Annotated in this window: 96 protein-coding genes, 2 tRNA genes and 2 pseudogenes (1 of these 100 running past the window's edge); 47 read left to right on the top strand and 53 right to left on the bottom strand. The window is 50.4% G+C overall.

All coding sequences use genetic code 11. From position 1 onward, the window contains the following. Window positions 1–185 (bottom strand): annotated as a pseudogene (locus B157_RS0128625) (IS701 family transposase); the annotation flags it as partial. Window positions 186–284: 99 nt separating this feature from the next. Between B157_RS0128625 and B157_RS0128630 the strand changes: the two are divergent. Beyond that, on the top strand, window positions 285–1,046 hold the full coding sequence (locus tag B157_RS0128630; protein WP_020606745.1) for an SDR family NAD(P)-dependent oxidoreductase: 762 nt from the start codon (window positions 285–287) through the stop codon (window positions 1,044–1,046). Here the strand turns inward: B157_RS0128630 and ybeY are convergent. Continuing rightward, window positions 1,043–1,474, bottom strand: a complete 432-nt coding sequence (gene ybeY / locus B157_RS0128635) for an rRNA maturation RNase YbeY (RefSeq protein ID WP_020606746.1) — start codon at window positions 1,472–1,474, stop codon at window positions 1,043–1,045. The genes B157_RS0128630 and ybeY overlap by 4 nt on opposite strands. 30 nt (window positions 1,475–1,504) lie before the next feature. Here ybeY and B157_RS0128640 point away from each other — a divergent pair, with 30 nt between their 5' ends. Both B157_RS0128640 and B157_RS36190 read left to right on the top strand, forming a co-directional pair. Beyond that, entirely contained in the window at window positions 1,505–2,551 is a 1,047-nt protein-coding gene (locus B157_RS0128640; protein ID WP_020606747.1) for a zinc-binding dehydrogenase, read from the top strand. A gap of 248 nt (window positions 2,552–2,799) precedes the next feature. Continuing rightward, entirely contained in the window at window positions 2,800–3,975 is a 1,176-nt protein-coding gene (locus B157_RS36190; protein WP_020606748.1) for an aminotransferase class I/II-fold pyridoxal phosphate-dependent enzyme, read from the top strand. A gap of 116 nt (window positions 3,976–4,091) precedes the next feature. Here the strand turns inward: B157_RS36190 and B157_RS0128650 are convergent, their stop codons facing one another. From B157_RS0128650 to B157_RS0128660, 3 genes are all read right to left on the bottom strand, one after another. Next, entirely contained in the window at window positions 4,092–5,072 is a 981-nt protein-coding gene (locus B157_RS0128650) for a pyruvate dehydrogenase complex E1 component subunit beta (protein WP_020606749.1), read from the bottom strand. Between the two features lie 159 nt (window positions 5,073–5,231). Further along, the gene (gene porZ, locus B157_RS0128655; protein ID WP_245565317.1) at window positions 5,232–7,508 is read right to left on the bottom strand and encodes a type IX secretion system anionic LPS delivery protein PorZ; all 2,277 of its coding nucleotides are present in this window, start codon (window positions 7,506–7,508) and stop codon (window positions 5,232–5,234) included. Beyond that, on the bottom strand, window positions 7,505–8,134 hold the full coding sequence (locus tag B157_RS0128660; protein WP_020606751.1) for a thymidine kinase: 630 nt from the start codon (window positions 8,132–8,134) through the stop codon (window positions 7,505–7,507). The genes porZ and B157_RS0128660 overlap by 4 nt, the downstream gene beginning before the upstream one ends. Window positions 8,135–8,288: 154 nt before the next feature. Between B157_RS0128660 and B157_RS0128665 the strand changes: the two genes are divergently transcribed. Further along, window positions 8,289–9,545 (top strand): hypothetical protein, encoded by a 1,257-nt coding sequence (locus tag B157_RS0128665; RefSeq protein WP_020606752.1) that lies wholly within the window; start codon window positions 8,289–8,291, stop codon window positions 9,543–9,545. 134 nt (window positions 9,546–9,679) lie between these two features. Continuing rightward, window positions 9,680–11,764 carry a ComEA family DNA-binding protein gene (locus B157_RS0128670; protein WP_020606753.1) on the top strand — a complete coding sequence of 695 codons (2,085 nt, stop codon included), beginning with the start codon at window positions 9,680–9,682 and terminating at the stop codon, window positions 11,762–11,764. 4 nt (window positions 11,765–11,768) lie between these two features. Here the strand turns inward: B157_RS0128670 and B157_RS0128675 are convergent, their stop codons facing one another. Both B157_RS0128675 and B157_RS0128680 read right to left on the bottom strand, forming a co-directional pair. Continuing rightward, the gene (locus B157_RS0128675; protein ID WP_020606754.1) at window positions 11,769–12,515 is read right to left on the bottom strand and encodes an ABC transporter ATP-binding protein; all 747 of its coding nucleotides are present in this window, start codon (window positions 12,513–12,515) and stop codon (window positions 11,769–11,771) included. A gap of 103 nt (window positions 12,516–12,618) precedes the next feature. Then, a complete protein-coding gene (locus B157_RS0128680) occupies window positions 12,619–13,350 on the bottom strand; it encodes an MlaE family ABC transporter permease (protein ID WP_020606755.1) in 732 nt (243 codons plus the stop codon). Between the two features lie 156 nt (window positions 13,351–13,506). Here B157_RS0128680 and B157_RS0128685 point away from each other — a divergent pair, with 156 nt between their 5' ends. Together B157_RS0128685 and B157_RS0128690 are read left to right on the top strand one after the other, a co-directional pair. Continuing rightward, complete coding sequence (locus tag B157_RS0128685) at window positions 13,507–14,184, top strand: SDR family oxidoreductase (protein ID WP_020606756.1); 678 nt, start codon at window positions 13,507–13,509, stop codon at window positions 14,182–14,184. A 126-nt stretch (window positions 14,185–14,310) separates the two neighbouring features. Beyond that, window positions 14,311–15,225, top strand: coding sequence for an ROK family protein (locus tag B157_RS0128690; RefSeq protein WP_020606757.1), 915 nt, complete (start codon window positions 14,311–14,313; stop codon window positions 15,223–15,225). A gap of 65 nt (window positions 15,226–15,290) precedes the next feature. On the opposite strand, the gene murB is transcribed toward B157_RS0128690, so the two are convergent. Next, entirely contained in the window at window positions 15,291–16,316 is a 1,026-nt protein-coding gene (gene murB / locus B157_RS0128695; protein WP_020606758.1) for a UDP-N-acetylmuramate dehydrogenase, read from the bottom strand. 121 nt (window positions 16,317–16,437) lie between these two features. Here murB and B157_RS36195 point away from each other — a divergent pair, with 121 nt between their 5' ends. Both B157_RS36195 and gmd read left to right on the top strand, forming a co-directional pair. Beyond that, window positions 16,438–17,028 (top strand): hypothetical protein, encoded by a 591-nt coding sequence (locus B157_RS36195; protein ID WP_026309033.1) that lies wholly within the window; start codon window positions 16,438–16,440, stop codon window positions 17,026–17,028. Between the two features lie 78 nt (window positions 17,029–17,106). Then, entirely contained in the window at window positions 17,107–18,219 is a 1,113-nt protein-coding gene (gmd, locus tag B157_RS0128705; RefSeq protein WP_020606760.1) for a GDP-mannose 4,6-dehydratase, read from the top strand. Window positions 18,220–18,323: 104 nt separating this feature from the next. On the opposite strand, the gene B157_RS0128710 is transcribed toward gmd, so the two are convergent. The 7 genes from B157_RS0128710 to B157_RS0128740 all read right to left on the bottom strand — a co-directional run bounded on the left by B157_RS0128710 (window position 18,324) and on the right by B157_RS0128740 (window position 25,162). Further along, on the bottom strand, window positions 18,324–19,847 hold the full coding sequence (locus B157_RS0128710; RefSeq protein WP_020606761.1) for a Do family serine endopeptidase: 1,524 nt from the start codon (window positions 19,845–19,847) through the stop codon (window positions 18,324–18,326). A gap of 197 nt (window positions 19,848–20,044) precedes the next feature. Continuing rightward, a complete protein-coding gene (locus tag B157_RS40340) occupies window positions 20,045–20,320 on the bottom strand; it encodes an Hsp20/alpha crystallin family protein (RefSeq protein WP_342664724.1) in 276 nt (91 codons plus the stop codon). 416 nt (window positions 20,321–20,736) lie between these two features. Further along, a complete protein-coding gene (gene rnc / locus B157_RS0128720; protein WP_026309034.1) occupies window positions 20,737–21,513 on the bottom strand; it encodes a ribonuclease III in 777 nt (258 codons plus the stop codon). A gap of 3 nt (window positions 21,514–21,516) precedes the next feature. Next, window positions 21,517–22,767 (bottom strand): beta-ketoacyl-ACP synthase II, encoded by a 1,251-nt coding sequence (gene fabF / locus B157_RS0128725; protein WP_020606764.1) that lies wholly within the window; start codon window positions 22,765–22,767, stop codon window positions 21,517–21,519. A 153-nt stretch (window positions 22,768–22,920) separates the two neighbouring features. After that, window positions 22,921–23,160, bottom strand: a complete 240-nt coding sequence (locus B157_RS0128730) for an acyl carrier protein (RefSeq protein ID WP_018617787.1) — start codon at window positions 23,158–23,160, stop codon at window positions 22,921–22,923. Window positions 23,161–23,315: 155 nt separating this feature from the next. Beyond that, window positions 23,316–24,164, bottom strand: a complete 849-nt coding sequence (locus B157_RS0128735; RefSeq protein ID WP_020606765.1) for a TIGR01459 family HAD-type hydrolase — start codon at window positions 24,162–24,164, stop codon at window positions 23,316–23,318. Between the two features lie 44 nt (window positions 24,165–24,208). Beyond that, entirely contained in the window at window positions 24,209–25,162 is a 954-nt protein-coding gene (locus tag B157_RS0128740) for an FAD:protein FMN transferase (RefSeq protein WP_020606766.1), read from the bottom strand. Window positions 25,163–25,257: 95 nt separating this feature from the next. Between B157_RS0128740 and B157_RS0128745 the strand changes: the two genes are divergently transcribed. After that, window positions 25,258–25,464, top strand: a complete 207-nt coding sequence (locus B157_RS0128745) for a hypothetical protein (RefSeq protein ID WP_020606767.1) — start codon at window positions 25,258–25,260, stop codon at window positions 25,462–25,464. Between the two features lie 9 nt (window positions 25,465–25,473). Here B157_RS0128745 and aroC read toward each other — a convergent pair whose 3' ends face one another. Both aroC and B157_RS0128755 read right to left on the bottom strand, forming a co-directional pair. Continuing rightward, window positions 25,474–26,553: a chorismate synthase gene (gene aroC, locus B157_RS0128750; protein ID WP_020606768.1), complete on the bottom strand. Its 1,080-nt coding sequence runs from the start codon at window positions 26,551–26,553 to the stop codon at window positions 25,474–25,476. A gap of 62 nt (window positions 26,554–26,615) precedes the next feature. Further along, a complete protein-coding gene (locus tag B157_RS0128755) occupies window positions 26,616–28,055 on the bottom strand; it encodes a BatD family protein (protein ID WP_020606769.1) in 1,440 nt (479 codons plus the stop codon). A gap of 102 nt (window positions 28,056–28,157) precedes the next feature. Between B157_RS0128755 and B157_RS0128760 the strand changes: the two genes are divergently transcribed. Beyond that, entirely contained in the window at window positions 28,158–28,364 is a 207-nt protein-coding gene (locus tag B157_RS0128760; protein ID WP_020606770.1) for a hypothetical protein, read from the top strand. A 63-nt stretch (window positions 28,365–28,427) separates the two neighbouring features. Here B157_RS0128760 and B157_RS0128765 read toward each other — a convergent pair whose 3' ends face one another. Further along, complete coding sequence (locus B157_RS0128765; RefSeq protein ID WP_020606771.1) at window positions 28,428–29,825, bottom strand: MBL fold metallo-hydrolase RNA specificity domain-containing protein; 1,398 nt, start codon at window positions 29,823–29,825, stop codon at window positions 28,428–28,430. 106 nt (window positions 29,826–29,931) lie between these two features. Here B157_RS0128765 and pbpC point away from each other — a divergent pair, with 106 nt between their 5' ends. The 18 genes from pbpC to B157_RS0128855 all read left to right on the top strand — a co-directional run bounded on the left by pbpC (window position 29,932) and on the right by B157_RS0128855 (window position 55,525). Beyond that, complete coding sequence (gene pbpC, locus B157_RS0128770; RefSeq protein ID WP_020606772.1) at window positions 29,932–32,298, top strand: penicillin-binding protein 1C; 2,367 nt, start codon at window positions 29,932–29,934, stop codon at window positions 32,296–32,298. Window positions 32,299–32,366: 68 nt separating this feature from the next. After that, window positions 32,367–32,807: a nuclear transport factor 2 family protein gene (locus tag B157_RS0128775; RefSeq protein ID WP_020606773.1), complete on the top strand. Its 441-nt coding sequence runs from the start codon at window positions 32,367–32,369 to the stop codon at window positions 32,805–32,807. Window positions 32,808–32,907: 100 nt separating this feature from the next. Continuing rightward, window positions 32,908–38,409 carry an alpha-2-macroglobulin family protein gene (locus tag B157_RS0128780; protein WP_425423217.1) on the top strand — a complete coding sequence of 1,834 codons (5,502 nt, stop codon included), beginning with the start codon at window positions 32,908–32,910 and terminating at the stop codon, window positions 38,407–38,409. 120 nt (window positions 38,410–38,529) lie between these two features. Next, window positions 38,530–39,660, top strand: coding sequence for an NAD(P)/FAD-dependent oxidoreductase (locus B157_RS0128785; RefSeq protein ID WP_020606775.1), 1,131 nt, complete (start codon window positions 38,530–38,532; stop codon window positions 39,658–39,660). A 41-nt stretch (window positions 39,661–39,701) separates the two neighbouring features. Next, entirely contained in the window at window positions 39,702–40,415 is a 714-nt protein-coding gene (locus tag B157_RS0128790; protein ID WP_026309037.1) for a methyltransferase domain-containing protein, read from the top strand. Beyond that, window positions 40,412–41,464, top strand: a complete 1,053-nt coding sequence (locus tag B157_RS0128795) for a type III polyketide synthase (RefSeq protein WP_020606777.1) — start codon at window positions 40,412–40,414, stop codon at window positions 41,462–41,464. Before B157_RS0128790 ends, B157_RS0128795 begins: the two co-directional genes overlap by 4 nt. Then, window positions 41,458–42,255: an SDR family oxidoreductase gene (locus B157_RS0128800; RefSeq protein ID WP_020606778.1), complete on the top strand. Its 798-nt coding sequence runs from the start codon at window positions 41,458–41,460 to the stop codon at window positions 42,253–42,255. Before B157_RS0128795 ends, B157_RS0128800 begins: the two co-directional genes overlap by 7 nt. Window positions 42,256–42,262: 7 nt before the next feature. Beyond that, window positions 42,263–42,709 (top strand): 3-hydroxyacyl-ACP dehydratase FabZ family protein, encoded by a 447-nt coding sequence (locus B157_RS0128805; RefSeq protein WP_026309038.1) that lies wholly within the window; start codon window positions 42,263–42,265, stop codon window positions 42,707–42,709. After that, window positions 42,702–43,988 carry a beta-ketoacyl-[acyl-carrier-protein] synthase family protein gene (locus tag B157_RS0128810; protein WP_020606780.1) on the top strand — a complete coding sequence of 429 codons (1,287 nt, stop codon included), beginning with the start codon at window positions 42,702–42,704 and terminating at the stop codon, window positions 43,986–43,988. The genes B157_RS0128805 and B157_RS0128810 overlap by 8 nt, the downstream gene beginning before the upstream one ends. Window positions 43,989–43,995: 7 nt before the next feature. Beyond that, window positions 43,996–44,253 carry an acyl carrier protein gene (locus B157_RS0128815; RefSeq protein ID WP_020606781.1) on the top strand — a complete coding sequence of 86 codons (258 nt, stop codon included), beginning with the start codon at window positions 43,996–43,998 and terminating at the stop codon, window positions 44,251–44,253. Continuing rightward, window positions 44,250–44,870, top strand: coding sequence for a 4'-phosphopantetheinyl transferase family protein (locus B157_RS0128820; RefSeq protein WP_020606782.1), 621 nt, complete (start codon window positions 44,250–44,252; stop codon window positions 44,868–44,870). The genes B157_RS0128815 and B157_RS0128820 overlap by 4 nt, the downstream gene beginning before the upstream one ends. Window positions 44,871–44,999: 129 nt before the next feature. After that, the gene (locus B157_RS0128825) at window positions 45,000–46,433 is read left to right on the top strand and encodes a hypothetical protein (protein ID WP_157618617.1); all 1,434 of its coding nucleotides are present in this window, start codon (window positions 45,000–45,002) and stop codon (window positions 46,431–46,433) included. Between the two features lie 96 nt (window positions 46,434–46,529). Then, complete coding sequence (locus tag B157_RS0128830; protein WP_020606784.1) at window positions 46,530–47,039, top strand: gamma carbonic anhydrase family protein; 510 nt, start codon at window positions 46,530–46,532, stop codon at window positions 47,037–47,039. Between the two features lie 116 nt (window positions 47,040–47,155). Then, on the top strand, window positions 47,156–47,773 hold the full coding sequence (locus tag B157_RS0128835) for a HupE/UreJ family protein (protein WP_020606785.1): 618 nt from the start codon (window positions 47,156–47,158) through the stop codon (window positions 47,771–47,773). A gap of 106 nt (window positions 47,774–47,879) precedes the next feature. Further along, entirely contained in the window at window positions 47,880–50,258 is a 2,379-nt protein-coding gene (locus B157_RS0128840; RefSeq protein ID WP_020606786.1) for a M1 family metallopeptidase, read from the top strand. Window positions 50,259–50,284: 26 nt separating this feature from the next. Continuing rightward, the gene (locus B157_RS0128845; protein ID WP_026309039.1) at window positions 50,285–52,681 is read left to right on the top strand and encodes a M1 family metallopeptidase; all 2,397 of its coding nucleotides are present in this window, start codon (window positions 50,285–50,287) and stop codon (window positions 52,679–52,681) included. Between the two features lie 110 nt (window positions 52,682–52,791). Beyond that, window positions 52,792–55,386: a zinc-dependent metalloprotease gene (locus B157_RS0128850; protein WP_020606788.1), complete on the top strand. Its 2,595-nt coding sequence runs from the start codon at window positions 52,792–52,794 to the stop codon at window positions 55,384–55,386. A 65-nt stretch (window positions 55,387–55,451) separates the two neighbouring features. After that, window positions 55,452–55,525 (top strand) — tRNA-Pro (locus B157_RS0128855). Window positions 55,526–55,892: 367 nt separating this feature from the next. On the opposite strand, the gene B157_RS0128860 is transcribed toward B157_RS0128855, so the two are convergent. Beyond that, window positions 55,893–57,731, bottom strand: a complete 1,839-nt coding sequence (locus tag B157_RS0128860; protein ID WP_026309040.1) for a glycoside hydrolase family 2 protein — start codon at window positions 57,729–57,731, stop codon at window positions 55,893–55,895. Between the two features lie 334 nt (window positions 57,732–58,065). Between B157_RS0128860 and B157_RS0128870 the strand changes: the two genes are divergently transcribed. Next, window positions 58,066–58,752: a haloacid dehalogenase type II gene (locus tag B157_RS0128870; protein ID WP_020606791.1), complete on the top strand. Its 687-nt coding sequence runs from the start codon at window positions 58,066–58,068 to the stop codon at window positions 58,750–58,752. Window positions 58,753–59,358: 606 nt separating this feature from the next. After that, window positions 59,359–59,889, top strand: coding sequence for a hypothetical protein (locus B157_RS0128875; RefSeq protein ID WP_020606792.1), 531 nt, complete (start codon window positions 59,359–59,361; stop codon window positions 59,887–59,889). A 346-nt stretch (window positions 59,890–60,235) separates the two neighbouring features. Here B157_RS0128875 and B157_RS0128880 read toward each other — a convergent pair whose 3' ends face one another. Next, window positions 60,236–61,765: a P-loop NTPase family protein gene (locus tag B157_RS0128880; protein WP_020606793.1), complete on the bottom strand. Its 1,530-nt coding sequence runs from the start codon at window positions 61,763–61,765 to the stop codon at window positions 60,236–60,238. 177 nt (window positions 61,766–61,942) lie between these two features. On the opposite strand from B157_RS0128880, the gene B157_RS0128885 reads away from it, so the two are divergent. Continuing rightward, complete coding sequence (locus tag B157_RS0128885; protein ID WP_020606794.1) at window positions 61,943–63,736, top strand: IPT/TIG domain-containing protein; 1,794 nt, start codon at window positions 61,943–61,945, stop codon at window positions 63,734–63,736. 34 nt (window positions 63,737–63,770) lie between these two features. Here the strand turns inward: B157_RS0128885 and B157_RS0128890 are convergent, their stop codons facing one another. Next, a complete protein-coding gene (locus tag B157_RS0128890; RefSeq protein WP_020606795.1) occupies window positions 63,771–64,709 on the bottom strand; it encodes an NAD(P)-dependent oxidoreductase in 939 nt (312 codons plus the stop codon). 103 nt (window positions 64,710–64,812) lie between these two features. On the opposite strand from B157_RS0128890, the gene pdxA reads away from it, so the two are divergent. Together pdxA and B157_RS0128900 are read left to right on the top strand one after the other, a co-directional pair. Continuing rightward, window positions 64,813–66,426 carry a 4-hydroxythreonine-4-phosphate dehydrogenase PdxA gene (pdxA, locus tag B157_RS0128895; RefSeq protein WP_020606796.1) on the top strand — a complete coding sequence of 538 codons (1,614 nt, stop codon included), beginning with the start codon at window positions 64,813–64,815 and terminating at the stop codon, window positions 66,424–66,426. 114 nt (window positions 66,427–66,540) lie between these two features. Next, a complete protein-coding gene (locus B157_RS0128900; protein ID WP_026309041.1) occupies window positions 66,541–67,428 on the top strand; it encodes a YicC/YloC family endoribonuclease in 888 nt (295 codons plus the stop codon). A gap of 40 nt (window positions 67,429–67,468) precedes the next feature. Here B157_RS0128900 and B157_RS0128905 read toward each other — a convergent pair whose 3' ends face one another. The 3 genes from B157_RS0128905 to B157_RS0128915 are packed head-to-tail and all read right to left on the bottom strand — an operon-like array spanning window position 67,469 to window position 69,269. Then, a complete protein-coding gene (locus tag B157_RS0128905) occupies window positions 67,469–67,750 on the bottom strand; it encodes a hypothetical protein (protein ID WP_020606798.1) in 282 nt (93 codons plus the stop codon). Between the two features lie 12 nt (window positions 67,751–67,762). Further along, window positions 67,763–68,401 carry a 2OG-Fe(II) oxygenase gene (locus B157_RS37010; protein ID WP_020606799.1) on the bottom strand — a complete coding sequence of 213 codons (639 nt, stop codon included), beginning with the start codon at window positions 68,399–68,401 and terminating at the stop codon, window positions 67,763–67,765. Next, a complete protein-coding gene (locus tag B157_RS0128915; RefSeq protein ID WP_020606800.1) occupies window positions 68,385–69,269 on the bottom strand; it encodes a GlcNAc-transferase family protein in 885 nt (294 codons plus the stop codon). The genes B157_RS37010 and B157_RS0128915 overlap by 17 nt, the downstream gene beginning before the upstream one ends. Window positions 69,270–69,381: 112 nt before the next feature. On the opposite strand from B157_RS0128915, the pseudogene B157_RS0128920 reads away from it, so the two are divergent. Beyond that, window positions 69,382–69,618 (top strand): annotated as a pseudogene (locus B157_RS0128920) (endoribonuclease YicC domain-containing protein); the annotation flags it as partial. A 23-nt stretch (window positions 69,619–69,641) separates the two neighbouring features. Here B157_RS0128920 and B157_RS0128925 read toward each other — a convergent pair. The 4 genes from B157_RS0128925 to B157_RS0128940 all read right to left on the bottom strand — a co-directional run bounded on the left by B157_RS0128925 (window position 69,642) and on the right by B157_RS0128940 (window position 74,254). Then, entirely contained in the window at window positions 69,642–71,135 is a 1,494-nt protein-coding gene (locus tag B157_RS0128925) for a lipopolysaccharide biosynthesis protein (protein WP_020606802.1), read from the bottom strand. Window positions 71,136–71,226: 91 nt separating this feature from the next. Next, window positions 71,227–72,294: a pseudaminic acid synthase gene (pseI, locus tag B157_RS0128930; RefSeq protein WP_020606803.1), complete on the bottom strand. Its 1,068-nt coding sequence runs from the start codon at window positions 72,292–72,294 to the stop codon at window positions 71,227–71,229. Further along, window positions 72,291–72,773 carry a GNAT family N-acetyltransferase gene (locus B157_RS0128935; protein ID WP_020606804.1) on the bottom strand — a complete coding sequence of 161 codons (483 nt, stop codon included), beginning with the start codon at window positions 72,771–72,773 and terminating at the stop codon, window positions 72,291–72,293. Before B157_RS0128935 ends, pseI begins: the two co-directional genes overlap by 4 nt. 143 nt (window positions 72,774–72,916) lie before the next feature. Next, window positions 72,917–74,254, bottom strand: a complete 1,338-nt coding sequence (locus B157_RS0128940) for a PQQ-dependent sugar dehydrogenase (protein WP_020606805.1) — start codon at window positions 74,252–74,254, stop codon at window positions 72,917–72,919. 137 nt (window positions 74,255–74,391) lie between these two features. Between B157_RS0128940 and B157_RS0128945 the strand changes: the two genes are divergently transcribed. From B157_RS0128945 to B157_RS0128975, 5 genes are all read left to right on the top strand, one after another. Continuing rightward, the gene (locus B157_RS0128945) at window positions 74,392–76,098 is read left to right on the top strand and encodes a hypothetical protein (protein WP_026309042.1); all 1,707 of its coding nucleotides are present in this window, start codon (window positions 74,392–74,394) and stop codon (window positions 76,096–76,098) included. Window positions 76,099–76,248: 150 nt separating this feature from the next. After that, the gene (locus tag B157_RS0128950) at window positions 76,249–76,587 is read left to right on the top strand and encodes a tRNA-binding protein (protein WP_020606807.1); all 339 of its coding nucleotides are present in this window, start codon (window positions 76,249–76,251) and stop codon (window positions 76,585–76,587) included. 272 nt (window positions 76,588–76,859) lie between these two features. After that, the gene (locus B157_RS0128960) at window positions 76,860–78,908 is read left to right on the top strand and encodes a plastocyanin/azurin family copper-binding protein (protein ID WP_020606809.1); all 2,049 of its coding nucleotides are present in this window, start codon (window positions 76,860–76,862) and stop codon (window positions 78,906–78,908) included. Window positions 78,909–79,139: 231 nt separating this feature from the next. Next, window positions 79,140–79,703 carry a hypothetical protein gene (locus B157_RS0128970; RefSeq protein ID WP_020606811.1) on the top strand — a complete coding sequence of 188 codons (564 nt, stop codon included), beginning with the start codon at window positions 79,140–79,142 and terminating at the stop codon, window positions 79,701–79,703. Between the two features lie 44 nt (window positions 79,704–79,747). Then, window positions 79,748–80,614, top strand: a complete 867-nt coding sequence (locus B157_RS0128975; RefSeq protein WP_020606812.1) for a tetratricopeptide repeat protein — start codon at window positions 79,748–79,750, stop codon at window positions 80,612–80,614. 130 nt (window positions 80,615–80,744) lie between these two features. On the opposite strand, the gene B157_RS0128980 is transcribed toward B157_RS0128975, so the two are convergent. Then, window positions 80,745–80,817: transfer RNA gene (locus B157_RS0128980), tRNA-Met, on the bottom strand. Window positions 80,818–80,964: 147 nt separating this feature from the next. Between B157_RS0128980 and era the strand changes: the two genes are divergently transcribed. From era to B157_RS0128995, 3 genes are all read left to right on the top strand, one after another. Beyond that, complete coding sequence (gene era / locus B157_RS0128985) at window positions 80,965–81,900, top strand: GTPase Era (protein WP_020606813.1); 936 nt, start codon at window positions 80,965–80,967, stop codon at window positions 81,898–81,900. A gap of 92 nt (window positions 81,901–81,992) precedes the next feature. Beyond that, window positions 81,993–83,300, top strand: a complete 1,308-nt coding sequence (gene der / locus B157_RS0128990; RefSeq protein ID WP_020606814.1) for a ribosome biogenesis GTPase Der — start codon at window positions 81,993–81,995, stop codon at window positions 83,298–83,300. A gap of 355 nt (window positions 83,301–83,655) precedes the next feature. After that, window positions 83,656–83,961 carry an ArsR/SmtB family transcription factor gene (locus B157_RS0128995; protein WP_020606815.1) on the top strand — a complete coding sequence of 102 codons (306 nt, stop codon included), beginning with the start codon at window positions 83,656–83,658 and terminating at the stop codon, window positions 83,959–83,961. A gap of 70 nt (window positions 83,962–84,031) precedes the next feature. Here the strand turns inward: B157_RS0128995 and ruvB are convergent, their stop codons facing one another. Further along, complete coding sequence (gene ruvB / locus B157_RS0129000; protein ID WP_020606816.1) at window positions 84,032–85,060, bottom strand: Holliday junction branch migration DNA helicase RuvB; 1,029 nt, start codon at window positions 85,058–85,060, stop codon at window positions 84,032–84,034. Window positions 85,061–85,160: 100 nt separating this feature from the next. Beyond that, the gene (locus B157_RS0129005; RefSeq protein ID WP_245565323.1) at window positions 85,161–88,823 is read right to left on the bottom strand and encodes a T9SS type B sorting domain-containing protein; all 3,663 of its coding nucleotides are present in this window, start codon (window positions 88,821–88,823) and stop codon (window positions 85,161–85,163) included. Window positions 88,824–89,056: 233 nt separating this feature from the next. Between B157_RS0129005 and B157_RS0129010 the strand changes: the two genes are divergently transcribed. Further along, window positions 89,057–90,088 (top strand): PorP/SprF family type IX secretion system membrane protein, encoded by a 1,032-nt coding sequence (locus B157_RS0129010; RefSeq protein ID WP_020606818.1) that lies wholly within the window; start codon window positions 89,057–89,059, stop codon window positions 90,086–90,088. 140 nt (window positions 90,089–90,228) lie between these two features. On the opposite strand, the gene B157_RS0129015 is transcribed toward B157_RS0129010, so the two are convergent. From B157_RS0129015 to ettA, 15 genes are all read right to left on the bottom strand, one after another. Then, window positions 90,229–90,753 (bottom strand): hypothetical protein, encoded by a 525-nt coding sequence (locus B157_RS0129015; protein WP_020606819.1) that lies wholly within the window; start codon window positions 90,751–90,753, stop codon window positions 90,229–90,231. Window positions 90,754–90,780: 27 nt separating this feature from the next. Further along, a complete protein-coding gene (locus B157_RS0129020; RefSeq protein WP_020606820.1) occupies window positions 90,781–91,914 on the bottom strand; it encodes an FAD-dependent oxidoreductase in 1,134 nt (377 codons plus the stop codon). A gap of 136 nt (window positions 91,915–92,050) precedes the next feature. After that, window positions 92,051–92,812, bottom strand: a complete 762-nt coding sequence (locus tag B157_RS0129025) for a cyclase family protein (protein ID WP_020606821.1) — start codon at window positions 92,810–92,812, stop codon at window positions 92,051–92,053. Window positions 92,813–92,821: 9 nt separating this feature from the next. Further along, on the bottom strand, window positions 92,822–93,112 hold the full coding sequence (locus B157_RS0129030) for an antibiotic biosynthesis monooxygenase family protein (protein WP_020606822.1): 291 nt from the start codon (window positions 93,110–93,112) through the stop codon (window positions 92,822–92,824). Continuing rightward, window positions 93,109–94,029 (bottom strand): fumarylacetoacetate hydrolase family protein, encoded by a 921-nt coding sequence (locus B157_RS0129035; protein ID WP_020606823.1) that lies wholly within the window; start codon window positions 94,027–94,029, stop codon window positions 93,109–93,111. The genes B157_RS0129030 and B157_RS0129035 overlap by 4 nt, the downstream gene beginning before the upstream one ends. A gap of 23 nt (window positions 94,030–94,052) precedes the next feature. Beyond that, on the bottom strand, window positions 94,053–94,814 hold the full coding sequence (locus tag B157_RS0129040) for an SDR family NAD(P)-dependent oxidoreductase (RefSeq protein WP_020606824.1): 762 nt from the start codon (window positions 94,812–94,814) through the stop codon (window positions 94,053–94,055). Further along, the gene (gene hisD, locus B157_RS0129045; RefSeq protein ID WP_020606825.1) at window positions 94,804–96,120 is read right to left on the bottom strand and encodes a histidinol dehydrogenase; all 1,317 of its coding nucleotides are present in this window, start codon (window positions 96,118–96,120) and stop codon (window positions 94,804–94,806) included. Before hisD ends, B157_RS0129040 begins: the two co-directional genes overlap by 11 nt. 20 nt (window positions 96,121–96,140) lie before the next feature. Next, entirely contained in the window at window positions 96,141–97,268 is a 1,128-nt protein-coding gene (locus B157_RS0129050) for an alpha/beta hydrolase family protein (protein ID WP_020606826.1), read from the bottom strand. 135 nt (window positions 97,269–97,403) lie between these two features. Then, window positions 97,404–98,399, bottom strand: coding sequence for a VOC family protein (locus B157_RS0129055; RefSeq protein ID WP_020606827.1), 996 nt, complete (start codon window positions 98,397–98,399; stop codon window positions 97,404–97,406). Between the two features lie 16 nt (window positions 98,400–98,415). Further along, window positions 98,416–98,997, bottom strand: a complete 582-nt coding sequence (locus tag B157_RS39930) for an alpha/beta hydrolase (protein WP_245565324.1) — start codon at window positions 98,995–98,997, stop codon at window positions 98,416–98,418. 43 nt (window positions 98,998–99,040) lie between these two features. Continuing rightward, window positions 99,041–99,313, bottom strand: coding sequence for a hypothetical protein (locus B157_RS39935; protein WP_245565325.1), 273 nt, complete (start codon window positions 99,311–99,313; stop codon window positions 99,041–99,043). Between the two features lie 14 nt (window positions 99,314–99,327). Continuing rightward, window positions 99,328–100,200, bottom strand: coding sequence for a CE1 family esterase (locus B157_RS0129065; protein ID WP_020606828.1), 873 nt, complete (start codon window positions 100,198–100,200; stop codon window positions 99,328–99,330). A 29-nt stretch (window positions 100,201–100,229) separates the two neighbouring features. Further along, window positions 100,230–103,580, bottom strand: a complete 3,351-nt coding sequence (locus B157_RS0129070; RefSeq protein ID WP_157618620.1) for a glycosyl hydrolase — start codon at window positions 103,578–103,580, stop codon at window positions 100,230–100,232. 131 nt (window positions 103,581–103,711) lie between these two features. Next, window positions 103,712–104,641, bottom strand: a complete 930-nt coding sequence (locus B157_RS0129075) for a helix-turn-helix domain-containing protein (RefSeq protein WP_041952319.1) — start codon at window positions 104,639–104,641, stop codon at window positions 103,712–103,714. A 200-nt stretch (window positions 104,642–104,841) separates the two neighbouring features. Beyond that, the gene (gene ettA, locus B157_RS0129080; RefSeq protein ID WP_020606831.1) at window positions 104,842–106,509 is read right to left on the bottom strand and encodes an energy-dependent translational throttle protein EttA; all 1,668 of its coding nucleotides are present in this window, start codon (window positions 106,507–106,509) and stop codon (window positions 104,842–104,844) included. 68 nt (window positions 106,510–106,577) lie between these two features. Between ettA and B157_RS0129085 the strand changes: the two genes are divergently transcribed. Together B157_RS0129085 and B157_RS0129090 are read left to right on the top strand one after the other, a co-directional pair. After that, complete coding sequence (locus tag B157_RS0129085; protein ID WP_020606832.1) at window positions 106,578–107,852, top strand: DUF349 domain-containing protein; 1,275 nt, start codon at window positions 106,578–106,580, stop codon at window positions 107,850–107,852. Window positions 107,853–107,934: 82 nt separating this feature from the next. Then, the gene (locus B157_RS0129090) at window positions 107,935–108,210 is read left to right on the top strand and encodes a hypothetical protein (RefSeq protein ID WP_020606833.1); all 276 of its coding nucleotides are present in this window, start codon (window positions 107,935–107,937) and stop codon (window positions 108,208–108,210) included. Here the strand turns inward: B157_RS0129090 and serS are convergent. From serS to B157_RS0129125, 7 genes are all read right to left on the bottom strand, one after another. Next, a complete protein-coding gene (serS, locus tag B157_RS0129095) occupies window positions 108,207–109,523 on the bottom strand; it encodes a serine--tRNA ligase (protein ID WP_020606834.1) in 1,317 nt (438 codons plus the stop codon). The genes B157_RS0129090 and serS overlap by 4 nt on opposite strands. Window positions 109,524–109,528: 5 nt before the next feature. Beyond that, window positions 109,529–109,918 carry a HEPN domain-containing protein gene (locus B157_RS0129100; protein WP_020606835.1) on the bottom strand — a complete coding sequence of 130 codons (390 nt, stop codon included), beginning with the start codon at window positions 109,916–109,918 and terminating at the stop codon, window positions 109,529–109,531. Next, window positions 109,915–110,229 (bottom strand): nucleotidyltransferase domain-containing protein, encoded by a 315-nt coding sequence (locus B157_RS0129105; protein ID WP_020606836.1) that lies wholly within the window; start codon window positions 110,227–110,229, stop codon window positions 109,915–109,917. Before B157_RS0129105 ends, B157_RS0129100 begins: the two co-directional genes overlap by 4 nt. Window positions 110,230–110,283: 54 nt before the next feature. Further along, entirely contained in the window at window positions 110,284–111,621 is a 1,338-nt protein-coding gene (locus B157_RS0129110; protein WP_020606837.1) for an aspartate kinase, read from the bottom strand. A gap of 83 nt (window positions 111,622–111,704) precedes the next feature. Continuing rightward, a complete protein-coding gene (ribH, locus tag B157_RS0129115) occupies window positions 111,705–112,205 on the bottom strand; it encodes a 6,7-dimethyl-8-ribityllumazine synthase (protein WP_026309044.1) in 501 nt (166 codons plus the stop codon). Window positions 112,206–112,346: 141 nt separating this feature from the next. Next, complete coding sequence (locus tag B157_RS0129120; RefSeq protein ID WP_020606839.1) at window positions 112,347–113,042, bottom strand: tetratricopeptide repeat protein; 696 nt, start codon at window positions 113,040–113,042, stop codon at window positions 112,347–112,349. A 67-nt stretch (window positions 113,043–113,109) separates the two neighbouring features. Further along, a complete protein-coding gene (locus B157_RS0129125) occupies window positions 113,110–113,352 on the bottom strand; it encodes a DUF4926 domain-containing protein (protein WP_020606840.1) in 243 nt (80 codons plus the stop codon). A 257-nt stretch (window positions 113,353–113,609) separates the two neighbouring features. On the opposite strand from B157_RS0129125, the gene B157_RS0129130 reads away from it, so the two are divergent. Beyond that, window positions 113,610–115,343, top strand: partial view of a TonB-dependent receptor gene (locus B157_RS0129130; RefSeq protein ID WP_020606841.1) — the 5' portion only. It continues 648 nt past the right edge of the window; 1,734 of the gene's 2,382 nt are visible here — the first part of the coding sequence; it begins with the start codon at window positions 113,610–113,612; its stop codon lies off the right edge, out of view.

Raw genomic sequence — 115,343 nt, forward strand, 5'->3', positions numbered from 1 at the left:
TGCTTTCGAACTAATGGCTTAACCGTTTTCCAGAGCGTTTGGCCAAGTTGATGAGGATGGCTTAAAAATCGAGTAACATCATCATGGCTAAGCTGGTCATCCATCAGGCGGGCCATGTTGGTAGCTGAAGTTTGGCCGAATGAACTGAGCAGATAGTCTGTATATAAATCAAGGTTCGTTTGCATTACCAAAGATAATTTGTCCACTTAACCACTTTGCGTAACTTCAGTATAGTAACATGAACCAACTTATGCGGTAAGATTACTTATACCACTTTTTCAGCGATGTCGGATTTTACTAACCAGGTTGTTTTTATTACCGGTGCCGGATCAGGCATTGGTAGGGCAACGGCACTTGTTTTCGCCAGAGCGGGCGCGTCTGTCGTTGTGTCAGATGTCAACCAAAGCAGTGGACCGAACGTCGTTTCACAAATCCACCAACTGGGCGGCCACGCCTTATTTGTTGCCTGTGATGTGGCCGTCCCTACTCAGATTGAGGCAGCCATTCGGCACGCAATTGACGTATATGGAAAGTTGGATATCGGCATCAACAATGCGGGTATAGGTGGTAAGTATGGTCGTTTTACTGAACAGACTCAATCGGACTTTGACCAGATTATGGCCGTCAATGTTGGGGGCGTATTTTATGGGATGCAGTTCCAAATTCAACAGATGCTGACTCAACCTGAGGGGGGGCGAATTGTGAATGTGTCGAGCATTGCGGGGGTGCGCGGCATGCCGATGGGCGCACCGTATAGTGCTTCGAAACATGCGGTGATTGGTCTGACCAAAACGGCAGCGCTGGAATATGCCCGGCAACGCATTCGTGTCAACGCAGTTTGTCCCGTTTATACGCATTCTGCCATGGTCGACGAGTTGATTCAGCAGGCACCAGCTATGGAAGAGAAGATGCGCCGGATGATTCCGATGGGTCGGTTTGGACAACCGGAGGAGATTGCTCAGGCCATTCTGTGGCTTTGCTCCGACGAGAACGCGTTCGTTACCGGGCAGGCTATCCAGCTAGACGGGGGCCTGACGGCGGGTTAGGCCTGTGGCGGTGTAGAAAAATCAGTCAGCCATTCCTCTTCCTTTGCCCGCATCTGCGTAGACTCCTCAGCACTTTTGTCTCCGTAGCCGCAAAGGTGCAGTAATCCATGCGCCAGGACCCGACGCATTTCCTGTTCGGGCAATACTCCCAGCTGACCCGCGTTATCGTTCACTCGGTCTACACTGATAAAAATATCACCGGCCAGTATACCTTCTTCTTCGCTCTGATCGAAGGTAATAATGTCGGTATAGTAGTCGTGCTCAAGATAGTCCTTATTGACTTGCAGGATATAGTCGTCGGAACAGAAAATATAGTTTAGTTCACCAACTGCATAACCTTCTCCTTCGGCCTGCCGTTTAAGCCACTGACGCGTTGGCTGCTTCTGAGCAAGCTTATAGGGTACGTCCTCATTGAAAAACCGAATCATTAGCTCATTAATTTACTCCAAAGATACGCCATGAAAGCTATTCTGCTCGCCGAAACCCACCAACCCGTTCAGTATGTTGATACAGATGAACCCACTATCGGGCCGGGCGAAGTACTCATAAAACTCCAGGCAGCCGCCCTGAATCACCGCGACGTCTTCGTTCAGAAAGGCTTGTATCCCGGCATCAAGCTACCGGTAATTCCGGGCTCCGACGGAGCTGGTATGGTAATAGAAACAGGCGAAGGGGTCGATTCATCCTGGAAAGGACAATCCGTTATTATCAATCCAGCGTTGAACTGGGGACCTAATCCTAAATTTTACGGCGCTGATTTTCAAATTCTGGGTATGCCTACGAATGGGACATTTGCGGAGTATTTGCGGATTCCTACCGACTCCATTCACCACAAGCCGAACCATCTTTCCGTAGAGCAGGCAGCCGCACTGCCACTAGCAGGCCTGACGGCGTGGCGAGCCCTGATGACACGGGCCGGGCTGTACAGAAGCAGTGATAGTAGTGCTATTTCTGAAAAAGTACTCATTACCGGTATTGGCGGGGGGGCCGCTCTGTTTACTTTGCAATTTGCGGTAGCTGCCGGAGCAGAGGTATGGGTAACCTCCGGCTCGGATGATAAAATTGAAAAAGCAACAGAAATGGGAGCCGCCGGTGGAGTCAATTATCGACAGGCCGATTGGCACAAGGCACTTCTGGCTCAGACAGGAACGGGAAACACAACGGGTGGAAACCGGGGTTACTTCGATGTCATTATAGACAGTGCGGGTGGGCCAGGATTTGCCAGACTGATTGATGTGGCTGCTCCCGGTGGACGGATTGCTTTCTTTGGCAGTACTACGGGTAACATAACAGATATTATACCGTCCAAGGTATTTTTCAAGCAGCTATCTATTTTTGGGAGTACGATGGGGACACTGGGTGAGTTCACCGCTATGCTCTCGTTTGTATCTGACCATCAACTTGTTCCTGTGATTGACAGGGTTGTGCCCCTTTCCGATACCGAACAAGCCATGCAGAAGATGGACGCAGGCAGTCAGTTTGGGAAAATTGTTCTATCTATTTAGGTTTGATACCGTTTTCATTAAACCATAAACAAAAAACATACAAAATAACCGATAATTTAATAATTTCTACTGCTCCGGTATAGTTATCCACAAGTAAAGTGTGGATAACTATACACTTATACACATTACACAAATTAAAGACACTGAAAATGGGTGTTCATATTCCTGATTTAGAAGTTGTTATGGTTAACGCTTTGCCGCTTAAATTTTAAATCAAGTAGCTTCTTACCTTTGTCTCTATGGTTATAATGAAGCATCCGGTTGGCCAAATCTTATCAGAACGGTTAGCAGTTCACCAGCAAAATGGTCTTTTACGCCATTTAACATTGGCCAATCAAAAAGTTGATTTCTGCTCAAATGATTATCTGGGATTTGCCCGTTCATCTGCCCTTAAACTACTTATTCATCAGGCTCACGCCGAACAGGCAGAGCCCCATAACGGAGCGACGGGTTCACGACTATTGGCGGGTCAGACATTGTTGGCCCAGGAGTTGGAAGAGGAACTAGCCCGATTTTACCAGACCGAATCCGCCCTTATCTTCAATTCGGGATACGATGCAAATCTTGGTCTGCTGGCTTGCCTGCCGAAGGATGGCGACACATTGCTGACGGACGAATTGATTCACGCCAGCATGATTGACGGGGCACGCCTTAGTTATGCAACCCGCCACCGTTTTCGGCATAATGACTTAGAAGATGTTGAAGCCAAACTTAAAACGGCCCGTGAATCATTGAAAAAAGGGCAGGTGTTTGTTGCGGTTGAGTCCGTTTATTCCATGGACGGCGACATGGCCCCGCTGCAGGAACTAGTCGATCTCTGCGAACAGTACGGCGCGGCTCTTTTAGTGGATGAAGCCCACGCAACAGGGCTTTATGGGCCAAATGGCGAAGGCCTGGTTGTTGCCATGGGGTTGCAGGATCGGGTGTTAGCCAGAGTGCATACGTTTGGGAAAGCGTTAGGCATTCACGGGGCGGCTGTTGTTGGGCCTGCTGTGTTACAAAATTATCTTATCAATTTCGCCCGGACTTTTATTTACACGACGGCCTTGCCAGCCCATAGTCTGCTGGCCATTCAATGCGCTCATCAACACAGGAAGAGCCATGCCGATACGCAGGTTCGACTTCAGAAACAACTTACCTATTTTCAACAGCGTATCAACCATTCGTTACCTAACACGACCTGGACAAATAGTCAGTCCCCGATTCAGTGCTTAATACTGCCCGGCAACGATTTCGCCCGGCAGGTGGCTCATCAGGCCCAACAGGTTGGGCTGGATGTACGGGCCATTTTAAGTCCAACGGTTCCAGCCGGGCAGGAACGATTACGGTTATGCATTCATGCGTTCAATACGATGGAGGAGATAGACCGTCTGGTCGAAATTTTACAGGCAACGCTAGCCGGTGAAACAATCGAACAGGATTAATAAGGAAGCAGCAAACAGGCATTCGCGCTTTTCTTCATCCATCCAAAAAGAGTCAGCCAGCTATGTATTGAATACATAGCTGGCTGACTCTTTTTGCAAAAACCGCTTTTAGGGTATTACTTCTTGTACATCACGGTTTCTACCGCCTGTAATGTTCGCTTTACGTTAGGCAAAATAACTTCAATTAAGGTTGGAGCATAAGGCAGGGGCAAATCCATGCTGTTGACCCGAACTACCGGCGAATCCAGATAATCGAACGCATTACGCTGAATATTATATGTCAGCTCCGACGAAATAGCGGCCAATGGCCAGGCTTCCTCAACAATTACGCACCGGTTCGTTTTCTTCACCGAGTTAATAATCGTTGCGTAGTCAATCGGGCGAACGGAGCGCAGGTCGATTACTTCGGCCGATACATTATTTTTGGCTAACTCATCGGCAGCAGCGAGGGCCACTTTCATGATTTTACCGAACGAAACAATCGTTACGTCATTGCCTTCCCGAACAACGTTTGCCTTGCCAATCGGAATCAGGTACTCCTCCTCCGGAACCTGGCCTTTATCGCCGTACATCAACTCCGACTCCATGAAAATTACGGGGTCATTGTCGCGGATACACGACTTAAGTAAGCCTTTAGCATCGTATGGGTTCGAGGGTACAACCACTTTTAGGCCCGATGTATTGGCAAACCAGTTCTCGAAGTTTTGTGAGTGCTGCGAGGACAGCATCCCGGCATTACCCGTTGGCCCCCGGAATACGATTGGACAAGAGTATTGCCCGCCCGACATCGACATAATTTTAGCCGCCGAATTAATCACCTGGTCGATAGCGACAAGGGAAAAGTTAAACGTCATAAACTCAATGATTGGCCGCAGTCCGTTAATGGCCGAACCAACACCAATACCAGCAAAACCCAGTTCGGCAATGGGGGTATCAATAACCCGCTCCGGCCCAAATTCGTCCAGCATTCCCTGGCTAACCTTATAAGCACCGTTGTATTCGGCAACTTCTTCGCCCATTAGATAGACGAGTGGGTCCCGGCGCATTTCTTCCGTCATTGCCTCCCGCAGGGCTTCGCGGAACTGTATTTCTCTCATGCTGAATGCGTTGTTTGCGTTTTGTTACATATCCGGCCAATTCGCAAGCCGGGATAATAGGGCAGAAAACCGGTCAAAATTAGGCAAAATGCCCTGATTCATCAAATGAGTGTTGCAGGGCTTTCAGTATTCGACAGAAGTTACGTTCAGAATGAGCGTTCAGCGCACTACGGCCAATTTTCCCTGCAACCCTTCCGTACCATCGGCGGTGATAACAACAACCAGATAAATGCCGGTTTGGGCCTGTCGTCCTTTATAGTCAATCAGGTTCCAGGTAGCCGTTCCTCCCTGCGACCGGGTTTCGTACACTAATTGCCCACCTGCATCAAGAATTTTGACCGTCGCGTTTTCCGTCAGTCCCCTGATTCCAACGGTTCCGCTAAAATCAGGCCGAACCGGATTGGGGAAAATTGTGATGTTGGTCAGTGCTTCGGCGGGTTCGGTGGCAGTTCCCTGATAAGAAATCAATCCATAGGCACGGGTATCCGTTCCGGTTTGAATGAATAGTTTCCCACTGACAGGCTCAATCGCCAGTGCCTGAACGGTGTTGACGGGTAAGGGACTGTTCTGCGCTGTAAACGTTTCCAGCAATTGCGACCCGTCCGGCGCAACGAGATAAAGACCGTTTCGGGTACCAAGCCATTTTCGGTTTCCACCATCTACAGCCATAGCCGTAATGACCTCGTTAGGTAGCAACCTGCGCCCGTTCAACCGGGGCGGCTGGGCATCAATCGTACCATCGAACGCACCATATGGATTATCGAATACCGTCGGGCCTGCATCTGTCCCTACCCAGATAGCCCCGTTTCGGTCTTTCGCTAAGGTACGAACGCTATTTGTGGGTAAACCGCCTTGCCCGGTTTGTGTTGACAGGTAGCGCACCCGATTGGTTGACGGGTCAAACACAATCATGCCATTGCCTAGAGGGAGCCTTAGCCATAAAAAACCATTATCATCAGGAACAATCTGTAAAATGTCGACCCGCCCAATTGCAGGAAATGATTTGAACTGACCATCAGCCTGCCGACGATGCAGCGAAGCCTGCTGAAGGTTCGTTTGACCAGTAATTAGCCACAAATTACCAACGTTATCCGCAGCCAGACCCATAATTAATGGCCTTATGGTGGCTGGTACAGTAACTATCTCAGGTGCTTGACCTTCATTTTGACTCCACAACCCGCTCTCAAAACTACCCAGATAAAGACGTTGCTCTGTGGGCAGATAAGCTGCTGAATTGAAGCTTACGGTCGCTAGACTATACCGATTCCACCGCCCGGTGGGTACGGAAAATGACTCAAAAAAGCCCGATGTGTTATCGTATTGACGGAATGACAACGGAACAAGCGTTTTCGGGTAAGCATACAAACCGGTGAAGGAATCACGGGAAGGGCCTTCGGGAACAATACGCTGGAATACCCCGGCATTACCCAACAACAACCCATTTTGACCATCGGCAACACACACCATGCCGCCATCAGCCACCACCTCACGGGGGTTAGCCAGTAAAGGCCCGGAGTACGACCCACTACCCGGCAGGGTGATGACTTTATCGGTGGCCAGGATTGATCCATTAGCAGCCGGGAATTGGCGGATCAGCGTGTTTGAGAGTGGTTTCGTTAGTACCCACTGGCCGTTTTGTTGTTCATAAACTCCGGTACCCGGTACCGTTATCGACAGCCGCCCCTGATTTGTACCGATTGATTCAACCGAAGTAGCCGTACGCGAACCCGGTTTAGTTATCGGTTTCCAGTTAGCAGGGTCAGCAATGTTCACGTTGGGAGCAAACCGTATTGCCTGAAGTTGTGATACGTAATCGGACGGCTGTAGAGCCCCCGTAAGTGCATACAGGCTATCCGCCGTTATTGTTGTCTGAAGCACAAATAGTGGCAAACCATCACGCCTTCTACCGAGGTAAGTATCCCGTACTTCGTTCTTTATAATGTCCAGTACCACTATACCAAATGAAGTACTGAGGTACACATTGGTACCGATTCGGTTCAGGTGATTGATGCCCCGCAAATCGGGCAGGTTCGACGCCGAAACAATAGTGTTTATGTTGGTCACCCCGTTTGGTTCACCCGTTTCCGTAACCGCCAGAAAATCCAGATTGCCATTCTGGTAAGCAATCAGTATTTTCTTCTGGTCGGCGAGATACAGGATTCGGTTGATACCCACATCACTCAGCCCATCTGCTTTGCCAAGCGTTGTGGTTTCGCCCGTGTTTTTGTCGTAGTAGAAAAACCCATTTTGAGTAGCGGCATAAATCTTCGTGCCCACTACAGCTACCGACTGGCCGGACTGGTAGCTGGCGTGCGTTTGCCAGATGCCAATTTGAGAAAATGCAGTATAATGAATACTGATTAACAGGCCGACAAGCAGGAATAGTGTATTATTCCTGTATTGATTGACGGTGTCGCGTTGATTATGATTCATCATTCATCATCCGTAACATTCTCGTACACCCATTCTTTCCGGCCTGCATTCTCACCGAGGTTAAAACAGCGTCGGCAGCGGGCTTCGTAGCTTTCCGTTTCACCCAGCAAAACCCGTTCTTTAGACGGTACAAGCCGGTATGAGTACTGAGCCAAATCGCCACAGACGATGCATATGGCATGAACTTTGGTTACATATTCGGCAACGCTCATCAGTTGGGGTATGCATCCGAAGGGGTTCCCGGCGAAATCCATATCCAGCCCTGCTACAATAACCCGTTTGCCCTGATTGGCCAGATTGATACAAACATTGACAATGTCGGTATCAAAAAACTGGGCTTCATCAATACCTACCACATCGCAATCGCCCGCCAGTGGCAGAATCTGGCTCGCTGTTTGTACAGGTGTCGATGGAATAGTCAGGTCGGAGTGAGAAACAATATTTTCGTGGTGGTAGCGGGTGTCCAGAGCGGGTTTAAAAATCTGGATATTGAGTTTGGCAATCCGGGCACGGGTGAGTCGGCGAATCAGTTCTTCCGTTTTGCCGGAGAACATTGATCCGCAAATCACTTCGATCCAGCCCGTTCGGAGATGAGTTGGTTCGCGCCGTCGTGTAGGTTCGATAAACATTACGTAGTTGCGTCTTTTTAAAACCCATTTAATAGGTTATCTGTACCGCTTATTGCCCGGTTAGTGGGCATCCTCACTTTTTTGAACTTTATTTAATACCCAAAATGAGTTTGCGACCGAAAACTTTATCTTTACAAAACAAAGGCTTTTCCTAATGTCGAACAAGTTTAACGCCAACGCTCTCACCGAATACAGCAAGTCCTACGCCCGTCGGATTGCGGCTGATTTTTATCAGCAGCACACAGCCATAAATGGGCAGCAGCTTATGGCGCTTACCCCTATTAGTCAGATTAATTTTCTAATTATCAACCATCTATCAGATAAGTGGCAGGTAGATACGGCTAAATTCCGTAGTCCTTATTTCGATTTTACGGCCGCCGAAGTACAGGAATCGTTACAAAGCTTTATGAATGTAGTGTCGCAATACATTTCTGTTCGGCGCGAACATCTGGAACCACTGCTGGCTGATGCCACCCGCCGTACCATTACCTTAATATTTGACCCACGTGCTTATTTTGACGATGTACTTCGTAGCCAGCCTGATTTTACCGTAACGATCGAAGCACTCCGCCAAATAACGCGGTACACAAAAATAAATCAGTTTATCCCGACTCATATTACGCAACGTACCAATGGGAAACCGTTCGTTTACGTGAATCAGGCGCTTATTTATCTGGATGAAGCACTTACGCAGAAAGGCCATGAATTAGAACACTACGACAAGTACGTTGCGCTGTTTTCGGAGAAATTACCGATGGATGTGTCGGCTCTGTTGCGAAGTCATGTACCCGACAATATTCCAGCACCTCCGGCACGTTCCTTTTTCGATGCTGCTGTCGAAACCGCTGTTCCACCCGCTCCACTGGTAGTGGAATCGACAACCGCAGCCGCCACTCATGCTGTAGCCTCTAAAGCTGATTTGACTCCTGCTGCTCCGGTCGAAGAAACCGCCAGCGTTACGGGCGCGAAATTTTTGGACGGTCACTCCGGGCCGGAGCCAGTCGCTCCTACAAGCCAGCCGTCGCAGTTAAAGACCGGTGCCATCTCGCAGCCGGTTGTAGAGGAAACATCACGGCCTGTTGCCGTGGGTGATAACCCCCCCGCGCTGAATGACACGCTACGGGAAACTACTACCGGAGACTCCAATACAGTTGCCGAAAAATTCCACCAGGCACCCATTGAGAGTGTTGCCCGGAGCATTTCACTGAATCAAAAATTCCGGTTTATCAATCAGCTTTTCAACGGCAATTCAAGCGCTTATAATCAAGCTGTTGAAGAAATTGACACCCTGGATAACTATGGGCAGGCACTCGACCTGGTTTCTTATCGCTATGCCTCTCAGTATCTATGGGATATGAGTAGTGATGAAGTCAGTGAATTAGTCGAAATCTTGAAACGCCGGTTTTCTTAACTCCCACTTTCGACGCTTTTTTTATCGTTGTTGTGGTATCCTTTTGGAAGTGATTCCGTCCAATAGCCGCTTACCAGTAGCAGCATAGTCAACTGCTTCCGGTAAGCGGCTATTTTATCTAAACAGAAAAGGTCTTGCGAACGGTTTACCTGCTCACTGTAGCTGGCTTCTTTATCTCGTTTGCGGCTCAGTCACAAACGAATACGGCGTTGCGTCGGGATGCCGATATTAGCAAGTATTTGCAAGACCTGTTTCCCGTACAAACGGAGGGCATTGATTATCAGGCCGTTTATGATGCACTGACCCAGCTCTACGCCAGTCCGCTTGACCTGAACACGGCAAGCCGGGAAGAACTGGAAGCTACCTACCTTCTCACCGAACGTCAGCTAAGCAATTTGGCGAGCTACCGTACAGAATTGGGTGATTTACTATCTGTCTACGAATTACAGGCAGTACCTGGTTTTGATTTACCCACTATCCGGCGGTTGCTCCCTTTTGTAACGGTTGCCGGCACGCCGGGTTTGTTTGGTGTTTTACCAACTCCGACGGATAATTACCTGATTGTACGCTATGAGCGGGTAGCTGAAATCCAGAAGGGATTTACGGAAGCCACGCCCGACAAAAAGGGTACCCTGCCAACGCGCTACCTCGGCGACGCCGGGCAGTGGTACGCCCGCTATCGCTACAGCCGTCCACGCGCTTTCAGCATCGGGCTAACGATGGAAAAAGACCCCGGCGAGCAGCTAAACTGGAACCCTTCGTCCAACCGGTACGGAGCGGATTATATTTCCTTTCACGCCCAGGTTCAAAACCGGGGTCGCTGGCGGAACATTCTGGTCGGGGATTATCAACTGCAAATCGGGCAGGGATTGGTTCTGTCGGCGGGGTTCGTACTGGGCAAAAGTGCCGAAACGGTACAGACCGTTCGTCGCCCTACCCTGGGTGCCCGGCCCTACACATCACTGACCGAATACGGTTATTTTAGGGGTGCCACAGCAACGTATGCCCTGCACAAGACGCTGGACATTACGCTCATGGCATCCAGAAACCGTCGCGATGCGAATATTGTAGCGGACAGTTTGGGTAATGGGACTATCTTCAGTTCACTGCAAACCTCCGGTCTTCACCGAACAAAATCAGAAATTAATGACCAAGGGAGTTTACTCGAAACAAATCTGGGCGCTCATGTCCTCTATCATAACCGCAATCAGCTTCAGCTTGGCTTCACGGTACTACAAACAACCTTCAGCAACTATTTTCAGAAGCGGAATTTAGCCTACAATCAGTACGATTTCACGGGAAAGCAAAATCTTGTTGCGGGTCTACATGGCAGCTACATCTGGCACAACTGGAATCTGTTTGGCGAAGTGGCCCGTAGTAGTGGCTCCGTTACTAATTCGGGCGGTATTGGTGCGGTAGTGGGTGCCTTAGCCAGTCTGACCAAAAAAGTAGATGTAGCTCTTCTTCTTCGCCATTACGACCGAAATTTTCATAGTTTTTACGGGAACGCCTTCAGTGAAGGAACCCGGAACAGCAACGAGTCGGGAGCTTATCTGGGCGTGAAATACACCGTTTACCGGAAAGTGACGGTCGGCGGGTTTATTGACTTCTACACGTTTCCGTGGTTAAAATACCTGGTTGATAAACCATCCGGCGGGTTCGATTATTTGTTACAGGGCCGTTACACCCCCAACCGCCAAACGGCCTTTTATGCAGTCTATCACGAAGAACACAAACAGAAAAACCTGACCCTTGGCAAAGTTAAAGATGTGGTTGGCACCACGCGTCGCAGCTACGCCTTGAACGCCGAGTACAGATTAGCCCCCGGCCTTTCCCTGCGTTCGCGGGTGCAGTGGGGCAGTTTTACGTATGCCGGCCAATCAGCTTCTCAGGGATTAGCGCTGGTGCAGGATGCCACATTCGATTACCGGCGACTGAGTTTGAGCGGGCGGATTGCGCTGTTTGGCACGGATGATTATGATAGCAGGCAGTACGTCTACGAGCGGGACGTGCTGTATGCCTTCTCGTTTCCGGCGTATTTCAATCACGGTGTTCGCCATTATTTACTGGCACAATACAGACTAACCCAGCAGTTGGATATATGGGTACGCTGGGCCAGAACTGATCTGACCAATCAAACCACCGTTGGCTCCAGTTTGGACCTAATTGATGCCCCGCACAAAACGGAAGTGAAAGTTCAGGCACGCTGGCGTTTTTAGTCGTCTACTTTTCCATTTCCCGGATGAGTTTATTGGCATTGATAAACTCATTCAACTCATCTACACTGGAATGAGTCAGCGAAGCACTGTCACCCTCCCAGAGTTTTTTACCCTTGTAGAGGAACATGATCTTCTCGCCAATCTCCATCATCGAGTTCATATCGTGGGTAATTACAACGGTAGTAATCTGAAACTCCTCGGTAATTTCGGCAATCAGCTCATCAATTTTGGCCGATGTCAACGGGTCAAGTCCGGAGTTTGGCTCATCGCAGAATAAATATTTAGGATTCAATACGATGGCCCGGGCTATTCCGACGCGCTTTTTCATCCCACCACTGATTTCAGAGGGCATGGAATCCCTGGCCTTTTCCAACCCAACGCGTTTCAGACATTCAATTGCCCGGTCCATTTTCTCGTTTTCCGGCTGGTCGGTGAGCATATCGAGTGGAAATCGAACATTGTCCAGTACCGACTTTGAATCGAATAGAGCCGATCCCTGAAACAGCACCCCCATTTCGCGCCGGATAGCCTTCTGATCATTCAGAGAGCTGGTCAGGAAATTTCGACCGTCGTACATTACCTCGCCAGAGTCCGGTTTGACCAGGCCAATCATACACTTCAGCAAAACACTTTTCCCCGTACCGCTACCACCAATAATCAGGCTCGTTTCGCCGGGTTGAAATTTGCCTTCTATACCCACCAGAATTTGACGGTCATCGAAGGCTTTTGATATGTTTTTAATCGTAATCATTTATCAATGAGTAGTTGAGTGAATGAGCGACTGAGTAAATAATTGTCAGTACCAACCCGCTTTGACGTATTATTCACTCAACCACTCATTCATTTAGTCACAATTAGGTTAGTAACATTTGCGTCAGAACGAAGTCAGCGGCTACGATAGCAATACAGCTATTGGTTACCGCTGCTGTTGAAGCAGCACCAACTTCCAGCGCTCCACCCCGAACCCGGTAGCCCTGATAAGCCGAAATCGTTGAGACCAGAAAAGCAAACACAACCGTTTTAATCAGCGCAAACGCAACGCCAAACGGCTTGTACTCGAATCGCAGGCCCGATACATATTCTTCCGGCGTAATTACCCCTGCCAGCGTACCTGCAATGTACCCGCCCAGAATGGCCAGAAAGCCAGCCATAATTACCAGTAAGGGAAACATAAGAACAGACGCTATCACTTTAGGTAGGATAAGATAGGAACTGGAATTAATTCCCATCACTTCAAGCGCATCGACCTGCTCGGTAATGCGCATAGTACCTAGTTCACTGGCAATGTTGGAACCTACTTTTCCCGCCAGAACGATGCATGACAACGTCGGTGCCAACTCCAGAATGGAGCTATCCCGTACGATGAGCGCAATGATATTTTTGGGCACGAAGGGATTCGTCAGGTTGTACGCCGTCTGTACGCAGGTAACGGCTCCGATAAACGTATTGACCAGGGCGACGATGAAAATAGAACCGACACCAATGGAGGTGCATTCGTCCAGGATGAGTTTCAAGTAAACCCCGAACTTCTCCCGATTACGGAAGAGTGTACCCAAAAAAATAAAGTAATTGCCTAATCTTGACATAAACTGAGTAGCGAAACGATCAGACTATCTCCGACGCACAGCGGATGACAGTCCTTCGGAAGAACCCCCGGAAAGATAGAATGGTTTCTGATGTAACTTGCGCTTTAGGAAGAAGACAGACCGTTTAAATTAGTACAACTACAGACTATCAATTTAATGAATCCACTAATTATTGTAACGGGCGGCACTAAAGGTATCGGGCGCGCCATAGTAGATAGGTTCGTTACCGCCGGGTTTGACGCTGTTGTCTGCGCCCGCTCCGTTGAAGATGTACCCGTGCAGGATACACTATTTCCCGTGGCGGCCGACCTCTCTACCCGTGCGGGTGTTGATGTGCTGCTCAACTATATTCATTCCCTAAAACGACCAGTCGATGTACTCGTCAATAATACGGGTGTCTTTTTGCCTGGCCAGATTCAAAATGAAGCGGAAGGCACGTTCGATGTAGTGATGAATACCAATTTGGGTAGTGCCTATCATTTGACGCGCGGCCTGCTCAATGGCATGATTACCCGTCGGCAGGGTCATATATTCATGATGTGTTCAACGGCGAGTATCACTCCTTACACCAATGGCGGCTCTTACTGTATCTCCAAATTTGCTTTGTTAGGCATGAGTCGTGTACTGCGCGAGGAGCTAAAACCCCATGATGTGAAAGTGACAGCCGTTTTGCCGGGTGCTACGCTTACAGCCAGCTGGGAAGGGACTGACTTGCCGGAAGAACGGTTTCTGAAACCTGTTGATGTAGCCGATAGTGTGTGGGGTGCCTATTCGCTTTCCCGCAGTGCCGTAGTGGAAGAAATCCTTATTCGCCCCCAGCTAGGCGACCTTTAAGTGCATTTACTCATACTCAGTTGGCAACTGATAACAATTCACTACGGACTCTTTTGTATCTTGCGCCCGGCTTTATTATTCCTAAGCGCTGGTACAATTTCATTATTAAACTGACTATAACTACGAATGGCTTCCGTTGAGTATCTGGGTATTGACGTTGGAGGCACGAACGTCAAAATGGGTATTGTCGATGCCAATACTGGCAAAATATCTAACTTTTATAGTCACGACACGATTAGTTGGCGTGAGTCGGGCCACTTTATTGAGCGCTTTGGCGATGCAGTGTCCTTACAGCTATTGAGTCATAAAGATATAAAGCAGGTTGGCATTGGGCTTCCTGGCATGCTCAATCGCGAACGAACGATTCCGCTAGAGATTACGGCTATTCCAGAAATCAATGATATCCCAATGGTCGACTTACTGAGTAAACGTTTCCCGGGTACTCAATTTTTTCTGGCCAACGATGCGAATGCGGCTGCTTTGGGTGAGTATTACTTTGCCGAAGAGAAAATTACGGAAAACTACATCTTCATTACTCTCGGAACGGGGATAGGTGGAGCTGCCATTATCAATAAAAAGATTTTTACGGGGGGCGATGGCAATGCCATGGAACCCGGTCATATCCCATCGCGCAACGGCCGGGTGCTGGAGCGTAATATTGGTAAGGTTGAACTACTTCAACTAGCCAACGAACGCCGGGAAAATTTTAAGAATGAAACAATGTTGCCTGATGATGGGCATATATCAACAACAGGCCTGGTAGCGGCTGCTGCCGAGGGGGATGAGCTAGCTTTGCAAATATGGGGCGAGGTGGGCGAAATGCTGGGCGAAGGGTTGGCAGCCCTTATTAAAATACTGGATATCAAGCAGGTGTTAATTGGTGGTGGATTATCGGCTTCCTTCGACTACATTATGCCTTCGGTTCACAAAACCCTCGATTACTGGCTCAATGATTATTACAAAAATGGCCTGAGCATTAAACGGGCTACTCTTGGGAATGATGCTGGTTTGCTTGGCGCAGCTTCGCTCTGTTTTGAGTAAAGCGGAAAGTGGCAGGTAGCGGACACGAATGTATTGCTTTCGCACGTCCGCTACTTCCCCTTCATTCAAACAATATTTACTTCCGGAGAAATCAGGACGCCGAACATTTCCTGTACGGATTGCTGCACCTGCCTGGCGAGCGTTACAATGTCGTTTCCAGTGGCATTGCCATAGTTAACCAATACCAGCGCCTGTTTCGCATGAACACCTGTATCGCCGGTTCGGTACCCTTTCCAGCCTGCCTGTTCAATGAGCCATCCCGCCGGTATTTTTACTAAATCATTACCAACAGGGTAACCTGGCAACGCTGGATACTGAGCTTTCAGGCGGTCGAACTGCGGTTTCGGAACCTCAGGATTCTTAAAAAAACTTCCTGCATTACCAATTTCGGCAGGGTCGGGAAGTTTGCTGCGCCGGATGCGGATAACGGCTTCGCTGATTGTCTGAATGGACAACGTATCATCCGATACACCCATTTCGGCCAGTGTTTCCCGAATGGCTCCGTAGCGTGTATGAAAAACGGGATGCTTATCGAGCCGGAATGTTACAGCGGTAATAATGTACTGATTTTTCAGCTCCCGCTTGAAGACACTTTCCCGGTAGCCAAATGCACAGTCAGCATGGGAGAAAGTCCGTTTTTCGCCCGTTTGTATGTGCACTGCCGTCAGTGATTCGAATACCTGTTCCAATTCGACACCATAAGCACCAATATTCTGCATGGGCGCGGCACCTACCGTTCCCGGAATCAGGGATAGATTCTCCATACCAGCATGGCCGTGCTCAACGCAAAACAGGACTAGTTTATGCCAGTTCACACCAGCGCCGGCCGTTATATAGGTATGATCATCATCGGCACGAATTACCTCAATTCCCTGAATATTAACGTTGATGACTAAGCCATCAAAATCCTGGCACAAAAGGACATTACTCCCCCCGCCCAAAATCAGTTTGGGCGTATCCACAAACTCGGTTAGCTGGAGTAGGGTATAGATATCTTCTTCGCACGTGATCTCAACCCAATACCGTGCATTGGCATCAATGTGAAACGTATTGTAGGGTTTGAGTGATACATGGCTTTCTATAGTCAACATATCTTATGGACGATGAAAGCCAAAATTAACCAAAATATGGAACGGCCTGGTAAGTTGAATCAGTAGATTAACGTATTATAACGCTAAAACGACTAATTTTGTACGCTATCGAATGATGCTTATGTCTGGCAGATTATACGGATTTTTACTACTTACGGTACTACTTATTAGTGGTTGTGCGGGCAGTCGTTCTGTATCGTCGGGTCGTGGTTCAGCTACTGTCGATTATAACAGTTATAATGAAGACCTATCTTCGGTACGGCCTGTTTATAACTCAGTGCCCCCTACCCCGCCCGCAGGCAATCGCTCAACAGTACCCGTGCCGGCTCCGGCAGCGACACCCCGCAAACCGGATGTCCGTAAACCAACGGCACCCGTGGAAGCACTGCACATTAACCGCAGGCTCGACATGGTGCTAGACACGCTGGCCACCGAAAACCGCTCTGTTCGTTATGCGCCGGGTTATCGTATTCAGGTGTATGTAGGAACGCAGCGTCAACAAGTCGAAGATGCTAAGTTACTAATCACACAAAATTTCCCCGAACTGAGCCCTTATTTAAGTTATAATCAACCAACCTATAAACTAAAAGTAGGCGACTTTATGCGTCGTTTAGATGCAGAACGCTACTACTCGGCCATTCGCCGGTTAATCATATCGGCGCAGTTACAGCCCGATAAGGTAGATATAAGACGAAGCCTATTAATAAAGTAGTTCATGAATTTCATTGGTATACGTTAACTTTGCTTAATTAAGATAATTTTAAGCATTGGTATTGACCTGTTTAAATAAATGAAAAAAGCACTAATTACCGGAGTCACCGGACAGGATGGGGCCTATCTGGCCGAACTACTGTTGGAAAAAGGATACGAAGTTCATGGGATCAAACGCCGGAGTTCGCTCTTCAATACGCAGCGTATTGACCACATGTACGAAGACCAGCACGAGAAAAACGTACATTTCATTCTCCACTACGGCGATTTATCGGACTCGACCAATATTATCCGCATCATTCAGGAAGTTCAGCCCGACGAAATTTATAATCTCGGTGCCATGTCGCACGTGCGGGTGAGTTTCGATGAACCAGAATATACGGCTCAGGTGGATGGTATCGGAACGCTGCGTATTCTGGAGGCAGTTCGTTTGCTCGGGCTTACTGAAAAAACCCGAATTTATCAGGCGTCGACATCGGAACTATATGGCGGTGTGCAGGGCCACGCCCAATCAGAGACAACACCATTTTATCCACGTTCGCCGTATGCGGTAGCCAAGTTGTATGGCTACTGGATTACCGTTAACTACCGGGAAGCATACAACATGTATGCCTGCAATGGGATTCTGTTCAACCACGAATCGCCACTACGGGGAGAAACCTTCGTAACCCGCAAAATTACCCGGGCCGTATCCCGTATTGCACTGGGGCTACAGGACAAGGTTTACCTGGGAAACCTTGACTCCCTGCGAGACTGGGGTCATGCGAAAGACTATGTAGAGGCCATGTACCTGATTTTGCAACAGGATAAGCCTGAAGATTACGTAATTGCTACCGGCGTTACGACCAGTGTACGTGATTTCGTTCGGATGTCGTTTGCCGAAATTGGGGTTGAACTTACCTTCAGTGGCGAGGGGGTTTCTGAGGTAGGAACCGTTGCGAGTTCAACGAATCCTGAGTTCCCGGTAGAGGTAGGGAAAGCAGTCGTTTGCATTGATCCACGTTATTTCCGCCCAACGGAAGTGGACTTGTTACTGGGTGATCCAACCAAAGCAATGACCCAACTGAACTGGAAGCCGAAGTATGATTTGGCAGCCCTCGTGAAAGACATGATGACTGCCGATATTGCCTTATTCCAGCGCGATCAGCTTCTTTCAAAAAGCGGTCATCAGATATTGAACTACTTCGAATAGACTTATACAACTATCTGAGTAATCAGCATTAACGTTTCATAAACAAAAAATGTCCGCCATTTACTGGCGGACATTTTTTGTTTGCACCGGACTGATTTTATCCGTTATACAGGTACTGCGTAGTAATACATCCGCGAACTGTTGGGATACATACCAATCAGCATCAAGCCTTCACCTTCTTTTACAGAGGCCATGATAGCCTGAAGGTCTTTCGTTGTTTTAACGCTTTTACCATTCGCTTTCACAATGATAAATCCTTCTTCTACATCCGTTTCAGCCAGTTTTCCACTTGTAATTTTCTTCACCCGAACACCACCGGCTATTCCGATTTGTTTGGCGTCCTGATCAGATAATTCTTCAAACTGAGCACCCAACGAACTAAGCGAACTGGTGTTAGCAGCTGCTACGTCTGCTTTTTTGATCACATCACGCCCACCGTTCCGGTTGCGCAGCTCTACTTTAAAGTCACGCTCGCTGCCGTCCCGGTTAACCGTTACGGTTACGATGTCGCCTGGACGACGACGACCGATGATTTCCCGCATCTGAGCGTCAGAATCCAGTGGCTGTCCGTCCATTTTCACAATAACGTCACCCTTTTTCAAACCAGCAGCTTCAGCAGCCCCTTTCTCAACAGCTTCCTGAACGTAGATACCACGACCTACTTTCACATTTTTCTCTTTCGCTACTGTGCTGTTTAATTCGATGGGGAGAATACCGATGTAGCCACGCTGTACATTTCCGTACTTGAGTAAATCGGCCGATACTTTCTTCACCAGTGATACTGGTACAGCAAAACCATAGCCACTGTAATAACCCGTTGCTGAGGCAATAGCCGAGTTAATACCGACCAGTTCGCCACGCAGATTTACCAGCGCACCACCTGAATTACCCGGATTAATAGCGGCATCCGTCTGGATAAACGCTTCAACCGGCGAATCAGGTTTTGGATCCGTTTTGCTGATGTTCTGATCGAGGATACCGATCCGACGACCTTTGGCACTAACGATACCCGCCGTAACCGTCGATTCCAGATCAAGCGGGTAACCAACGGCCAGCACCCATTCACCTAACTTCAGTCCATCTGAATCGCCCAGCGTAATGGCAGGCAGATTGTTGGCATCTACTTTAATAACAGCCAGATCAGTTAGGGGGTCCGTACCAATTACCTTTGCTTTGAAGCTACGTTTGTCGGTCATAATAACCTCAACCTCATCGGCATCCTGCACAACGTGGTTGTTGGTAACAATGTAGCCGTCTTTACTGATAATTACGCCCGAACCTGACGCCTGCCCCTGTTGGCGACGGGGCTGCTGCCGCTGTCCGCCAAACTCGTCGCCGAAGAACTCCCGAAAAATATCGGGTACCTGTTGTTGACGAACGGTACGGGTCATCGTTGTACGAATATGAACGACCATCGGTGTTACGGCTTCGGCTGCGGTAGAGAAATCTCCTGGTGTAGCGGTGGGGCCATTTGGCAGAGATGCCAATCGTCCCAAAATCGTCGGGGCTGAGGACGATTCATTAAAAACTACGTCCCGGTTGTTGAAGCCCAGGAAGTTGTAAGCGGCCAGCGTGACCACGCTCGAAAGAAGAGCCATCAACGCCAATAGTTTCCAGTTGCTTTTCATGATTAAATGGGAAAAATATAATTTGCTTTTTGTGTATTTGTACAGGTATAACGGAAAGTAGCTTCCTAAAAATTCGGCGGGTCTATATCCTTAACAAAATTTAACAGGGCTTTGTTAGGACCAAAAAATACGAACAAAGAGCCCGAGGGGAAATCCCTCGCGGGCTTTGTATCAAGCTGTAGCGGGTAGTTCTTAACCTAGTTACCAATTTCAATCTGACGAGGTGGTTTCATCTTAGCCTCCTCCCGCCTGGGAACTTCAATGGTAAGTAAACCATCGGTATAAGAAGCCCGGATGGCATCAACATCTACTGACGTTGGCAGAGTAAACGTCCGTTGAAAAGATGAGTAATTAAATTCACGGCGCGTATATCGCCCATCCGCTTTACCTGACTCTTCTTTTGTAGTCTCCTGCGAACCTGAAATAGTAAGATTGTTATGGTTCAGGTTACGTTTAAAGTCTTCTTTCTTCAAACCAGGTACGGCTACTTCAATCTGAAAACCATCTTCTTTTCAACGACGTTCACGGCAGGAACGTTATTGAACGAAAACACGCTCGTGTTAAAAAGATCATTCACATCGCGACCGAAAAAGTTCTCGATCAACGATGGTAAATTGTTGCTCGTGCGCATTAACGGATTCAGGACTATCAATTGGTTTTACGTTGAAAAATGGGTTTAGTGTGATGTATATTCATCCATTTTCAAACTGTGTACCAATCAGTCAGGAACGCATCGAATCAGTAGTTTTGTCATTTTCATCACCGTATTTACCATTGATTCAGGTCAAAATGACTTATAATGCAGGGACATACTGTCAGGAAAGGAGCATCCGAAGCAAAAAAGACCGTTGCGTATACGATCAGGTACAAAAGCGAAGAAAGGAGTAATCTATTGGATAGCCAGCATCTCGAAGGCTTTCTCGGCAGCAGCCTGTTCGGCTTTTTTCTTGCTGTAGCCGCTGCCTGTGGCAAAAGGTTCATCGTTGACCAGAACCTGAGAGATAAACTCCCGGAAATGACTATTTCCTTTTTCAGAAACGATTTCGAATCGTATCTCTTTACCGGCCCGCTGCGCCCACTCAATCAAACGGCTCTTATAGTTTCCGTTGTTTTGCACGACAGAATCAATATCGTAGTGGGCAAGTAAGTCTTTCAGAATAAACCGACGTGAGAATCGGAAGCCTTTATCCAGGTAAACAGCACCTACCAAAGCTTCGAGCGCATCGCCGTACATGGATGTACGGGCGGGCATACTGCGTGTGCGGCTACCATCGTATTCAATAAGCTGATCAAGACCTATTTTACGGGCTATGCCATTTAATGTCTCCCTGTTTACAATTCGGGAGCGGATCTCCGTAAGAAACCCTTCATCTTTATAGGGATATTTTTTGAAAAGATATTCTGCGATAACCATACCCAGAACGGCATCCCCCAAATATTCCAACCGTTCGTTAGACTCCCGAAATCCTTCAATTGCCGTTGCCTTCGAAGCAGACGTGTGGCGTAATGCGAGATTGTACAAGCCCAGGTTGGATGGCCTGGACCCAATAATATGTGCTATAGAACGACGCAATTTTTTGCGTGGATCATTGCTACGAGCCGGATCGCCGGACCGCCGAAACCAGTCTAACGGATTAAACAAATTACGAGGCAGAGCGATTTGCACGGCTCAGCTGGGTTTACGGAAAATGACAATAGCATTGTGCCCCCCAAATCCGAAGGCGTTACTCATAACAGTCGTTATTGAACGTTCCTGGGCCGTATTAAACGTTAGGTTAAAGCGTGAATCGATTTCATCGTCGTCGGTAAAATGATTAATGGTTGGTGGCACCAGTTGGTGTTCCATCGCTTTAATACAGGCAATTGCCTCGACGGCGCCAGCGGCTCCGAGCAAATGCCCGGTCATTGACTTGGTTGAACTAATATTCATCTTGAATGAATGCTCACCAAACAATTGATAAATAGCCTTGAGTTCCTGCGGGTCACCTATTGGTGTAGACGTACCGTGCGTGTTGATGTAGTCGATTTCTTCGGGGGCAATACCCGCATCATTGAGTGCATCCTGCATGCCCAGAAAAGCACCCAACCCATCGGGGTGCGGTGCGGTGATATGGTAGGCATCCGACGACATGCCACCCCCAATTAACTCCGCATAAATTTTGGCACCACGGGACTGAGCATGTTCATATTCTTCCAGAATAAGTGCCCCTGCCCCTTCGCCCATCACAAACCCATCCCGGTCTTTATCATAAGGTCGGGAAGCAGTTTCGGGGGAGTCATTGCGCTCCGACAACGCCCGGTTGGCATTAAAGCCACCAATGCCTGCCTTCGTAACAGCGGCTTCAGAACCACCCACCACACACATATTCAGCCGCCCTAAACGGATGTAGTTCAAGGCATCAATAATGGCGTTGTTTGTAGAGGCACAGGCCGAAACGGTAACGTAGTTTGTTCCGCGGAATCCGTAACGCATCGAAATTTGCCCCGATGCACTATCGGCAATCATGCGGACAATAAAAAAGGGATTGATTCGGGGCGTACCATCACCTTTGGCATAATCAATCATTTCATCCTCAAACGACTTGAGTCCGCCGATACCCGACCCCCAGATAACGCCAACCTTATTTTTGTCGATAGCATCGAGATTCAGGCCAGCATCCTTTACAGCCTCATCCGTAGCAATTAGGGCATAATGGGTAAAAGCGTCCATTTTGCGAGCCTCCTGCCGGGGAATATACTGGGTAACCTCTACACCTTTCAATTCGCAGGCGAAATGCGTACGAAATTTACTGGCATCGAATTTTGTAATGAGACCGGCACCGCTTACACCAGCGGCTAAGTTACTCCAGTAAGTGGGTACATCATTGCCAATGGGTGTCAATGCACCAAGGCCGGTCACTACTACTCTTTTGAACGCCATACAGCTTTACTGCGTCATGATTAACGAAAAACGAGCACCTAATTTACACTAGTTGCACTGTTTTTCAGCCATTTACTAATTTTCCCCTGAACGATTATTGCGTTTTCAGACTAACTTACTAGCGAAATAATCGTTCAGAGGTACTACTAACAATTATTTACCGATGTGTTTTTCCAGGTATTCGATAGCCAAACCAACCGTTGAGATTTTTTCAGCTTCGTCATCAGGGATAGGTAAATTGAACTCTTTTTCAAATTCCATAATCAACTCGACGGTATCGAGCGAATCGGCACCCAGGTCATTCGTGAAACTTGCCTCCGGGGTCACTTCTGATTCTTCGACACCCAATTTTTCAACAATGATATTCTTAACTTTTTGTGCAATGTCCGACATTTTAGTAGTCCGTTGTAGTTAAAAAACTGCGCAAAGAAACGTATTTACGTTTGTATTATCAAACAATTTTTTAGGGGCAAAATCGTTGAATAATACCAGTCTATTATAAGTAATAGACTAAAATTCAGCCAATTATCTGCTTAATAACAACTATATCAACGTATTACAACTGATTTACAAACATAGGTGGGAATGATGCCTGTGCTTCGAATTAGTATTTCAGCATCCTGCGCCTGCGTATTACCGGTCAGGACAAGAGCAGTATCCAGACCAAATTTATTGCCCCCCAAAATATCGGTTTGCAGCGTATCTCCTACCATCAGAATATCCCGTTTGCTGATATGCGCTGCATTTTCCAACCGTTCGTAAGCAAACATAAAAAGCTGGGCATCCGGCTTTCCAAAACGGATAAATGTCTTCCCCACAATTGTTTCAATCATTTTAGCCACGGCACCGATGGCAATGGAAATGCGGGTTTTGGATACCGGATAGGTGGCATCTGTATTGGCTACGATGACCGGTATATTACGTCTCCGGAGTAAGTTAACGGTTTTGGTCAGGTCCGTATTCCAATCAAAGCCTTCGTCGTCCAGCAAAACCAGCGCATTTATATCCGACACATCTTTCAAATCGACCTGGCTGATAGGCAAGGTTTTGACGCCAGTTGTTTCGAGGTAATGAGCGGATTTCTCGGTGCCTAAATACGCTACCGTACCGTTGTGCACCTTCAGGTCCAGGTACTCCCGCGCCAGCATACCCGACGATATAATCCGATTGGCTGTGATGGCCGATAACCCCTGATTATTGTAAGATGCCGCCAGTTCTTTTGGCCCTCGGGAGGCATCGTTCGTTAAAATATAAAATTCCTTACCTGTTTCTCGTAACCAGTCGAAGGTAGATTCGAGGCCCGGAAGTATTCCTTCTGAGTTTTTGAGAACCCCGAACGCATCGAAAAATAGTACTTTGTACTTGGTGGCTACGGTTTTGAAATCGGAAAGCTGCATGGGGGAACAAGTTAATGACAAGCGGACGAAAAGCAATGAGTGGGTCAAAATGGAGCTGATTGCCACTGTCGTAACCGACTCTTTTTATTCTCCAGTATCAACACTGTTACGCCCGGAAACCGCTTTATCAATCGGCGACTTTTACGCCAGCCAGCCACGCTGAAGACTTTTGTTAATGCATCGGCCCGATAGCCGTCCGGTGCCAGAACCGTTACCCGAACAAAATGCCCGAGCCCCAATCCAGAGCGTGGGTTCATGATGTGGGAGTACCGATGGCCCTGGTGTTCCAGAAAACGATAGGCATCGCCCGATGTGGTAATGGCAGCTTTGGCAAGTAAAATAGTCGTCGTGTCGCTACCAGCTCCCTTCCCCGACCCAATGCCAACGCGCCATCCTGGTGTACCCGGTGGAGCCTCATCAGCCAGAATATCTCCACCAATATCAATCAACGCAGCCTGAACACCAAACCGATGCAAAACGGCCATAGCCTCGTCAATGGCGAAGCCCTGCCCAATACCACCCAGGTCCAGCCGCATGCCAGCCCGGTTTAGCTTCACAGAACGGGTTAGGCTATCCAGGTCCATCAACCGATACCCAACGGCCCGTCTCGCCCGGCGACGCTGTCTGGCCGTTGGAAAAACCTGCCGCCGAACGGCTCTGCGCCACAGTTGCGATAATGGCCCGATGGTTGGGTCATAGAGGCCTTTGGAGCTTTTTGCAATCGTTTGAGCTTTCTGCAACACATGGAATAAGTCGCGGGAAACCGGCACATACCCTCCGCTTCCTGCCGTTGCCGACAACCGATTTATCTCGGAATCATCCAGATAATCGCTCATGACGTAGTTCAGCGAATCCATCCGTCCCGAAACGGCATCATAGGCTCGTTGAGCAATCAGGCTATCGGGGGCGTAGAAAATGACATTGAACTGTGTTCCCATCAGCTCGCGCCGAAACGTAAAACGCAGTAACGGTTCCGATTGGGCGAATACAGCGCCCACAGGCCATAATAGGAATAGAATGACTAATCTGGTGAACAAAGATCCCGTCAGAACGTGTTTGATTTAGCAGGGTTGAACATTAACTTTCATTGCATATGGTTACTATCCGTAACAAATTCGTAGTACTGGCCGCCGTATTCTGGCTGGTGGGTGTTGTACTGATTGTACTGGGCGCTTATGGACGCAGTGCAGGGTGGGACGTAACACCAACACTATTTACAATCGGTATTCTGGCGCAGGCCGCAGGCTTTGGTTTTCTGGGATATGTAATTATGCATGCCGCTTTCTCAAAGAAAAAGTAGCTTGTGTCTTTACACCCGCGCCACCTTGTTGCGTAAGTGCATGTCAGCCAGTACCAGAGCCGCCATTGCTTCTACAATGGGCACCGCACGAGGCACCACACAGGGGTCATGCCGCCCCTTGCCCGAAACGGTTACGGGCTTCCCGTGGACATCAACACTATCCTGGTCCTGCATGATGGTAGCCACTGGCTTGAAGGCTGTTCGAAAATAGATGGTCTCACCATTACTGATGCCCCCCTGAATACCCCCGGAATGGTTGGTTTTCGTTCGTACGCGACCTTCGGCATCCGTATAGAACTCGTCGTTGTGCTCAGAGCCAAATAACTCCGCCCCGGCAAATCCACTGCCGTATTCAAAGCCTTTTACGGCGTTGATACTTAGCATGGCTTTGCCTAGTTCGGCGTGGAGTTTGTCAAAAACGGGTTCGCCCCAGCCAGTTGGCACGCCCGTTACGACGCAATCGACCACACCACCGATGGAATCCCCCCGCTTACGGGTTTCATCAATGTACTGAAACATTTGTTCGGCCATAGCGGGGTCGGGGCAACGAACGGCGTTTTCTTCGGCAAGGGCCAGATTCAGTTCTGCATACGACTTTTCCAGTTTAAGTTTACCCACCTGCGACACGTAGGCATTTATCTGAACACCCTGTTGCTGAAGCAGCAATTTGGCAATGGCTCCGGCGGCAACACGAGCGGCCGTTTCGCGGGCCGACGAGCGGCCACCACCCCGGTAATCGCGTGAACCGTATTTTGTCTGATAGGTATAATCAGCGTGCGAAGGCCGAAACTGTTCGGCAATGTGGCCGTAGTCTTTGCTGCGCTGGTCGGTATTGCGAATAAGCAGTGCGATGGGCGTTCCCTGCGTTTGGCCTTCAAACAGACCAGATAAAACCTCAAATTCGTCCGCTTCACGCCGTTGCGTTGTAATACGCGACTGCCCTGGTTTACGCCGGTCCAGTTCGTGCTGGATGAATTCGGTATCGACCGATAATCCGGCGGGGCATCCATCAATGACAACACCGATACCCGGTCCATGGGATTCACCGAAGGTAGAAATTTTAAATAATTTACCGTACGTACTACTCATGCGTATTTAACTAGTCAATATTGGATGAAAGAACCGGTTTCGACAGTACATCGTTCGGTATCTCATTTTTTAAAAAATACTACCACCATCCCCAGCAACATAACCAGAATCAGCACATTGGCGATGGAGCGAACCAGCGTCGAAATACTAATTGGCTGTTCGGTGCTGTCCATAGTATCAATGCCCGTGTACAACGAGTTAGCGGCCGAAGCCCCGTCTGTTTCCGATTGGCTACCAGGTATCAGTACCTGTGCTCCGGCTGCCTTTTTTTTACCGCCGACCAGTAGGTCAACATGTGGCTGAATTGTATCGTACCGGGCAGTTTTCGGGTCGAAGTAAATCCATTGGAAGTGATTCGCCAACGAAATAAGTCCATTTTGGTGAGGCACAATAAAATAGGTGAATGTTTTATGGCCCGTAACCTGGTTACCATTCTGGACAACGGTATGCCGTTCTTCGGGGGGGAAAACATCAAAATCAGCTACCTGGTTTACAAGAGTTGGGGCTGGCAGGGTCGCGATATTGCCCTCACCCGCAATCGTGAAGGTGTAGCGAACACTCTGCCCAACATTCACTTCCTGTCGCTCCAGCCCTTCCTCCAACTGAAACGATCCCACCGGCACCCGTCCACGCAATGGGTGCGCAGGTAAAGGCTTTACCACTATTGCCATCGGTCGGCTGGTAAATACGACCGTTTCCGGCTGCGATGTCGGTGGCCCAATTACAGGCTGTGGGCGCACTAACTGAAGGGATACCGCTGGCAACTTCAGGTTTTGATTTGATAACGGGAAAAATACCGACTGAAAAATACGATACTCCCTGAATTTCTTTCCTTTAATGAGGACCTGAACCGGCTTTAGCTCCGTTATCGCCATGCTCTCTTCCCATGAATTGGCTGGCCGAATTTTTTTTGTAATAGCCTGTAGCTGGCGGTCCAGTGCCGTAAAGCTTAGCTCGTACGGGTAATTATCGGCTACAAAAAAGGACAGCGTGAGGGCAACTCCTTCACCCGCGTAAATAGTCGATTGCGAGGCCCGGAGCGATAGAAAAGCGGCATTACCAGAAGCCGCTTCGGCCAGGGCAAGGGTATTATTTTGAGGAGCAGTCGGTGACTTAGCGGGTTGAACAACCAGCGTTGCCCCTTCTGAATGGACGCTTTCTCCGTCAATCTCTATGGTAAATGGCAGTAAGCGAAAACGACCGGCTGCCTGCGCCTGATACGTTTGGGTAATAATCTGGCTAGTGACCGTTTTTCCGTCTATTTCAGTTGGTGTCACACTGGTCGATATTCCTTTTTTATCGAACCCGTCAATGTCAGGAAATGAAATGGTTACCCGTTTTTCTGCGTTCGGAATTGTGACTGAAATAGTGAAAGGTCGCTCGAGCGGAAACGTAAGTACACTTAACTCTATAGATAATGTATTATCAGGTGTTTGCCCAAAACCAATGAGGGTACTTAAGAAAAATAATGCAAGAATTTTGCGGAATATTGCAACTAACATTGTAATTTTGAACAACAAAGTCCCGAATAAATCGTTACCGCTACAGAGAGAGATTCTGTAAACCTCTTTCCCATCCTTAAGCTTCCTAAACAACAATATCCTATGCTCTCTATGCTCGAATATATCAAAACTATCCTTCAGAAGGTGAGTTTTGACCGCTCTTTGTTTCAAAAAGAATTGGCGAAGGCCATTAAGCTATTAATTCCCAAAGAAGTTAAGCAACTCAAACGCTGGTGTTACCATCAATTCGGCAAAGTGTATCGCGTCGTGTTGAACCGTTGTTTCGCAGGACGGGTACGGTACACCTGATAACTGGCTCAGGCCAATCGAAACGCCCCCGGCTCTCCAGAACCGGGGGCGTTTTTTATTGGTTCATAACGTCACTTTTTGCCGCATTTCCGGTATTTCAACCGTTTGAAAACCGGCTTCCTGCAAGTGCTCTTTCCAAACGAGTTGTTTGTCATATTCACCATGAACCAGAAAAACGGTTTCTACCTGACCAGCATTCTGGCAACTCAGAAAATGCAGCATTTCTTTGTAATCCCCGTGCGCCGAAAACGAATCCATAACGGCCACGCGCGCAATAACCGGGTAGCGCTCCCCAAAAATCGTCACTTCTTTATCACCCCGCTTCAGCGCACCTCCCAGGCTACTGGGCGATGCATAACCTACCAATAGGATAGTTGTATTGGGCTTGGTAATATTATTTTTGATATGGTGCTTAATCCGTCCTGCTTCGGCCATGCCTGATGCGGAAATAATAATACAGGGCTCGTTACTATCATTGATAGCTTTCGACTCGTTCACATCCGTTACATAATGCAGATTAGGGAAGTCAAATGCATCCCCGTCTTTTTTGATATAAGCCAGTATTTCGGGGTTGAAGTCATCTTCGTGATCGCTCATTACTTTCGTGGCCAGCACGGCCATGGGACTATCAATGTACACCGGAAACTTGGTCGGTAGCCTCCCCTCACTCGACAACTGGTCGAGCGCGTAAATCAACTCCTGCGTCCGATCCACGGCGAAGGCAGGAATAATAAGTTTACCCCGTCCTTCTACGCAGGTTTCCTGCACGATACGGAGCAGGTGAGATTTCATATCCGGTTCGGCTTCGTGCAGCCGGTCGCCGTATGTCGATTCACAAATGATGTAATCGGCCTGGGGGAAGGGGTCGGGTGAGCGAAGAATTTTATCGTCGGGGCGGCCAATATCGCCACTAAAGAAGAGGTGTTTTTCAGCACCATTTTCCTTTATCGTCAGGCTGACAGCGGCACTGCCGAGCAAATGCCCGGTATCGGTCAGGAGTCCCGTCACCTCATCGCAGATAACGAACGGCGTCCGATAATCGACTGGTTGCATCTGGTCCAGTGCCTGCTTTACATCCGTCTCATCATACAATGCTTCCAGTTCCGGGTCACCCCGGCGGATACGGCGCTCATTGACGCGCTGAAGGTCATTTTCCTGAATCCGGGCGCTATCCATCAGCATCACTTCGCAGAGGTCGATGGTAGCAGCGGTGGTATAAATGGGCCCGCGAAAACCTTGTCTTACCAGCCGGGGAATCAAGCCCGTGTGGTCGATGTGCGCGTGCGAAAGTACCATGTAATCAACCAGCGAAGGATCGAAGCCAAACTGCTGGTTCAGCTCATCGGTATTGATGCCCTGGAATAGCCCGCAATCGAGCAGGACTTGTTTGCCGCTGGCCGTAGTGAGCAGGTGTTTACTACCCGTTACGGTCCGGGCTGCCCCAAAAAATTGAATGGTCATGGTTTAGGTATGTTCTCGGTGAATCTATCCGTTTATTTGTGTAACTCTCCGTTTCTTTTGTGACTACTGGGCCGCACAAATAAACGGAGAGTTACCCTGATTTGTCATGTTGTCTGTTGAAAAAAGCAAAATCATCGCAAAGCGTTTCTGGCAATCTCCCGTAGTCAAAACCGGGTTAGCGGCCCTATTGATTTTTTTTGGCCTGGATTTTTCTTTTCCGGTAAACATCACAGTTCCGTATTCAACCCTGATTACGGCACGCGATGGCTCCATTCTGCACGCCTTTCTGAGCCGCGACGATAAGTGGCGTATGTACGCTGAACTTAATGAGGTTACGCCTACGCTGCGCGATGCTATTCTATTCAAAGAGGACAAATACTTTTACTACCATCCCGGCTTTAATCCGGTCGCGATGCTGCGGGCGGCCACCCGAAACCTGCTGACGGGCCGACGAACATCGGGTGCGTCGACCATTACGATGCAGACCGTCCGGCTGTTGGAACCCCGTAATCGAACCTATACGAACAAGCTTATCGAGTTATTCCGGGCGGTGCAGCTGGAAATTCATTACTCAAAAGACGAAATTCTGCAACTGTATTTGAACCTGCTCCCCTACGGCGGCAACATTGAGGGCCTGAAATCGGCCTCTTTGCTTTATTTCGGAAAACTCCCGATACTACTCAGCCTGGCCGAATTAACAACCCTGACCATTATCCCGAATCGCCCATCGAGCCTGCGGCTGGGCATTCATAATGAACTCGTCAGGCAGGAGCGAAACCGCTGGCTAACGCGCTTCCGGGAGGCCAGCCTTTTCGATGAGCGAACAATTCAGGATGCCAAAAATGAACCACTAGAGGACTACCGGCGGGAAGCACCGCAACGCGCCCCCCATCTGGCGTACCGGCTCCGCGCCGAAAACCCGAATGTTCCCATTGTTAATGCTACCCTAAACCCAACCATTCAGGCCACCGCCGAACAGTTGGTAGAGCGATACGCCCATCGAATCCGGGCGTTCAACATTCATAATGCAGCGGTACTCATCGTCGACAATCGATCGCGGGAAGTGATTGCGTACGTAGGCTCAGCCGATTTTGCTAACTCATTCGACGGTGGGCAGGTAGATGGCATTCGGGCGGTAAGGTCGCCGGGAAGCGCGCTGAAGCCTGTCTTATATGGCCTTGCTTTCGACGCGGGTGTCATTACGCCGAAAACGAAACTTACCGATGTGCCGACCAACTTTGGGGGCTACGAACCGGATAATTACGACCGGCGATTCAATGGTCCGGTTACAGCGGAGTTTGCTCTGGCCAATTCGCTGAATATCCCGGCCGTGGCTTTGCTGAAGGGAATGGGTACCTCCGCGTTGGTAACTACCCTGCAAAAAGCCCGGTTTTCGGCCATCAAACGACAGGCTAAAGAACTGGGGCTTTCGATGATTCTCGGCGGTTGTGGCGTTACGCTGGAAGAGATGACACGCCTGTACGTCGGACTGGCCAACGGGGGCCGATGGTCAATGTTGAATTTCACCCTTCCGTCGATCCTGCAGAAAACTGCATTGAATCAACCCGACGGAGTCAGTCTGCTCTCGCCCGAAGCAGCTTATTTAGTTACGCACACACTGACGCAAATTACACGCCCGGACCTGCCCAATAACTTCGATAACAGCTACCACCTGCCCCGCATTGCCTGGAAAACCGGTACGTCCTACGGTCGGCGGGATGCGTGGAGTATCGGGTATAATCAACGCTATACCATTGGGGTTTGGGTTGGCAATTTTTCGGGCATTGGCGTACCCGAACTAAGCGGGGCCAACACCGCTACCCCGCTCCTGTTCCAACTCTTCAACGTACTCGATTACAACTCACCAACGGGCTGGTTCCGGATACCCAAAGAAGCCAGCAACCTGTCGATGCGGATTATTTGCCCCGAAACGGGCGATATCCCGGGTGAGTTTTGCCAGAACCCAACGACAGATTATTACATCACAGGTGTTTCTCGGTACCGAATCTGTCAGCACCGGAAAGCCGTTTTGACCAACCCATCGGCTACGGTTTCGTACTGTGTGCAGTGCCGTCCTGATTCGGGCTTCGTCCGCCGTTCCTACCCGAATTTATCGCCGGAGCTGGCAGCCTTTTATCAAAGTCGCCATGTTCCAATTGAGCCAATTCCCCCGCACAATCCGACTTGCGAACGGGTATTCGGAAACGAGAGCCAAACAGGGCCGCACATCACAAGCCTGAACGATGGTAGTGAGTACTTCATCAACCCAAATCAACCGGTAGAGATGGAATTGAGTTGTCAGACACCTAATGATGTACAAATGGTATTCTGGTATCTGAACGATAAATTGTTCTACCGGGCGAAACCAACCGAAGCCATATTTTTCAAACCAACGCCAGGTATATTAAAAATTTCCTGCGCCGATGACAAAGGCAGAAGCAGTGACATCCGGGTGCTGGTAAAAAATGAGTAACCATTTGTTTATTTTGCTTTTCTTCCTGTTGTTAGTTCATTTACATATCTAAAGCCATTCGCCGATTCGTGAAAACATTACTTGCACTCGCTATCTCGTACCTATGCGCAACAGCGACCTTCGCTCAGTCGGCCACCGACCCCAGTCAGGACCCGCTCATATTGACCAACGCGTTCTTCAAAGCCTTACTCGATGAAGATAGCAATGCGATTGGTAAAACAATGTCCAGCGATTTCAGTCTGACTAGTTTCGACGGTAACCAGGTTGATGGCGATTTGATGGTGCAGGGCGTTGGGGGTGGTTTTGTCGTCATCGAAACCGCTGCCATTTCAGACACGCGCACCCGCCAGTATAACAGTGATGCCGCCGTAGTTACCGGCAAATGGAAAGCCAAAGGAAACGTACAGGGCCAGCCCTTTGATAACACCGTTACCTTCTCGGTTGTGTGTGTAAAGCAGCGTGATTCCTGGAAAATTGTTAACGTTCAGTTTACGCCCACCCCGAACTAACCATCTGGTAAGCCGGTCATCGAAACTTAACCCACTCTATCGTTTCTGAGTGGGTTTTTTCGTTTATATTCGGCCGCCCTTTACCCTTGCCACCATGCAAATGCACCTACCGTATTACACTCGATTCGGACTACTTTCCAGTCTGTTGTCCCTATTACTTCTCCAATGCTCCCGACTGCCCTTTAACGAGGTAGCGGTAGTGGGGAGCAATTTTGGGGATGTAGTCCAACAAACCCAGAACCTGACGTTTACCTTCAATAAAAACATTGGCCCTACCAATCAATTTGGCGATTGGGACTCTACGCAGTACGTGCGCTTTATACCTGCTATTCAGGGAAAATTCAAGTGGACAGCCCCCAACGAGCTAGTCTTCTCGCCCACCAAAGCCCTGGACCCGGCCACCGATTACCGCGCCGAACTGACCGACAATTTGCTGAAGCGATCCGATAAAAAAGACCTGAAAATATCGGGCGATGCTATTGCGTTTCACACGCCTTACCTGCAATTGGCCAGCGTCGAGAACTGGTGGTCGCGGTCGCGCGAAACGGGGCAGCCTGTAGCCAAAACCCGCCTGAACTTTAACTACCCCATTTCATCGGCAGAGGTGGCCGGCAAGGTAACGGTCACCACCGACGACAAAGCCCTCACGTTGCAAATGGCCCCTGGCGATGCACCAAATACGGTGGCCCTGACCCTCACCAATGCCCCGGCGCAGAAGAATGGACAGCCCCTGCTTGTCAGGGTCGACAAGGGGGTGAAAGTACCGAATACGGCTTATGTGAGCAAAGAGGTGGTTGAGGCAACCAGTACCCTCCCCTCGCGCTTCAAAATTGATATTGCCGATGTGCAAACGAGCTATGAAAACGCGCAGGGCATTATTCGGGTCATTACGACGCAAACGTTGCAGGCCGATGGCCGGTTGAGCGCGTTATATACCATCCAGCCAGCCGTTGAAACAACGGCCGAACTGACCGAAAACGGATTTATTATCCGGGGTAATTTCAACGAGGCTGACACCTACGTGCTGACGCTGACCGACCAGATTCGGGGTGAATTGAGCACCCAACTCGAAGAGCCGGTAACGCGTGACCTGTTCTTCGGGAAAATGCCCGCCAGCATTCAGTTTACCAACAAAAAGGCGTTGTACCTGTCCTCAAAGGGGGCACATAATGTGGGGCTGAACATTGTTAACGTACCCAACGTGCAGGTAAAAATTGCGAAGGTCTACGAAAACAATCTCCTGAGTTATTTCCGCAACAACCGCTACGAAGATTACCGGGAAAACGCCAGTGGCGATTGGGGCCCATCGGGTACGTTCAACTACAGCGACGATGACCAAGGCGACTTAAGTACGGTGCTGGTCAACAAAACCGTTGAAACGGCCGACCTCCCCAAAGTTCGGGGCGTTTCGGCACTGAACCTGGCCCTGCCCGATGCCAATAATGAGTTCAGGGGTGTCTATCTGGTTTCTGTCGACTCAAAAGATGAAGCCTATTTGCAGGCAAATCAATTGGTATCCCTGTCGGATATTGGCTTGGTGGCGCACCAGACCAAAAATGAGGTGTTCGTCTGGGCCAATTCTATTCACACGGCAGAACCCCTACAGGGAGTTGAGGTAACGCTGGTAAGCAATAACAATCAGTCGGTGTACACGCTCAAAACCGATGGCAGCGGCTTTGTCAAGTTCGACAAAGTGACCGAGAAAGCCCCCGGTTTCAAGATAGCCCTACTCACCGCCCGAACCAGCGATGACTTCAACTTTCTGTTTTTGCCCGACACGCAGGTCGAAACGTCCCGATTCGATGTGGCCGGAAAATACGATAATGAATCGGGTTTCGACGCGTTCGTGTATGGCGACCGCGACATTTACCGCCCCGGCGAAACGATTCATTTTAACACCGTTATCCGGTCGCAAAGCTGGCAGAGCGTGGGCGAAATCCCCGTTCTGATTCGCATCTTAACGCCCAACGGGCGCGAATTACAGGTGTTTCGCAAAACGACGAACGCACAGGGAGCCGTTACGACAGATGTGCCACTCAGTCCGGCGACTGTAACCGGCAGTTACTCCATCGAAGTATTGAACGCCAACAACGTGCTACTGGCTTCGCAGTCGGTTAGTGTGGAGGAGTTCGTGCCAGACCGGATCAAGGTGGATGTACTGACTGATAAAAGCACATACAAATCAGGGCAGACGATTACACTCTCCGCTACAGCAACGAACCTGTTTGGGCCCCCGGCCGCCGACCGTTCGTACGAGATGGAACTGCAATTGAAGCGGAAAGCCTTCGCGCCCAAAGGTTTTGAGGAGTACGATTTTGATATATCCAACAGCCAATCGGGGGCCAATGCCGGGAAGGATGATGTTTTCCCGAAAGAAGTCCGGCAGGGGCGCACCAACGCCAATGGGCAGGCGACCGAAAAATTCCCAATCCCGGCTCTGTATCAGGATATCGGTTTACTCGAAGCCAAACTGTTCATCACGGTCTTTGACGAGAACGGCCGACCCGTCAATCGCCTTCGCCGGTTGGATGTCCTCACGCAGGACACGTTCTTCGGAACCCGCCTGCCCGACCGCTACGTAGCCACCAATACTCCTGTTAGCCCGGAACTCGTAGCCCTCGACCCAGCCGGTACAGTACGGGCTTCAGCCTCGGCGGCTGTTGACGTCGTGCGCTACGATTACCAGACGGTTATTGAAAAGGAAAGCAACGGCGGGCAGATAAAATACACCACCAAACGGCGCGAAAAATCGGTTTACAGCAACGTGCTGATGTTCAAAGGCGGCAAAGCCAGTTTCCGATATGTACCCACCGTTTCGGGTGAATACGAGATACGCGTTCGCCGACCTAACGCTGTTAACTACGCAGCCACCGGCTTTTATGCGTATGGTTACGGCAGTACTTCGGCGTCATCGTTTGAAGTAAGTCAGGAAGGACAGGTGCTCATGACCCTCGATAAACCGGTTTATCAAACCGGTGACAAAGCAAAGGTCCTTTTCAAGGCTCCCTTCGATGGCAAACTGCTGGTAACTGTCGAGCGCAATAGTGTGCTGGAGCAGGTCTGGCTGAAAACCACCAACAAATCCGCCGAATGGAGCTTTTCAGTAGGTAGTACCCATCTGCCCAACGTGTACGTAACGGCGACCCTGATTCGGGCCATTGATAACACGAATCTGCCGCTGACGGTAGCCCACGGGTTTGCCCCCGTACCGGTGCAGGACGCTGATACAAAACTACCTGTAACTATCACGGCCGCTACGCAATCCCGCTCGAAAACGAAACAGACAATTACCGTCAAAACGGCTAAGAACGCTCAGGTAACGTTGGCAGTGGTCGACGAGGGGATTCTGCAACTCAAGAACTTTAAAACGCCCGATCCGCACGGATTTTTTTACCAGAAACGGGCACTGGAAGTCGGTAGTCACGATCTATACGCCCTGCTTTACCCGGAACTATCGCTGAAGTCCACCTCGAGCGTGGGGGGGGATGGGTACGATTTGGAGAAGCGGGTCAATCCGCTCAGCAATGGCCGCGTTCAGTTGGTTGCCCTTTGGAGCGGGATATTGGAGACCGGTTCGGATGGGGAAGCAACATTCTCGGTCAATATCCCGCAGTTCTCGGGCGACTTACGTGTGATGGCCGTTGCCTACAAAGACAACGCCTTTGGGTCGGCAAACACAAACATGAAAGTAGCCGATCCCATTGTCATCAGTTCGGGAGTTCCCCGCTTTCTGACTCCCGGCGACCAACTCGAATTACCCGTCAACCTGAGCAATACGACAAAGCAGGTAGCGACCGTTACGACCAAACTGAGCCTGACCGGGCCACTAGTAGCCGACAGCCTCAGTACGCAGAAATTGACCATTCAGCCCGGTCGCGAGAGCCGGGCTATCTTCCGGATATCGGCAAAGCAGGCAATTGGTGCCGGAACGATTACCATAACGGCCAACGGCCTAAACGAAACGTTTACCGAAAAGACGGAGATTACTGTTCGCCCGGCGGCTTCCCTGCAAAAAACGACCGTATCGGGTGCTGTAGCCGGTGGAAAATCGCAGACCCTTCAACTGGCCGGAAACCGTGCGACGGACCGTTTCTTGCCCGGTACGTCAAAAGCCAGCCTTACCCTAAGCCGGTCGCCAGTGGTGCAGTACGGACGGGAATTATCGTACCTGCTGGGGTATCCACATGGCTGTATCGAGCAAACAATTTCGAAAGCATTCCCGCAATTATACTTCGCCGATTTGGCCAAACAACTGAATACCAACACGTATTTCGTACGGGCGGGCGACAGCGACTTAAACCCGGCCACCAATGTCCGGCAGGCGATCCAGACGGTCGAAAGTTTGCAAACACCCGGTGGCGGATTCAGCATGTGGCCGGGCATGGCCGTGGTATCGGGTAGGGCCAATGTAGATAACTGGGCTACAGCTTATGCGCTGCATTTTCTGGCCGAAGCACAGGAAGCGGGTTATGAAGTACGTCCCTCGGTTACAACCCAGGCCATCGACTTTTTAACCACGCTCACCAACCGGCCAGCCACCGAAAACGACATTACATTCGACGAAGCCGGTGGTCGCACCTTTCGCAAAGTGGCCAGCCGGACCAATATCTATGCGCTTTATGCGCTGGCCATTGCGGGTAAACCCAACCGGTCGGCTATGAACTATTACAAACAGAACAGCGGGTTGCTTACGCCCGATAGTCGGTATCTGCTGGCTTCTACCTTCTTCCGTGTGGGAGACACCCGCAGTTTTTCGGCCCTGCTGCCCAAAAAATTCACTGATAATACAACGGGCAGACAAACGGCGGGTAGCTACGCGTCGCCCATTCGGAATCTGGCGCTGGTGCTGGATGTATTGGTGGAAACCGATGGCAACAACATTCAAATTCCAACCCTGGCCCGGCAACTGGCCGGAGCGCTGAAACAGGCGACTTACCTCAACACGCAGGAGGCTTCCTTTGCGTTTCTGGCGCTGGGGAAGCTGTCCCGTCAATCGGCAAACAGCACAGCTACCGCGACCGTTTCGGTAGGGAAAACTGTAGTTGGTGCCTTGAACGGCCCATTGCTAACCATCAAGAGAGTTCCCACAAACACCCCGCTCAACCTGGCAGCTCAGGGTACTGGCAACGTGTATTACTTTGCCCAGAGCGAAGGCATCCCGGCAAACGGAAAAATCACCGAAGAATATAACGGTTTGCGGGTTCGCCGGTCTTACCTCAGCCGGGCTGGAGAACCGCTCGACAACATCCGGCAGAATGATCTGGTCGTGGTAAAGATCACCCTGGCTAGTACCAACGGACTGACTATTGAGAACGTGGTCGTCACGGATTTACTCCCGGCGGGGCTGGAAGTTGAAAACCCACGCCTGAGTGAGCCGCGTGATATGCCCTGGATCCAAAAACCTGCCACGCCCGATTATTTCGACCTGCGCGACGACCGGATTAACTTCTACACGACGGCTACCGGCACCGAAAAATCGTTCTATTACCTGGCGCGGGCGGTTTCGCGGGGGCAGTTTGTTGTGGGGCCGGTTTCGGCCGATGCCATGTATAACGGGGAATATCGGAGTTATAATGGAGCGCGTATACTAACGGTGAAATAAGAAATTGGCAGCCCTGTTCATACAGGGTTGCTAAAAGAATCACCTGAACATGTTACCTTGTCAAGTTGTTAGTCAGCCAGAACTTAATCCTGCTAACCATCGCTGTAAAACTACTTTCTCATGCCGTGTGATGCCGACGTTATTATTATTGGTGGTGGGCTGGCAGGGCTGGTAGCGGGCATTCATCTCTCACAGAAGAATTTCCGGGTAATTCTGATTGAGAAGCAGTCCTATCCACATCACAAGGTTTGTGGTGAATACGTATCAAACGAGGTGCTTCCCTATCTCGACCAGTTAAGGGTATCGGTCGATACACTCAACCCTTCCCGAATCAACCGGTTTCAATTGAGCACGGCTTCCGGAAAATCTGTAGAAAGTAAACTACCGCTGGGCGGGTTTGGTGTGAGCCGGTATCGGCTCGATGATTTGCTGTACCAAAAGGCTGTTCTTTCAGGCGTACAGACGATACAAAACCAGGCAGAGGCCGTTCAGTTTCATGACAATCAGTTTACTGTGGCCACTACCGGCGGGCAAACATATACCGCAAAACTGGTCATTGGTGCCTACGGAAAACGGTCCATATTGGATAAGCAGTTAAACCGGCCATTCATTCAGCAGGCATCGCCCTGGCTGGGCGTCAAAGCCCATTACCGGGCAGATATTCCTAATGACCAGGTTTCGCTCCATAATTTCGAGGGGGGTTACTGCGGCCTAAGTCAGGTGGAAGATGGCATCGTCAATGCCTGCTATCTGGCCCATTACAATAGTTTCAAACAGTATAAAAATGTAGCCGAATTTCAGGAGCGTGTACTGCGGAAAAACCCTTTTCTGAATCGCTTTTTCGCCAGTGCTACCCCTTTATTTGATAAGCCGCTGGTCATTAGCCAGATTTCTTTCTCAAAAAAACAGCCTGTAGAAAACCATGTGCTGATGAGTGGTGACACCGCCGGGCTTATCCATCCCCTTTGTGGCAATGGCATGGCCATGGCCATTCACAGCGCCAAAATCCTGTCTGAACTGATTGAAACGCATTACCAGCCTCATGCCTTCGACAGAGCCACTTTAGAGAAACAATACACCCTTGCCTGGACGAATGAATTTAACAAACGACTAACTGCCGGGCGTGCCCTACAGTACGTACTGCAATCGCCTTTGGCCACATCACTCGTGATGCAGGGAGTGCAGCTAACGCCGGGAATATTACCGCTTATTATCAAACAAACGCACGGAAATCCCTTAGTTGCGGCTTAGTAAGTTACCAGGGATACTGCCTCATTAGTTAGACGAATCGAATGTCATTGAATACCACACAACGCACGTCCAGAGAAGAGATAATGGATGATTTCTCGATGGAAGGCACTGAACTGAAGGAAGCTCTGGATAAAATTGCCGAGATTAACCAGTGGCTGGGTGGCAATAAAATCACACTTGATGGCATAAAGGCCCTGCTAAAAAATCAGCCGAAGGATAAACCCATTTCCATTCTGGATATCGGCTGTGGCAATGGGGATATGTGCCGCGCCATTGCCGACTTCGCCCGGCAGGAAAACCGAACCATCTCGGTTCTGGGCATCGATGCCAACCAATATACGATTAGCTACGCCGAAGCCTGTTCTAAAGAGTATCCCTCGATAACCTACCGGGTGCAGGATGTTTTCAGCGAAGCGTTTAAAGCGGTACAGTACGACATTGCCGTATGTACGCTAACCCTTCACCACTTTTCGGACGAAGCCATTTTGGCTCTGATGAAGTTACTATCGGAACAAGCCAAGCTGGGCGTAGTTATCAATGACCTGCAACGGAGTGCAATTCCCTACCGGTTATTTCAACTCATCTGCTTCGTTTTTGGGCTGAACAGAATGTCCAGAGAAGACGGACTGACATCCATTCTTCGGGGTTTTAAGCGGGCTGACCTGGAGAACTATTCCAGACAGCTGCATCTGAAAGAGTACAGTATCAACTGGCGATGGGCGTTTCGCTATCAATGGATTATAAAAAACCTATGAGTGTACGAATTACAGCAGTAGCGAAAGCATTACCTCAACATTGGCGCGATACGAGTGATATTTTACCTTTTCTGGATGTTTGGCTGGCCGGGCAGGACAGTCGGTTTCAACGGAAAGTAAAGAAGATATTTGAAAACGCGGCTGTCGACCGGCGGTACTCGGTTATGAGTCCGGAAGAGGTTTTTGCACAAACTACGTTCGCCGAGAAAAATGCCATCTACGCTCGTGAAGCCATTAAACTGGGCGAGGAAGCCCTGAAAAGCGCGCTGGCAAAAACGACGTGGCAACTGACGGATATTGACTACCTGATTACCGTGAGCTGCACCGGCATTATGATTCCATCGCTGGATGCGTACCTGATTAACAACTTGCAAATGCGGCAGGACGTGGTTCGGCTTCCCGTTACCGAAATGGGTTGCGCGGCTGGCGTGTCGGGTATTATTTACGCCAAGAACTTTCTGAAAGCCAATCCCGGCAAGCGGGCCGCGTTGATAGCGGTAGAGTCACCAACAGCTACATTCCAGCTGGACGATTACTCGATGGCCAACATCGTGAGCGCAGCTATCTTTGGCGATGGTGCCGCCTGCGTACTCCTTTCGTCGCATGAAGAAGATACCGGACCGGAAGTGGTAGCCGAAGATATGTACCACTTTTATGATGCTACGAACATGATGGGGTTCGGCCTGACCAACACCGGTTTGCAGATGATTCTGGACAAAGCCGTGACAGATACCATTGCGGAACATTTCCCGGCTATTATATACCCGTTCCTGGCCAAAAATCAACTCAATATCGAGGATATTGAGCACCTTATTTTCCACCCCGGCGGGCGGAAAATCGTGGAAGTCGTGCAGGACATTTTCGGTAAAATGGGGAAGAACATCGACGAGACGAAGGAAGTTTTACGAAAATACGGCAACATGTCCAGTGCTACGGTCCTGTATGTACTAGAACAATTTATGGACAAAGGATGTCCTACCGATACGTACGGGCTTATGCTCAGTTTTGGGCCGGGTTTTTCGGCACAGCGCGTTTTGCTACGATGGTAACCGAATTTGGTCAACATAATTATTGGGCCGTTATCCTGGGCGGTAGCAAAGGACTGGGACTGGCAACGGCGCAGAAACTGGCGCAGCACGGCATGAACCTTTGCATCGTGCATCGAACCCGAAAAGCAGACCTCCCCGACGCAGCCAGGGAATTCAGCCGGATGGAAGCGGAAGGAGTCAAGTGTATTGATTTCAATGTGGATGCGACCAGTGCCGAAAAGCGAACGTCCGTTATTGAAAATTTGCGTGAGCAGATGGGCGGGCAGGGAAAAATCAGGGCGTTGGTTCACAGCATAGCGAAGGGCAACCTGAAACCAATGCTGGCTCAGGAACAACCCAGCCTTCAGCACGACGATTTTCAGCTAACCATCGACGCAATGGCCATCAGTTTGTATGACTGGGCAAAAGCACTGGTGATGGAAACTATGTTTGCCCCCGATGCCCGAATTATTAGCTTTACCAGTGAGGGAAGCACAAAAGCCTGGAAAAATTACGCAGCCGTTTCGGCGGCAAAAGCAGCACTGGAAGCCATTTCAAGGAGTATTGCGCTGGAGATGGCTCCTTTAGGTATCCGGGCAAACTGCCTTATGGCAGGGGTTACCGATACAGCATCACTACGAATGATTCCTGATTCTGCTACCTTGCTGGCTCACAGTCAGCAACGAAATCCGATGGCCCGGTTAACTACGCCCGGTGATGTGGCGAACGTAGTTTATTTACTTTGTAAAGACGAAGCCGCCTGGATTAACGGTACGGTTATTCCGGTTAACGGTGGTGAACATCTTCAATAAATTTTACGTGCAGCCATTCGACTATATCCTCTTAAAACTACCCTACAGCAAACCGTTCCTGTTTGTCGATACCCTCCAGGTTGTTACGGAGAATGGCGTGGAAGGGCAGTACACCTTTCCAGCCGATTCGTCTTTTTATGCCGGACATTTTAATAAAATGCCCGTTACACCCGGTGTTATCCTGACGGAGGTAATGGCGCAAATTGGGGTCGTTTGTCTGGGTATTTTTCTGCTGAATGACTCCCCAACCGACGAACTGGAAGTCGCCCTGACTGCCACACAGATTGATTTTTATAAGCCCGTTTTTCCCGGAGAAACCGTTACGGTTCGGTCAAGTAAAGACTTTTTCCGGTTTCATAAGTTAAAATGCAAGGTAGAGATGCTAAATGGTAAGGACGAACTGGTATGCAGGGGCACCATTGCCGGTATAATGAAGTCGAAATCACATGCGTAATCGGGTTGTTATTACAGGTTTGGGAGTCGTATCGCCTAATGGGGTAGGCGTTCCCGCCTTTCTGGAGGCCATCAAAGCGGGGCAGAGCGGTATTACATTCCGTCAGGAACTGGCCAATTTGAAATTCTCCTGTCAGATTGGCGGCATTCCGCCCGTTACGGAAGCGCACAAGCAGCAATACTTCACTGAGTTACAGCGTAGAGGACTGAACAGCAGTGGCATCATATACGGGGTTATGGCGGGCATGGAAGCCTGGCAACACGCTGGCCTTCCAGCGGCTGGCGATCCAGCGGCCACCAATGAGCCAGACTGGGACTCGGGCATCATTTTTGGAACTGGCATTTTGAGCGTCGATAAGTTTCGGGAATCAATCTACAAAGTCGATGAGGGGCAGGTAAGGCGGCTGGGCAGCACAGTTGTACTGCAAATTATGACCAGTGGCGTGAGTGCTTACTTAACCGGCATGACCGGCTGTGGCAACCAGATTAGTGCCAACTCGTCGGCCTGCGCTACGGGTACTGAAGCCCTCCTGCTTGCGTATGAACGCATAGCCAGCGGCTCGGCCAAACGGATGCTGGCGGGTAGTTGCAGCGACCACGGCCCTTATATCTGGGGTGGATTCGATGCCATGCGCGTACTGCCCTACCAGTACAACGACGCGCCCGAACGGGCATCGAGGCCGCTTAGTGCTACCGCCAGCGGCTTTGTACCCGGCAGTGGCGCGGGGGCACTGGTGCTCGAATCACTGGAAAGTGCGCTGGAACGGAAGGCAACTATCTACGCCGAGGTACTGGGCGGACATATGAACTCCGGTGGTCAGCGGGCAGGGGGTACCATGACAGCGCCCAACCCGGTGGCGGTGAAAAAATGCATCGAAACGGCATTGAAGCAGACGGGTGTTCGGGCCGAAGAGGTTGATGTCATTGACGGTCACTTAACAGCTACCGTAAAAGACCCGGCCGAAGTGACTGCCTGGTGTGAGGCCCTACAGCGACAGGGGCCAGACTTTCCGTACATTAACTCGCTCAAAGCTATGGTGGGCCATTGCCTGAGTGCTGCCGGAAGTATCGAATGCGTGGCTTCGGTGCTGGAATTATACAACGGGTTCATTTATCCGTCCGTCAACTCGGAGGATATCCACCCGGATATTATCGCCCGGATTGATGCTGGCCGAATTCCCCGGCAATCCATTCAAAAAGAGATTACAATTGTAGCAAAAGCCAATTTTGGTTTTGGCGACGTAAATGCGTGTGTACTTTTAAAGAAGTTTCAATCCTAAACAGACAATGCAGACAAAAGAAGAATTGATTACTACGCTCAAAACAATTGTGAAACCCTACGTTCAGGATGAGCAGGCATTTGAGCATGTTACCGAGGAAACCGACTTTATCCGTGATTTAAAGATTAACTCGGCCAATCTGGTCGACATTGCCCTGGATGTGGAGGAAGCCTACGACATCGAAATTGATAATGAGTCAATGGAAAAGATGCTCACGGTTGGAGCCGCCATTGAGATCATTCAGGAAAAGTTAGCGGCAAAATGATCGGCAACGACATTGTTGACCGGGCGCAGGCAAAACGGGAAAGTAACTGGCAGCGAAAAGGGTTCCTGGATAAGTTGTTTACCCCATCCGAACAGCAGCTTATCCAGCGAGCCAGGGATCCTGAGTGCCTGGTCTGGACGTTGTGGAGCATGAAGGAAAGTGCCTATAAAGCAACCACCCGAAAAACGGAAAAGCGCGTCTTCAACCCAACAAAAATAAGCTGTACCCTCGAAATGTGGTCTGATGAAGCCGTCGATGGATTCGTGGTTTATGAAGAAGAGTACCGGACAAGATCGTTAATTACGCCGGATTACATTGCCAGTGTAGCCTTTTCAGTACATACGCTCCCCATTCCCAACCAGGTAATCATCCCCTTTGAACGCATCGATTACCACCACCAGTCGACTCAACTTCGTACCAGCGTTCTGGAACACTACGCTACTGTTTCGCCCGTTTCGGAAAAGAAGCTACAGGTTTGCAGCGATAAAAATGGCAGCCCTATTCTGGTCATTAAAGACCCGTTGCAGGAAACCGTTTGCATACCCATCAGTATTAGTCATCATGGTCATTATGGCGCTTTCAGTATCGCCCATTCTGTTTTTATGCTCCCTGATTGACCTGAAAGATCATCCTTAAAACCACCTTCCTTTACGGGTACTGGACTAACATTTACCCTACTTCATTAGTTGTATAAGTTAAAGCAGCCTTGGCAAAGAAGTCAGTTTATCATTAAATTATACAACGTTATGAAAAGGAAAATATGGGTAGTAGGAGCTTTACTGGCAGTGATGGTCGGTTTTTCGTCGTGTGCATCCACAGAACGCTGGTTGTATGGAAACTCGGAAAACAGCAGGGAAGACATCGTACAGCGGGATCGCGACAGCGAATCACGCAATTCGGCCAGTAATGAAGCGGATAAGATATTCAACCGCAAAAGTAGTAATAACGATAACGAGCGGGTGAGCAGCAGTAACTCGCGAAACAACAATAGTTCGTATCGAAATCCATACCGGTATTCGGACGATCAGGATAGCCGGATGAGTTATCGGAGCGATACCTATAACAACCCCTATCGGTCGGGTGATCGTCAGAGTTCTTACTCCAGCAACGACCGGTACAGCAATAGCAACCGATCAAATGACAGCCGGTACTACGATGACCGCAACGCTAACAATGACCGCTATGATAACCAGTCATACGATCAGCGAAATTCATACAATGACGGGTACAACGACAGCCGCAATTCGTCTAACAGCAGCAACCGTTCCTACGGTGACCGTAGCCGGTATGACGACCGCCAATCCAATGATCGGTATTCGAACAACAATCAGAACGATCAATATTCCCGGAATTCGTACAACAACAACCGCTCGTCCGATGACCGGAACATGAATAACGACCGGAATTCGTACAGTACCAATGACCGTTCGTATAACGACCGCTACGATAACCAATCTTATAACAACAACCGGGACTCATACCGCAATGATGGTTATTCCAACCGTAACAGTGGGAGCATGAACGATTACCGGCAAAGGGACAGTCGTGATAATCGCAGCTACGATTCAAGCCAGAGCAATAGTCGTGATAACCAAAGCATGAATAATGACCGGAACTATAATCGCGACAACCGGAACATGAATGACGACCGGAATACTCGTCAAATGGATAACCGGAATCAGAACGATTCATCCAGCCGGTACAATAGCCAGAACAATTACTCTTCCGACAGCCGCGATAACAGCCGTCAGGGTGATTATAGTAACCTGTCGGGTAGCCGTCGGGAAAACAACGACAGAAGCAACAATCGGGATAACAACTCGAACCAAACCTACACCTATCGTCAGAATGACGGCAACAATGGCAACCAGTCCAATAACCAGTCATCTGATCGGGACCGTCGTGATCTAAGCGATAAAATATCGGCTCAGATGGACAAGATTGACCAAAAACTGACCGAAGTAAAGCAGGACGTAAAAGACGAAAGCCGCCGGGATAAGAAGAAGCGCGAAGATATGGTTAAAGAACTGCAGGATAAGCGCAGCCAGTTATCCGATGCCTACTATAAGGTGCAGCGCGCTACCGTTAATACCTTCGATGATGTGAAAAGAGAGACCAGCAAAGTCGTCGACGATATTGGTGACTGGTTCAGCAAGACTGCTGACAAGGTGAGTAAGTGAGTAGCATTTCTGATACTGAAAGGGGTTGATTCGGACGAATCAACCCCTTTTTTGTTGAACCAGTCGAAAAAACCACCCGCTATCTATCTTTGCGGTATGGCACTAATCAAATCTGTTCGGGGAAACCAGCCTCAGTTTGGCGAAAACTGCTGGTTTGCCGAGAACGCTACCATCGTGGGTGAGGTAATCATGGGGCGCGACTGCACGGTATGGTTCAACGCCGTTATCCGGGGCGACGTTAACACAATCACTATCGGCGACCGGACCAACATTCAGGACGGAGCTGTTATTCACTGCACCTACCAGCGGTTTAAAACCACCATCGGCAATTCTGTTTCCATTGCGCATAACGCCGTCGTTCACGGATGTACCGTGGAAGATAACGTGATGATCGGCATGGGAGCTATTGTCATGGATGGGGCCATTATCGGGACGGGCAGTATTGTGGCAGCAGGAGCCATCGTTACGCAAAACACGATAGTGCCACCCGGCAGCATCTACGCGGGCAATCCGGCCCGTTTTTTAAAAGCGGTTTCGCCCGAACAGGCCGACATCTTCGCCCGGACTGCCAATAATTATGTGATGTACGCCGAGTGGTTCAAATGAGTGTATGGTATACGGTTTATCGTTGATTAAACTAACCATACCATACCCCAGGCATTTAATCAGCTACGGTCTATGCGAAGCCCCATAAACCTAAAACCGTAAACCCCTTTTCGCTTATGGATGACTTTCTGATTTACCTACGCCTGGGGTTTGACCACATCACAGATCCCAGGGGGTACGACCATATTCTGTTCGTTATTGCGCTATGTGCGGTATACACTCTTCAGGAGTGGCGGCAGGTACTGATTCTGGTTACGGCCTTCACCATTGGGCACTCCATTACGCTGGCTCTGGCTACGCTGCAACTCATTCATTACGAAACCGCCCTCGTTGAACTCCTCATTCCAATTACTATTTTAGTTACCGCTATTTCCAATTTCTTCTTTCGGGACAAGAAAAAAAGGGGATTTCCATCCGGCAAACTTCCCGGTCGTTCCTGGCGCTATGGCCTAGCCCTATCCTTCGGCCTGATTCATGGCATGGGTTTTTCTAACTACCTACGGAGCTTGCTGGGCCGGGAAGCCGATATTATCGAGCCACTGCTGGCGTTTAATATTGGCCTGGAAATAGGCCAGCTGGTTATCGTAACGCTGATTCTTTTAATCGCTTACGGGCTGCTCGATATCCTCAAAACCAGCCGTCTGCGCTGGACGCTTATCGTATCGGGTATCGTTGCAGGAATGGCTTTATCCCTGATTATAAACAACGCGTATCTGAGTGATTTAATAAAGTAAGGCTTACCGCTCCTCCGGTCATTCTGCGTTTTCATCAAAATCGAAAGCCAGCAAAACTCTTTTTTTTGTATTTTTAGCCTTTTCATTAACAACTACAATCCATTTTATGCAAAAGATAATTTTGCTGGTGACGAGTTTGGCCGTTCAAATGGGGACTATGCTTGCCCAGGCACCCACTCAGCAGGCCAATACGCGTTTTGAGCAACTTGGCCCCAAACTGCCCACACCCAACACATTTCGCACGGCATCGGGTGCCCCCGGAAAAGACTATTTTCAGAACCGGGCCGATTACGATATCAAAGCAACGCTCGACGATACCAAACAGCGACTCACCGGCTCCGAAATGATCACGTATCATAACACGTCGTCGGATGCCCTGCCTTACCTCTGGATTCAGCTCGACCAGAATGTTTTCCGCCCTGATGCAACGGGTAACACCGCCACCACAAACAGCCTAAACCCGGAGCGAGCCAGTCTCGCCCAGCTTAATCCTGACGCGGCTTTGATTGGAAAAGATTACGGATACAAAATCACCGCCGTGCGCGACCAGGCCGGTAAGGCTATAAAACACACTATCAATGAAACAATGATGCGGATTGACCTGCCCCAACCCGTACAGCCCGGCAAATCAGTCACCTTCTCGATTGACTGGAATTTTCACATTGTCGATGCCACCTCTACGCATGCCCGTTCGGGCTACGAGTTTTTCCCGAAGGATGGCAACTACGTGTACGAGATGGCCCAGTGGTTTCCCCGCCTGTGTGCCTACAATGACGTAAACGGCTGGCAAAACAAGCAGTTTCTGGGTCAGGGCGAGTTCACCTTGATTTTCGGCAACTATAAAGTAGCCATCACCGCCCCGAATGACCACATTGTAGGGGCAACCGGTGAGTTACAAAACCCGGCCCAGGTGCTTACCGCCACGCAGCAGAAACGCTGGAATGAAGCCAAAGGAAAGGGCGACAAGCCCGGCGAAAACCCCGTAGTTATTGTTACACAGGCCGAAGCCGAAGCCGCCGAAAAAGGCAAACCAACCGGCACCAAAACCTGGGTGTACAAAGCCGATAACGTACGCGACTTTGCATTCTCCAGCAGCCGTAAATTCATCTGGGATGCGTTGCAGCCCAGTGTGGAAGGCAAGCGGGTGTGGGCCATGTCCCTCTATCCCAAAGAAGCCAATCCGCTCTGGGGTCAGTATTCAACCCGATTGGTAGCCCATACGCTCCGTTCCTATTCGAAACGTACGTTCGGGTATCCCTACCCGGTAGCCTACTCCGTACACGGGCCGGTTGGCGGCATGGAGTACCCCATGATGTGTTTCAACGGTGCCCGCCCGGAGGCCGATGGCACCTATTCGCAGGGTACCAAGAATTTCCTGATTCTGGTCGTTATCCACGAAGTTGGCCACAACTTCTTCCCCATGATTGTCAACTCCGACGAGCGGCAGTGGTCGTGGATGGACGAAGGGCTGAACAGTTTTCTGGAAGGACTGGCCTGTCTGGAATGGGATGCCAATTTCCCGGCGCGGGGAATCGAGCCACAATCCATCGTGCCGTATATGCAGATGGATTCGAGCAAGCAGGTGCCCATCATGAGCAGTTCGGATAATATTCCGCGCAACACCTTCGGCCCCAACGCATACAGCAAACCCGCTACGGCACTGAATATTCTGCGCGAAACAGTGATGGGTCGGGAGTTGTTCGATTACGCCTTCAAGGAATACGCCCGTCGCTGGGCCTTCAAATCGCCCGAACCCGCCGACTTTTTCCGGACGATGGAAGATGCTTCGGGTGTTGATCTGGACTGGTTCTGGAAAGGCTGGTTCTATGGCGTACAGCCCGTTGACCAGTCGCTGGTGAAAGTAAACTGGTTTCAGGCGGGTTCCCAAAACCCCGATATTTCGAAAACTGAAGCCCGTACCGCTGCCCAGAAAAAGATGAATACCATCAGCAAACAGCGGGATGCGCTCAGCAAAGATGAAACCGTCGTAGCGCAGGATTCTACGATGAAAGACTTCTACAACAGCTACGACCCGTATGCCGTGACGCAAGACGACCGTCAGAAGTATCAGGCCTATTTAAGTTCTCTATCTGCCGAAGAAAAGTTACTGGCCGAAGCTGGTACCAACTTTTACACGTTATCGCTCAAGAATAAAGGCGGCATCCCGATGCCGGTCATTGTACGGATGGAGTTTGAGGACGGCACGGATTCAGTTGCCCGCTTTCCGGCCGAAATCTGGCGCTTCAACGACGTGAGTATTAATAAGGTGATTGCCACTAACAAGAAGGTAAAGCAGTGGACGCTCGATCCATTCTACGAAATTGCCGACATTAATACAGAGGATAACTCTTTCCCACCGGTAGCCCAACCCACCCGTTTTCAGCTATTTAAGCAACAGCAACGGGGTGGACAGGGCCAAAATCCAATGCAACAACAGAAACAAACCACACCGCCCCCGGCCACCCAGGGAAGCGGAAAAAATTAGTTACAACCTAAAACAAAAAGCAAACGATGAGAAAAAGTATGTTGATGGCTGGCCTTGCACTATGGTCAGCAGCCGTATTGGCTCAACAAGCCCCGACGCAAAATGCGAATACGCGTTTTGAGCAGCTCGGCCCTAACCTGCCAACACCCAACACCTTCCGGACGGCGGCCGGTGCGCCCGGTAAGGACTATTTCCAGAACCAGGCCGACTACGACATAAAAGTCGAACTGGACGATGCGAATCAGAAAATCATTGGTTCGGAAACGGTTACGTACCACAACAACTCGACGGACGCACTACCTTATATCTGGCTCCAGCTCGACCAGAATTTATTTGCGAAAGGGTCCATTGGCAGCGTTACCCGTACGGGGAGCGTCAACGAAAATGGCATGAGCTTCGGCCAACTTCAGAACCTTACTTCCGTTCGGGAGCGGAGCAGCCAGCAGGCAACCGACAAATACGGGTACAACATTTTGTCGGTTAAAGATACCAAATCCGGCACCGCGCTGAAGTATACGATTAATCAGACCATGATGCGAATTGACCTGCCAGCCCCGTTGAAACCGGGTGGCAGCTACTCTTTCAATGTGGACTGGAACTACTTCGTCACGGAATATTACGGCCGGAGCGGCATGGAGTTTTTCCCCAAAGACGGCAACTACAACTACTTCATTGCCCACTGGTTTCCGCGCTTATGCGCCTACAACGATGTGAATGGCTGGCAGAACAAACAGTTTCTGGGTCAGGGCGAGTTCACGCTCATTTTTGGCAATTACAAAGTAGCCATTACCGTACCCAGCGACCACGTTGTGGGTGCTACGGGTGAATGCCAGAACTACAAACAGGTGTTGTCGGCTACGCAGCAGAAGCGTCTGGCGCAGGCCAGCACCTCCAAAAAGCCCGTTATTATTGTAACGCAGGCCGAGGCCGAAGAAGCGCTGAAAGCCAAACCCGGTGCCACAAACGGCAAGAAAACATGGGTCTATACGGCACAGAACGTGCGTGATTTTGCCTTTGCCAGCAGCCGCCGGTTTATCTGGGATGCCATGCAAACCGATGTGTACGGCGATGGCCACAAAATCTGGAGCATGTCGTTTTACGCCAAAGAAGGCAATCCCCTTTGGGAGCAGTATTCAACCCGTGTGGTAGAGCATACGTTGAAATCGTACGGCAACCGCACGATTAAGTACCCGTATCCAGTTGCTATCTCCTGCCATGCTACTGCCGGTGGCGGTATGGAATACCCCATGATTTCGTTTAACGGTGGTCGTCCGGAAGCCGATGGCACGTATTCCCCGCAGGTGAAAGCAGGGATGATTGGGGTTATCATTCACGAGGTCGGACACAACTTCTTCCCCATGATTGTCAACTCCGACGAGCGGCAGTGGACCTGGATGGACGAGGGTTTGAACACGTTCTGCCAGTATCTGGCCGAAAAGGAATGGGACTACAACTTCCCCAGCCGTCGGGGCGAACCGCAGTACATTGTCGACTACATGAAGTCAGACAAAGCGGTGTTATCGCCTATCATGACCTCTTCCGACAACGTAATTGGCCTTGGCCCCAATGCTTACGCCAAACCGGCAACGGCGTTGAACATCCTGCGCGAAACGGTGATGGGCCGGGAGTTATTCGATTATGCCTTCAAAGAATACGCCCGTCGCTGGGCCTTCAAATCACCCGAACCCGCCGACTTCTTCCGGACGCTGGAAGATGCCTCGGGTGTTGACCTGGACTGGTTCTGGAAGGGCTGGTTCTACGGTGTCGAGCCGGTCGACCAGGACCTGGCAGAAGTCGATTGGTTCCAGGTTGATTCGGGTAATCCGGAAATAACGAAAGCAGCCGCCCGTGCGGAAGCCAAACGTAAAGCCGGTACCATCAGCAAGCAGCGCGATGCCGCCACCCAGGCCGAAACCGTTGTGGCCCAGGATTCGACCATGAAGGATTTTTACAACAGCTACGATCCCTACGCAGTAACCGACGTCGATAAGAAAAAGTATCAGGATTATCTGGCTTCCTTAGGCGACGATGAACGAAAGGCAATCGAAGCGGCTGACAAGCAGAACTTCTATACGCTGGCCCTGAAAAACAAGGGGGGTCTGCCAATGCCAGTAATCATACGGATGGAGTTTGAAGATGGTACTGATTCAGTAGCCCGCTTTCCGGCCGAAATCTGGCGATTCAACGATGTGGCGATCAAGAAAGTGATTGCCACTAACAAAAAAGTGAAGCAATGGACGCTTGACCCATTTCAGGAAATAGCGGATATTGACACGGAGAATAACTCATTCCCACGCGTTGCCGAACCAACCCGCTTCCAGTTGTTCAAACAGCAGCAGCGGGGCGGGCAGGGTCAAAACCCAATGCAGCAACAGAAACGAACCACACCACCCCCGGCCACGCAGGGTAGTGGAAAAAACTGAGTAAGCTTTTCCAAATACAAATACCGTAGAGTCTAAAAAACGGTCTTTAACCCACTCGTTAAAGACCGTTTTTTATTGCCTCATCAATTCACTCAAACACAATCCATCTGATGAAAATTTGTACGCTATTTTTTACCCTGTTGACGCTGGTGGTGCTTGGATGCTCCTCGGTCGTACAGGCCCAAACGCCACGACCAACTTCGCCTTCGTCGCCGACGATGACGCTCCCAGTAACGGCAACAACAACACCCGCGTCAATTACTGTCGCTACCGCCCCGAAAGTAGCCATAAAGCCCTACCGGGAGGTAATTACGGCAGCGGCACAGACTAGTCGGGGGTTATTTACGGCTCACCGAATTGACGAGAAATATTACCTCGAAATTCCCGACTCATTATTAGGCCGGGAGTTCATGGCCATCACCCGGATTGCCAAAGCACCCACTGGCGCAGGGTACGGTGGAGAGCTGGCCAACCGGCAGGTGCTGCGCTGGGAGCGCGGCCCCGACAAAAAGCTTTTACTGCGAGTGGTGAGCTACATCAACGTAGGGAGCGATACACTGCCTATTTCGCAAGCCGTCCGGAACTCCAATGTTGAGCCCATTGCTGCCGTTTTTGACCTGAGGGCTGTTCGTAAAGACAGCGTATCCGCATCGGTCATTGAAGTAACGGACTTTTTCAAAGGCGACAATCAGGTGGTGTCGATCAATCCAGTCACTAAATTTCGCTATCGACTAACAGCGCTGTCCCCGGAACGCTCTTTTGTACAGCGGATTAAATCGTACCCGATCAATACGGAAGTGATGGTGACCAAAACCTTCACGGTCAATACAACACCGGTTGTACCGTCGCCAGTGCCCTCGCCATTGCCTACGGTAGCGCTGCCCGTTGGTAATGAAGCAGGCGCCGTGACAATGGAAATCAACACATCCATGATTCTGTTGCCGCGCACACCCATGCGAAAGCGTCTGTTCGACAGCCGGGTTGGCTATTTCGCAAATGGCTACACTGTTTATAACGATGCCTCACAGCGAACAGAGGATGAAACCTTTGCCGTACACTGGAAACTGGAACCAAAAAATGCAGCCGATGCACAACGTCAGAAAGCGGGCGAACTCATTGAACCCCGCAAACCTATCGTTTACTATATTGATCCGGCAACACCCCTTAAATGGCGTAAATCCTTAAAGTTAGGCGTTGCTGACTGGCAGGTGGCGTTTGAAAAAGCGGGCTGGAAAAATGCCATTATGGCGAAAGACTGGGATAGTAAAGACAGTACATTGAGTCTTGAAGATGCCCGCTATTCGGTGATTCGCTATTTCGCATCGGATATCGAAAACGCGTATGGCCCCAACGTCCATGATCCCCGCTCGGGCGAAATTATCGAAAGCCACATCGGCTGGTACCATAACGTGATGAACCTGCTGCGCAAATGGTACATGGTGCAGGGAGCAGCAGTAGATATTCGGGCCCGTAAACCAACATTTGACGATGAATTAATGGGTCAGCTGGTTCGTTTTGTCTCATCGCACGAGGTAGGGCACACCCTCGGACTACGGCACAACTACGGATCGAGCCACGCTACGCCCGTTGAGAAGCTGCGGGATAAAGAATTTATCAAGCAGTATGGCCATACCGCTTCCATTATGGACTACGCCCGCTTCAACTACGTGGCCCAGCCGGAAGACAGCATCAGAGACCTCTTTCCACGCATTGGCACCTACGACATATGGGCGATTGAGTGGGGTTACAAACCAATCTACGATACCCCGACGCCAGAAGCGGACAAGATGGTTTTGAATGAGTGGGTGAAAAAACATGCCGGCGATCCGCGTTACTGGTTTGGCACTGAAACGAACCCCCTCGATCCCCGCTCACAAAGCGAAGACCTGGGCGATAATGCCATGATTGCCAGTACGTATGGCATTAAAAATCTGAAACGAATTTTACCCAATCTCACCAAATGGACGGGCGAAGAAGCCGAAGACTACGATAAGCTACGGGAAATGTATGGAGAGATTGCCGGTCAGTACCGACGGTACATGGGCCACGTAACGAAGTATGTGGGCGGTATTTATGAAACTCCTCACACTTACGACCAGTTGGGCATCGTGTATGAACCAACACCCCGCGCATTACAAAAAAGTGCCGTAACGTTCCTGAATCAACAGTTATTTCAAACGCCAACCTGGTTGCTGGACGCTAAAATCATGCAGCTTGTCCGGCCTGACCAGGGCGTTGATTACCTGCGAACCTTACAGGAAACCACGCTGAATAGCCTGATGGATGTTGGCCGCCTGTCGCGTTTGATTGAAAACAGTAGCCGTCCTGCTAAGTCATATAGCCTGGATGAATTCATGACCGACCTTCAATCGTCGATCTGGCGTGAGTTAAAAGCCGGTCGTTCCATTGATGTGTACCGCCGGAATCTACAGAAAGTATACGCGGAGAAGCTAATTTCGATGTTAACGCCAACTCCGCCCGTTGCCCCGGCGGCCGGTTTTTCGGGCAATGGTTTCCGGTACAATGCCGGTCCCGTTGCCGATGTCAGGAAATCCGATATCATGTCGGAGGTACGGGCCCAGTTGGTTAGCCTGCAAGCCAGCATCAAGACGGCCCTTCCCCGGCAAACCGACAAAATGAGCCGGTACCATTTAAGTGACGTATTAGCACGCATTGACAACGCTTTACACCCCAGACGGGGTTAATCCTCATTTTATCACGCGAAATCTTTTGACAATTACCCACACTTCGCTACATTTGCAATCCCATTCGGGATGTAGCGCAGTCCGGTAGCGTGCTTGCATGGGGTGCAAGAGGTCGTGGGTTCGAATCCCGCCTTCCCGACTTTGATTAGCAGAGAGTTACAGCAATGTAGCTCTCTTTTTTTTGGCCGGTATGTGCAGGGTTTACACATCCACCTGAATCTAATCGTTGTATAATCAATTAATCAGGGTAACGTATTACTCATTAACCGAGACCCGACTTCCCTTCTTTCACCCAATCTCTCCTAATAAGCCCTCCAGGTCGAGTTGATGCGTGTACATTTCGATGGAACCATCCGCTTTGCGGGGCCATCGCTCCCGTGGTCGATTCTGGTATAAACTGACGCCATTTTGGTGGCGGTCATTCAGGCAAATGGCTTCGACACGAAAACAGCACGCCCATCCCGAAAAAATGGAAAGCCTTCATCGTTTACAAAATACGTAAAGGCCTACGTTACGCTGTCAATATCGCTGGAGTTAAGTAAACCCGCCGGTACGGTAAGTTCACCCGTTTGCGGATCGATAAGCCCGTTACGTTCCTCTTCAATGTTGGTTGCCTGCGTGTAGATATCTCCGGCAATGGAATCCCGTCGCAGTTCACGTTTGAAGAGTCGGATACGCTCAGCCCGCCCTTCAGCTTCAGCCGGCCCACCGTAGTTAGCGAAGCCGAAACCACCCCATTCACTAACAATCAATGGTACCTGTCCCCGGTAAAAAAATGGATCGCCAACAACCAAGGGATAAGCGGCTACGTTGGCCAGCTCGCCTGCTTCCAGCCGTTGGAGGAGGTCACGCCAGTGGTTCAGGTCGGGGGTGTAAAGGTGGGCGGTGAGCAGATCCGACTTCAGGCGACCTTCCCACGAAATATGTTGCCAGCCATCGTTATCAACAACCAGGTACTGCGGATAGGCAATCTGCATATAGTGGTACATGTCCATGATGTACTGCCTTGTTTCCGGATTGGTGGCAATGTCCTGTGCGCCCCAGTCTTCATTGTAGAGGCTCCAGATGACAACGGATGGGTGGGAACTGATTAGGGCCACCATGCGCAGGAGTTCGGCCCGGTGGTTTTCCCGACTCAGGCCCGTTGAGCTGTGCGGACTCGGGACCTCTACCCAGAGCATGAGTCCCAGTTTATCAGCCAGATTGTAGATGCGTGGATCAACACCGGCAATGTGAACCCGTACCAGATTGCAACCCAGCTCTTTCATGGCCTGCATGTGGCGCTGCATTTCCTCGTACGTAGCCGCTCCCGGCTGATACAGAATACCGTCCAGGTAAACAGGCTTGTTGTTCAGATAGATGTACCGTCCCCTGGCTTCAATTTTTCGCAGACCAAATTGCGTTTCAATCTCGGCTACGTAGCCTTCGGAGTCGATGAGCTGAGCAATGAGCTTGTAGCGCGTTGGCGTTTCGGGCGACCACAGATCCGCCCGGTCTATATTGAGTACAACGCGCTGCTGCTTTTGCCCGGCTTCCAGACGGAGTGGATAATCGGATGTGGCCAGCAGTTCCTTTCCATAATGATCAAAGGCCTGTAGCCGCAGTATATAGTCGCCGGGGTCATGAATGCGGGTGGTTACACTAAAGCGCACAAGCCGGTCTTCCACCACACTGACGACACCAACCCGCGAACGCAGTCGATTCCGCTCCACAGATTCGAGCCACACGCTACGCACCGCTCCCGAGTAGGTCTGATACCAGATTCCACCGCGTTTATAGACGTGGGACTCCTGTTTTCCCCGCGGAATTTCGGCATCCATTGTGTCAACAATCCGGACCGTAAGCCGGTTCTGAGCGTGCAGATAATCTTCGGGTAGTTCGTAGGAAAAGGAGGTGTACTCACCCAGATGTACTTCTTCATCTTCAATGGTGCGTAGCGGATGACCATTGAGCCATACGCGGGTTTCGTAACCACAGGCACCAAACGTGAGTTGAATGATGGAGCGGGAACTCGGTTCACTGCGCTGAGGCAAGGGGAATTCCCGTTCGTACCAGGCCACTATTTTGTCCTGCCACCCCATGGGCACTACCTGTCCTTTAGCCTGAGCCATATGCGCTTCAATAGAGCCGGGCCAATGAGCCGTTTCGGTAAATGAATGGCCTACGTACCATCGTTCGTGTAACCCCTTATCATCTGGATCAATCATAAACCGCCATTCTCCGTCGAGCAGCATATAAGTGTTTGGCCGGAGAACCGCTCTGGGAAGTTCATTTATCGACTCGGCAATGGGAGCGGTTTCCGGGCGGCTGGCCGAAAAACTGTTGTTGATATACCTGGTTTCCATACACGTCAGGAGCGAAACAAAAACAACGGAACTGCACTCCATAGTGTTTAAATCCTGACAATTTTCGGCATGGCCCCCGCCGGGTTAATGGACGGGGTGTCGGGTAAAAACGGCGGTTACCCGGCGAACCGGAAACGCCTTCCGGTAGATGTAGTGGGCTGGCGGAGTGCCCTATAGTTACTTTTGCGGGTGATACCTGGACTCACCCAACTCAAAACAAGCCGGAGCAGGTACCCATACCTGTCGGCTACAGGAGTGTTTTCTCCGGCCAAAACCGTCCTTCTAATCAACTTGGGGGGATTCCCAGTTACTTACCCAAACACTTCGCTCGTATATGAAACAGATAACCCGCCCCCAGGCCCTGGTTTTCGATGTTAACGAAACCCTGCTGGATTTAAGCAAGGTACAGGACGCCTTCAACCAGGCCTTCCAAAACGACTATGCCTTTAAGTACTGGTTTCAGCTGCTGTTGCACTACTCGCTGGTAGATACCCTGACCGGACAGTTTCATGATTTCAAGCAGATTGGCGAGGCTGTTTTATCCATGACAGCGGAATTTTTCGATCATCCGCTGCCGATAGCGGAGAAGCAGACACTTTTACAGACGATGGTGCAGGTTGACCCTCATCCGGATGTTGAACAGGGTCTGTCCCTGTTGAAAGAGGCTGGGTTTCGGCTGTTCACCCTTACCAACTCTCCCGACGAAACCCTGAAAAAGCAACTGGAATCAACCGGGCTGGGCCATTTCTTCGAAGCAACCTGGACTGTAAATGCCGTAAAACGCTACAAACCACACCCTGACACCTACGGTCGGGTGCTGCATAAACTGAACCTCCCCCCTGACCACACGATGCTTATTGCAGCCCACGGCTGGGATATTGCCGGAGCAGCCCACGCAGGCATGAAAACGGCTTTTATACAGCGCAAAGGGCAGTCACTTTACCCACTCTCGTCCCCGCCCGACCTGCAAGGCAAAACCCTGACTGACCTTGCCCATCAATTAATAAGCTTACCCGCCTGAGTACGATTACTTCACAACATGCCATAAACGCTTATGCAACAGAAACCCACTTCGTCAACCCTATATTTTTACGCCCGTAAAACCACTCCCAACTAACTGACCTGACTCAGTAGTCCCTATTGACTGGTAGTGTAATTCCGTTCTGGATAATTTTTCAGAGTCGGCGCGTATTTTTTTCCAATCGGAACAGAACCGGATTTTTTCGTGCCTGCTGACCGTCAGAACCGCCTGTACTTCGGCATTGAATCACCCCAAGATAGTGGCCACAACAGCAATAGTAAGCGTGTACAAATCAGTCCACTAGCGGTAATACCAGTACAGAAAACACCTAAAAGCCTACGAGCCTACTCATCAGCACAACAGCAATTTCAGGCAGAAAACGGCCCGTTAAGTACTGGGTTTACCGGGGAACGGCAGTGCATTTTCGCCAAAACCCGGATTCTGCCCATATGTTACGAAAAACAATCAACTGGTATTTACGCTCAGCCTAACAGGTGTATTCTCGATACCACTCCCTCATATTGCTCGAACAAAGTTTACTATCATCTGTTGAACAAACCGACCCACCTTTGTGGTCGATTTATTCAACAAAACCATATAATTCTCATGACTAGTCAACCAAACAACACCGGTATTAACGCCGGATCACTTCCCCTGATGACCGCTATCTTTACCGATCGTGATGCCGCCGAGTCGGCTTACGATTCCCTGTTATCGCATGGCTTTTCGAAAGACGACGTGAACATTGTGATGACGGATGAAACCCGTAAACAGCATTTTGATACCAGTGATTCGGATGATTCGGCCTTGGCGGATAAAACGATGGAAGGCGCAGGTAAGGGATCTGCCATTGGGGGTACGGTAGGCGCAGTAGCAGCCGCTATTGCCGCCATCGGTACAACGCTGGCGCTGCCCGGCCTAGGCTTACTGATTGCCGGTCCGCTGGCAGCTGGCTTAGCCGGAGCCGGAGCTGGTGCTTTAGCCGGTGGCCTGATCGGTGCTTTAGTAAATTCGGGTATTCCGGAAGAAACCGCGAGAGCGTATGAGTCCGGTCTGAAGGACGGTGGTATCGTTGTGGGCGTACATCCCCGGAATGAAGCTGATCAGGCGTATTTGACCCAGCAGGGCTTTCATTAATACTAGTCCCGTGAAAGGTTAGCCAGTTGGCCTCCAACTAGAGAAACCCAACGGATAAATTTTTCGTCGAGCCAAAGCAGTCCTAATTTGGATCGCTTTGGCTCTTTTTGATGCGCTCAGCATACCTTTTATCAAACTACTGTTGCCGACGACATCATCGTCTTTGTTGACCGGTTACAAAACGCCATCGACAGCTGCGGTCAGCGGGCGTTTTACCGGTCTATGGACCACCCGCCTTTTATGGAACGGTGCCCGCGCAAGAAGCCGGGTCAGGCAACAAAAAGGCGTTCGCACTGGTTTTGATCACCCGTGCGAACGCCAAAAGATATGGGCTAGACAGACCTACTTAAAATCGATCGTCGTCATCCTCCTCTTCTTCTCCGAAATCAGAACCCGGATTGAACATGGACCCAAGCAGGTCTTTGAACGATAGACCGGTATCCATTGCCTTTTTGCCCACCAGCGAGTGCTCCGCTAATCCATGCAGGGCAAACTCCATCATAAACAGCTTTTCGGATTTGCTCAGTTTCGGGTGAAACTGATCCACAATATCGTCCAGCCCATCAATCGTTTGCAGCCGGGCTTCGTAATCCCGGTTGGTCAGATCATTTAGAATGTCCATCGTATTCCCGTCGCCAAACCAGTCGGTCACTTTCCGGTACGCGTTTCCACGCTTGTCTTTCTTGGCTTTTTCCGGATTCGGAAAGTATTGCAGAAACTGATTCCGGATGGCTTTCCCGATCAGGTTCTGCGCCACAATAACCGGCCCTTCTACTTCGCCTTCGTACACCAGTTCGACTTTACCACAAATGGCAGGAACCACCCCGTATAGATCGGCAATGCGGACGTGCGTTTCTTTTTCGCCGTTGAGCAGCGTCCGTCGTTCGGCGGAGGAGAGTAAGTTTTCGTAAGCCGAAATGGTCATCCGGGCCGAAACGCCACTTTTAGAATCGACGTACTCACTTTCTCGGGCTTCGATGGCAACCTGCTCAATCAGATCGGCAATTAGCTCGTTGGCCTTCACCATGCTTTTCTGCTCCTTCTTGATGACGGCCTCCTGCATCGTAATCTTTCTCCCAATCTCGATTGATTTCGGGTAGTGCGTCACGATCTGGGAGTCGATCCGGTCTTTTAACGGCGTTACAATACTACCCCGGTTGGTATAATCTTCCGGGTTTGCCGTGAACACAAACTGAATATCGAGCGGCAGGCGAAGTTTGAAACCCCGAATCTGGATGTCGCCCTCCTGCAAAATATTGAACAGCGAAACCTGAATACGGGCCTGTAAATCGGGCAGTTCATTGATTACAAAAATACAGCGATGCGAGCGGGGAATCAGACCAAAGTGAATGGTACGTTCATCGGAATAGGGTAGTTTGAGGGTAGCCGCTTTAATCGGATCGACATCCCCGATCAGATCAGCTACCGATACATCGGGGGTAGCGAGTTTCTCGGTATAGCGGTCACTGCGATGCATCCAGTCGATGGGCGTTTGATCACCTTTTTCAGCAATCAGATCAAGGGCAAAACGCGAAAGCGGCTCCAGCGGATCATCGTTCAGTTCCGCCCCTGCCACCACGGGGATATATTCATCCAGCAAATTGACCATCAAGCGGGCAATACGCGTTTTGGCCTGTCCCCGCAAACCCAGCAAGTTGATGTGATGCATCGACAGAATAGCCCGTTCCACATCGGGGATAACCGTATCTTCGTAGCCCCAGATACCCGGAAAAACGTCTTCCTTGTCTTTGAGCCGCTCAATCAGATTGTCACGCAATTCCTGTTTGATGGATCGGGGCTGGTAGCCAGCGGCTTTCAGTTCGCCCAGGGTATTGATAAGTACTAATTTTGATGCTTTCAGGCTGCGGTAGTTCATTCGTATAAGAGTAATGAGAAATGGATAATGGGCGTTATAAATGGGTGTCGAACCCGGTTACGGCTACGTATACATTACCCAATTCTTCTAACAGGCTTTAGTAGAAAATGGTTTTTCGTTCGGCAAATTGACTAATTTTACCAATTATGCGCCGGGCCGGAATACCCGATGCTCCTTATGAAGGCTACTATATCATTTTTCTTTTTGTTTGTTGTATTACTGGGCGTAACGAGTTGTCGCGTTCAGCGTAATCCTCCTGAATTAACGGGTTTATCGGCCTCCGAAGCGTTTGTAGGAGATCCATTACTCCTGACCGGATACCAGTTTGGCTCCAGTCCGACGGTAACATTTGGCCTGGCCACATCGGTTACAACAGCAGCCATTACCAGTCAGGACGAGAATACAATTCGGGTAACGGTACCGGGTATCAAACCCGGCCCGACTCAGATTCGGGTTCAGACGGACGAAGGAGTTTCGGACCCACTCCCTTTTACGGTCAAACAACCCACTCCCATTGTGGCCGCTATTAGCCCCACGAATGGGCTTCAAGGCACACTCGTTGTTATTACCGGCTCTTTCCTGAATCAGATAAGACGGGTTCGGTTCAACGATGTCAACGCGGAGATCAAAGACAGTACGGATCAAAAACTGACGATTGTTGTTCCTGCCGTGCTACCCCGTGGACCAGTTCCTCTGGTGGTTGAAACGGTAGGGGGCGCTATTTCCAGCAGGTTTATCGTAGCCGGAACGCCCCAGATTACCAGCATCAGCCCTTTACAGGCCAAACCTGGTGCAGAACTGGTTATCAAAGGGGTAAATCTGACGGATGGCCTTATCAGTATCAATGGGCTGGTTACCGACAAAGCAACGACAACCGTAAAGGACACCGAAATTCGCACCATTATCCCGGCAACGGCAACATCGGGTCTTGTACGGGTAAGCGTTTTTGAAGCGCTGCTGGCCAGTAGCACAGATACACTCAAAATTGTTCAGTCGCCCATCATTGCTAACCTGCTCGCTCAGGACGGTATAACGGGTGATAAGCTGACCATAACCGGGCGTAACTTCAAGGATATAACGGCCGTATCGTTCGGCAGTACGCCCGCCACCTTTCGCGTCATAAGCGACACGCAACTTGAAGCGACGGTACCCGCCTTACCAGTCTCCGGCCCCGTAACGGTGTCGGCCAGTAGTGTGGGGGGCAATACGACCGCTACTGATCCTTTCTTCTTCTACCTCCCGCCATCCAATCTGGTCGTTACGCCGGCCCAGCAACTGCGCGGCAGAACACTTACCATATCCGGCAAAAACCTGTATCGAATTACTACCGTTACGGTCAGTGGCATTCAGGTACCTGTCACCAGTCGAAATGAAGGGGTTGACCTGCTGATTGGGGTACCCCTCAATGCTATAAGCGGTCAGGTGGTTGTTTCGAGTCGGGCGGGTAGTGCTTCTGCCCCCCTATACGTGTTGCAGCCTCCCGTTATCACCGCTGTTTTACCCGCAAAAGCGCGACCGGGGGACCAGGTAGTGATACAGGGTAACTTCCTGCTGAATGCCCAGATTTTCTTTACCGGTGCCGCAGCCGCAGCCGCAGATGGCGGTAAAAATGAGGATACGGAGCGATGGGTTTTAGTGCCGACGGATACCCAGGCAGGGCCGATACGGATAGTCAATGGGGCCGGAGAAACCACCAGCACAACCTCTTTTACGGCGATTCGGTTGGTAACGATCACCGATTTTACGCCTAAATCGGCTAAAGTCGGGATAGAGGTTTTCTTTACCGGTCAGAATCTGGCCACCGTAACGTCCGTTAAATTCAACGGTGGCACATCTGCCCCGGCAACGTTCAGGGTATCGGGTGGCACGCTGGCCGTAACAATCCCGGCCGATGCCGTTACGGGTCAACTATGCCTGACCAATGACGCGGGTACCGTATGTACCAGTAGTAACTTCACCATTACCAAGTAGACCGCAAAAGATTGTTGCCCCGACGGAGCAGGTTCTACCCAGATTGAATTTGTCGAACCAGTACCTCGTTGATGCGCACGTAACTTTCGTGCGTCCAGCCAGCTACGTGCGGGGTCAGAACAACGCGGTCTGACTGACGCAGGTAATCAAAGCCTACCTGCTGACCCGGCGTTAGTTTGGCTAACTTTTCATTTTCCAGTACATCCAGACAGGCTCCCCGGATTTTGCCCTGCTGTAGTCCCCGTACGACGGCCTCCAGCGACACAATTTCGCCCCGGGCTATATTGATCAGGTAAAACGGTTTGGCAAACCGGTCGATAAACGCATCGTTTACCATCATTCGGGTTTCGTTAGTTAGCGGCATGTGTAGACTCAGCACATCTGCTTCGGCCATAATCTCGGTCATTGTAGCCTCCTGGGCCAATGCACCGCCGTAATTCGTCAGAAATTTATCGTAGGCCAGCACCCGGCATCCGAACCCCTTCAACCGTTGTGCCGTAGCCCGTCCATTGTTACCAAAACCAACCAGACCAACCGTTAGGCTCCCAAGCTCGTACCCCCGGTTGCCTTCCCGATCCCATATACCCTGCCGCACTTCCCGGTCCGCTTTCAGGATATTGGCAAGCAGTGCCAGCAACATACCAACCGTGTGTTCGGCCACGGCATCCCGGTTACCCTCGCCTGCGTGAAAAACCGCAATATCCCGACGTTTTGCGGCATCGAGGTCGATCAGATCCAGCCCGGCACCAGCGCGTCCAATAAAGCGCAGGATAGGTGCCCGACTAAGTAGTTCCTCATCAACATTCGTCTTGCTTCGAATAATAAGTCCGGTATAGGGAGCAAGCGATGCCAATAGTTCGGCACGGGTAATGGCTGGTTTATAGTCGTAGATAAAGCCCGCTGTATCGAGCATACCAAAGAGGGACGGATGCATCTCATCCGCAATCAGAATAGCAGGTTGATTCTGGAACATTCGGGGCTTTTCGTAACTTGCAGGCTATTAATCTCACATGACCACCTTATTTTCGACAGGATAAGGATATGAGTGAGTTTTTTGGCGAAACTACAAAAAGTATATGGAACCACGCCAACCGAACGAAGCAAACCAGTCACCACCTGCCAGCCCCAAAGCGGAGTCAGCAACAGATGCAAATCTGAGCAATACACCATCGCCCCAGCCGGAGAAGCGATCAGGCAATCAATCCCGTAACAACCGGCAGGATGTTCCGTACCGAGATAACAATAATCGGGTAGCCCCGGCTCCTGATGATTCGAATGGTGCAGACCAGCCAGCGCGTTCTTTCAAGCCCGTACCGAACCAGCGGAATAACCGCCAGCAACCGGGCCGCAATGATGAGCAACGGCAAAAGGGCCAGCGGGAAAACCGGCCGGAGAAGGGAAATCGACAGGACCGGGAGAACCGGCCGGAAAAAGAAAATCGACAGGATCAGGAGAACCGACAGGAGAAAGAAAATCGACAGGACCGGGAAAACAGGCCGGAAAACAAAGGGCAAAAACCGCAGGAAAACCGCCAGCGGGGAGAAGGTCGGCCTGACCGCGACCGGGGTAATCGCAATCAGCCGCGGGAATCCCTGGCGGGCGACCCGGATACCCGCGATTTTGGGAATCAGCCACCGGCAGCGACCGAATACGCCGGACGGGAAGACCGGCTGATTATCGGCATTTCTCTGGGCGATTACAACGGTATTGGCCCTGAAGTAATACTGAAAGCGTTGCAATACAATCGGTTACAGAAAATATGCACGCCCGTCATTTACGGCTCGATGCGGATTCTGAACCGGTATCGTAACCTGTTAAACCTGAAAGACTGGAACCTGAACGGTGCCCAGACAATTGGTCAGATCAGCCACAAACTAACGAACGTTATCACGTGCTGGCCCGACCAGAATCAGGACATCCAGCCGGGACAGGTAACGCCCGAGGCCGGGCAGGCAGCACTGGCCTGTTTGCAGCGGGCCGTGGATGACCTGAAAGACGGTAAGATAGATGCGCTGGTAACGGCCCCGATAAACAAGTACAATATTCAGTCGGAAGAGTTTAACTTTCCGGGTCATACCGAATACCTGGCGCAGCAGTTTGGCGTTCAGGATAACCTGATGTTTTTGGTTAGCGAGACCCTGCGCGTTGGCGTGGTAACGGGGCATGTGCCGCTGGGAAGTGTCCGGCAGGAAATAACCCCTGAACGAATTTCCCAGAAGCTGAAACTGATGATGCACTCGCTGAAACAGGATTTCGGCATCGACAAGCCGAAGATTGCGGTACTGGGCCTGAACCCCCACGCCGGCGAAGAAGGGCTGCTGGGTAATGAAGAAAAAGACATCATCAAGCCGCTGCTCACCCAATTACTGGAGAAAGGCGAACTGACTTTTGGCCCTTACCCGGCCGATGGTTTTTTTGGCACCCGAGCCTACCGAAAGTTTGATGCGGTGCTGGCTATGTACCATGACCAGGGTCTTATTCCGTTCAAGGCCATTGCCTTTGAGGAGGGTGTCAATTTTACGGCGGGTATGCCCGCTGTCCGAACATCGCCCGACCACGGAACTGCCTACGATATTGCCGGAAAAAACCTGGCTGATGAAACGTCCATGCTACAGGCCATTTATACCGCTATTGATGTAGCCCGTAACCGAAAAGAATACCTGGAACTGGAAGCGGGCAAATTGAAATAAACTAGTTTGACGTTTGTAGTTACACCGGACAATCAGAAAACCGACGTGGATTAAACTATATCGTGCAACTACAACCCGCAATGGCGGACCGGTTAAACCACAAACCACAAACGAATGTTAAAATCAATGACCGGCTTCGGCAACGCGACCGTAGAAGCCGGTGGCCTATCGGCAACGGCGGAAGTCAAAACACTGAATTCTAAATTCCTGGATATTTACTGCCGTATTCCCCGGCAATTTTCTGACAAGGAAATTGACTTACGGGCACTGCTTACCCAACAACTGGAACGGGGTAAGGTCGAGTTATCGATAAACCTTGCCCGTACCAATGCCGTTCGGCCAGGGGTTATTATCAACCGACCCCTGGTGATGGCCTACGTGAGCGACCTGAAAGAAACGGCCAACACCATGCTGATGAGCATTCCGGACGGCGATGTATTCCAGATGGCCCTCCAGCAACCCAACGCCTACCTGACCGAATCTGCCGACCCTACTGCCGATGCGTCGGAATGGGCGACGATACTGGCGGCCGTGCAGGAAGCCACCCGCCGATGCGATGCCTTTCGGAAGCAGGATGGTGCCGTGCTGGAGAGTAAGTTTCAGGAATATATTCAGATTATTACGGACCGGCTGGCCGATATTGAAGAGCAGGATGTGAAGCGTATGCCGGCGGTGCGCACCCGGATGCGCAACTCCGTAAAAGAACTGCTGGACAGCGAAACGTTTGACCAGAATCGCTTCGAGCAGGAACTGGTTTACTACGTGGAGAAGTTCGATATTTCGGAAGAAAAAGTCCGCCTAAAAAACCATCTCAGCTACTTTCTGGAAGTACTGGCCACGGAAGAAGCCAACGGCAAAAAACTGAACTTTATCTCCCAGGAAATTGGTCGTGAAATAAATACCATCGGCTCCAAAGCCAACGACTCGACTATTCAGCGGTTTGTCGTGCAGATGAAAGACGAACTGGAGAAGATAAAGGAACAGACAATGAACGTGATTTAAACGCTTAAACCACCCTGTTCTGGTGGTTTAAGCGTTCCTGTTAACCAAGCTTTTTTTGAATAATGGCCAAATCCTTCGCCAGTTTCAATAATTGCTTCATTAGCTCGGCGTTGGTAACCGTATCGAAATGACTGGTAGGACCTGGTGGGGGTGGTACCGGTCCAACACCACCAGGCAGGCCACCATCGTCGAACAGGTGTTTGCCAAAATTACGAATGATCTCCACAATCAGGGCTGGATTCTCCTTCAGATTGATGACATCACCGTAACGCCTGATGATGTCGGCGACAATTTTCTCCTCCATTTGCTTCGTCTTTTCCATAGCATTTTTAGTTTAACTCAATTGGTTCAAGATTCCTGTTCTGAATGGTTTAAGTCGTTCCCAGGTAATGAGCGTGGTTTTATGCCCGGCCAGAACGGGCATACTGGCGTGAATCATCCCGTAATTACAGTGGCCGGTAGGCAGCAAATTATTCCAGATCAGTAACCGGCCAGCTATAGCCTGCACCCGGATGTTCTGAGCCCGAAAGTGCGTCTGTCCCCCGGCAGCAGGCGTATCCAGGTAGATCAGTATCGTATGCTGTCGTTCACCAGCCGGGTCTTCTTCCCAATAACCGGCATCATGGTGGTAATCGAACTGACCGTTCAGATCATAATGCGTAGCCTGCCAGTATTCAAACCGTTGCCGGGATGTGCCCAGCAGGCTTTCGAGCCGGGTTTCCAGCTCGCCCATGAAGGCCAGTAGCTCATCGCTGAACCACTCCTGAGCCGCAGTTTCGCTGGTGCGCGATGCACTGTGAAACGACTCGATCTGGTTATTTTCTACTTTTTTGATGACGGCACTACGGTGCCAGAAGGCAAATTCCAGTTCCTCCCGAACAAACGCGCACTGGGCATCGGTCAGAAAACCGTCCAGCCAGAACAGGTTTTTTTTATCTACAGTCGCTATTGGCTGCTCAGTCGATTGCTTCATGGCTAATCAGGGTTCGAAAAATATACGTTTCATACGCCTGACGACTGCGGACGGTACCCAGCCCATAGCGACCCGTTAGCTGACCTTCATAGAGCGAGCGGATGCGTTCAGACGATATTTTTTCCTGTTCCGTCCAGGTTGCGTGATCGGCCCAGTGTGGTGTACGGGTTCGGCGGTCGTAGGCGTGCCAGCCCACTACCCGATGTGGATGAAACAAATCATAACCGGCCGTAAAAGCCCGCAGGCTGGTGACCACCTCATCCCCAAAAAAATAAATACCCGGATCGAATGTGATGTCGCGGTTAAACTGCCCGGCGGTAAACAAAAAATGCAGCGACACAAAGTGTGCTGGCCGGGGGCCATCGAGTTGCTTCCAGAAGGGTATTGGGTAACTGACCAATTTCGTCAACAAGCCGTTTTCGTGATCGAGGGGATAGATCTGCATCGGTTTATGGAGCCGACCGTGCGGTTCATTGACCGGATCATAAGGGGGCAGATAACCGCTAAGAATCGGTTTCTCAACGTGCTGTTGCCTCAACCCTTCGTACATGTCGATGAGCAGTTGATCCCAGCCCCGCACAAACCGCTGATGCGAATCGATCAGCAATGTATACGGTTCCCCCTGCCAGCCCTGTTGCAGTAGATTTCGTGCCCAGTTGCACCCTTTACTTTCCTGATAAGGCACCTCCGTTATATCAATAGCATACTGCGTGATCAGGCTGCGGGGTAACCACTCAGTCGGCCCGCGCTGCCAGACAATTCCAATGCGGATACGGCTGGCGTTCGTTGCCATTCTGAGCAGACTTTGCAACGTTTTGGGCAGTTCTGAATCGCGATAGGCGGGTATCTGAACGTATATCTCTGCCATGACCGGGTAGCTTTTGCGTACAAAAAGTTACCCTTATCTGATACGCTATCGAATTTTGGGTTAGTAAATGGTATACGTTAATTAGCAACCGGTACAAACTACGCTCCTCCCCCTCAGCTACTTTTTGGAAGTACTGGCCACGCAAGAAGCCAACGGCAAAAAACTGAACTTTATCTCCCAGGAAATTGGTCGTGAAATAAATACCATCGGCTCCAAAGCCAACGACTCGACTATTCAGCGGTTTGTCGTGCAGATGAAAGATGAACTGGAGAAGATAAAGGAACAAACGATGAATGTGATTCAGAAACGTTGTTCAGGAATGGTTGCCGCGTCGGAGATAAACAGATAACAACGGGCGAGGTTGAAGGGGTACTATAAAAAACGCTTCCGCAGCTGCCCAATCGTCTGGTTAATATCCGATGATAGACTGAACCCGACAACAGCTCCACCGAACAGGGCCGTAATCAGGGCCGACCGACCGGCCATATCCAGCAGAACGCGGGTGGTTGTGGCAGTTGGTGCCGGGTAAGGATATTGTACAGAAATCCACCACACGCCTGCGCCCAGTAACACAACCAGTCCATTTCGCCAGGTGAACGGCTGCATGTTGAACGCAAACCCGACGAACAGCGTCCGGGCCAGATTGTACAGGAACGTAGCCAGTGCCGCCCCAATAGCCGCCCCATTGATACCAAATCGGGGAATCAGGTATAGGTTAACTGCAATAGTGATAAAAATCAGCACAACAAAAAACAGCGAGTCGTAGGTGTAAAAGCGCGACGTGTTTAGGATGATGCCATTCACGCCCGTGGCCATGTCGATGAGTTTGCCAAGACCCAGCCACAAGATGACGTAGTACCCCGCTTCGTAGCTTGGCGGCAGAAACCGGAACACATTGGGCAGGTTGGCGGCCACCCCAACAAATACCAGACACCCCGCAATGAGTTGATTCAGGCAGCTTTTCCGATAGATACTGGCGATATTCTCCAGGTCGTTCGTTTTCCAAGACTCCGCAATCAACGCCCCCGACACCTTGTAGAGAGCCGTGGCGGGTACGGCAATAACGGCGGCAAAGTAGGAAGCCGTGCCGTATACACCCGTATCGCCCAGGCCCTGTTTGCTGTTAATCATCACCTTATCAATCGTCAGAATAATTTGCGACGATAGGGCCGTGGTGAGGGTCAAGGCTGCGTAGCGCGTCAGGTTTCGGCGCAATTCGGGGTCGAGGTTAAGGAAACGCCGATGAAGAAACAACGCTTTATCACGAACAACGCTGACCACCATCAGCATCGTTTGCAGAAAGAAAGCCAGTAGCCACAGGCCCAGAAACTGCGGGAACGTAACCCATCCCAGCCAGTAAATCACCCCCGCCAGTAAAATCAGCAGCCGCTGCACAAACTGCTGCAGCACCGTGCCCGTAACGGGGTTGTATAACAGCCGGGAGTAGTTGTCGAAAACGGCAAAGTAAACGGTGAACAGCGTTAGCGGAATGAGCAGGTAATAGTAGTCGGTAAACAACGCCGACTCACCTCCGCTGCTCGCAATAAACCAGGGTCGGGCCAGCCACAGCCCCAGCACACACAGGCCAAAACCAACAAGTGTTGTCAGACTTGTTAGGAACAGATAGCCGTTATGTTGCCGGTCGGGGTTGCGGAAATACGGAAAATACCGCCCTCCCGCGCCGTTGGTACCCAGGTTGGCAAATTGGGCCAGCACCTGCGCCAGAGAAATCAGCAGCGTCAATAACCCGACCTGCGCCTTGCTGAACAGATTCGGAAAGAAAAGTCCCTGCGTTAAAAAGCCCACCGCCACCCCCGCGTAGGTGTACACCGAACTCTGAATCGTCTGCCGTTTTATGATACCCATTCTTGAGAATGAGCGAATGAATGAATGAGCGAATGAGTGAATAGCTGGCGCGAGCACTTTGTTTACGCCAGCTATTCACTCATTCACTCATTCATTCATTCGCAATTAGGTTCCAGTCCAGTGCCGTGCCTGCTTCGATGTTCTGCGTGGCGGCTTTGCCGATGATGCCGTCGTAGTAGCGGGTGTGCAGACCGTTCGCCGGGCGAATACTGCGCACAGTGTCGGGCGTGAAGCGTTCACCCGCCTGCATGGCGCGCACGACGTACAGCGACCGTTTGAATTGCAGACTTTTCGCTTCTTTCGGGGTGAGAGTATAACTAATCTGCCCCATTGCCAACTGCGCCCGTTCGGTTTCAACGACGAGGTTTTTAAGTTCGTCGGGTTCCAGCGAGAAGGCAGAATCGACCCCTCCATCGGCCCGGCGCAGTGTAACGTGTTTCTCCAGCACTACGGCTCCCAACGCCACCGCTGCCACGGCCGCCCCGATGCCCATGGTATGGTCAGAAAGGCCAACGGGTACATCGAAGAGTTGCCGCATATGCGGAATGGTGAGCAGGTTAGTCGTTTCGGGCGTGGCCGGGTAAGTGCTCGTGCATTTGAGCAAAATGAGGTCTTTACACCCATTGGCCCTGAGAACCTTTACCGACTCCTCTAGGTCAGCCACGGAGGCTACACCCGTACTCATAATGACCGGCTTACCAGTTTGGGCTACTTTTTTGAGCAGGATATGGTCTGTATTTTCAAACGAAGCAATTTTATAAAGGGGCACATCCAGCGATTCCAGAAAGTCGACCGCCGTGGTGTCGAACGGCGAACTGAAAGCGATCATACCCCGCTTTTTGGCGTGGTCGAAAATAGGTTTGTGCCACTCCCAGGGTGTGTACGCTTCGGCGTAGAGTTTATACAGGTTCTTATCGGCCCAGAGCGATTTGGCATCCCGAATGTAAAACTCTTCCGAAGCTCCGTTGAATGTAATCGTATCGGGTGTGTACGTCTGAAGTTTAAGGGCATGGGCACCGGCATCCGCTACGGCATCCACTATTTCCAAAGCCCGGTCGAGCGACTGGTTATGATTCCCCGACATTTCGGCGATAACAAACGGGCGATGGACTGGACTTATGGTAAACTGGGCAACCTGAATCGGCTGGATACTACTCATTGACTGTTGATGTAAAGCAAACTTGGCGTATCAAATTTACCGCTTTCGCCCGACAGTACGAAACCTGCCCGCTCGAAGGCCCGCATCGACGCCCGGTTATTGGCCTTAATGTAGGCATGAATCGTAACCATACCCCACTGCTCCCGACATGCGGCACACCCCTGCTGAATTAGCTGAGTGGCCATTCCCTTGCCACGCTGACTGGCATCGACCGAGATACCGATAATGATTTCGTCGGGCATATCGGCTACGGGTGCTCGCTCGAATCGGACCTGCCCCACCGCCTGCTCCATCTCGTCGAAAAAGACAAGCAACAGCGCATTGGCATCGGTCAGTTTGCGCGTAAACCAGGCCGTGTGCGTTTCCAGTGAGATAGGGTTTGAATTGAACGATTGCCGCCGGGTATCGGGATCATTGGCCCAGTCGAAATAAAGCTGGGCATCGATTATCTGGGCTGTTCGGTAGACTAACTGAGCCATTTGACGTGTCGACTTATAGGGTTGGTGAAACAGTAGCAGGTGTCTATACAGTCCAGTCTCTTTCTGCAATAATCGGTAAAAACAAACGTCCGGTTTCAACCTATATAGGTTAAAACCGGACGTTATCTACTAATACTGAGCGACTATTTCTTCGCCGTATACGTTACTTTCCAGACATTTCCTTTCACCGAATCGCTGATATAGAGCGAACCATCGGGGCCCTGCGCCAGCCCTACCGGACGGGCTTTGGCATCGCCGGGGCTGTCCAAGTCAAGCTTACCGGCGTTGACACCGGTACCCGGTGTTCCCTGCTCCGGTACACCGGCAAAGTTCTCGGCAAATACTTCGTACTTCCCTGACGGACGGCCATCTTTCCCGAATGGAATGAAGGCCACAAAATAGCCGCCCTGTTTCAGTGGGGCGCGGTTCCAGGAACCGTGGAAACAGACAAAAGCTCCATTTTTGTAGCGGGCAGGGAAAGCACTCCCTGTATAAAATAACAGATCATTCGGCGCCCAGTGACCCGGAAACGCCATAATGGGCTTCTCTTTGCCCGCACACCGGTCCACCTTCGTACCATCACCGCCATATTCGGGAGCCAGAAATTTCTGATTCTTCACCTGGTTATTGTAGCAGTACGGCCAGCCGAAGTCATTGCCTTCTTTTACCATCAAAAACTCTTCGGAAGGCAACTCCGCACTCACTTCATCGGTAAAAGCGCCACCCCAGCTATTAAGCATATCGCGGCCATGTTGCAGGGCATAAAGCGTATTATTCGCCGTATTCCAATCGAGGGAAACCGCGTTACGGATACCGGTAGCGTACCGTTTTCCATCAGCCTTATGCTGGTTGAGTTTATTGGCATCGAACTGCCAGATACCGCCGTACTCTTCCAGAATGGGGCAGGGGTCCATTCCCATCGATCCTTTCTGCCGGTCTTTCTCCTGGCAGGCATTGGAGGGGGCACCAAAATTAACGAATAGCTTACCATCCGGCGAAATCGTTATCGACTTACTGGCATGCTGCCGCTGGAGCGTTAGCCCAACAATAATCGGCTCGGCAGGAGTCGTTTCCATCACCTTCCCATTCGTCAGTTTATACCGATACACCGACGTATCGGACGAAGCATACAGATAGTCTTTGTAGAGAGCCATACCCGTACCGGTGTAGTCACCAAACATCATGGTCTGGTCGGCCTTACCATCGCCGTTCGTATCGTTCAGTTCAACGATACCTTTGCCGTCGTTTAGTTTTTCCAGTTTCACGAAAACTGTTCCGGCCGGGTCCACCACAATATGCCGGGCTTTACCCAGGTTTTCGGCAAAGACCGATGCCTGGAATCCATTGATAAGTTTAATACCACCATTTTCGGGAGGTGTAGTTTTTTCCTGTCGGGTAATAGCCGACCGGGACTTTACGGGTTTTTCTGGTCCGGCCAGCGCCATGGAAGCAGCCGTTAGTAAAAGAAGTGTAAGGTTCATAGTGACATTAATTCGGTTTTAGATATGTCAAAAGAACGGATGGTTAACGTTAAAAGTTTTTGGAGGTATCTTGTTAATTACAGACTTTTACTGTTGCTAATGGGTATCCAGAATACCTACACTACTTTTCCGAATCTATGCTACTAACTACTAACTCAATTCTTCGCCGAACGGCTGTGCTTATGCTTGGTGTCCTGTTGTCGGCATCACTGTATGCACAGAGTGATTTACCGGCGATTGCCCCCTCGCAACTAACCTTACCCAAAGGCTGGCAACTGGCCGGGTCTGTATCGCCGGCAGCCGATGGCTCGTCGATGCGTCCACAATCGGGCAATACTGTTCTGACGGGTTCCGGAACCCCATTAACCCTGCTGACCCCGACAGATGATTTTCGATTGCATTTCAACCTGATGACGACACCCAATGCCGACGTTGTAGTGACATTACCTACCGGTCAGGCTATTAATCTGGGAAAAACACCGGAGATGATGCGCATTATGAAAGCCCCCGGTTTGTGGCAAACGGTGGATGTCTGGTACAAAACGGCGGGGCCTACGGGCCGCTCAGTCCTGGAGAAACTTGTCCTGAACGGGGTAACGGTTCGCGAAATGCAAACCTTATCCAATGATAAGTTAGGTCCGTTAACAATAGCTTCCGCTACCGGACCGATAGCGATTCGGAACGTAGGCTACCGGGTTATGTCGCCCCGCAAAGTAGCGCAGTGGAGTTCCCCTCTCAACTACACCATTGTTGAAGGGCAGTATATCGAAGACCGGGAGAACGCCCGTACCCGGAAAGTGCTGAAACAGGATACTACGTCCATGCTCAACTACGAGGTGTCGTACGGACAGCCGCGCCAGTATTCTATTCTGTTCACGGGTAAATTAAACGCCCTGACAACCGGCGACTACCAGTTTGAGCTGGACCAGGGTGGTGTAGGTGGCGTTTGGGTGGATGGAAAACCCGTCATTCCGGCCAGCCACCGCGAATTGGGACAGTCCACCACCGGCAACACCACGCTTACCGCCGGGCCACACACGGTTGAAGTCTATTTCTCAAGGTCCTGGTTCCGGCCGGGGCTTGGGTTATTCGTCTCGCAGGCCGGTACGCGTCCGCAACCGCTTCATGCTCCGGCCTCCTTACCCGAACCTGACCCTGTGGCCGTTATCAGTGTCAATCCGGATTACCACGATCCCATGAATCAGGTGCAGCGGATTCGTTCGTTCGTGCAGTTGCCGGGCGAGAAAGCCAAGCGGACGCACAGTATGTCGGTTGGTTCACCTACGGGTATGCATTACACTGTTGATCTTGACCAGATGGCCTTGTTACAGGTGTGGAAAGGTGACTTTGCCAACACCACCGAAATGTGGTATGAGCGGGGAGAACCACAGCTGCTTACTCCCTTAGGCGAAACGGTTTATATGCCCGGCCAAACGCCCCTGATGGTATTAGCAAGTGAATCAGCCGCCTGGCCCGATAGCGTCAGCGAGAATACCCTCCAGTATAAAGGGATGAAAATAGATAAACAGGGTACGCCAACGATGGAATACAAAATCGCGGGCACAACGGTCATGGATGCGATAAAACCAGATGGTGATGCGCTGACCCGAACCTTGACCTTAACCGGTTCGCCCAGTGGAACGCTTTATTGCCGACTCGCGGCCGGAACATCGGTGGAGGAAGTCAGCAAAGGGCTTTATGCCGTTAACGACCGTAGTTACTACATACGCGTCGACCCGAAAGCCAACGTAAAAATGCGTCAAAGCAGTGGTAAACAGGAGTTATTACTCCCCGTCGACATGAAGAAAGGAGCCGGAACAGTGCAGTATTCAATTATCTTTTAGTCATTCTGCTTCGTGGTCATTGATGGTCATTACGTTGTCGTTTGCTCCGCGTCATTCGTAGTCATTAGCCGTTGACTGAAACAATTCCAGACATTCATTGACAATGTAATCACCAATAATGACAGCCAGGTAAATGACACCATAACACCCATGAAGGATCCAATAACCTGGGCTGATTTTGAGAAAGTGGAAATGCGTACTGGTACGATTGTATCGGCAGAAGCATTCCCTAAAGCGCAAAAACCGGCCTACAAACTGACGATTGACTTCGGTGAGTTTGGTACCAAACGTACTTCGGCCCAGGTAACAGCGTTATATAGTATGGAAGAATTGATAGGAAAACAGGTGGTGGCGGTGGTCAACTTTCCGCCTAAACAGATTGCTACCTTTATGAGCGAATGTCTGGTATTGGGAGCCGTTGCCACCGATGGCACCGTAACACTGCTCCAGCCCGAACGAAAAACCGAAAACGGACAACGCATTGGTTAAATTAATGTGCAATGAATAACCGGGTAGTTTGTCATTCCGACCGCCGGGAGGAATCTCAACTATCCTGAGGCTTGAAATTCTTCCCGGCGTTTGGAATGACAAATTCAAAAAACGGAGACGCGAAAAGAAGAAAATTTTGATTCAGGAGTTCAATGCTGAGTGTAAATTTCTAAACGCAGAAATTCAGGATTAATTGGCATAATTAGTACCTTTAAATAGACGGCGGAGATTCCTCCTACGTCAGAACGAATGGCCGTAGCCATGAAATACACATGAAAAAACTACTGATAGTCACTCTTTTACTCACTCATTCGCTCTTTCACCCTTTCACTCACTCTGCCTTTGCCCAGCGGCCGGCGGTGGAAGAGGATTATTACCGGATTGTAACCCTGCCCATCCCGGAGAACATCAAAATGGAGGTAGGAGGGCTAGCTCCCCTGCCTGATGGACGGCTGGCCGTTTGTACACGCCGGGGCGACGTATGGCTGGTTAGTAATCCATATATGCAGGGTAGCCGTGTGCCGACCTACAAAAAGTTCGCATCGGGTTTACACGAACCCCTGGGCCTGATGTGGCACCCGAAGGGCTACTTTCTGTGTACCCAACGGGGGGAAGTAACCAAACTCGTGGATACTGATGGTGATGATGTGGCCGACGAATACAGTTCGTTTTACAAATGGCCGCTATCGGGCAATTACCACGAGTACAGTTATGGCCCTCTGTTACTACCCGATGGCGATATGGTTATCACGCTCAACCTCGGCTGGATTGGCTACGGAGCCAGTCTGGCCAAGTGGCGCGGCTGGATGCTCAAACTAACCGAAGATGGTAAAATGACTCCCTGGGCAACGGGCCTGCGTTCGCCCGCGGGTTTTGGTATTCTGCGCGATGGCAGTATTCTGTACACCGAAAACCAGGGCGACTGGGTAGGTTCCGGCCGGATGACGCACCTGACCAAGGGTGCTTTTGCGGGCAATCCATCGGGGTTACGCTGGTCGGGTGAACCGGGGTCGCCACTGGCTCTCAAACCCAGCGATGTACCCAGCACGGGCAAACCCATGTTTGAGGTGGCCAAAACCATAAAAGAGCTGAAAGTCCCCGCCATTTGGTTTCCGCATACGCTGATGGGCATCTCTACCTCCGATTTCAAACAGGATACGACCAAAGGAGCGTTTGGCCCATTTGCCGAACAACTGTTCGTGGGTGACCAGGGGCACAGCAAGATTATGCGCGTGGCACTGGAAAAAGTGAACGGCGAGTGGCAGGGCGCCTGCTTCCCCTTCCGCGAAGGGTTTCAGTCGGGTATTATCCGCACCGTTTGGGGGCAGGATGGGTCCATGATTGTAGGTATGACCAGTCGGGGCTGGGCCGCTACGGGCAAAGATCCCTACGGCATTCAGCGACTGGTCTGGACGGGCAAAACGCCCTTCGAGATGAAAACTATTACCTCCAAGCCTGATGGTTTTGAGGTAACCTTCACGTTACCCGTTGACCGCAAAACCGCTGAAAACCCAGATAATTACAGCCTGAACAGCTTTACATACATGTACCACAAAACCTACGGCAGCCCTATCATCGATACCCGTACTGTACCTATCCGGGGCATAGTAGTAGCTCCCGATGGTATGAGTGCCCGCATTGTGGCCGACACCGTCTTGCGCGAGGGCTACATTCACGAGGTAAAAGCGGAAGGTGTCCGGTCGGCATCGGGTAGTTTAGCCCTGCTACACCCCGTTGGCTATTACACGCTCAACGCCATTGCTCCCGGCGAGAAGTTGACCATAGCGGCTCGTGCTTCGGCTCCGGCCCATAACCACGCCGATATGATGGCAATGGCTTCTACGAAAGATACTCCCCCTACCAATAGCAAAGGAAAAGCAGGAAAGCCAGCCGCAACAGCCCCGAAGAGTGCCAAACGCATCATAAGCATGCCCGACGACTGGACCAATGGTCCTGACCAAACGCTAACCATCAGCACGAAACCGGGGCTTAAATTCGATACCGACAAGTTGGAGGTGAAAGCCGGAAGTCGTATAAAACTCGTATTCAACAACAATGACGACATGCTGCACAACTTCGTGATTACGAAACCGGGAGAGGCCAACTCTGTAGGAGAAGCAGCCCTGAAACTAAACCTGAACGGCCCCAAAATGAACTATGTACCCAACACGCCCGACGTGTTGTATCACACAAATATTCTTCAGCCAGAGAGTGCGGAAACCATTTACTTCGTGGCCCCCGCCACACCGGGTAATTATCAATTTGTTTGCTCCTTCCCCGGCCACTACTCGCTCATGCAGGGAACGCTGGTAGTGAAATAGTAAACGTGTTAAATGGCAGGCCACGTCCGTTTTGCCAAGAGCTACGAAATCCGGTTGAGGTGGTCCTCAACCGGATTTTTCATTCCGTTCTTTATAGCATGCATGGCATCGTGTATAAACTGAGATAGCGGGATGAAAACGTTACTGAAAAACCACAAATTTGCAGACAAATCATCAACTAAAGTCGGTCTGATACGTTTCTCCTTGTAGTTCTGCATTCACATACCTGTAATGATCGCACATAAACTGAGTGGGCCCACTGTCATCCTGGTGGTAGCGCTGTTTCTCCAGCTTCCAGGCACGAGTTTATACGCCCAGCGCAAGCCCGACGAAACGTCTTACTATCGGACGGTACCCGTTCCAGCCCATTTGTTGCCCATCGAACGGGCGTATGGTTCTTCGTCATTAGGGAGCGTTTATTTTTATGGGGGTAAAAAACTCTCCTCACCCTATTCGCTGGAAATACCTTTTTTTGAACTCAACGATCCCGAAGTAACCCATCATTTCAAGGCCTTTCGAACGTTGGTAACCGTCGGTCGCCTAACGGCGTTAGTACCCCTGGCTTATATTCTATTTCAGAATAATAACCGCTACAACGGGGGAGCTTACTGGACGGTGTATGGCGGCTCGCTTGTGACCTCACTAACCCTTACAATAATTGGTAATGGACAGGTAAACAAAGCTGTAACACGTTATAACGACATGCTCAGCCAGCCCCGCATCGGTTTATCGGCTTCGCCCATTCCCATGACCGGACAAATAGCTGTTGGAGCGGGGGTCTCGCTGGGATTTTAACCGGCGAATTGTCTGTTGCTTAGTTAGAATGTTACCCCTTCTTTATGGAACTTCTGATGACTGTAGCCATTATCAGCTACATTATTTACCTCCGCTACTATGCCGACCTCCGGACCAAATCGGATAAAGAACTGGATCAGTTACAGATAGGGGTAAAACTTTACAATACCGGCCAGGTGGAGTCCGCTTTCCACTACTTCGATCAGACCATTCAGGAACATCCACAATGGAGCGTGGCGTACCTGTATCGGGCACGATGCCAGGTAAAACTCGGAAACATAGAAGCCGCCCTGTCCGACTTGAAAACCGGCGAAAGTTATGATAATACAGTGGCAGATATTCACACCGAAATTGGGCGAATTCTATATGACCGACAAGAATTTGATAACGCCTTTGCGGAGTTCGACAAAGCTGTTTTTCATTCGCAGGGCCGCGACTCAATGGCCTACTACTGGCGGGGGCGTACGCGGCAGAAACTAAATCAGCCGCAGGAAGCGCAGCACGATCTGGACCAGGCCCTTGCGCTGGACGAACAAAGCAAAAATGGACTGCCTCCGGCAAGCACACCAACCGTCTTTTTCGATAAACGCCTGCTGACCAACATTGCCTTTGTCCTGATCAATAGTATTGTGTTGCTGATTATTATCAAAAAATCACCGGTCATTCACTGGCCCTACATTATGGCGGCCAGTTCGGCAGCTGCCATCGGTTTTGCCGAACCGCGCAAAGGCTGGGTATTGGCTATCATCCAGTCGGCATCGCTCTGGATAGCATTCACCTTTTTCACCGACCATCCTACCAATAATGAACTACGCGGACTGGAAGCATTTAACCTGTACGGCTCCATCGGCCTAACCTTCGTCGGTAGTTTTATCGGGGGGATTCTAAAACGGGCGATGAAACCCAGGTGATTTTTAAACGCAGACGCGTGCAGTACCTCAATATAACGTTGCTCTTGCACGCATGGAGGATATTTCACACATCAATGAAAAAGGAAAACCCCTGATCGACTGCGTCACAGTTAATCAGGGGTTTTCTTAGTAGCGGGAGCTGGACTCGAACCAGCGACCTTTGGGTTATGAGCCCAACGAGCTACCAACTGCTCCATCCCGCGGTGTTTGGTCTGCAAAAGTACGACGACTTTCTACAAATACAACTACCTTTGTGTAAAAAAAGTTTATCTGCTATCGGAAACGTTTTCTGCTGGCAGGGAGTTGTTTGCTAAAGCCGCTGGTAATCAGCCAACGGGATCACCTCAATTATGGATCAGGAAATTACGGAAAATATCCCGGCTGGCGATCTGTCAGTCAACCACAAAGCCGGTTTTGTCAGTATTGTTGGCAAACCCAACGTAGGGAAGTCAACGCTGATGAACCAACTCGTTGGCGAACGGCTCTCCATCATCACCGCCAAAGCGCAAACCACCCGGCACCGAATTATGGGTATCCTCAATGGAACCCATAACGGCCAGGAATTCCAACTCGTTTACTCCGACACTCCCGGCATTATCAAGCCCCTGTACAAGCTCCAGGAATCGATGATGAGTTTCGTGCGCGGTTCCATCGAAGACGCCGACGTGATTCTATTCGTGACGGATATTTTTGAACTGCACGACGAAAATGACGTTATCGAACGACTGAAAAAGTCGGAGGTACCGGTTCTGCTGCTCATCAACAAGATTGACCACGCCACGCAGGAGCAGGTCAATGAAAAAATTGCATACTGGCAGGAGAACTTCACAGCACAGGAAATTATTCCCATATCGGCCCTCAATGGTTTCAACACGGAACATGTGTTTGAAAGTATCATAAGCCGACTGCCCCAACACCCGGCCTACTTTCCCAAAGATGAATTAACGGACAAACCGGAGCGCTTTTTTGCCTCGGAGATTATTCGGGAAAAGATTTTCCTGAATTACAAGAAAGAGGTGCCCTACAGCAGCGAGGTGGTCGTTACCGGTTTCAAGGAGAAAGAAGACATCATTGTTATTCAGGCCGAGATCCTGGTTGAGCGCGCTACACAACGGGCCATCCTACTGGGAGAGGGTGGAAAAATGATTAAAAAAACGGGCATCATGGCCCGCGAAGAACTGGAACGGTTTTTTGGTAAAAAAGTATTTTTAGAACAATTCGTTAAGGTCGAACCAGACTGGCGGCAAAAAGAACGCATGCTCAAGCGGCTGGGATACGACGAATAAGTCGGAGTCATAAGCTGGCAAACCCGCAGGTAACCTGTACGTAAACCAGCCACTGAAAATCTATTGACTTACTCATTTACGACTTCATAATCATGGCAAATATTGTTGCAATTGTTGGCCGCCCCAATGTGGGTAAGTCAACCTTTTTCAATCGTCTGACCGAACAGCGGCAGGCAATTATGGATAACCAAAGTGGGGTTACCCGCGATCGGCATTATGGTACGGCTGAGTGGAATAACCAATACTTTACCGTCATCGACACGGGTGGTTACGTAGTCGGTTCCGAAGATGTGTTTGAAGAATCTATTCGCGAACAGGTTGAGATAGCCATTCAGGAATCGACTGTGTTATTATTCCTGGTCGATACGCAAACGGGTATAACTGGCCTGGATGAAGACTTCGCCAATGTGTTACGCCGGTCCAATAAGCCTGTGTACGTCGTGGCTAACAAAGCCGAAACGGCAGAGCGTTCGCACAGTGCGGCTGAGTTCTACGGGCTCGGCCTGGGGGAACCTTACCCTATCTCGTCAATGACGGGTACGGGTACGGGCGATTTACTGGATGAGGTTATCAAGCATTTCCCGACAGCGGGCATTGAAAACCCGGATGCGGGTATTCCACGCATTGCCATTCTGGGTCGTCCTAACGTGGGCAAGTCATCATTCCTGAACGTGTTAACGGGTCAGGATCGCAGTATTGTAACGGATATTGCCGGTACAACCCGCGATGCGATTGACACGCGCTACAAGGCATATGGCAAAGATTTTATCCTGACCGATACAGCCGGTATCCGGCGCAAGGCCCGTATTAATGACAATATTGAGTTTTATTCTACCCTGCGCGCCATCAAGGCAATGGAAGAATCCGACGTATGTATTATCATGCTTGATGCTACCCGTGGCCTCGAATCGCAGGATTTAACGATTATCGGTCAGGCCGTAAAAGCCAAAAAAGGGGTGGTCATCATGGTCAACAAATGGGATGCGGTTGAGAAAGACCACCGTACAGCCGACGTGTTGCGAAAAGAAATGATTCAGCGGATGATGCCCATTGATTATGTTCCCATCATCTTTGCCTCGGTTCACGAAAAACAGCGTATTTTTCAGGTGATGGAAAAAGCGATGGAGGTGTTTGAAAACAAGACGAAGAAGGTGACTACTTCCAAACTGAACGAGGCCATGCAGCCCGAAATCGAGAAATATCCACCACCGGCGTTAAAGGGAAAGCACATAAAAATCAAATATATGCTACAGGTTCCAACGCCTTCGCCGACGTTCGTTTTCTTCTGTAACCTGCCTCAGTACGTGCAGGAGTCCTACCAGCGTTTTCTGGAGAATCGCCTTCGGGATCACTTCGATTTTACGGGTGTCCCCCTCACGCTCTTTTTCCGGCAGAAATAACTCGCTGAAGCAGTAAAAATCAGTCCATCGGTCAACTAGAAAAAATCTAATTGACCGATGGACTGATTTTTTGTACCGTCCCCGGTTTTTGATTATACCGTTCCACTTTATCCGCTTATGAGTAGTCTGGATGCGCCGGTACGCCTTGATCATTACCTCAACAAATGACAGCAAGCTTGTGCCCGTTTCTAGGAAAACTACTTACTTGTATGTTTTCGGACAGATAAATTGATGATATTGTCACAGAAAAGTGCCTTTAAATAAAAAATGTGCTCACGTTCAGCCGGTTAACGCTTTACATATGTTTATTTTTAGTGTACCTTTCTGCCTTTATCTCCCTTTAAATACACCTACCATGGTTACTGAAAAAATTGTAGATGATGAAAAGCGCATTGACCGGGCCGCTTATGTCCTGAAAGCCGTAGCACATCCTCTGCGAATAAAAATCATTCATATGCTGAATGAGAACGACGAACTAAACGTATCGGCGATCTATAAAAACCTCAACGCGGAGCAATCCTTAATCTCACATCACCTGATCAATATGCGCGATAAAGGCATTCTTGATATACGGCGTAGTGGTAAGAATATTTACTATTTCCTGATTGATAAGGCCGTAGCCAACATCATCGACTGCATCTACGAAAGTAAACTAATGTAGTAGTCGAGTATAAATAAAAAAATGTCGTCGGAAGTTAGCGCTACATCTGGACGACATTTTTTACTGTAAACTAGCCGAACAACTCCCCTGTCCGGTAATTCGGTACAATGCCGAGGTGTATATACGCCTTCTCGGTTACTTCCCGCCCACGTGCAGTTCGTTTCAAAAAGCCCTCCTGAATCAGGAAAGGCTCGTATACTTCTTCAATTGTATCGGACTCTTCACCACAGGCAGTTGAAATAGTAGACAAACCCACCGGACCACCCTTAAATTTTTCGATAATGGTCAGTAAAATACGGTTATCCATATCGTCAAGCCCATTCTGATCGACCTCCAGTGCGCTTAGTGCAATTTCGGCAATTTCGATGTTGATAATACCCTTCCCTTTCACCTGGGCGAAATCACGGGTTCGGCGCAGCAGGTTATTGGCGATGCGGGGTGTTCCCCGGCTCCGGCGCGCAATTTCATAGGCTCCGGTTTCATCAATGGGTGTACTCAGAATAGCCGCCGACCGCTGCACAATACTGGTCAGTAACTCAGCATCGTAATATTCCAACCGACATCTAATGCCAAAACGTGCCCGTAGAGGGGCCGTCAGCATACCCGCCCGCGTAGTGGCCCCAATGAGGGTAAACGGATTAAGTTTAATCTGAACCGTCCGTGCGTTGGGGCCGGAGTCCAGCATAATGTCAATCTTGTAATCTTCCATCGCCGAATACAGGTACTCTTCCACAATGGGGTTGAGCCGGTGTATTTCGTCAATAAAGAGCACATCATTTGGTTGCAGGTTCGTCAATAGACCTGCCAGATCACTCGGCTTGTCCAGCACCGGCCCGGAGGTCATTTTTATACTGGCACTGAGTTCATTGGCAATGATGTGCGACAGAGTAGTTTTACCCAAACCTGGAGGTCCGTGCAACAACACATGGTCGAGTGCTTCTCCCCGTTGCATGGCCGCCTTTACAAATACCTCAAGAAGTTCTATCTGTTTGGCCTGTCCTGTAAAATCAGTAAAGGAGAGGGGTCTGAGTGCCCGTTCAATCTCTTTATCGGTAGCGGTGAGCCCTTCACCTGAGCCTTTTAAAAAGTCGTTTCGCATGGTTTTGATTCGTGCAGATCCGGCCAGATTTTGACGTAAAAGCCGTGTTTATTTGCCCGGTCATTTACGTCAAATTTACAAAAAAAACGGCACAAAATCGCTATCGAATCAGCAATACAGAACCCCTTTTCGTGACCCATCCCCGCTCCGGAAACGACTCACTTTTAAAGGTGACTGTGTAGGGGTAAAGCATTGATGGATAGGTATTCCCCTTGTATGTTCCGTCCCATTTCTGCTCCGGGTTGCTCGTGGCAAAGATCACCTCGCCCCAGCGGTTATAGATCCGGAATTGATAATCCGTAACGTAAGCCGTAAAGATCTGAAGCACATCATTTACTCCGTCGTTATTGGGCGTAAAGGCATCAGGCACATTGACCCTCGGCTCACACTGATTGAGTACACGGGCCAGTCCCGTTGCCGTACATCCCTGCGGATCGGTTACCCGAACGGTGTAAGCACCCGCTTGGGCTACGGTTATCGCTTTGGTGGTATCATTGCGGTTGAGCCATAGATACTGTAAGCCGGGTACTCCATTGGCGGAAAGTTGTACCTTGCCCTGATCCCCTTCGCACAGGGAAGCCAGTTCTGTGAGCGAAAATGCTGGTGGCGGGCGTTCGCCAACCCGTGTACTGCTGCGGCCTACGCAACCCGTTTGCGTATTTCTAACGGTCAGGCTATACGAACCCGGTTGAGCAACCGAAATCGTTGGCGAAGTTGCCCCATTACTCCATTGGTAGACATTGCCTGGTTGATCACCTGACTGTGGGGCCAGTAACACTGAGAGGCCGGGGCATTTGAGGGTATCGGGTACCAGACGGGCGAAGCCAGTGCTGTCCAGGCCAACTTTTATGCTATCTCTCAATGCTTTACAGCCTAGTATATCAGTTACCTGTACCGTATAGAACCCCGGATTTGCAGTTCCCAACACCGGCGTAGTGGTAATTAAATTGTTGTTAGCATCCAGCCATACGTAACTGGCGGGTGTTCCTCCCGTAACGGTCAGACTGATGGTGCCACTATTGGGTATACTGCACAAAGCGTCCACAATCCTGGGTGCAAGGGCCAGCTGATTCGCTGGCGATTTCAGCGTAAAAGCCGTATCAACTTTACAGGCATGTACCGTATCCGTTACGTTTACTTTGTATCCTCCTTCGGTCAAACTGGTTTGCCGACTCCCCGTGCCTGTCAGGATAGCCCCATCGAAACGGGTCCAGTTGTATTGATAGACGCCAGCGGGCGTTGGTGTCAGGGCAATGGCTCCATCGGCCGAGGTACAGGTAGTGGGACCAGTAAGAGTAGCCGCCAACCGTAATTTCGGTAATTCATTAACCCGGATCGTATCGGAGTTTTCGCAGGTTGTGCCATTCACCGTAGCCTGTGCGGTAACGGTGTACGTGCCCGGAGTAGACACCGAAATAGTTTGGGTATTGCCGCCATTACTCCACTGAAACTGGGTCCACGTTTTTTGCGGAACCGTTAAATCGACCGATGATCGATAGCAGAAGAGGGTATCAGGGCCTAAATCGAGCGACGGTGTGGGCTTGATCTGTACTTCAATCGTATCGCTTTTGAAACATTCGCCATTGGCGGCCAACCCCACTACGATGTAGTAGCCGGGCCTGTCGAGTTTTATCGTTCGTTGCCTCCCCGCAACGGCCCCATTCACCAGCCAGACGTATACCTTTGCCGTTACTTTTATATCGAGGGTTATCCCCTTCTTATTACAGATAGCCGTATCGGCCCCCAGTTTAATATCAGCTGGTAAAGGCAGGATAGTGAGTGTATCCTTAATCAATGTGTCTTTGCAAATACCCCCCGTACTGGTTTTGGTGATGATCCGAAGGCTAACGGGGTACTGACCGGGGGATACATACGAGTGCGTAACAGGTTTCGTGGCGGTTGTCGAGTAAGGGCGGCTGCCATCGCCAAAATCCAGCGTGTACGCTTCTTTCAACTTCGGGCAGTTCGGGCCGATCTGAAACACGGTCGGCGCGTTTACGCAGGTATCACTGTACGTTAGTCCGGGACCGCTGGACGGGTCGTTGAAGTTCGCCACCAGGTTGGGAAGACCTAGCTGACTGGTTTGTCCACCCAGCGACTGACCGGCCGGATTGTAGATTAAACTGTCGAGCAGTCCACCATTGGGATTTTCGATGGTACCGAGTGATTTACTTCCCTTGATGGCTACGTACAGTTTCCCATCCGGCCCGATCTGAACGGAACCATATTGCCGCGTTGTACTACTGTCGACTACCGTTTTCGACTTTGTCAGCAGCGAGTCTTTTTGCGTCAGGTCGTATTTAAGAATGTACGATGATCCCTTCAGGCTTCCATCACTGTTCGTATCCGCCAGCATGGTTACGTATAAACTCTTGCCATCAGGTGAGAACTCCACACCGTAGGCTTTAGGCGGGGCAGGACCAAGATCGAGCGTTCGATCAAATTTGAGCACACCCGTAGAGTCATTGAATGTATATAAATCAACCGAGTTTTTGGGTGGACCCGGAATAACAACCGCCATCGGGCGGGTAGCCTGATTGGCACTGGATGTGTCGGCAGGGCCAATTTTGATATACCCTTCGGCATTGGCCAGCGAATCAATTACCTGACCACCCGTGTACGTTACAGGATCGGTATTATCACTGCGGGTTAAATGGCGAACCTCAAACTGGTTCGTTCCATACTTGCGGGTAATGACCCAATAGGTCGAATCCCGTTTGTTTTCTACCGATGCCGACTGTTCCGTTCCCTGGTTCGCTAACAGCGTATTTTTCTCAACAATGGCCCCTTTGCCACCATTCTGCCGCATGTCCACCACACTGTAGGTCAGTGTTTTCTTCCCCCGAATCTCGGAGGTTGTGTACACATAATACAGGTACTCGCAACCCCGGCAGGTTGGCTTTGGTACAATCAGTGCGGATTGGGTAGAGTTTTTACTCCCGGCCAGCGGCAGTTGTACCGTATTGGTGTCACCCGGCACCTGCGATTTCAGCGGTTTTCCATCCTTATCATAAATAATAATCCCATCGGTATAAAACAGGAGTATTCCTTTGGTATTGGCAATGGAAGAAGACCCTTCAATAGTGCTCAGCTTACCGTCTGTAATGGGTTTAGGCGCCCCACCACCGCTAAAATCGAGGCCGGCATTTTGCCCAAAATACCACTTCACGCCCTGCGATTCTTTTTTTTCCCCACAAACATCAACGTTAATTCGATCCTGGTAAGAACACCCGTTGGGGCTTATGGCCTCGACCGAATAGCAGCCAGAACTATCAACCCGTATACTCTGTGTGGTGTCTCCTTTTGGGTACCAGATGAATCGAAGTCCTGATTGAGCGGGGCTTCCTGCATAGGGGTCTAATGTTATTGTTTCTCCTTTACATATGGTAGTATCCGTGCGCCAGTTGGAAAACGATTGTGGACGATTATAGACTGTAATCGGTTTACTAACTGTTTGCGTTACTCCATTAACCGTTCTTGTCAACTGAATCGTGTAAGACCCCGCCCGCTGGTAAACGTGCCGGGCTACTGAATCCCTCTGCTTCGTAACGGTTGTTCCATCGCCAAAATCCCAGATTCGGCTGGTTACACCGGTTAGTACGCTATCTGTAAATACAACAGAGTCCGACTTACATTCTACATCAGGAACGCACGTTTTACCACTAATCTTAAATCCCTGCGCCCAGGACACAGTCTGTCCTGCCAGCAGAAACAGCACGGCCCAAAGTCCAGCGATACGAATAACATGACTAAACCTTACCATGAACAAATAACAAATGAAGCCCACCGCTCAAATTCATTCCCGTAACATAACAACAACAAGGGCATTACGTTAGTATAAACGACAGTAATCCGTTAAAATTTTATCGACTCACTGCCATAAAAAGCCGTAAAATTCGCCTAATTTTATTGATTGCTCTATTCTTTAATACTTCGTTTCGGTTGACAACGTTGCAACAATAAAGTTGGCCCAGTCTTTGCCCTGATCTTGCCGTTATGCTTAAAAAATACATACTGACGATTTTGACGCTGGCCCTGAGCCGGATGGCCTTTGCTCAGGATCCTCAGTTCACCCAGTTTTACGCGGCTCCCCTTTACCTGAATCCGGCGTTTGCCGGATCAGCCTTAGCCCCCCGTATCACGGCGAATTACCGGAACCAGTGGCCTGCCATTACCAACTACGTAACAACGATGGTGGCGGTCGATCATTTCATTGATAAATATAGCAGTGGCATTGGTTTAACGATTCAAAGCGATAACCAGGGTCAGGGCCGGATTCAGTCGACAGATATCGGGCTGCAATATGCATACCAGTTTCAGGTGAGTGAGTCCTCCTTCGTCCGATTGGGTTTACAGGGATCGTACGTAAACCGAAGTATCAATTATTTTGGTCTTACCACTGGCGATCAGTTTACCGACCGGGGGTTCATTACGGGCAGTGTTTCCGGGGACCCGGCGTTGCAGGGTGGTTTACCCTCACAAAAGTACCTTGATTTCTCAACGGGGGGACTTTTCTATTCGGACTGGTTCTGGGTGGGTACAGCCGTGCATCATATCAACCGGCCCGACCAGGGATTTTTCATCGGCGGGCGTGACCGGCTTCCGGCGAAGGTAAGTGTTCAGGCCGGCCTGCGCATTCCATTGGGAGGCTTCACTGGGTTGGCCGATGAAGAAGATAAGGAAATCAGTATCTCACCTGTCATCATGTACAAACACCAGGGCAAGTACGACCAACTGGATTTGGGCGCTTACCTGACCTACTCTCCGCTAACAATTGGTGCCTATTATCGGGGCATCCCGTTTAAGAAGTACGATCAGACACTAAACAACCATGATGCGCTGGCTGCGCTGATTGGCTGGCGTATGGAGAAGTTTTCCATTGGGTATAGTTATGACCTGACCATATCGACCCTCGGCAATAGCGGTGGCTCACACGAGTTATCGCTGTCTTACATCTTTGACAAGCCCGAAGGCCGCCGGCCCGGTGTGAAACGGCGGGATAAAAAGTTACCCTGCCCCAAGTTTTAAGGGATTCAGCTAGAGGCTCCACAGGCTAGTGGCAGCGCGTAACCGGTCATAAAACCTGACTCACAGAAACCCGGTATAGGGGCCACAAAGCTACTTTTTTCAGTTGCTTCATAGCCTCTCTGCCGGGTTTCTGTGAGTAATTACCACAAAACGGTTTTAGTGACACAATTTTGTCTGGTCGCTCGGTCAATTCCCCGAAACTGGATTAACAAACCAGTTTGGCCCGTTTTACGGCAATAAATGACGTTATGAGGGGCGACAAATGCCCCAAGAACGCCAGACAAGCCCAGCGCCACCCATTTCGACAGGTAAACATTGCTGAGTAGAGGATGCAGCCCGGTCATCAGCAACGTAAACAGTCCGGCAAAGGCAACAGCCAATATAACTGACGTAAGCACAGCAGTTCCTACCCAATTGGTAGTGGGGGCAAGGACAGGTTGCAGCTTTTGCTCCATTCGCTGTTTGGTCATCGTCACGAACGTAGCCAGGGTGGTGGCAAAGACCGAAATTAACACCGTTGGCACCAACAGGTCGACCAGCGTTGGGCTTTCCCCCTTAAAATTGAAGAACACATCATTACGAAAAATAATGGCCGGTGCTACGATGTTGATAATCAGGTTCAACAGTGTAGCGGTGAGGGCGTTTCGCTGGGAAAACTGTTTCATGGCGTTCGGCGAGTGGTCAGATAGTGGTTAAATCGGCGCGCCCATAGCACCCAGCGTTTTACCCATCAGGGCACCCATGCTGGCTCCTTCGGGTAGCTTCCCCTGCCAGTCCAGTTGCTCCCATTCGCCCAGCGTGTTGGAGGCATCCACGACCATTTTGCAACGATCATACCGGCGGGTCATAAAGTTCTCCAGTACGGTGGGCAAAGGGTTATCGGTTCCAAGCAGTTCGCCTAATACCACAGCATCTTCGATAGCCAGTCCTGCCCCCTGCCCCAACTGCGGGATAGTCGCATGAACGGCATCGCCAATGAGTAACACGCGGTTTTTGTACCAGGGCGCAGGAAGCAGCAGCGTTTCGAGTGGCCGATAAATAACGCCTTTGGGGTCTGTAATCTGGTCGATAACGGCCCGAACCATAGGGGCTTCGTATTCCTTGAGCAAGGCTTTCATGCGCGGAACCAGTTCCGATTCCGGAATTTTCGGGTCATCTCCTTCGGCCGATACAACGAACATATACATGGAGTCAGCCGTCATCGGTATCAGACCAACTTTCGTTTTCTTACCGAAGTAAATGTATCCCGTATCGAGGTCGGCGGGGCGGGAAAACGCGTAACGCCACACCGATTGACCCGTATACGTCGGTTTATGTTCGCCCACGACCAAACTGCGAACGCTGGAGTAAACCCCATCCGAACCCACCACCAGATCATACTGGCCCGTACTGCCATCGCTGAAGGTTACGGTTACGGAATCAGGGCTATTTTCAAGATCCTTCACGGTTAGGCCCATGCGTGGATGTACCCCGCTGGCCACGACTCCCTCATGCAAAACCTCGTGCAGTATCCGACGGGAGATGCCGTTGTGCACCGGTAGCCTGCCCATGGGTGGTGTTCCTGCCTGCCCAAACTGAAAACCGCTCGACGAGCACATTTTTACCGGGCCGTAGGGAGAACCGTGCTCCATACACTGGTCGGCCAGACCCAGCGCGTCCAGTGCCCGTAAGGCGTTGGATGGCTGGATGATCCCAACTCCGTAGACATTAAATTTGGGTTGCAATTCGGCTAAATCGACCTCAATACCCGCTTTGCGCAGGGCTATACTGGTTGACAGACCACCGATACCGCCCCCAACGACAAGGGCTTTTTTTATTGAAGACATAGTGGGCAAGGGATTGAGTGGTCATTTATTATCATTTCGCTCCGCTGTCATTTCCTGTTAGTAACTCATTCCCTTTTGGACGAATGACTATCCGATGGCAGCGAAGCGAAATGACAATAAATGACCACGTATTGAGCTATTCGTTAACTATGGCTACGGCCCGGCACCAGCCCGCGCTACCGCCCTTTATCTTGACTGGAAAGCAACTAACGGTGAAGCCAAAAGGCGGCAACTGGTCGAGGTTAGCCAGTTTCTCAATCTGGCAGTACTCTTTTTCCCGACCAACGTAGTGGGCGGCCCAGATGACACCTGGACGCGGGTTTTTGAAATAGTCTTCGGCCTGTAGGTGTAGCGGGATATCCCAGCCCCAACCATCGGTCCCCATCACCTTGATGCCCTGATCAATCAACCAATGCGTAGCTTCGGCTGAGGCTCCGACGTGGATTTTTACGAAATCATCATCGTGCAACCGTTTGTCGGCATCGCAGCGGATCAGTACGATGTCGAAGGGTTTAAGGGGGTAGTTGATAGCGGCCAGTTTTCCTTTTAGGTCTTCGGAGGAGAAGCAATAGCCATCGGGTTTATCGGTGAAGTCGAGGACAACACCATCGTGAAAAAACCAGTCGAGGGGCATTTCTTCGATGGTGCGGGATGGTTTGCCTTCGCTGGTGGGGAAGTAGTGCCAAGGCGCATCAATGTGGGTACCAGCGTGCCCCGTCAGGTACAGAAACTCTCCTGCAGGGCCGTTACCTTCCAGAAATACATCCTCCGACGCCCCGCCAAATAGTTTGGAGCCCATCTTTTTGGCGCCTTCCTTATGGTCTTCGTAGTCGATTCGGGTAGGAAGCGGCTCTTTTATATCCGCTGAAATCGTTACGGATAAATCGATGATTTTCATGGTTCAGGTTTAGGTAAGTGGCTCGAAATGGTCCACAGCGGGTGGACTGGCGAAAAAAGGCCCGATGATAGCCCGCCACTGCGTGAAAAGCTCCGACTGACGGAAGCCAACGGTATGGTCGTCCAGCGTTTGCCAGTGAATCAGCAGCAGGTAGGTTTCCGGCGATTCAATCCCCCGCTGGAGTTGTAGGTCAATAAAGCCCGTGGCCTGACTAATAATGGCCTGCGCCTTGGGAAATTCGGCTTCAAACTCCGCCTGTCGGCCTGCCTGAATGGTAAGGAGTGCGTGTTCAGTTATCATATAATTTGATTTTTCAGGATACCCAGCCCATCAATTTCCAGTTCAATCACGTCGCCGGGTTCAAGCGGACGATGGGCGTCAAAATTTGTTTCGATCAGGCTACCCCAGCCCACAGTACCAGAACCAATAATGTCGCCGGGATACAGCATGACGTTGTTTTCGGAGGCCCGTTCCATCATCTGGCCAAAGGTGTAGTGAATGGTATTAAAGTTGCCGTTGCAAATGGGTTGCCCATTGATACGGGAGGTCATCTGTACATTGAACCGTCCGGTTTCGTCGCGCGTGGGTTCCAGCTCATCTTTGGTAACGATGTACGGCCCAATGACGTTAGCGAAATCTTTTCCCTTGGCGGGCCCCAGATTACACTTCATCTCTTTGCCCTGAATAGCCCGTGCGGTGAAATCGTTAAAGATCGTGTAGCCGAAGATATACGCATCGGCCTGATCGGCCGGGATATTCTTGCCCGCTTTGCCAATAATACAACCCATCTCCAGTTCGTAATCCATGCGGGTTTCGCGGACGGGCCGGGGAATGTCCTGGCCGGGGCCGTAAATAGCCTGATGGTTGGTGAAGTAGAAAATGGGCATTTCGTACCACTCAGGAGCTACCTGATGTCCAAACTTAGACGAGGCATTTTTGAGGTGCTGTTCAAAGCTGATATAATCCCGAAAACTGCGCGGATTGGGCAGCGGAGCCAGTAACACCACGTTGGCCATAAGGTGGGTTGCAGCCATGGCCTGCCAGTTATTTTCCTGAATCAAAGCCATATACCGCTCATGGTCATCAATAAACGACAGCATGTCGGCCGGTAATGCGCCATCGCTGATGCGGTGCATATCGACAACACCCGTCGCATCGTCAGTGAGCCAGCCCGTGCGGGGTTTGCTGGTCGAATCGGTGAAGGTTACGAGTTTCATCTGAAAGACTAAAAGGGTTCGTGTTATAACAGGGTTCGTCCCCCATCAACCGGAATAATGCTGCCGGTGGTAAAAGTCATCGTAGTAGCTAGCGCCAGCACCGCGTTGGCCACGTCAGTAGCCGTAGCCAGGCGACCCATTGGCGTCAAATCTGCGTTGCTTTGCAAAAAGGCGGGGTCAAATCGACTGGTGTATTCTCCTAAAACCAAGCCCGGTGCCACGGACACCACCCGAATTTTCGGGGCCAGTGAGCGGGCTAATGAACGGGTCATACTATCGATGGCTGCTTTTGAGGCACAGTAAGCGACATTACTGCCCAGCCCCGTTTGCCCGGCAATGGACGAAATATTCACGACCAGTCCTCCTTCATCGGCCATCAACAGTGGCTTACAAGCCCGAATCATAGCGAATGTACCCCGAACGTTGGTCTGCAAAATTTGGTCTATCCACTCATCCGTCAACCCGTCGAGGTCATCGTGTGGTACCGGCGTGGTGATGCCTGCATTGTTCACCAGTATATCGAGCCGCCCGTACGTTTCAGCAACGAAATCGGCCAGTTTCGCCAGTGATGCGCTTTCCGTTACGGATGCCTGTCTCACGACATGTCCATTGCCGGGCAGGGTAGCCAGCAGCGCGTCGGCTTTGGCGGGGTCACTGTTGTAGGTAATAACAACCGTTGCCCCGGCCTGCGCCAGTTGCCGGGTGATGGCAGAACCGATGCCACCCGCACCGCCCGTAACGATGGCAATCCGGCCCGCCAGTAGATTTATTTGCTTACTGTTCATGCTGTGTCAGCTCACGCTGTGTCAACTCAGGTTGTTTATACCGCTCGACGCGCAAATCGGCCTGCGCCTTATGACCGGCAAAGTTTTCGATGGCACACAGTCGGGAGCAGTATTCGCCAATCAGAGCACTGGCTTCGGCGGTTCGGATTTCCTGATAGGTGCAGGTTTTCAGAAACTTACCTACCCACAGTCCACCGGTGTAGCGGGCCGCTTCGCGGGTAGGCAGGGTGTGGTTTGTTCCAATCACCTTATCGCCGTAGGCCACATTGGTTTTTTCGCCAAGGAACAGCCCGCCGTAGTTGGTCATGCGCTCCAGAAACAGACGTGGGTTTTCGGTCATTACCTGCACGTGTTCGCTGGCAATGCGGTCGGCTTCCGAAATCAGTTCATTCACCGTGTCGACCAGAATCACCTGCCCATAATCGCGCCAGGCAACGCCCGCCACATCGGCGGTAGGAAGCGTTTCAAGTTGCCGCTCAATTTCGGCCTGTACACCATGAGCCAGTTCCGAACTACTCGTGAGCAGGATGGCGGGCGAGGTCGGCCCGTGTTCGGCCTGACCGAGCAAATCAGTAGCGCAGGTGCGTACATCGCAGGTATCGTCGGCAATGACCAGCGTTTCGGTCGGTCCGGCAAACAGGTCGATACCCACTTTACCATAAAGCTGCCGTTTGGCTTCGGCCACGTATGCGTTACCGGGTCCAACCAGCATGTCGACGGATTCAACGGATTCGGTACCGAGTGCCATCATCGCTATTGCCTGAACGCCACCAAGCAGGTAAATTTCATCGGCACCCGCCATGTGCATTGCGGCTACGGTAGCGGCCGGAATTTCACCTTTTATGGGGGGAGTACAGGCAATAACCCGCTTCACACCCGCAACTTTGGCCGTCAGCACGCTCATGTGCGCCGACGCCACCATGGGGTAACGTCCACCGGGTACGTAACACCCAACGCTGTTGACAGGGATATTTTTGTGCCCCAGAAACACGCCCGGCAGCGTTTCGACTTCCACATCCTGTATGGACGCCCGCTGAATCTGGGCAAAGTTCCGGATCTGGGTCTGCGCAAACCGGATATCGTCAATTACCTGCTGCGGCAGCGTAGCCACGATATCCTCAATCTGGTCCAGTGACAGTCGGAAACTTTCGGGCGACCAATCGTCCAGTCGGCGCGACAAGGCCAGAACAGCGTCGTCGCCCCCGTCTCGGATGTCGGCAATCATCTGCTCGACGGTGGCTCGTACTTTTGCATCAGCCTCGCCCGATTCGGCGTAGGTGATACCTTTTTTTATCTGTTGTATCACAGAGAATCGTTGGTTAGTGGTTAGGCTTTCATTTTCTTAGCAACCCAGTCGAACATATTGAACGTTTTGGTGAAATCGTCAATCTGGCAGTGAGCCGAGCCACTGCTTTCTTTCGGTACCACTTCGAGAACGTGTTCAACCGTTAGGGCGGCATCCAGTTTGTAGGCATTTTCCACAACATTCTGCCGGTCGTCTTCGCCGTGCAGGATATATGTGGGCATCGAAATTTTGTCAGCCACGCCGTCCAGCGCGAATTGCTTGAGTCGCTCGCGGGCATCGGCCATGGTAGAAGCCCCGACGATGTGCTGCACGATTTCGGCCAATGGATGATTGTCGGGGCGGTTTTTCCAGATATCGTAATAGCTCCAGACGGCTCCAAAGACCATACAGACCTTGAAACGAGGGTCAAACGCAGCGCATCGGGCCGCCATATAACCGCCCATCGACACGGCACCAATGCCAATCCGCGAGGTGTCTACGTGGTCGGCCAGGTTAGCAATGACCCAATCCAGCACGGCCGTACCGGCTACATTATAATCATAACGCGTCAGAATGTGATTGACCCGTAACGCATATCCCTGGCCGGGGCCATCCATCGCCAGCAGAGCAATGCCGCGTTCATTGAGGTGTTGTGAAATGCCAAAATACAGTTCCTCAGCCAGACTGTCGAGCCCTCCGAACATAATCATCAGGGGCGGGTTTTTCACTCCCACCGGCGCAAAAAGATAGCCCGGCAAAAACGAGAGGTCCGCCTGCCCGGCCTCAAACGGCACTTCAACCTGAAGCGGTTTCTGTTCGAAATGGGCAATGGCTTTCAGGAATGCCTCCCGTGCTTTGAGATAGGTCGGCATTTTCCGGCTGTCGCTGGGTTTTAGGAAAAACTCGGCCGTGCGGAGGTAATTGAACGCCCGCAGATACGACCGTCGGGCCGTTATTGGATTTTGGTTCTCAAGCGCCGTTTCGCCAATGTCATAAACGGTATCGCCCATGTTGACCCACGCCTTATGAAAACTCTCATTATCACCGGGTGTGATCTGACTGGCGACTTCAAGACATTCGGCAAATTCGCCACCGCCGTAGTGGGCCTGCGTCAGGGCTCGGTTTACCTGATAAGAGGGCATGTACTGCCCCGGGAAATAATACCACATGATTACTGGTTATTTATAGTCATTTGCTTCGCGTCATTGCTTATCATTCGTTGCACTGCCCTTTATAGTCATACAACTGCTTCGTATCAATGACCATTTAATGACAACGAATGACGCGCAGCAGATGACCAATTCTCAAATATCAACCGGCTTCACTACACCATCGGTGAGGCCCAATTTTTTACCTTTTCCCATTTCGGCAAATGGGTTGGCGTTACCCCAGGCATCGTTTGGATTATCTTTGAGGTAGTGCAGATCAGGGCCATGGTCGGGGGCGAAGATGAGTCTTGCGCAGGCATAGAATTCGATTAATATACCGCTGCCGGGGTCGATGATGTAAATGAAGAACCCTTCGTCGGCCTTGTGGCGGGTGGGCGCACCCATCACACTCTTAAAGCCTTTCTCGGTGAAATAATCCAGGGCCAGCAGTACTTCTTCCCGACTGTCGAAGTTGAACGCAACGTGGTTGAAAACGGCTTGTCCCGGCTCAATGGTAGGGTCGGTAAAGACCGCAACATCGTGCGACAGGTTACCAATGGTCCACAAGCCACCAACGGGGGGAATGTTATCACCGATGCGTACCTCGTCGGGATTCTTCAGGCCCATACCCTGCCAGAATGCTTTTTCCTTCCCGTACATCATCTTGGCCACCATGTACGTAACATGGTCGAACCGACGGGGATTAACACCAATCCGGCGGTTACTGGCGTAACGGTCGGCATAGATGCTGCCTTTTTCGCCCGTTTCCCTTAGCCAGACGACATCCCAGAATACTTCGTGCGTGTGCCCGTCGGGCGATTTGAACCGGTAGGCACGGCCATGTCCCAGATCGCCATCGACCCAGCCAATACCCGCACCGGTGCTTTCCAGGTAAGCCACGCACTCGTCCAGGGCTTCGAGGCTATCGGCCCGCCAGCCGAGGTGAGCCATGCCCTGAGTCTGGCTTGGTGTTAGCTTGAGAGTATGGTGAAAGTAGTCGCCCCAGGCCCGGAAATAAACGGAGCCCTGTTCATCGCGGCCGGTTTCGTCAAGCCCAACGATGTCTTTAAAGAAGTGAACCGACTTATCGATGTCCTGCGAGTATAGTTCGATATGGGCGAGTTGTGATAAATAATGCGGATTCTTTGCCATAAGTTGATTTGCCTATTCAGGGTTTTGCTTTCGTAAGAAATCCATTCAGGTTCAGCCAGTCGCCAAAGCGATCGATCCAGGTGTCGGTTGGCAGATTTTGCTTACGCATCCCAAAACCATGACCTCCTTTCTGGTACATGTGTAGTTCAGCCGTTTTTTTAGCCGCCAGCCAGTCATTATACAGCTTCGTACTGTGCGGAGCCAGCCCAAGCTGATCGTCGGATGCGGCACAAACGAACAGGTGTGGTGCATCGGCCGGAACGCTCTGTTTGGCAATGGCCATCTCGCTTAGATACGGGTAAATTGGTGCCAGGAAATCGGGGCGATTAGCCGCACTATAGTCAAATCCAACGCCCATTGTAACGGTACCACCCGCCGAAAAGCCCATGAAGCCGATCCGGTTTGGGGAGAGGTTAAATTCTTTAGCGTGCTGACGAACGTATTCCATTGCCCGTTTACCATCGGCAATGGCAAGTGGGATGACGGGCGCGTTCTCTTCGTCCAGTTTCTTGAAGTCTGCCATTTTAGCTGTCAGCTCGGCAACCGGGTCATTGGTCAGGCTGTGAGCAACGCGGTATTTGAGCACAAAAGCAGCCACCCCTTTCTCATTGAGCCATTTGGCTACGTCTACCCCTTCTGAATCAATTGACAGCGTATGAAACGCCCCCCCCCGGTGCCACGATAACCGCCGTCCCGTTAGCCCGGTCGGGGCTGGGCAGATAAGCCGTAATGGTCGGTGTCGATACGTTATAGACGACCCGGGTTTTGAACATATTGGTGGTATTCTCGGCTTCGTCCCACGTCCAGCTTTCAGAACCGGGCGCTTTCCCATCGTATAGTTTGATGACCTTTTGGGCCTTCACCAGCGGACTGATGAGCAGGGCAAATCCGACGGCTAAAAAAGATAGTTTCATGCAGTTCGTAAGGATTACAGTTGTCGTTTAAAGAAGGCCAGTGCCTCCAGATAGACGTTAATATCGTTGGGATAATCGTGCTTACCGTTGATAACTTTCAGCAGCGTTACCTCAGGCTTGCCCTTCTGGCGGTAGGTGTACCGCTCAACGGTTTTCCCGTCGGCGGGGTCGGTGTCGGGCAGGAGTTGCTTCGTTGGTTCACCCGTGTACCCCGCCAGCATCGACCAGTAGTGGAACGTACGATCCGTAGACCGAACGAAGCCCAGATTCATCTGTGGCCCTAGTATCACCTCACCCCCATCATAGGGATTTACATTATCGGCCGTGCCATTGATGATCAGGACGGGGAGTGCCACCCGTTTTTCCGGGCAGTCGAAATTGTTGGTATCAGGCAGGTTAGCAATAACGGCGGTGATGGCCCGGAACCGTTCGGGCATGGTTACTGCCAGCTTGTAGGCCATGTGCCCACCCCCGGATGTCCCTATCACAAATACCTTCTTTTCGTCGATCTGGTAGTTCTTTTTGAAGTAGTCAATCATGGCCCCGAAAAAGGCATTTTCGTCGATATTGATTTTGTTGGCTTCGGCAGGTGACGATTTTCGGCACTCATTCCAGTACCTTTTGTAGCCGTCGGGATACACCAGCAGCAGGTTTTCGGCCGGTGCCACCTCCTCCAGTTTTTTGGCTCCCGCCCGAACGCCCAGACCGTTCCCACCGGAGCCGTGCAGGGCAAAAATCAGACTTGCGTTCTGACCCGCCGGTTTCAGAAAATGAAACGAGCGGTAATGTCCGTCGACCAGCACGGAATCGTCAACGATTTGGCCGTTTGCCCCGAAGGAAACGCACAACAAGAGCGCCAGGAGTGTACCGATATTTTTTGTCTTCATGATGAATAATGAGTTGATTTATCCGGCTTTTACTGGCTTACGATAGTTACCGGTCCCAGGAGGCCCGAAGGCAGCAGGGGTGAATCGGATTTGTAGAAAGGCATCGTGGTGAAAGTGATCTTATTACTCACCCCTGGTTGAGCATCGCCGATAAGCCGGTTTACCCACAGATTAGTAATCTTTATTTCCAGGGTATTAGTCCCCGTTTTGAGCGCGTCGGTCACGTCGATCCGGAACGGTTTTTTCCAGACGATACCCACGTTTTTACCGTTCACGCTCACCTCCGCCATATTCTTCACGTCGCCCAGATCGAGTACGTAGGTCTGGCCTTTTTTTACGGCAGGAACGTTGATGGTCCGGGTATAGGCCGCTGTGCCGGAGAAGTAGGCAATTCCTTTGTCGGGGTTATTCGTCCAGGAATCCAGCTGGTTCATGGTCGCTGTAGCAGGTGCCCCACGCCCGTCCTGAAACGCCACGGCCCAGGGACCAGATACGGTCATGAGTGGCTTTTCAACGGTTTTGGGAGCCGTGTAAGCCATAGTCGTGGTTTTATCCCGGAACACGATGAAGTAGGCATCCCAGGGAGCAAAGGTTAACGGGATGATGGTGCGTCCGTTCTCGATCCGGTACGATACTTTTTCCGTTTTCCCCGTTTGTGGGTTCCACCGTTCGGGTACCTTGCCCGTTACGCGGAAACTGATATCGGCCGCATTCGGGTTTTCGCTGCGGCTATTGAGCCAGTAGATGTCAATGCCGGGCTCGGTCTGCCGGTGTACATAGAGCACCTCGGCCGGGCCGCGTTCGGCTTTGGCATTTTTGACAATCACGTCTTCCAGTATGTTCATTCCTTTCAGCACGTCGGCTACGGGTTTGGTCGATACCGTCGGCTGACTCCAGATTTGGTTAGCTAGTGTAGTAAAGGCTGTAGGGTCATCGCTCAGGCTGGGTGAACGTTCGGGTTTCGCGCCTACTACGTGAATGCCCGTACGGGCCAATTCGCCGATTTTTTTCAGGACGGGCAATGTCATGTATCGGGCCGAGGAGTCGAGTACCAATACCCGGTACGTCATACCGCTGGGTGCCACCATCCGTCCGTTTTCCACCTTAATAACTTCCCGGATGACCGTTGAATTAGCAAAATCGAACTCATAACCGGTTGGAAGCGCGGGTAGCTTCTGGGCACAGATTTGGGTGATATTATTGTTTTCGCCGTAGTAGTAGAGAATGTCAACGACTGGTTTTCCCTGTTGCAACAGGTACGAGCTGCGGGCCAGGTAATCGACCCAGGCTTTGGCGGGTTCGGCCCAGGTTTCCTGCCGGGTGAAATACTGCCCAAAAGGCCCCAGCGAGAAACCGGGTTTTTTATCGTCGAGCGGCTGGTGTACCGAGGTGTGAATCACGAAGCGGTTCAGGCCCGATGCCAGTTCCATATCGGCGGTGCGTTTCAGTTTTTCGGGGTGCCAGCTAAAAGCGTTCATGATCGACGTCATTGACTCGGCGGCAACGAGGTTTTGCCCATAGATATGCGCTACTGATGCGGCCTCCCGAATGTCGCCCTTGCTGCGGTTCTCTTCCTCGGCCCCTGCGGCCAGACTGCCGGGTGTCCACATAGCACCCATCGGAATATCAGCCCTGCGTTTCACGTCCATACCATCGGCCAGGTAAATGCGCCCGTTTTCGTGCGATTCCGTATACCGTTTCATGCCGCGCTTGTGCAGGGCTTCGCCGATGGCTTCGTAATGGTTCTCAACAATCAGTTCGCCAATGGTTTTACGAAAATCCCAGAGGAATTTTTCACTGGCTTCGGCACTTTGTATAATCCGGCCCGTAAGTACCGGAAGCCAGGGAAGCAGGGTGTAGCCACGCCGTTTCCGAAACTCTTCGGGCATCGCTTTCGTCCAGGTCATATGCCCAGCCTCGTAACTATCCAGAATCATGTACTGCAACCCCTGCACGCCCATCTGCCCACCGGTGGCATCCCTGTACATATCCAGGTAGGTTTCAATGTACCTCAGAACAGCGGCCTTATCGAGTTTATCCACTTCCAGACCGGTCGCTTCGGGCGAAGCCGGGTGATTTTCGCGGCCCGTAATCGAGTAACCCAGCCGCATAATCACCCATTCGCCCGTTGGTGGAGTCCAGTTCAGTGTACCATCCGAACTCATTTTGTCCGTTAGATCAAACACATCGCTCGTTGAAATCGCATCGGCGTTCGGCTTGACCAGCGAGTGCGTACTTTCTGACCAGGGCGTAAAACCTGCCTTTTGCTCAAAGAGGTCCACCCGATCGGTGTTGTGCAACGCCAGCTCAGCCACGGGTATTCCCTCCGGTTTGCCGGGTTCGGCACTCCCTCCGAACATGGCGGCAAAGGGGCTACCCTGGGGCTGCTCGGTTTTAAACGTGAATCGAAAATAGTTGGCTGTCGTAGGTAAAATACCCATCGTGCTTTGCGGCATGGTACTGCCCCGGATGATCACCACTTCACGGAAGTTCACCCCATCGTCGCTCACCTTTAGATGACGGTTATCGGGCATTCCCCTAAACTCCGCCAGTTCGCCCGCCGGGGGTGACCCCACAATGGTAAATGCTTTAACCGTCTGTGGCTGGTCGAAAGCGTACTGAATCCACATATCCTGCCCTACTTCCATGGGTGGCAGCATGGTTGTTTTCGCCAGATCACCGTCGGTTAAATCGGCTAGCGAGAACGTACCACCGCTCGACGTGACGGTTGGGTTGAGCTCCGACAATCGTTTTTCTGTAGCAGGCAGGCGGTAAGCAACCACAGCGGCATCAGCGTAGTAGCTGGGCGTATCTTTTGGCGGACCACCCATTATGTTTGAGGAAGCCAGCGGCACATTCTGAAACTTACCCGTTGTGGTGGGGGGCTGCGCCAGCTTACCTGCAAAGGGTCGGGCCGCGTTCGGCTGGCCGCCCGTGACCCTCGTTTCGCTCCACACGTACTTTTTCATGGCGTCGACGGGGGGCACCCATGGACCACCGGTGACGCTCCAGCCCGGCGACCCGGCAATGGCCATTTCGAGGTCAAGTTTACTGGCCAGATTCGTCGTAAATTTGAACGCGTCCTTCCATTCGGGAGTCATGAATACCAGCTTTTTTGATACGACTACCGGTGTAAATAAGCTGGCATCGAAGTTCTGGAAACCACCAATGCCCACCCGCTTCATCCATTCAAGGTCTTTCTGAATGCCTTCTTTGGTGATATTACCGTTCATCCAGTGCCACCATACGCGCGGTTTAGCCGCATTGGGCGGGGTCTGAAAATTTTGCTGGATCGAAGACTGCGCCTGAGCCGTCAGGAAACCAGTCAGGCACAGAAGTATAACAATGGGTAACCTCAGAAAAAGGGTGTAAAATCTCATATATTTCATTCGTTCAAGGCTCGGAACGGTATAGCGTATGGGGTGAGTCGCAGGGCTTGACACAACAATAAGCAAAACTACCGTTGCTACGGTGCAATTTTTTATCAAAATCAGGCTATAGATAGTCAAAATCAATCAATCTGTTGGTATGCTCTGGGTGTCATACCTGTTTTAGTTTTAAAGAACCGACCGAAGTTACTGGGGTCCTGTCGCCCAATTTGATAAGCGATTTCACCAATGCTTAGTGTTGTCTGACTCAGTAACACCTTAGCCTCCAGTAGAATCATTTCGTCCAGTAATTCCCGTGCCGACTGCCCGGTGATCGTTCTAACGCACTTGTTCAGATGGTTGGGTGAAATATGGAGCATTTCAGCATAATCAGACACATTCTGTTTTTCGTATACAAACTCTGCCAGCGCATTTTTGTACTGCTGCGTCAGCCGCTGCGCGGCAGTATCTGCCTGGTCAGGTATAGTAGAGGCAGCTACAGGAGCAGTCTGTTTCAGTTCAAAGAACAGCGCGAGCAGATAAATCCGAAATATATCAACGGCGGCATTATGATCTTTCAGGTACTCTGCTTCCAGCCTGTTTAGCAAGAAGACAATATCCCTAAGCCTTTCTTTATCAATAGATACCAATGGATTACCGGAAAAACTAAGGAACAAAAATTCATTCTCCAGGTCCTGCTTTTGCCATCGCCTGGTTAGCAGATTTGCATCGAAGTGACAATAATATCCCTGGATATCTTCGCTCATCCATTCATCAAAACTAATCTGGTGAGCGGGTAACAGGAAGAACGTATTTGTGGGAACAGTATAACTGGTTAGCCCCTTCCGGCGTACCATACTACCGTGGGTAACCAGAATAAAATCGACAACGGTTTTCCGGTGAGGTAGCATCGGGAATTGCAGTGACTGGCGCACTGTTTCAATCCGATTGATATGAAATGTACTATGGTGAGGTCCTTGCCGGGATATCCCGTCTGACTGATAAAAAACCGTTTTGCTCAGCGTGTCGGGTGTTAGGGTTGGTACCCGTTCTGGTTTAATTCCCTTGTTCATGGGTTCTGGCATCGTTTTTTCCTTCTTTACGAAAGATTACTGTGAACGATACAATTCACCTTCATAATCAATCCAGCAAAAAAGGCACGTATACCAGCTTCTACTGGTATACGTGCCTTTTTTGCTCAACGGCTTTCCGTTTCGATTATTTATTGGCCGGTTCGGATTTAACCGTGATTCCCCGTAATGAGCGGCTACCCCTAGACTATCTTTCTATACTTGATCCGGGTGGGTGTTGCATCCGACCCCAACCGTTTGCGCCGGTTTTCTTCGTATTCGGAGAAGTTACCCTCGAACCAGTACACCTGCGAATCACCCTCGAAGGCCAGAATATGGGTTGCAATACGGTCCAGAAACCAGCGGTCGTGGCTGATGACTACGGCACAACCGGCGAAATTCTCCAGCCCTTCTTCCAAAGCCCGCAGCGTATTTATGTCCAGGTCGTTGGTTGGTTCGTCCAAAAGCAACAAATTGGCCCCTTCTTTCAACATCATAGCCAGGTGAACCCGATTACGTTCTCCCCCCGACAGGATTCCGATTTTCTTTTCCTGGTCGGCTCCACCAAAGTTAAACCGGCTCACGTACGCACGGGCGTTCGACTGCTTTCCGCCCATCATGATCCACTCGTTCCCGCCCGAAATGGTTTCGAATACCGTTTTGTTGGGGTCCAAACCGTCATGTTCCTGATCTACGTACGCCACTTTCACGGTATCGCCCACGTCGAACGTACCCGAATTAGGTTTGTCGCGTCCGGTAATGAGTTTAAAAAGCGTCGTTTTGCCGGCTCCGTTGGGTCCAATGATGCCGACGATACCACCCTGTGGTAGCCGAAAGCCCAGATGTTCGAACAGCAACCGGTCGCCAAAGGCTTTGGATACATCGTCGGCTTCGATCACTTTGGCCCCCAGCCGTGGCCCGGCCGGGATAAAGATTTCGAGCGTATCATCGCGTTGTTTCGCGTCTTCGTTCAGCAGTTTTTCATAGGCACCTAACCGGGCTTTCGACTTAGCCTGACGTGCTTTTGGGGCCATTTTCACCCATTCCAACTCGCGCTGGAGGGTTTTCTGCCGTTTCGATTCAGTCTTTTCTTCTTTAGCCAGCCGGTTTTGTTTCTGTTCCAGCCAGGATGAATAATTACCTTTCCAGGGAATACCCTCGCCCCGGTCCAGTTCGAGAATCCAACCCGCTACGTTATCCAGAAAATACCGGTCGTGCGTTACGGCAATTACTGTTCCGGTATACTGACGGAGGTGTTCTTCCAGCCACAGTACCGATTCGGCATCGAGGTGGTTAGTCGGCTCATCAAGTAACAGTACATCAGGTTGCTGCAATAGCAACCGACACAGGGCGACCCGTCGTTTTTCACCCCCGGACAGGTTGTCAATCACCGCGTCTGACGGCGGACAGCGGAGGGCATCCATGGCCCGTTCGAGTTTTTGATCTAGTTCCCAGGCGTTATGGTGGTCCAGTTTTTCCTGTACTTCACCCTGCCGGGCCAACAATTTGTCGAAGTCGGCATCAGGATCGCCGAAGGCTTCGTTTATTTCATCAAACTCCTTTAGTAGGTCAACTACTTCCTGAACGCCTTCTTCTACTATCTCACGAACCGTTTTACCCGCTTCAAACGTCGGCTCCTGATCGAGCATCCCAACGGAGTAACCAGGCGAGAATACGACTTCGCCTGTGTAATTTTTGTCAATACCGGCAATGATGCGTAGTAATGTAGATTTTCCAGAGCCATTTAGACCGAGAACACCAATTTTTGCCCCGTAAAAGAAGGAAAGGTAAATGTTCTTTAGGATTTGTCGGTTAGGCGGAATATTTTTACTCACACCAGCCATAGAGAAAATTATAGTTTCCTGGCTCATTAATTTCTAATAGATTTGTGGTTAATCCTCAAATTTAACCCGCAGCGCAGCTTTAACCAAGTATAGTAATGGAAAACGCTTCACTGGTAGATGAATACGGTTACGTCAAAGACGGAAAGGTATTTTTGAAAGGCTACCTGAATTACGAAGATCGCCAGATTGGCGAAGTAAAAAGAACCGAGCAGGAAGCGCTCGATTATTTTAAAAATCGCTTCATTATTGCCGAGAGTAAAGTCAATCAGTTAGAGAAAGACATCACCGAAGCGCAGAACAAGGGTTCGTACCTCACAAAACTGGTTCAGCTCCGCAAGAAGTTATTAAACTTCGATGCACTTGGTGACTTTCCGCCCCTGATTGAACGGCTGGATGCTCAGGAACAACTGCTCGCCGAATTGATTACGGTCAATCAGCGCAAGAACCTCGACATTAAACAGGCCTTGCTTGCCGATGCCATCGCCATTGCCGACAGCACCGAATGGCGCGAAACGGCCGATGCCCTGCAGGAAATCAAGACCAAATGGATCAAAACGGGACCGGTCGATAAAGCGGTTGACCCCGACATTGAAGACCAGTTTCAGGAACTGCTGGATGGTTTCTTTACGCGTAGGCGCGAGTTCTTCAACGAGCAGAACAAGGTTATTCAGGAACGGCTGGACAAGTACGACGAGCTTATCCGGCTGGCCTTCCGGGCCAATCGACTGGGCGACCTGGACGCGGCTTTTCAGGAAGTCCGTAAGCTCAATAACGCCTGGAAAGCGGTTGGCGAGGTACCCATTAAAAAAAGCGGCAAACTGTACAAGCAGTTTAAGAAAGCCACGACCATGTTTTATACCAAGTACAATGATGTGAAAGGCATTGTGCTGGTACCGAAGATTGACCCGCGTGTGGAGCAACAAATGAAGATGGCGGATGAAGCGGAACAACTCGCCAAACAATCCGATATTTTCACGGCTGCCGAGCGGGCAAAGGTGTTGCTCAATAGCTGGAAAGAAGTTCGGGTGCCGTTTAAATTGCAGGATAAAGTGGTAAACGAACGATTCCGGGCCGCCTGTGATAAAATCTTTGAACTGAGTTACCTCGGTCGTGTACTCGCCCGGAAATACCCGGCTTTTGAACTAAAAAGTCATTCTGAACAGGTTCGGACAAAAATCCGGGAGATGGACTACCTGGTAAAACGGGAAAAGAACGACCTGCAGTTTGCCTTGCAGGATGCCGATGGCCTCGACCCGAACAACGATGCAGACAAGCAGGTGTTGAACAAGATCAACACGCAGAAGCGTAAAATTGCCATGAAGGAAACCATCCTTCGGGAGTTACAGAATGAACTGGAAAAGATAGGCTAGGCATTCTGTTCCAGTCAAAAAGCCGAAACGTGCCACAGTGAGAACTGTGGCACGTTTCGGCTTTTTGACTTGTTCTAAAGGTATGGAAACAAACCTGCATCAATCTGATTTTATTGCGTCCGAAACAGATTTTCGGGCGGCTATTATTCCCGGCAAGTTCGTTCGGCTTGAATACCTGAGTGATTTGAATGAGTTCATCAAAACGGACGTAATTATTAAGCAACTCGTTCAGGAAGGTAGTACCAACTGGCTCGAACTGGCAACCGGTGAGACTATTCCTCTGGACCGCGTTGTGAGTATTTCGGGTAAATTATCGCCCCATTATCCGGGTTATGGTAATTACTCGTGCGACTGTTAATCGATCATTTCAAACCCGCAGTACGGTATCAATACCTTTGGAATCCTTATGCCTTCCGGGGTCTGATTGTTCTCCAGAATAGCGGCTAAAATACGTGGCAGGGCTAATGCCGATCCATTCAGCGTGTGCATTAACTGCATCTTCCCTGGTCCGTCGCCACGGTCGAGTTTTGAGCGAAGTTTGAGTCGGTTGGCCTGGTATGTCTCGAAGTTTGAGACGGAACTGACCTCAAGCCACCGCTGCTGCGCGGCCGACCATACCTCCATATCGTACGTCAGGGCGGATGTAAACCCCATATCGCCCGCGCAAAGCCGTAATACCCGGTACGGCAGTTCCAGCTTCTGCAACAGGCTTTGCACGTGCAAGCTCATCTCTTCGAGAGCCGCGTACGAATTTTCCGGTTTCTCGATACGCACAATCTCTACCTTATCGAACTGGTGCAGCCGGTTCAACCCCCGAACATGCGCTCCCCACGAACCAGCTTCCCGACGGAAACAGGGCGTGTAGCCTACATTCTTAACTGGTAACTGATGTTCCGGCAGGATCACATCGCGGTATATATTCGTAATGGGTACCTCAGCGGTGGGAATCAGATACAGTTTATCTTCCGGCATGTAGTACATCTGCCCTTCTTTGTCCGGCAGTTGACCCGTTGCAAAACCAGACTCTTCATTGACCAAAATGGGCGGCTGCACTTCCATATAGCCAGCTTCCATGGCTTCATCCAGAAAGAAGTTGATCATGGCCCGTTGAATCCTGGCCCCTTTCCCCCTGTACACCGGAAAACCTGCCCCCGAGATTTTGACGCCAAGCTCAAAGTCAATCATTGGGCCCGCTCCGGCGTTCCGGCTGTCACCACCGTACTTTTTGATGAGTTCCCAATGGGGCAGGGCTTTGTCGTGCAGAACCGGTTTCTCACCATATTCCAGTACTACTTCGTTATCCTCAGCCGAGCGACCTTCGGGAACGCTGCTGTGCGGCAGGTTAGGAATAGTGACCAGAACCGCCTGTAAATCGGCTTCGATTTGACGAAGAGCATCGGCGAGTTCTTTCGAGCGTACTTTTAACGCTGCCGTTTCCGTTTTAGCCCCTTCTGCCGCAGTTTTATCCCCGGCTTTCATCAGCGCACCAATCTGGCCCGCTTTTGCATTTGACTGAGCCAGGACATCGTCGAGTTCACGTTGCGTGTCACGCCGTTGCTGGTCCAGTGTCAGTACCTGTTCAATACTCGCTTCGGCATTGGCAAAATTTCGTTTGCGTAGGCCCGCTATTGTCGTTTCTTTATTCTCGCGTATGAATGGGAGTTGCAGCATGCAAATTATTTTTTGGCAAGTGAGGTGATTACAGCGATAAACTTCTCCGCGTCTTCAATAAATACACCGATTTTTTCTTCGTCAAAATCAATAAAATCTTCGTAATCAGCTTCGTTGCGATTGTCAAATAGTTTTTGATATAGCTTTCCCCAAATCACATCAACCAATCCAGATTTGATAAATTGATTACTCAACATGATTTTCACGCCTTTATGCGTATAGGTATCTATATCATTCCTGGCCAGTAAGGCTAACACGGCATAAAAGCAAGAATAATACAGCCGATTAGCTACAGCATTCCAATCACCGGAATTAGCCAGCGTTTTAGCCGTTTTGAGGGTGTTGAATGCCCGTTCGATGCGATAGTTAACTAAATCGTCTTTTGTGCGGCTCATACGACCATAGCATCACGCTTGATATTGCGATACAGAGGGGTAACCTTGTGATTGTCTTCCCATTCCTGCTTTGAATGGATAATAGATCCAATCACCTTATTGTTATCCAGTTCTACCTCAAAAAAAAGTTCCCTTAAGCGATTTTTGAGCAGTTGATTCACGGGCTTTTCGGTCAACACCAGAAAATCCCAGTCTGAGTCTTCCCGCGCATCACCCCGTGCCCGCGACCCAAACAACCATACCTCAGCCTGCGGGTCAATCTCATGGACGTACCGCTTAACTTCCTGCAAAAATTGTTCGTCAGTCATCATCCAGAAGGTTATTGATTAGCTATTTCTGGTTCAAAAACGGATTACTTCGTAAAGTTACGCCGAAAAAAGCCCTTCGTTCAAGGCATTCAGCGCCTGTGCTTTGTACTGGCCATGTATCAATAGTGACAGGTTACTTTCCGTTCCGCCGTACGAAATCATCCGGATAGGAATATCCTTCATGGCGTTGAACACACACACCGCTACACCTTGATTATCAGCACTAAAATTACCAACGATACATATTATTGTCTGGTTGTAATCAGGCTCTTCCAGTGTACAAAATGTATTGAGTTCGTCCGTAATTTCCTGAATGCGCTCCGTGTTGTCAATTGTAACGGATACTGACACTTCCGAAGTAGCCAGCATGTCGACCGGTGTTTTGTACTTCTCGAAAATCTCGAAAATCCGGCGCAGAAAACCATACGCATTCAGCATCCGTGTTGAGTGGATGTATAGGGCCGTAATACCATCCTTAGCCGCAATCGCCTTGAATACCTGTTGCTGAGCCGTACCGGCACTGTGGTCGGAGATGAGGGTGCCCGGTGCCTTCGGTTCCATCGTATTTTTCAGCCGCACGGGTACACCGAACATCCGGGCGGGTGTAATGGTAGATGGGTGAAGTATTTTAGCCCCGAAATACGCCAGCTCAGCCGCTTCATCAAAGGTCAATTCCCGAACCGGGAAGGTGTTTTTCACGATACGCGGGTCATTGTTATGCATCCCGTCAATATCTGTCCATATCTGAATTTCGTTGGCCCGAATGGCACCACCAATCAGCGAAGCTGTGTAATCAGAACCGCCCCGCTTCAGGTTATCTACTTCACCACGCGGGTTGCGGCAGATGAAGCCCTGCGTAACAATAATTTGTTTATCGTCGTGCTGAGGCAGAATGTCAGCTAACTTTTGTTCGGTATACTGAATTTCAGGCTCATTATCAGCGTCAATCCGCATGAACTCCAGTGCAGGCAATAAGGCAGACGACACGTTTTCTTCGGTCAGGTAAGCCTGAAAAAGCTGAGTGCTCAACAACTCCCCCTCGGCCACCAGTTCTTTTTCCTGTTTGAGGGTAAACGGTTTTATGCCCGTTAGTGACCGGATGAAAGAGAATTCTGCCTCTATAATTTTTTGCCCGGCCGCCTTACCATCAGTCGTTTTGTAGAGTTCATCCACAAACTGTCCATAGTGTTCCATAAGCGAATCAATTTTTGCATTCGCATCAATATCATCATTTACTTTGAGGGCTTCTCCAATGCTCAACAACGCATTTGTTGTACCCGACAGGGCCGACAGAACGACAACCTTACGCGTATCGTCTTCTGTTATCAGTTTGCGAATAGACTGCATCCGCTCGGGCTTCCCGACCGACGTACCGCCAAATTTCCAGACGTGCATATTAGTGAAAGAGTGAATGAGTGAGAGAGCGAAAGAATTAAAAGCCGTTCACCTCCCTTTCATTCTTTCGCTCTACTCCCTCTTTAAATTTTACTGTATACCTGTTCTTTTAAGCCAATCATTTTAATGGCGGTAATGGCCGCTTCGTCGCCTTTGTTTCCATGAATACCGCCCGCCCGGTCAAGCGCTTGCTGCTGGTCATTGGGAGTGAGTACACCAAAGATGACGGGCTTCCCTGTGTTTAACCCAACGTTTGTCAGGCCCTGGGCCACCGCGTGGTTAATGTAATCATTGTGTTTGGTTTCACCCTGAATAACACAGCCCAGCGCAATAACTGCATCCACCTTATCCTGCTGAGCGAACCACTGCGCCCCCAAACTCAGTTCATAACTACCCGGCACATTGCCCCGAATAATATTTTCGGCTGTAGCTCCGTGCTGAATCAGCGTTTGGTAAGCCCCGGTAAACAACGCTTCGGTAACGTCTGTATTCCACTCCGATACCAAGATAACGAAGCACCGGGTACTAATATCAGGCAGTTCATCCGTTGAAAAAACGCTGAGATTCTTATTGGTAGATGCCATATAATTCAGTGTACCGGATGGCCACGTCCGGGTGTTACTTTTGCTTGTTGATTCCAGACGTGGCCATCCGGGATACTGAATAAAAAAGGACAAAACCGGTTTCGGTTTTGTCCTTTGCAGTATTGAATTAGTCAAGTACGCTTACGACTCACCGACAGTGGCTTCCAATACGGATTTATATTTTTTCGCACTGGCTGCTTCTACCGACTGACCATATTTTTCGATTATCTCGTCATACGTCGAGATAGCTTTATCGTTCTGCTTCGCCTGCTCGTAGGCAACTGCCAGTTTCGTTAGGTAGCCGGGTGTAAAGTACTTGTTTGGTTTATAATCGGCCGCTTTCCGGTAATGGTCAGCTGCTTCGTCATAACTTTTCTTCTCCATATAGGCATCGCCTACAAGCGCATAGGCCCGTGCCTGGATCAGTAAATCCGACGAACTAAAATCGTTCAGATGGGCAATCGCTTCATCGTATTTCCCCTCTTTCAGCAACGCGATACCAGCGTAGAACTCAGCCAGATTACCAGCCTTCGTTGCGCCGTAATTATCTGCTACAGACAAGAGGCCTGGTGTTTTTCCGTCGCCGTTAAGGGCTACCTTGGGCGAATCAGCTTCGAGCTGGTAAACGGATGGGAACAAATCGGCCTGAGCCGTTTCATCCTGGGTACTTACATAATATCGATAACCGAAGAAACCAACGATCACTAATACGATAGCACCTACGATACCGAAAATGATCGTTCGGTTCTGTTCAAAAAAATCTTCAGCCCGCTCTAACTGACCGGCCAGCGCGTCCGGGTCTTCTAAAAACTCAAGTCCGGTGTTCTTCTTGCTCATGCTTTTGCAATTTGGAGTGCAAAATTAGAAATATTTAGCATTGCGGAAAAGGGTAAGCGTCAAAAGTTTACGAATCAGCAGGTTCCTGTAGGGTCATATCCCGTACAGCCATCATTTCTGATGGTCGAATTTCCCGAATCTGGTGCGGCAACAGCGTCTCTACGGCTACTGATTCGCCCGTCAATGTTGCAAATTCTACCTCAAATGCCTTGTCTTCTCCATAAACAGTTAAGATTGTACCAACATCTCCTGCTTTCAACCGGCTGTTTACCAAATCTTCTGTAAGCACGACTAAATCAAATTCGCTCATATATACCTTATTACCTGTTTCAAAAAGAAAAACGCTCGGTTAGAATTCTTGTTATATTGAATTTGACTTAACTTTGTCCTGCTAATCTTATGAAGGGGTGCCCTAAAACAACGGGCTGAGATTATACCCACTGAACCTGCGCGGGTAATGCTGTGAAGGGAAATGTAGTTATGAATTGAATTCATGACTGTTTGCAAACCAATTATCTATAACCGGAGGTAGGTTTGGCCCCTCGCCTATCGTAATCTTTTTCACAAATGAAAAAAGGTACGACCTATCTTATTTTCTTCGCAGCCTTATGCTGGCTGCACACCCTGCCCGCATGGGCTCAATTCTCCATTTCGGGTACGGTAAGCGATGCCGATGGCGGTACGCTCCCCGGCGCAGCTATTGTGATTGAAGATACCTATAAGGGGACCTTCACCGATGCATCCGGTACGTTTCAGCTCGTTAATCTGAAACCGGGTACACTTTTGTTACGTATATCGCTATTAGGCTACGAACCTCAATTGCGCACCGTTGAGCTAATAAAAAATACCACGCTGGCCATTAATCTGACTAAAACTGCCGTGGCCGTTGACGAAGTGGTCGTGAGCGCAACGCGGGCCAATCAAAAATCGGCCATTGCGTATACGGATGTAACCCGCCGGGAGTTGAATAAGCTGAACCTGGGGCAAGACATACCGCAATTACTCAACTTCACCCCTTCTGTTGTGACAACGTCCGACGCAGGTGCTGGTGTGGGGTACACAGGCATCCGAATTCGGGGTTCCGATGCTACACGGGTCAATGTAACACTCAACGGTATTCCATATAACGACGCGGAATCGCAGGGCACCTACTTTGTCGACATGCCCGACTTTGCTTCTTCCGTGAGCAGTATTCAGATTCAGCGGGGAGTGGGCACATCAACTAACGGCGCGGGAGCTTTTGGTGCATCGATCAATATACAGACCAATAAGCTGGAGGAAAAACCCTATGCCGAAGTGAACCTCTCGGGCGGCTCGTTCGGAACCCGAAAAGTGAATGTACTGGCGGGTACCGGTTTACTCAATAATCACTTTGTTCTGGATGCCAGGTTATCGAAAATACACTCAGACGGTTTTATTGACAGGGCGTTTTCGGACTTGAAATCATTTTATCTATCAGGGGGCTACTACGCCAAAAATAGCTTTATCCGGCTGAATGTGTTTTCTGGGCAGGAGCAAACCTATCAGGCCTGGAATGGTGTACCGGGGGACATTCTACCGACCAACCGAACCTATAACTCGTTTACGTACGATAACCAGACGGACAATTATCAGCAGGATAATTACCAGTTGATCAGTTCATTCGGCCTCAGTAAGAACTGGCGGTTGAATGCCTCCCTGTTTTATACGAAAGGAAAAGGTTACTACGAAGAGTTTAAACCTAATGATGCTTTCAGCAAGTACAACTTACCCCCCGTTGTGATTGGTGACTCAACCATTCGGCAAACCGACATTGTTCGGCGAAAATGGCTGGACAACGATTTTTACGGTACGGTATTCTCGCTCGATTACAACAGCTTTGGCAAGCTGACGGCTAATATTGGTGGTGGCTGGAATCAGTATCAGGGCGGCCACTATGGCGAGATAATCTGGGCACGCATTGCCGGAAATACGAACATTCGGAATCGATATTATAACGACGATGCGGTTAAAACCGATGTCAATCTGTACGCGAAGGCCTTTTATCAGTTTAGCAATCGGCTCAACGGTTTTCTGGATTTGCAGGTGCGCACGGTTGGCTATTCGTTTCTAGGCTTCAATAGCCAACTCCAAAACGTACAGCAGAACGCTAACCTGACATTTTTCAATCCGAAGGCAGGCTTAACCTACACCATCAACGACCATAGTACAGCCTACGCATCAGTAGGTGTGGGCCATCGTGAACCCAACCGGGATGATTACACGCAGTCAACTCCGGAAAGCCGACCTAAAGCGGAACAACTGATTGATTACGAAGCGGGG

It is taken from the genome of Spirosoma spitsbergense DSM 19989, from assembly GCF_000374085.1.
GTDB lineage: Bacteria > Bacteroidota > Bacteroidia > Cytophagales > Spirosomataceae > Spirosoma > Spirosoma spitsbergense.

Excerpts from the sequence above, each read along its gene's own strand:
- B157_RS0128630 (WP_020606745.1), top strand. The coding sequence starts at position 285 with ATGTCGGATTTTACTAACCAGGTTGTTTTTATTACCGGTGCCGGATCA.
- ybeY (WP_020606746.1), bottom strand. The coding sequence starts at position 1,474 with ATGATTCGGTTTTTCAATGAGGACGTACCCTATAAGCTTGCTCAGAAG.
- B157_RS0128640 (WP_020606747.1), top strand. The coding sequence starts at position 1,505 with ATGAAAGCTATTCTGCTCGCCGAAACCCACCAACCCGTTCAGTATGTT.
- B157_RS36190 (WP_020606748.1), top strand. The coding sequence starts at position 2,800 with ATGAAGCATCCGGTTGGCCAAATCTTATCAGAACGGTTAGCAGTTCAC.
- B157_RS0128650 (WP_020606749.1), bottom strand. The coding sequence starts at position 5,072 with ATGAGAGAAATACAGTTCCGCGAAGCCCTGCGGGAGGCAATGACGGAA.
- porZ (WP_245565317.1), bottom strand. The coding sequence starts at position 7,508 with ATGATGAATCATAATCAACGCGACACCGTCAATCAATACAGGAATAAT.
- B157_RS0128660 (WP_020606751.1), bottom strand. The coding sequence starts at position 8,134 with ATGTTTATCGAACCTACACGACGGCGCGAACCAACTCATCTCCGAACG.
- B157_RS0128665 (WP_020606752.1), top strand. The coding sequence starts at position 8,289 with ATGTCGAACAAGTTTAACGCCAACGCTCTCACCGAATACAGCAAGTCC.
- B157_RS0128675 (WP_020606754.1), bottom strand. The coding sequence starts at position 12,515 with ATGATTACGATTAAAAACATATCAAAAGCCTTCGATGACCGTCAAATT.
- B157_RS0128680 (WP_020606755.1), bottom strand. The coding sequence starts at position 13,350 with ATGTCAAGATTAGGCAATTACTTTATTTTTTTGGGTACACTCTTCCGT.
- B157_RS0128685 (WP_020606756.1), top strand. The coding sequence starts at position 13,507 with ATGAATCCACTAATTATTGTAACGGGCGGCACTAAAGGTATCGGGCGC.
- B157_RS0128690 (WP_020606757.1), top strand. The coding sequence starts at position 14,311 with ATGGCTTCCGTTGAGTATCTGGGTATTGACGTTGGAGGCACGAACGTC.
- murB (WP_020606758.1), bottom strand. The coding sequence starts at position 16,316 with ATGTTGACTATAGAAAGCCATGTATCACTCAAACCCTACAATACGTTT.
- B157_RS36195 (WP_026309033.1), top strand. The coding sequence starts at position 16,438 with ATGTCTGGCAGATTATACGGATTTTTACTACTTACGGTACTACTTATT.
- gmd (WP_020606760.1), top strand. The coding sequence starts at position 17,107 with ATGAAAAAAGCACTAATTACCGGAGTCACCGGACAGGATGGGGCCTAT.
- B157_RS0128710 (WP_020606761.1), bottom strand. The coding sequence starts at position 19,847 with ATGAAAAGCAACTGGAAACTATTGGCGTTGATGGCTCTTCTTTCGAGC.
- fabF (WP_020606764.1), bottom strand. The coding sequence starts at position 22,767 with ATGGCGTTCAAAAGAGTAGTAGTGACCGGCCTTGGTGCATTGACACCC.
- B157_RS0128730 (WP_018617787.1), bottom strand. The coding sequence starts at position 23,160 with ATGTCGGACATTGCACAAAAAGTTAAGAATATCATTGTTGAAAAATTG.
- B157_RS0128735 (WP_020606765.1), bottom strand. The coding sequence starts at position 24,164 with ATGCAGCTTTCCGATTTCAAAACCGTAGCCACCAAGTACAAAGTACTA.
- B157_RS0128745 (WP_020606767.1), top strand. The coding sequence starts at position 25,258 with ATGGTTACTATCCGTAACAAATTCGTAGTACTGGCCGCCGTATTCTGG.
- aroC (WP_020606768.1), bottom strand. The coding sequence starts at position 26,553 with ATGAGTAGTACGTACGGTAAATTATTTAAAATTTCTACCTTCGGTGAA.
- B157_RS0128755 (WP_020606769.1), bottom strand. The coding sequence starts at position 28,055 with ATGTTAGTTGCAATATTCCGCAAAATTCTTGCATTATTTTTCTTAAGT.
- B157_RS0128760 (WP_020606770.1), top strand. The coding sequence starts at position 28,158 with ATGCTCTCTATGCTCGAATATATCAAAACTATCCTTCAGAAGGTGAGT.
- B157_RS0128765 (WP_020606771.1), bottom strand. The coding sequence starts at position 29,825 with ATGACCATTCAATTTTTTGGGGCAGCCCGGACCGTAACGGGTAGTAAA.
- pbpC (WP_020606772.1), top strand. The coding sequence starts at position 29,932 with ATGTTGTCTGTTGAAAAAAGCAAAATCATCGCAAAGCGTTTCTGGCAA.
- B157_RS0128780 (WP_425423217.1), top strand. The coding sequence starts at position 32,908 with ATGCACCTACCGTATTACACTCGATTCGGACTACTTTCCAGTCTGTTG.
- B157_RS0128785 (WP_020606775.1), top strand. The coding sequence starts at position 38,530 with ATGCCGTGTGATGCCGACGTTATTATTATTGGTGGTGGGCTGGCAGGG.
- B157_RS0128790 (WP_026309037.1), top strand. The coding sequence starts at position 39,702 with ATGTCATTGAATACCACACAACGCACGTCCAGAGAAGAGATAATGGAT.
- B157_RS0128795 (WP_020606777.1), top strand. The coding sequence starts at position 40,412 with ATGAGTGTACGAATTACAGCAGTAGCGAAAGCATTACCTCAACATTGG.
- B157_RS0128800 (WP_020606778.1), top strand. The coding sequence starts at position 41,458 with ATGGTAACCGAATTTGGTCAACATAATTATTGGGCCGTTATCCTGGGC.
- B157_RS0128810 (WP_020606780.1), top strand. The coding sequence starts at position 42,702 with ATGCGTAATCGGGTTGTTATTACAGGTTTGGGAGTCGTATCGCCTAAT.
- B157_RS0128815 (WP_020606781.1), top strand. The coding sequence starts at position 43,996 with ATGCAGACAAAAGAAGAATTGATTACTACGCTCAAAACAATTGTGAAA.
- B157_RS0128820 (WP_020606782.1), top strand. The coding sequence starts at position 44,250 with ATGATCGGCAACGACATTGTTGACCGGGCGCAGGCAAAACGGGAAAGT.
- B157_RS0128825 (WP_157618617.1), top strand. The coding sequence starts at position 45,000 with ATGAAAAGGAAAATATGGGTAGTAGGAGCTTTACTGGCAGTGATGGTC.
- B157_RS0128830 (WP_020606784.1), top strand. The coding sequence starts at position 46,530 with ATGGCACTAATCAAATCTGTTCGGGGAAACCAGCCTCAGTTTGGCGAA.
- B157_RS0128835 (WP_020606785.1), top strand. The coding sequence starts at position 47,156 with ATGGATGACTTTCTGATTTACCTACGCCTGGGGTTTGACCACATCACA.
- B157_RS0128840 (WP_020606786.1), top strand. The coding sequence starts at position 47,880 with ATGCAAAAGATAATTTTGCTGGTGACGAGTTTGGCCGTTCAAATGGGG.
- B157_RS0128845 (WP_026309039.1), top strand. The coding sequence starts at position 50,285 with ATGAGAAAAAGTATGTTGATGGCTGGCCTTGCACTATGGTCAGCAGCC.
- B157_RS0128850 (WP_020606788.1), top strand. The coding sequence starts at position 52,792 with ATGAAAATTTGTACGCTATTTTTTACCCTGTTGACGCTGGTGGTGCTT.
- B157_RS0128860 (WP_026309040.1), bottom strand. The coding sequence starts at position 57,731 with ATGGAAACCAGGTATATCAACAACAGTTTTTCGGCCAGCCGCCCGGAA.
- B157_RS0128870 (WP_020606791.1), top strand. The coding sequence starts at position 58,066 with ATGAAACAGATAACCCGCCCCCAGGCCCTGGTTTTCGATGTTAACGAA.
- B157_RS0128875 (WP_020606792.1), top strand. The coding sequence starts at position 59,359 with ATGACTAGTCAACCAAACAACACCGGTATTAACGCCGGATCACTTCCC.
- B157_RS0128880 (WP_020606793.1), bottom strand. The coding sequence starts at position 61,765 with ATGAACTACCGCAGCCTGAAAGCATCAAAATTAGTACTTATCAATACC.
- B157_RS0128885 (WP_020606794.1), top strand. The coding sequence starts at position 61,943 with ATGAAGGCTACTATATCATTTTTCTTTTTGTTTGTTGTATTACTGGGC.
- B157_RS0128890 (WP_020606795.1), bottom strand. The coding sequence starts at position 64,709 with ATGTTCCAGAATCAACCTGCTATTCTGATTGCGGATGAGATGCATCCG.
- pdxA (WP_020606796.1), top strand. The coding sequence starts at position 64,813 with ATGGAACCACGCCAACCGAACGAAGCAAACCAGTCACCACCTGCCAGC.
- B157_RS0128900 (WP_026309041.1), top strand. The coding sequence starts at position 66,541 with ATGTTAAAATCAATGACCGGCTTCGGCAACGCGACCGTAGAAGCCGGT.
- B157_RS0128905 (WP_020606798.1), bottom strand. The coding sequence starts at position 67,750 with ATGGAAAAGACGAAGCAAATGGAGGAGAAAATTGTCGCCGACATCATC.
- B157_RS37010 (WP_020606799.1), bottom strand. The coding sequence starts at position 68,401 with ATGAAGCAATCGACTGAGCAGCCAATAGCGACTGTAGATAAAAAAAAC.
- B157_RS0128915 (WP_020606800.1), bottom strand. The coding sequence starts at position 69,269 with ATGGCAGAGATATACGTTCAGATACCCGCCTATCGCGATTCAGAACTG.
- B157_RS0128925 (WP_020606802.1), bottom strand. The coding sequence starts at position 71,135 with ATGGGTATCATAAAACGGCAGACGATTCAGAGTTCGGTGTACACCTAC.
- pseI (WP_020606803.1), bottom strand. The coding sequence starts at position 72,294 with ATGAGTAGTATCCAGCCGATTCAGGTTGCCCAGTTTACCATAAGTCCA.
- B157_RS0128935 (WP_020606804.1), bottom strand. The coding sequence starts at position 72,773 with ATGGCTCAGTTAGTCTACCGAACAGCCCAGATAATCGATGCCCAGCTT.
- B157_RS0128940 (WP_020606805.1), bottom strand. The coding sequence starts at position 74,254 with ATGAACCTTACACTTCTTTTACTAACGGCTGCTTCCATGGCGCTGGCC.
- B157_RS0128945 (WP_026309042.1), top strand. The coding sequence starts at position 74,392 with ATGCTACTAACTACTAACTCAATTCTTCGCCGAACGGCTGTGCTTATG.
- B157_RS0128950 (WP_020606807.1), top strand. The coding sequence starts at position 76,249 with ATGAAGGATCCAATAACCTGGGCTGATTTTGAGAAAGTGGAAATGCGT.
- B157_RS0128960 (WP_020606809.1), top strand. The coding sequence starts at position 76,860 with ATGAAAAAACTACTGATAGTCACTCTTTTACTCACTCATTCGCTCTTT.
- B157_RS0128970 (WP_020606811.1), top strand. The coding sequence starts at position 79,140 with ATGATCGCACATAAACTGAGTGGGCCCACTGTCATCCTGGTGGTAGCG.
- B157_RS0128975 (WP_020606812.1), top strand. The coding sequence starts at position 79,748 with ATGGAACTTCTGATGACTGTAGCCATTATCAGCTACATTATTTACCTC.
- era (WP_020606813.1), top strand. The coding sequence starts at position 80,965 with ATGGATCAGGAAATTACGGAAAATATCCCGGCTGGCGATCTGTCAGTC.
- der (WP_020606814.1), top strand. The coding sequence starts at position 81,993 with ATGGCAAATATTGTTGCAATTGTTGGCCGCCCCAATGTGGGTAAGTCA.
- B157_RS0128995 (WP_020606815.1), top strand. The coding sequence starts at position 83,656 with ATGGTTACTGAAAAAATTGTAGATGATGAAAAGCGCATTGACCGGGCC.
- ruvB (WP_020606816.1), bottom strand. The coding sequence starts at position 85,060 with ATGCGAAACGACTTTTTAAAAGGCTCAGGTGAAGGGCTCACCGCTACC.
- B157_RS0129005 (WP_245565323.1), bottom strand. The coding sequence starts at position 88,823 with ATGGTAAGGTTTAGTCATGTTATTCGTATCGCTGGACTTTGGGCCGTG.
- B157_RS0129010 (WP_020606818.1), top strand. The coding sequence starts at position 89,057 with ATGCTTAAAAAATACATACTGACGATTTTGACGCTGGCCCTGAGCCGG.
- B157_RS0129015 (WP_020606819.1), bottom strand. The coding sequence starts at position 90,753 with ATGAAACAGTTTTCCCAGCGAAACGCCCTCACCGCTACACTGTTGAAC.
- B157_RS0129020 (WP_020606820.1), bottom strand. The coding sequence starts at position 91,914 with ATGTCTTCAATAAAAAAAGCCCTTGTCGTTGGGGGCGGTATCGGTGGT.
- B157_RS0129025 (WP_020606821.1), bottom strand. The coding sequence starts at position 92,812 with ATGAAAATCATCGATTTATCCGTAACGATTTCAGCGGATATAAAAGAG.
- B157_RS0129030 (WP_020606822.1), bottom strand. The coding sequence starts at position 93,112 with ATGATAACTGAACACGCACTCCTTACCATTCAGGCAGGCCGACAGGCG.
- B157_RS0129035 (WP_020606823.1), bottom strand. The coding sequence starts at position 94,029 with ATGAAACTCGTAACCTTCACCGATTCGACCAGCAAACCCCGCACGGGC.
- B157_RS0129040 (WP_020606824.1), bottom strand. The coding sequence starts at position 94,814 with ATGAACAGTAAGCAAATAAATCTACTGGCGGGCCGGATTGCCATCGTT.
- B157_RS0129050 (WP_020606826.1), bottom strand. The coding sequence starts at position 97,268 with ATGTGGTATTATTTCCCGGGGCAGTACATGCCCTCTTATCAGGTAAAC.
- B157_RS0129055 (WP_020606827.1), bottom strand. The coding sequence starts at position 98,399 with ATGGCAAAGAATCCGCATTATTTATCACAACTCGCCCATATCGAACTA.
- B157_RS39935 (WP_245565325.1), bottom strand. The coding sequence starts at position 99,313 with ATGAAACTATCTTTTTTAGCCGTCGGATTTGCCCTGCTCATCAGTCCG.
- B157_RS0129065 (WP_020606828.1), bottom strand. The coding sequence starts at position 100,200 with ATGAAGACAAAAAATATCGGTACACTCCTGGCGCTCTTGTTGTGCGTT.
- B157_RS0129070 (WP_157618620.1), bottom strand. The coding sequence starts at position 103,580 with ATGAGATTTTACACCCTTTTTCTGAGGTTACCCATTGTTATACTTCTG.
- B157_RS0129075 (WP_041952319.1), bottom strand. The coding sequence starts at position 104,641 with ATGAACAAGGGAATTAAACCAGAACGGGTACCAACCCTAACACCCGAC.
- ettA (WP_020606831.1), bottom strand. The coding sequence starts at position 106,509 with ATGAGCCAGGAAACTATAATTTTCTCTATGGCTGGTGTGAGTAAAAAT.
- B157_RS0129085 (WP_020606832.1), top strand. The coding sequence starts at position 106,578 with ATGGAAAACGCTTCACTGGTAGATGAATACGGTTACGTCAAAGACGGA.
- B157_RS0129090 (WP_020606833.1), top strand. The coding sequence starts at position 107,935 with ATGGAAACAAACCTGCATCAATCTGATTTTATTGCGTCCGAAACAGAT.
- serS (WP_020606834.1), bottom strand. The coding sequence starts at position 109,523 with ATGCTGCAACTCCCATTCATACGCGAGAATAAAGAAACGACAATAGCG.
- B157_RS0129100 (WP_020606835.1), bottom strand. The coding sequence starts at position 109,918 with ATGAGCCGCACAAAAGACGATTTAGTTAACTATCGCATCGAACGGGCA.
- B157_RS0129105 (WP_020606836.1), bottom strand. The coding sequence starts at position 110,229 with ATGATGACTGACGAACAATTTTTGCAGGAAGTTAAGCGGTACGTCCAT.
- B157_RS0129110 (WP_020606837.1), bottom strand. The coding sequence starts at position 111,621 with ATGCACGTCTGGAAATTTGGCGGTACGTCGGTCGGGAAGCCCGAGCGG.
- ribH (WP_026309044.1), bottom strand. The coding sequence starts at position 112,205 with ATGGCATCTACCAATAAGAATCTCAGCGTTTTTTCAACGGATGAACTG.
- B157_RS0129120 (WP_020606839.1), bottom strand. The coding sequence starts at position 113,042 with ATGAGCAAGAAGAACACCGGACTTGAGTTTTTAGAAGACCCGGACGCG.
- B157_RS0129125 (WP_020606840.1), bottom strand. The coding sequence starts at position 113,352 with ATGAGCGAATTTGATTTAGTCGTGCTTACAGAAGATTTGGTAAACAGC.